Annotated in this window: 72 protein-coding genes and 1 tRNA gene; 36 read left to right on the top strand and 37 right to left on the bottom strand. The window is 67.6% G+C overall.

Annotated features, from left to right (window positions below; genetic code table 11):
• Positions 1 to 37 precede the first annotated feature (37 nt).
• Together IE191_RS03630 and IE191_RS03625 are read right to left on the bottom strand one after the other, a co-directional pair.
• Positions 38 to 586, bottom strand: a complete 549-nt coding sequence (locus IE191_RS03630) for a flavodoxin family protein (protein WP_191322965.1) — start codon at positions 584 to 586, stop codon at positions 38 to 40.
• Between the two features lie 3 nt (positions 587 to 589).
• Positions 590 to 883, bottom strand: a complete 294-nt coding sequence (locus tag IE191_RS03625; RefSeq protein WP_183615959.1) for a plasmid stabilization protein — start codon at positions 881 to 883, stop codon at positions 590 to 592.
• Positions 884 to 1,324: 441 nt separating this feature from the next.
• On the opposite strand from IE191_RS03625, the gene IE191_RS03620 reads away from it, so the two are divergent.
• Positions 1,325 to 2,224: an HNH endonuclease gene (locus IE191_RS03620; RefSeq protein WP_191322964.1), complete on the top strand. Its 900-nt coding sequence runs from the start codon at positions 1,325 to 1,327 to the stop codon at positions 2,222 to 2,224.
• A gap of 396 nt (positions 2,225 to 2,620) precedes the next feature.
• Here the strand turns inward: IE191_RS03620 and IE191_RS03615 are convergent, their stop codons facing one another.
• Both IE191_RS03615 and mutM read right to left on the bottom strand, forming a co-directional pair.
• Entirely contained in the window at positions 2,621 to 4,423 is a 1,803-nt protein-coding gene (locus IE191_RS03615; protein WP_229815082.1) for a diguanylate cyclase, read from the bottom strand.
• A 104-nt stretch (positions 4,424 to 4,527) separates the two neighbouring features.
• Positions 4,528 to 5,340, bottom strand: a complete 813-nt coding sequence (gene mutM, locus IE191_RS03610) for a bifunctional DNA-formamidopyrimidine glycosylase/DNA-(apurinic or apyrimidinic site) lyase (RefSeq protein WP_191322963.1) — start codon at positions 5,338 to 5,340, stop codon at positions 4,528 to 4,530.
• Between the two features lie 60 nt (positions 5,341 to 5,400).
• Between mutM and IE191_RS03605 the strand changes: the two genes are divergently transcribed.
• From IE191_RS03605 to IE191_RS03595, 3 genes are read left to right on the top strand one after another with little or no spacing between them, the layout of a single operon-like run.
• On the top strand, positions 5,401 to 6,138 hold the full coding sequence (locus IE191_RS03605; protein ID WP_191322962.1) for a class I SAM-dependent methyltransferase: 738 nt from the start codon (positions 5,401 to 5,403) through the stop codon (positions 6,136 to 6,138).
• A gap of 15 nt (positions 6,139 to 6,153) precedes the next feature.
• The gene (gene ubiB, locus IE191_RS03600; RefSeq protein WP_191322961.1) at positions 6,154 to 7,764 is read left to right on the top strand and encodes a 2-polyprenylphenol 6-hydroxylase; all 1,611 of its coding nucleotides are present in this window, start codon (positions 6,154 to 6,156) and stop codon (positions 7,762 to 7,764) included.
• On the top strand, positions 7,746 to 8,882 hold the full coding sequence (locus IE191_RS03595) for an acyltransferase family protein (protein ID WP_191322960.1): 1,137 nt from the start codon (positions 7,746 to 7,748) through the stop codon (positions 8,880 to 8,882). The genes ubiB and IE191_RS03595 overlap by 19 nt, the downstream gene beginning before the upstream one ends.
• Positions 8,883 to 9,056: 174 nt before the next feature.
• On the opposite strand, the gene IE191_RS03590 is transcribed toward IE191_RS03595, so the two are convergent.
• Together IE191_RS03590 and IE191_RS03585 are read right to left on the bottom strand one after the other, a co-directional pair.
• On the bottom strand, positions 9,057 to 9,461 hold the full coding sequence (locus IE191_RS03590; RefSeq protein ID WP_229815081.1) for a hypothetical protein: 405 nt from the start codon (positions 9,459 to 9,461) through the stop codon (positions 9,057 to 9,059).
• Positions 9,462 to 9,464: 3 nt separating this feature from the next.
• The gene (locus IE191_RS03585) at positions 9,465 to 9,875 is read right to left on the bottom strand and encodes a hypothetical protein (RefSeq protein WP_191322959.1); all 411 of its coding nucleotides are present in this window, start codon (positions 9,873 to 9,875) and stop codon (positions 9,465 to 9,467) included.
• A gap of 152 nt (positions 9,876 to 10,027) precedes the next feature.
• Here IE191_RS03585 and coaBC point away from each other — a divergent pair, with 152 nt between their 5' ends.
• From coaBC to IE191_RS03560, 5 genes are all read left to right on the top strand, one after another.
• On the top strand, positions 10,028 to 11,260 hold the full coding sequence (coaBC, locus tag IE191_RS03580) for a bifunctional phosphopantothenoylcysteine decarboxylase/phosphopantothenate--cysteine ligase CoaBC (RefSeq protein WP_191322958.1): 1,233 nt from the start codon (positions 10,028 to 10,030) through the stop codon (positions 11,258 to 11,260).
• A complete protein-coding gene (gene dut / locus IE191_RS03575; protein WP_191322957.1) occupies positions 11,257 to 11,730 on the top strand; it encodes a dUTP diphosphatase in 474 nt (157 codons plus the stop codon). Before coaBC ends, dut begins: the two co-directional genes overlap by 4 nt.
• Positions 11,731 to 11,741: 11 nt before the next feature.
• Positions 11,742 to 12,875, top strand: coding sequence for an aminotransferase class I/II-fold pyridoxal phosphate-dependent enzyme (locus tag IE191_RS03570; protein WP_191322956.1), 1,134 nt, complete (start codon positions 11,742 to 11,744; stop codon positions 12,873 to 12,875).
• Positions 12,876 to 13,016: 141 nt separating this feature from the next.
• Complete coding sequence (locus IE191_RS03565) at positions 13,017 to 14,324, top strand: ammonium transporter (RefSeq protein ID WP_191322955.1); 1,308 nt, start codon at positions 13,017 to 13,019, stop codon at positions 14,322 to 14,324.
• A gap of 82 nt (positions 14,325 to 14,406) precedes the next feature.
• Positions 14,407 to 15,489, top strand: a complete 1,083-nt coding sequence (locus tag IE191_RS03560) for a helix-turn-helix transcriptional regulator (RefSeq protein WP_191322954.1) — start codon at positions 14,407 to 14,409, stop codon at positions 15,487 to 15,489.
• A gap of 104 nt (positions 15,490 to 15,593) precedes the next feature.
• On the opposite strand, the gene rpsI is transcribed toward IE191_RS03560, so the two are convergent.
• The 3 genes from rpsI to IE191_RS03545 all read right to left on the bottom strand — a co-directional run bounded on the left by rpsI (position 15,594) and on the right by IE191_RS03545 (position 17,813).
• Positions 15,594 to 16,133 (bottom strand): 30S ribosomal protein S9, encoded by a 540-nt coding sequence (gene rpsI / locus IE191_RS03555; protein WP_191322953.1) that lies wholly within the window; start codon positions 16,131 to 16,133, stop codon positions 15,594 to 15,596.
• 2 nt (positions 16,134 to 16,135) lie between these two features.
• The gene (gene rplM / locus IE191_RS03550; protein WP_191322952.1) at positions 16,136 to 16,615 is read right to left on the bottom strand and encodes a 50S ribosomal protein L13; all 480 of its coding nucleotides are present in this window, start codon (positions 16,613 to 16,615) and stop codon (positions 16,136 to 16,138) included.
• A gap of 148 nt (positions 16,616 to 16,763) precedes the next feature.
• The gene (locus IE191_RS03545) at positions 16,764 to 17,813 is read right to left on the bottom strand and encodes a COX15/CtaA family protein (RefSeq protein WP_191322951.1); all 1,050 of its coding nucleotides are present in this window, start codon (positions 17,811 to 17,813) and stop codon (positions 16,764 to 16,766) included.
• Positions 17,814 to 17,932: 119 nt separating this feature from the next.
• Here IE191_RS03545 and IE191_RS03540 point away from each other — a divergent pair, with 119 nt between their 5' ends.
• Together IE191_RS03540 and thiS are read left to right on the top strand one after the other, a co-directional pair.
• Positions 17,933 to 18,307, top strand: a complete 375-nt coding sequence (locus IE191_RS03540; RefSeq protein ID WP_191322950.1) for a MerC domain-containing protein — start codon at positions 17,933 to 17,935, stop codon at positions 18,305 to 18,307.
• Between the two features lie 40 nt (positions 18,308 to 18,347).
• Positions 18,348 to 19,358: a sulfur carrier protein ThiS gene (gene thiS / locus IE191_RS03535; RefSeq protein ID WP_191322949.1), complete on the top strand. Its 1,011-nt coding sequence runs from the start codon at positions 18,348 to 18,350 to the stop codon at positions 19,356 to 19,358.
• Positions 19,359 to 19,596: 238 nt separating this feature from the next.
• Here thiS and IE191_RS03530 read toward each other — a convergent pair whose 3' ends face one another.
• Positions 19,597 to 21,861, bottom strand: a complete 2,265-nt coding sequence (locus tag IE191_RS03530) for an NADP-dependent malic enzyme (protein ID WP_191322948.1) — start codon at positions 21,859 to 21,861, stop codon at positions 19,597 to 19,599.
• A 90-nt stretch (positions 21,862 to 21,951) separates the two neighbouring features.
• Positions 21,952 to 23,580: a hypothetical protein gene (locus tag IE191_RS03525; protein ID WP_191322947.1), complete on the bottom strand. Its 1,629-nt coding sequence runs from the start codon at positions 23,578 to 23,580 to the stop codon at positions 21,952 to 21,954.
• Between the two features lie 172 nt (positions 23,581 to 23,752).
• Here IE191_RS03525 and mutS point away from each other — a divergent pair, with 172 nt between their 5' ends.
• Positions 23,753 to 26,350, top strand: a complete 2,598-nt coding sequence (gene mutS, locus IE191_RS03520) for a DNA mismatch repair protein MutS (protein ID WP_229815080.1) — start codon at positions 23,753 to 23,755, stop codon at positions 26,348 to 26,350.
• Between the two features lie 27 nt (positions 26,351 to 26,377).
• Here the strand turns inward: mutS and IE191_RS03515 are convergent, their stop codons facing one another.
• The 7 genes from IE191_RS03515 to IE191_RS03485 all read right to left on the bottom strand — a co-directional run bounded on the left by IE191_RS03515 (position 26,378) and on the right by IE191_RS03485 (position 31,680).
• Positions 26,378 to 26,998, bottom strand: coding sequence for a MarC family protein (locus tag IE191_RS03515; RefSeq protein WP_191322946.1), 621 nt, complete (start codon positions 26,996 to 26,998; stop codon positions 26,378 to 26,380).
• A 1-nt stretch (position 26,999) separates the two neighbouring features.
• Positions 27,000 to 27,776, bottom strand: a complete 777-nt coding sequence (locus IE191_RS03510; protein ID WP_191322945.1) for a hypothetical protein — start codon at positions 27,774 to 27,776, stop codon at positions 27,000 to 27,002.
• A gap of 76 nt (positions 27,777 to 27,852) precedes the next feature.
• On the bottom strand, positions 27,853 to 28,746 hold the full coding sequence (folD, locus tag IE191_RS03505; protein WP_191322944.1) for a bifunctional methylenetetrahydrofolate dehydrogenase/methenyltetrahydrofolate cyclohydrolase FolD: 894 nt from the start codon (positions 28,744 to 28,746) through the stop codon (positions 27,853 to 27,855).
• A 4-nt stretch (positions 28,747 to 28,750) separates the two neighbouring features.
• Positions 28,751 to 29,044, bottom strand: coding sequence for a YggT family protein (locus IE191_RS03500; RefSeq protein ID WP_191322943.1), 294 nt, complete (start codon positions 29,042 to 29,044; stop codon positions 28,751 to 28,753).
• Positions 29,045 to 29,178: 134 nt separating this feature from the next.
• The gene (locus tag IE191_RS03495) at positions 29,179 to 29,805 is read right to left on the bottom strand and encodes a hypothetical protein (protein ID WP_191322942.1); all 627 of its coding nucleotides are present in this window, start codon (positions 29,803 to 29,805) and stop codon (positions 29,179 to 29,181) included.
• A gap of 74 nt (positions 29,806 to 29,879) precedes the next feature.
• Positions 29,880 to 30,794 (bottom strand): acetylglutamate kinase, encoded by a 915-nt coding sequence (argB, locus tag IE191_RS03490; RefSeq protein WP_191322941.1) that lies wholly within the window; start codon positions 30,792 to 30,794, stop codon positions 29,880 to 29,882.
• A 205-nt stretch (positions 30,795 to 30,999) separates the two neighbouring features.
• Positions 31,000 to 31,680, bottom strand: a complete 681-nt coding sequence (locus IE191_RS03485; RefSeq protein ID WP_373299232.1) for a queuosine precursor transporter — start codon at positions 31,678 to 31,680, stop codon at positions 31,000 to 31,002.
• 101 nt (positions 31,681 to 31,781) lie between these two features.
• Between IE191_RS03485 and IE191_RS03480 the strand changes: the two genes are divergently transcribed.
• The gene (locus IE191_RS03480) at positions 31,782 to 33,044 is read left to right on the top strand and encodes a NupC/NupG family nucleoside CNT transporter (RefSeq protein ID WP_191322939.1); all 1,263 of its coding nucleotides are present in this window, start codon (positions 31,782 to 31,784) and stop codon (positions 33,042 to 33,044) included.
• Positions 33,045 to 33,273: 229 nt separating this feature from the next.
• On the opposite strand, the gene IE191_RS03475 is transcribed toward IE191_RS03480, so the two are convergent.
• Both IE191_RS03475 and IE191_RS20995 read right to left on the bottom strand, forming a co-directional pair.
• Positions 33,274 to 33,861 (bottom strand): TMEM165/GDT1 family protein, encoded by a 588-nt coding sequence (locus tag IE191_RS03475; protein WP_191322938.1) that lies wholly within the window; start codon positions 33,859 to 33,861, stop codon positions 33,274 to 33,276.
• A gap of 210 nt (positions 33,862 to 34,071) precedes the next feature.
• Positions 34,072 to 34,353, bottom strand: a complete 282-nt coding sequence (locus tag IE191_RS20995; protein ID WP_229815079.1) for a DUF1289 domain-containing protein — start codon at positions 34,351 to 34,353, stop codon at positions 34,072 to 34,074.
• Positions 34,354 to 34,550: 197 nt separating this feature from the next.
• On the opposite strand from IE191_RS20995, the gene IE191_RS03465 reads away from it, so the two are divergent.
• The 5 genes from IE191_RS03465 (at position 34,551) to IE191_RS03445 (ending at position 39,923) form a co-directional block, all read left to right on the top strand.
• Positions 34,551 to 36,131, top strand: coding sequence for a DEAD/DEAH box helicase (locus IE191_RS03465; protein ID WP_191322937.1), 1,581 nt, complete (start codon positions 34,551 to 34,553; stop codon positions 36,129 to 36,131).
• Positions 36,132 to 36,359: 228 nt separating this feature from the next.
• Complete coding sequence (locus IE191_RS03460; protein WP_191322936.1) at positions 36,360 to 37,865, top strand: sensor histidine kinase; 1,506 nt, start codon at positions 36,360 to 36,362, stop codon at positions 37,863 to 37,865.
• Positions 37,866 to 37,870: 5 nt separating this feature from the next.
• Complete coding sequence (locus IE191_RS03455; RefSeq protein ID WP_191322935.1) at positions 37,871 to 38,317, top strand: response regulator; 447 nt, start codon at positions 37,871 to 37,873, stop codon at positions 38,315 to 38,317.
• A complete protein-coding gene (locus tag IE191_RS03450) occupies positions 38,314 to 39,429 on the top strand; it encodes a sensor histidine kinase (RefSeq protein ID WP_191322934.1) in 1,116 nt (371 codons plus the stop codon). The genes IE191_RS03455 and IE191_RS03450 overlap by 4 nt, the downstream gene beginning before the upstream one ends.
• 80 nt (positions 39,430 to 39,509) lie before the next feature.
• Positions 39,510 to 39,923, top strand: a complete 414-nt coding sequence (locus tag IE191_RS03445; protein WP_191322933.1) for a helix-turn-helix domain-containing protein — start codon at positions 39,510 to 39,512, stop codon at positions 39,921 to 39,923.
• 9 nt (positions 39,924 to 39,932) lie between these two features.
• Here IE191_RS03445 and IE191_RS03440 read toward each other — a convergent pair whose 3' ends face one another.
• Both IE191_RS03440 and IE191_RS20990 read right to left on the bottom strand, forming a co-directional pair.
• Positions 39,933 to 40,430 carry an MmcB family DNA repair protein gene (locus IE191_RS03440; protein ID WP_191322932.1) on the bottom strand — a complete coding sequence of 166 codons (498 nt, stop codon included), beginning with the start codon at positions 40,428 to 40,430 and terminating at the stop codon, positions 39,933 to 39,935.
• A gap of 42 nt (positions 40,431 to 40,472) precedes the next feature.
• Positions 40,473 to 40,979, bottom strand: a complete 507-nt coding sequence (locus tag IE191_RS20990) for a hypothetical protein (RefSeq protein ID WP_229815078.1) — start codon at positions 40,977 to 40,979, stop codon at positions 40,473 to 40,475.
• 124 nt (positions 40,980 to 41,103) lie between these two features.
• On the opposite strand from IE191_RS20990, the gene IE191_RS03430 reads away from it, so the two are divergent.
• From IE191_RS03430 to lldD, 3 genes are all read left to right on the top strand, one after another.
• Positions 41,104 to 41,180 (top strand) — tRNA-Arg (locus IE191_RS03430).
• Positions 41,181 to 41,572: 392 nt separating this feature from the next.
• On the top strand, positions 41,573 to 48,226 hold the full coding sequence (locus IE191_RS03425) for a calcium-binding protein (protein ID WP_191323010.1): 6,654 nt from the start codon (positions 41,573 to 41,575) through the stop codon (positions 48,224 to 48,226).
• 230 nt (positions 48,227 to 48,456) lie between these two features.
• Positions 48,457 to 49,596, top strand: a complete 1,140-nt coding sequence (lldD, locus tag IE191_RS03420; RefSeq protein WP_191322931.1) for an FMN-dependent L-lactate dehydrogenase LldD — start codon at positions 48,457 to 48,459, stop codon at positions 49,594 to 49,596.
• 163 nt (positions 49,597 to 49,759) lie between these two features.
• Here the strand turns inward: lldD and IE191_RS03415 are convergent, their stop codons facing one another.
• On the bottom strand, positions 49,760 to 50,671 hold the full coding sequence (locus IE191_RS03415; protein WP_191322930.1) for a helix-turn-helix domain-containing protein: 912 nt from the start codon (positions 50,669 to 50,671) through the stop codon (positions 49,760 to 49,762).
• Positions 50,672 to 51,070: 399 nt separating this feature from the next.
• On the opposite strand from IE191_RS03415, the gene IE191_RS03410 reads away from it, so the two are divergent.
• The 4 genes from IE191_RS03410 to IE191_RS03395 all read left to right on the top strand — a co-directional run bounded on the left by IE191_RS03410 (position 51,071) and on the right by IE191_RS03395 (position 56,861).
• Positions 51,071 to 52,105 carry a quinone-dependent dihydroorotate dehydrogenase gene (locus tag IE191_RS03410; protein WP_191322929.1) on the top strand — a complete coding sequence of 345 codons (1,035 nt, stop codon included), beginning with the start codon at positions 51,071 to 51,073 and terminating at the stop codon, positions 52,103 to 52,105.
• Between the two features lie 11 nt (positions 52,106 to 52,116).
• On the top strand, positions 52,117 to 53,892 hold the full coding sequence (gene ggt / locus IE191_RS03405) for a gamma-glutamyltransferase (RefSeq protein WP_229815077.1): 1,776 nt from the start codon (positions 52,117 to 52,119) through the stop codon (positions 53,890 to 53,892).
• Between the two features lie 208 nt (positions 53,893 to 54,100).
• Positions 54,101 to 55,882 carry an AMP-dependent synthetase/ligase gene (locus IE191_RS03400; RefSeq protein WP_191323002.1) on the top strand — a complete coding sequence of 594 codons (1,782 nt, stop codon included), beginning with the start codon at positions 54,101 to 54,103 and terminating at the stop codon, positions 55,880 to 55,882.
• 49 nt (positions 55,883 to 55,931) lie between these two features.
• A complete protein-coding gene (locus IE191_RS03395) occupies positions 55,932 to 56,861 on the top strand; it encodes an EamA family transporter (protein WP_191322928.1) in 930 nt (309 codons plus the stop codon).
• On the opposite strand, the gene IE191_RS03390 is transcribed toward IE191_RS03395, so the two are convergent.
• From IE191_RS03390 to trmB, 3 genes are all read right to left on the bottom strand, one after another.
• Positions 56,825 to 57,355 carry a hypothetical protein gene (locus IE191_RS03390; RefSeq protein WP_191322927.1) on the bottom strand — a complete coding sequence of 177 codons (531 nt, stop codon included), beginning with the start codon at positions 57,353 to 57,355 and terminating at the stop codon, positions 56,825 to 56,827. The genes IE191_RS03395 and IE191_RS03390 overlap by 37 nt on opposite strands.
• A gap of 149 nt (positions 57,356 to 57,504) precedes the next feature.
• Positions 57,505 to 58,011 (bottom strand): DUF2306 domain-containing protein, encoded by a 507-nt coding sequence (locus IE191_RS03385; protein ID WP_191322926.1) that lies wholly within the window; start codon positions 58,009 to 58,011, stop codon positions 57,505 to 57,507.
• A 42-nt stretch (positions 58,012 to 58,053) separates the two neighbouring features.
• The gene (gene trmB / locus IE191_RS03380) at positions 58,054 to 58,767 is read right to left on the bottom strand and encodes a tRNA (guanine(46)-N(7))-methyltransferase TrmB (protein WP_191322925.1); all 714 of its coding nucleotides are present in this window, start codon (positions 58,765 to 58,767) and stop codon (positions 58,054 to 58,056) included.
• Positions 58,768 to 58,869: 102 nt separating this feature from the next.
• On the opposite strand from trmB, the gene IE191_RS03375 reads away from it, so the two are divergent.
• Positions 58,870 to 60,180: an NAD(P)/FAD-dependent oxidoreductase gene (locus tag IE191_RS03375; protein WP_229815076.1), complete on the top strand. Its 1,311-nt coding sequence runs from the start codon at positions 58,870 to 58,872 to the stop codon at positions 60,178 to 60,180.
• Between the two features lie 14 nt (positions 60,181 to 60,194).
• Here the strand turns inward: IE191_RS03375 and IE191_RS03370 are convergent, their stop codons facing one another.
• Positions 60,195 to 61,541, bottom strand: a complete 1,347-nt coding sequence (locus IE191_RS03370) for a TldD/PmbA family protein (protein ID WP_191322924.1) — start codon at positions 61,539 to 61,541, stop codon at positions 60,195 to 60,197.
• Between the two features lie 77 nt (positions 61,542 to 61,618).
• Positions 61,619 to 62,008 carry a hypothetical protein gene (locus tag IE191_RS03365; protein ID WP_191322923.1) on the bottom strand — a complete coding sequence of 130 codons (390 nt, stop codon included), beginning with the start codon at positions 62,006 to 62,008 and terminating at the stop codon, positions 61,619 to 61,621.
• Positions 62,009 to 62,204: 196 nt separating this feature from the next.
• Here IE191_RS03365 and lptB point away from each other — a divergent pair, with 196 nt between their 5' ends.
• The 4 genes from lptB to ctrA all read left to right on the top strand — a co-directional run bounded on the left by lptB (position 62,205) and on the right by ctrA (position 66,783).
• Entirely contained in the window at positions 62,205 to 62,954 is a 750-nt protein-coding gene (gene lptB, locus IE191_RS03360) for an LPS export ABC transporter ATP-binding protein (RefSeq protein ID WP_191323000.1), read from the top strand.
• Between the two features lie 51 nt (positions 62,955 to 63,005).
• Positions 63,006 to 64,535 carry an RNA polymerase factor sigma-54 gene (gene rpoN / locus IE191_RS03355; RefSeq protein WP_191322922.1) on the top strand — a complete coding sequence of 510 codons (1,530 nt, stop codon included), beginning with the start codon at positions 63,006 to 63,008 and terminating at the stop codon, positions 64,533 to 64,535.
• Between the two features lie 111 nt (positions 64,536 to 64,646).
• Entirely contained in the window at positions 64,647 to 65,765 is a 1,119-nt protein-coding gene (locus IE191_RS03350) for a tetratricopeptide repeat protein (RefSeq protein WP_229815075.1), read from the top strand.
• Between the two features lie 316 nt (positions 65,766 to 66,081).
• The gene (ctrA, locus tag IE191_RS03345; RefSeq protein WP_110764144.1) at positions 66,082 to 66,783 is read left to right on the top strand and encodes a response regulator transcription factor CtrA; all 702 of its coding nucleotides are present in this window, start codon (positions 66,082 to 66,084) and stop codon (positions 66,781 to 66,783) included.
• 70 nt (positions 66,784 to 66,853) lie between these two features.
• On the opposite strand, the gene IE191_RS03340 is transcribed toward ctrA, so the two are convergent.
• From IE191_RS03340 to IE191_RS03300, 9 genes are all read right to left on the bottom strand, one after another.
• Positions 66,854 to 67,255 carry a group II truncated hemoglobin gene (locus IE191_RS03340; protein WP_191322921.1) on the bottom strand — a complete coding sequence of 134 codons (402 nt, stop codon included), beginning with the start codon at positions 67,253 to 67,255 and terminating at the stop codon, positions 66,854 to 66,856.
• A 68-nt stretch (positions 67,256 to 67,323) separates the two neighbouring features.
• Positions 67,324 to 68,919 carry a cisplatin damage response ATP-dependent DNA ligase gene (locus IE191_RS03335; protein ID WP_191322920.1) on the bottom strand — a complete coding sequence of 532 codons (1,596 nt, stop codon included), beginning with the start codon at positions 68,917 to 68,919 and terminating at the stop codon, positions 67,324 to 67,326.
• Complete coding sequence (locus tag IE191_RS03330) at positions 68,919 to 69,926, bottom strand: ligase-associated DNA damage response exonuclease (RefSeq protein WP_191322919.1); 1,008 nt, start codon at positions 69,924 to 69,926, stop codon at positions 68,919 to 68,921. Before IE191_RS03330 ends, IE191_RS03335 begins: the two co-directional genes overlap by 1 nt.
• Before the next feature lie 121 nt (positions 69,927 to 70,047).
• On the bottom strand, positions 70,048 to 72,000 hold the full coding sequence (ftsH, locus tag IE191_RS03325; RefSeq protein ID WP_191322918.1) for an ATP-dependent zinc metalloprotease FtsH: 1,953 nt from the start codon (positions 71,998 to 72,000) through the stop codon (positions 70,048 to 70,050).
• Between the two features lie 114 nt (positions 72,001 to 72,114).
• Positions 72,115 to 73,008 carry a tRNA lysidine(34) synthetase TilS gene (tilS, locus tag IE191_RS03320; RefSeq protein ID WP_505833630.1) on the bottom strand — a complete coding sequence of 298 codons (894 nt, stop codon included), beginning with the start codon at positions 73,006 to 73,008 and terminating at the stop codon, positions 72,115 to 72,117.
• A gap of 79 nt (positions 73,009 to 73,087) precedes the next feature.
• On the bottom strand, positions 73,088 to 74,086 hold the full coding sequence (locus IE191_RS03315; protein WP_191322917.1) for a tetratricopeptide repeat protein: 999 nt from the start codon (positions 74,084 to 74,086) through the stop codon (positions 73,088 to 73,090).
• A gap of 219 nt (positions 74,087 to 74,305) precedes the next feature.
• Entirely contained in the window at positions 74,306 to 75,298 is a 993-nt protein-coding gene (locus IE191_RS03310; protein ID WP_191322916.1) for a helix-turn-helix domain-containing protein, read from the bottom strand.
• 137 nt (positions 75,299 to 75,435) lie between these two features.
• Positions 75,436 to 77,709 carry a phosphoenolpyruvate--protein phosphotransferase gene (gene ptsP / locus IE191_RS03305; RefSeq protein ID WP_373299229.1) on the bottom strand — a complete coding sequence of 758 codons (2,274 nt, stop codon included), beginning with the start codon at positions 77,707 to 77,709 and terminating at the stop codon, positions 75,436 to 75,438.
• Positions 77,710 to 78,028: 319 nt separating this feature from the next.
• Positions 78,029 to 78,187, bottom strand: a complete 159-nt coding sequence (locus IE191_RS03300; protein WP_191322915.1) for a YdcH family protein — start codon at positions 78,185 to 78,187, stop codon at positions 78,029 to 78,031.
• Positions 78,188 to 78,537: 350 nt separating this feature from the next.
• On the opposite strand from IE191_RS03300, the gene IE191_RS03295 reads away from it, so the two are divergent.
• The 6 genes from IE191_RS03295 (at position 78,538) to IE191_RS03270 (ending at position 83,479) form a co-directional block, all read left to right on the top strand.
• Positions 78,538 to 78,735 carry a YdcH family protein gene (locus IE191_RS03295; RefSeq protein WP_191322914.1) on the top strand — a complete coding sequence of 66 codons (198 nt, stop codon included), beginning with the start codon at positions 78,538 to 78,540 and terminating at the stop codon, positions 78,733 to 78,735.
• A gap of 188 nt (positions 78,736 to 78,923) precedes the next feature.
• Positions 78,924 to 79,460 (top strand): DUF1465 family protein, encoded by a 537-nt coding sequence (locus IE191_RS03290; RefSeq protein ID WP_191322913.1) that lies wholly within the window; start codon positions 78,924 to 78,926, stop codon positions 79,458 to 79,460.
• A 41-nt stretch (positions 79,461 to 79,501) separates the two neighbouring features.
• Entirely contained in the window at positions 79,502 to 80,422 is a 921-nt protein-coding gene (locus IE191_RS03285) for an MBL fold metallo-hydrolase (RefSeq protein WP_191322912.1), read from the top strand.
• Positions 80,404 to 81,093 carry a DUF4230 domain-containing protein gene (locus tag IE191_RS03280; protein ID WP_191322911.1) on the top strand — a complete coding sequence of 230 codons (690 nt, stop codon included), beginning with the start codon at positions 80,404 to 80,406 and terminating at the stop codon, positions 81,091 to 81,093. The genes IE191_RS03285 and IE191_RS03280 overlap by 19 nt, the downstream gene beginning before the upstream one ends.
• A 120-nt stretch (positions 81,094 to 81,213) precedes the next feature.
• On the top strand, positions 81,214 to 82,200 hold the full coding sequence (nadA, locus tag IE191_RS03275) for a quinolinate synthase NadA (RefSeq protein WP_191322910.1): 987 nt from the start codon (positions 81,214 to 81,216) through the stop codon (positions 82,198 to 82,200).
• A gap of 169 nt (positions 82,201 to 82,369) precedes the next feature.
• On the top strand, positions 82,370 to 83,479 hold the full coding sequence (locus tag IE191_RS03270; protein ID WP_191322909.1) for an alkene reductase: 1,110 nt from the start codon (positions 82,370 to 82,372) through the stop codon (positions 83,477 to 83,479).
• The last annotated feature ends 43 nt before the right edge of the window (positions 83,480 to 83,522 follow it).

Raw genomic sequence — 83,522 nt, 5'->3', positions numbered from 1 at the left:
TCCGACTCCTTCGTGGTCGGACTCTACCATCGGGCGGTCACATTTCAGGGGAGCACGTCACCGGGATTGCGTTGAGATCCTTGAAATCGGTCGATCCCATTGCCTCGCCGACCCAATAACAGGCAGCCACAGCCGGGATCGTCCAGCCGACATCGTTGAGCGCCTGAAAAATCTGCGCCGAGCAGAAATGTGCGCCATCCTCATTGCCGACGATGGCGGCGACCGCGACCTTCCCGTAGCTCGGCATGCGTCCGTGATCGTCGGTTTCTTCGAGGAAGGCGTCCATGCGCTCCAGCACGCGCTTGGCGATACTGCTGACCTGTCCCATCCAGATCGGTCCCCCGAGGATCAATATATCATGGGCAAGGATTTTCTTGCGCAGCGCCGGCCAGTCGTCGCCTTCGCCCTCGTCCGAAGTGACGCCCGGCCTGATGTTGAGCGCCGCCACGCGGATGGTCTCGCTTACAGCGACATCCCGGTCGCGAAAGGCATCGGCCAGCACTGTGATCATCGCATCGGTGGACGAGGTCTCACTGGGGTCGCTCTTCAACGTGCAGTTGAGAGGCAAAGCCTTGATCGCCGGCATGTCCTACCCCGCTCGCTTGCGGCGCGTCTCCCAGCCCTTCTTGGCCGCCGCCGATCGCTTCTCATGGCTCTGGCTCGACCCACTGATCTTGCCGCCCTTGCGCGAAGAGGCTCGGCTCTCTGCCTTGCCGCGTCCCGAGCCGGACTTGTTTCCACCGCCTGATTCCTTGTTCACCGTCGCCCAGGCGCGTCGTTCAGCTTCCTTGCTGCTAACCCCGCGATCTTCATATCCCTTTTCGATATGCTCGGCCTTGCGCTTCTGCTTGTCGGAATAGCTCGACTTGTCTCCGCGGGGCATGACGTTTCCTTTGCATTTTCATGCCGGCGAAACGCTTGAAAGGCACAACGGTGCCGCGGGTTGTGAACTCCGACTGATTGGCTCAGATCGCGCTGGGAGCCGATCCATACTTCTTGCTTGGGACCATCAGGAAAATTCCGGGAATTCCCGAGTTGGAAATCCACAGTTCGCGATGCCGTTGAGGGTGGCCTGAAGCGAACCAAAGTCGGCCAATTTCCGATGCGATGAACAGACGGCAAGTTTCAGGAGACCAATTTTCCTGGGTTGCCGTCCGCTATGTCAGCGGCAATTCCCTGGCCGGCGCTCACCCGCTGTTGGCGGCTCACACCCGAACAGCACAATTCGACCGGCAGCCAATAAGGCTACGAGATCGTACTACCCAGTCTTAAGCCGCGAACTTTAACCTTTTTCGACAGGCTGCTTTCGGGCTATCTTTCTGTCATGGCATTCGGCGTGTTCATCCATCGGTCTGATTCGATCTATGACGACACCCCGGCCGAGCGATACCAGTTTCCGAAACAGTATCTGGAGCGCGCCCGAGCCTGCGTCGGCGACTGGATTATTTACTATGAGCCGAGAAAGGTTACAGGCACGCGAGGCTACTACGCAGTGGCCAAAGTCGAGCGTATCATCGCCGACCGGACAACTTCCGGCATGTACCTCGCTCTGATCGCGCCCGGCAGCTATCTAGATTTCGCAAGCCCTGTTCCATTTTCTGATGAAGATGGGCCGATCGAACGCGGCCTACTCAACGAGGTTGGAGCCATTTCCGGGCGAGCTCAAGCCGCCGTTCGAGGCCTGTCTTCCAGCGACTTTAATCGTATCGTGGCCGCCGGACTGGCCGATGAGAAGCCGCTGCTGCCACGGACAGATTTGCTAATCGACGAACAAATTGTTCGTGAAGAGTCAGCCCCCTTTGTGTTCGATGAGGCTAGGGAACGCGTTTCCGCTATCGTTTCCCGCGTAGTGCGCGATCGCGTGTTTCGCCGAATTGTGTTGCGAGCCTATGATGAACGCTGTGCCGTCACCGGGCTAAAGCTCATCAACGGTGGCGGGCGGGCCGAAGTTGAGGCCGCTCACATCCGCCCCGTGGAAGCTAGTGGGCCTGACATTGTGAGCAATGGCTTGGCCCTTTCCGGCACCGCACATTGGATGTTCGACCGAGGTCTGATTGGACTGGACGACGACATGCGCATCATGATTTCGCGGCAGGCCAATGATCCTGACAGCATCCGATCGGTCATCAATGCCACTGGCCGAATCTTGCTGCCGCAACGCGAAGCGGATCGCCCTCATCCGCAATTTGTCCGGTGGCACCGGGAGCACCGCTTCAAGCTCTAAAGCTGCTGCTGCATTTTCAGGGCGGCAGTCGTACCGAATTTTGCTCCTCCTCCGGTGCCTATCGGCAACGGCATGAGGCGCGGAAATATGGTCTGCGACTCGGCCGAATCGGGCGTTGGATTCCGCTCGTGAGAACCGAACCGCGTCACATTTTTCTTGACAGGGGCACGCGTGATGGACCGATTTTCGAATCGCTCAACATACTGAAATCATATCAAATTGTTAGTTTATCAATTGGATTCCCGCTACCGCTCCAGAGCCTTCCCCACAACAGATCGTGTCAGCGGTGCCAGCCGGCCTCGATCTGCCTGGAACGTGCTGCCACTGCGGCAATGGGACGATATCGAAGATACCGGCGCACGTGCCAATGCCAGCGACCAAGCGGCAGCGCCGGGTTCAGGCCGCCAGTGCCTGTGGGTCGATCGCCACGCGATTGCGGCCTTCGCGCTTGGCGGCGTAGAGCGCGGCGTCGGCGGCCTTGAGCAGGGCGATGCCTTCGCGGTCCATGTCCGGTGCCCAGGTGGCGAGCCCGAACGACATGGTCACCGAACCGAGCGCGCGTTCGCCCTGGCGGACGGTGAGGTGGCTGACGGCTTCGCGCACTTCCTCAACCCGGGCGCGCAGGATGGAAACTTCGGTGGCCGGGGCGATGACCACGAATTCCTCCCCGCCAAAGCGGCAGACCACGTCGCCATCGCGGAACCGGCGGCGCAATTCGGCGGCCACGGTCTGGAGCACCTGGTCCCCGGCATCATGGCCGAATTCGTCGTTGAAGCGCTTGAAGTGGTCGACATCGCACATCACCACCGTCAGCGGCGCGCCCGAACGCGCGGCGCGGGCCATTTCCAGGGCCAGCGTCTCTTCCAGGTAGCGGCGGTTGAACAGGCCGGTCAGCGGATCGCGGATGGTCTGTTCGCGCAGGCCACGTTGCAGGCGATGGTTGACCAGCGCCGAAGCGATGTTTTCGCTCAGCACGGCCAGGCGGAAGCGGCTTTCGGTGCCGACCGTGCCCCTGAGATAGAGCACCCCGATCACTTCGCCGCCGGCCAGCAGCGGCTCGCAATGGTAGTGATCGGCCCAGACGCCCACATGCGGGCAGACGATGTCGGAACCGGCCTCATCCACGAAATGGCTCTGGCCACGGCGCAGAGCCCAGCATTCCTCCGGCGCGAAACCCGTCTGCACTTGCTCCAGCCCACCCCAGGTAGCCGTGGGCACCAAGAGATTGCGCGAATTGTTGTGCACGAACAGCGCGCCGGGAATCTGCGGCAGCACGCGCGGCACGAAGACCTCGATGATTGCGGCCAGTTCCTCGTCGGTGCGGGCGGCCTGCATGCGGTGGGCCATGCCCCCCAGGATCTCGATCACTTCACCGCGTTCGCGCAGGGTATCGGCATTGCGGCTGAGCGCGGCATTGGCGGTCTTGAGGCTTTCGGCCGCTTCGGCCTGGTTGGCCACGGCGCGTTGCAGTTCATCGGCCATGGCGTTGTAGCCGCTGGCCAGTTGCGCGAACTCGCGTGAACCCATCTCGCCGGTGATCCGTGCCTCGCGGTGCCCGGCGCCAAGTTCGCCCATCACGGCCAGCATCTCCCCGGCCGGACGGCGAATGCGCTGGATCAGCGAGCGGGCCACCAGCGCAAGCATCAGCAAGGTCAGCGGCGTGCCGAGGATGACCAGCCAGCGGATCGTACGCAGCAGGCTTTCCACCGCCGCCATGCGGTCGGCGGCCAGGGCGCGCTCGTCGAGCAGCAGGTCGTTCACTTTGGCTTCGACCAGTTGCATCAGTTCCAGGCCATGCCGGCTGGCGGTGGATTGCCGGGCCTGGTCGAACTGGCCGCTGCGCGCCAGCCGCGCCGCAGCCTCCAGCGTATCGGCACGGCCGGCAACCAGCGCCTGCAACTGGCGCGCGCGCTCGTTCTGCTCCGGCTTGTCGGCGGTCAGGTTCACCAGATCGGCCGCATCCCGGCGCGCGGTATCGAGCGCCGGACCGACGGCACGGGCGAAATCGGGGTCGCGCGTCAGGGTGAAGCCGCGCTGCCCGGATTCGGCGGTGCGCAGGCTGCTGAGCGCATGGTTGGCCGTGCGCAGCACGCGCGAGGAATGATCGAGCCAGCCCAGGTTGTCGTGCATCTGCATGGTCACGGCAAGCAGTGCCCCGGCCAGCACCACGATCAGCCCGGCCAGCGCCGTGCACAGCAAGCGAATCCGATTAGACAGCGATCCGACCAAGGCAACCCACCCGTAACACCACGTAGCCCGTTAGTAACATGCCGGGCCGTAAAGCGAAATCCGGGTGGGCAAACTTACTTTTGACACTTGGCGCAAAAAAACGTCGAGCGCCCGCCCTGCACCACGCGGGCCACCGGGCGGCCACAGGCACAGGGATCGCCTTCGCGGCCATAGACACGCCAGTCCTTGGCGAAATAGCCAAGCTCCCCGTCGGGCCGGGCATAGTCGCGCAGGGTGGAGCCACCCGCCGCAATGGATTCCTCCAGCACGGCGCGGATTTCCGGCACCAGCCGCTTGAGCGCGGCGAGCGACACCGTGCCCGCCTCCCGCTCGGGATGGATGCGCGCACGGTGCAGCGCCTCGCACACATAGATATTGCCAAGGCCGGCCACGATCCGCTGGTCGAGCAGCATCAGCTTGATTGCCGCGATCCGGCCCGCAAAGGCCTGCGCCAGATGCTGCGCGGTCAGGCCCGGCCCCAGCGGCTCCGGCCCCAGCGCGGCGAACGGCGGCCAGGCATCGAGCGCGGCCTCGTCGACCAGGTCCACCGAGCCGAACCGCCGCGCATCGTTGAGCGCCAGGGTATGGCCATTGGCGGTTTCCAGCACGAGATGATCATGCTTGGCGATTGCCTCGGGATCGATTCGCCAGCGCCCCGACATGCCGAGGTGAAACACCATGGTGCGCGCCCGGTCGGTGTGGATCAGGCCATATTTGGCGCGGCGCGACAGGCCGGTGACGCGCGCGCCGGTCAGCGCCTGGGCCAGGTCTGGCGGGAACGGGCGGCGCAGATCGGGGCGGCGCACGGCCACGCGGGAAATCGCCTGACCGTCGAGAATGCTCGCCAGGCCGCGAACGGTGGTTTCAACCTCTGGTAGTTCGGGCATCGTGGGTTCCTGCTATCATGCTTTGCGCCTGCGGCAATTCCCCTTTAAAGGCCCTGAACCATGACCAGCCCGGAAAGCGTGTCCTTCGGTTACGAGGACGTCACCCCTGAGGAAAAGACCGCCCGCGTGGGTGCGGTGTTTTCCAGCGTCGCCAAGAAGTACGACGTGATGAACGATGCCATGTCGGTGGGCATGCATCGCCTGTGGAAGGATCGCTTCGTCGCCCGGGTGAAGCCGCGCGAAGGCGAGCAGATTCTCGACATGGCCGGCGGCACCGGAGACATCGCGTTCCGCATGGCGCGCGAAGGCGCGTCGATCACGGTTTCCGACATCAACCAGGACATGCTCGACGTGGGCATCGAGCGCGCCATGGAACGCGGCATCGACGGCCTGGTCTGGTCGCGCCAGAATGCCGAGGAACTTTCGTTCGGCGATCGCTTCTTCGACGCCTACACGATCGCTTTCGGCATCCGCAACGTGACCCGCATCGATGCCGCCCTGGCCGAAGCGCACCGCGTGCTCAAGTTCGGCGGGCGCTTCTTTTGCCTGGAATTCTCGACCACCGAATGGCCCGGTTTTGCGGAAGTCTATGACGCCTATTCGCACAAGCTGGTGCCCAAAATCGGCCAGGCCATTGCCGGTGATGCCGAATCCTATCGCTACCTGATCGAATCGATCCGCCGCTTCCCCAAGATGGGCGAATTCGAGGCGATGATCAAAGCCGCCGGGTTCCGCCACACCAAGGTCGAGCCGATCCTGGGTGGGCTGGTGGCGATCCACTCCGGCTGGAAAGTCTGAGCGAGCGCCTTTGCCTTGACCCGTCCTGCCACCCATATCCGCCGCCTGCTGGGCTGGGGCCGCATCCTGGCGCGCCACGGTGCGCTGCGCCTGCTGGAAGACAGCCCCAACACGCCCGCCCCGGTGCGCCGGCTGTGCCGTATCGCCCGCTTCGGCACGCGCCAGCCGGTCGTGCCCGATTATGCCGGGGCTTTCCGCGCGATCGGCCCGGCCGCAATCAAGCTGGGGCAGACGCTGGCCACCCGGCCCGATCTGGTGGGCGAGGAAGCCGCGCGCAACCTGCTGGCGCTTCAGGACAAGCTGCCGCCGGTCGATTTCGCGCTGATCCGGCGCGAGATCGAAACCAGCTTCGAGCGCCCGCTGGAAAGCCTGTTCTCGCGCTTTGACGAGGAACCGGTCGGCGCCGCCTCGATCGCCCAGGTGCACCAGGCCTGGACCACCGAGGGGCGCAAGGTCGCGGTCAAAGTGCTGCGCCCCGGCGTGCGCGACAAGCTGGCGCGCGATATCGAGACCTATGAATGGGCCGCCGCGCACCTCGAAGCGCTGGGCGGCGAAGCCGGGCGCCTGCGCCCGCGCCTGGTCATCGCCAATTTCAAGCGCTGGACCGCGCGCGAGGTGGACTTGCGCCGCGAGGCCGCCAGCGCTTCGGAACTGGCCGATGCCATGCATGCCTTTCCCGGCTATCGTGTGCCCGGCATCGACTGGGACCGCACCAATGGCCGGGTGATGACGCTCGACTGGATCGACGGCGTCAAGATCAGCAACCTGGAAGCGATCGACGCGGCCGGCCACGATCGCCAGGAAATGGCCAGCCGCCTGGTGCTGGCCTTCCTCACGCAAGCGATCAGCGGCGGCTATTTCCATGCCGACATGCACCAGGGCAACCTGTTCGTGGAAGCCGATGGCACGATCACCGCGATCGATTTCGGCATCATGGGCCGGATCGACCGCCAGGCGCGGCAATGGCTGGCCGAGATTCTCTATGGCCTGACCACGGGCGACTACAAGCGCGTGGCCGAAATCCATTTCGAGGCGCAATACGTGCCGAGCTATCACTCGGTCGACGAATTCGCCACGGCCCTGCGCGCCGTGGGCGAACCGATGCGCGGCCGCCCGGTGAAAGACCTTTCGGTCGGCCAGATGCTCGACGGGCTGTTTGCGATCACCCGCGATTTCGACATGCAGACCCAGCCGCACCTGCTGCTGCTGCAAAAGACCATGGTCATGGTCGAAGGGATCGCCCAGCAGCTCGATCCCGATATCAACATGTGGGAAACCGCCGCACCGTTCGTGCGCAACTGGATCCGCGACGAACTGGGGCCGGAAGCGGCGATTGCCCAGCGCGTGCAGGACGATGCCGCCACGCTGCTGCGCGTGCCTGCGCTGATCCGGCGGATCGAGGAGCGTTTCCCGCCCAAGGGCGGCGCGCCCGAGGCACCGCCCCTGCCGCATGTGGACCTGATGTGGGAGCGCAAGCGTCGTGGCGACGATCCGCGCGGCACGAGCTGGACCGGCCTGCTGCTCGCCGCCGTGCTGGGCGCCGCCGCCGTGCTGGGGCTCCAGGCCTGGGGCCATCACCATCATGATGGTCCGCCGCCCGAACCAGAATGGCATCGCCATCCGTGAACGCGCCGGCCCGTCCTGCACCTTTACCGGGCCTGCGCCTGGCCAAGCGGCATTTCAACGCGCTTGACCTGTCGCGGGTGATTGCCGCGTTCTTCGTGCTGTTCTGGCATTATCAGCACTTCTTCGTGCCGCCGGTGGGCTATGGCTTCCAGGTCAACCGCGCGGCGGTGATCCCGCTCTATCATCCGCTGCGCTGGCTGTTCGACTATGGCCACATGGCGGTGCAATATTTCTGGGCGGTCTCGGGTTTTGTCTTTGCCCATGTCTATTTTGCCGACAGCACGGCGATGCGCCGCTTCTGGCTGGCCCGCGTAGCGCGACTCTGGCCGCTGCACCTGCTGACCCTGGTGATCGTGGCCGGGCTCCAGGCCGCCTATACCCACATCAACGGCACCGCGTTCATCTATCACGAGCAGGACTGGAAGCATTTCCTCCTCTCGATCCCGCTGGCGCACTATTGGGGCTGGCAGCACAACCAGTCGTTCAACGGGCCAAGCTGGTCGCTTTCGACCGAGATCCTCGCCTATGCGGCGTTCTGGGTGCTGCTGCCGGCCCTGCGCCGCGCGCCTTTGCTGGTGGCGCTGCCGCTGGCCGTGGTGGTGCTGCGCCTGTTCTTCCTGGGCTGGCCCAACGAACCGGTGCTCACCTGCATCGGCTATTTCTTCCTCGGCGTGGCGATCTATGGCGCGGCCCTGCGCGGCTGGCTGCCGGTGCCGGTGCTGCTGGGCGCGGCAGTCGCCTGCGTGGTGGCGGGCTGGCTGGCGACCACGCGCTGGCATGCCGAAGACGCCACGATCCTGGCCGGCACCTTTGCCGTGCTGTTCGCCACGCTGGCAATCGACCTGGCCGATACGGCCGACCGCCTGGCCTTCGGCCGCCAGTGGGGCGAAGCCTCCTATGGCATCTATCTCTGGCATTTTCCGATGCAGGTGGCGCTGGTCCTGCTGATCGATGCCACGCTGGGCAGCCGCGCCATCGCGCGCCAGCCGGCGTTCCTGATCTTCTTCCTGGTCGCCGCCGTGGCCGCCGGCTTTGCCTCGCACCGCTGGATCGAACGCCCGGCCCAGCGCGCCGTGCTGCGCTTTGCCGGGCGCTGGCGTGGCAAGGCGGCGGCCTAGCGCCGGGCTGCGGGGGGCTTCGACAAGCTCAGCCCGAACGGGGATGGTGGGGTTCAGGTTTTGGGTTTCGGGTTTGGACCTTTGAATCCCCACCTCCGTTCGCCCTGAGCCTGTCGAAGGGCCTGTCCTGAGCCTGTCGAAGGGCGCCAAGCCCAACGCCAGAGGAACCCAGCCCTAGCCCGCCAATTCCTCCACGCGGTGATGCGGCAGCATGCGCCAGGCGGCGCCCAGCACGAGGACGTGCAAGGCTTCCACCGCCATGGGTTGCGGCCAGCCCGGATAGGCCCCGGCCAGCACCAGATCGAGCGCGCGGCCGAGCAAGGCAACGCCGAACAGCAGCCCCGGCACCAGCAGCAGATCGCCATTGCGGCGCCACGCGCCCACCATCATGCACAGCGCGGCGACGCCGAAAAACGCGGTGAAATCGGCGCGGATGGTGGACCACCCTGCCGACGACGCTGCCGCCACCCCCAGGATCGCCGCGCCCGCAGGTGGCGTGAACAGGAATGCGGCGGCCATGAACAGGTCGAACAGGCCAAGCAGGAAAACCAGCGCGGTCAGGGCCAGGCGGATCGGCACCGCTCAGGCCAGGTTCGCGTGGTGGGGCATACCAGCAGCCGGCTCTTCCGCGCCCTGGCGCAAGGCACGGCGCGCGGCGAGCAGCAGGGCGATATGCGCCACGTCCAGCACCATCGGCAGCAGCCAGTTGGGATAAGTGCCGAACGCAACCACGTTGACCAGGCGTTCGATCAGGGCACCGATGAAGATGAAGGTGGGCACCAGCAGCAGATCGCCATTGCGCCACAATGCCCCGACGATCATCGCCAGCGCAGCAACGCTGAAGAACGAGGTGCAATGGGCGCGGATGATCGACAGGCCATGAGCCGCGCGCGCCAGTTCGGCGCTGTCATGCGGCGTCACCAGGCACGAGGCGACGATGACCAGATCGACCAGCCCGGCCAGCAGGACGAGCGCGGTCAGCACCACACGCATCGAGTCTCTCCTTTGCCCATTCTGACTTTGTCGCAAGTCTGACAAACTTTCAGACAGCTTGCAAAGAAATTGAACGACGCAATTCCGCCGTTTTGAAGCGTTGCGAGACAGCAAACCTTGCGCCCGTCGGGCCAAGGCGGCACAAGCCGGCCATGCTCCAAAAGCGTATCCTGCTGATCGTGGGCGGCGGCATTGCCGCCTACAAGGCCTGCGAACTCGTCCGCCTGATCCGCAAGGCCGGGGCGGACGTCACTTGCGTGCTGACCGAGGGCGGCGCGCATTTCGTCACTGCGATGACGCTCGCCGCGCTCAGCGAGAATCCCGTGCATACCACGCTGTGGGATCTGAAGAACGAAGTGGAGATGGGCCATATCCAGCTCTCGCGGCAGGCCGATCTGGTGGTGGTCTGCCCGGCCACGGCCGACCTGATGGCGCGGATGGCAGCCGGGATTGCCGATGATCTGGCCACCACGCTGCTGCTCGCCACCGACAAGCCGGTGCTGGCCGTGCCGGCGATGAACGTGCGGATGTGGCAGCACGCCGCCACGGTGCGCAATGTCGCCACGCTGCGGACTTCGGGCGTCACCGTGCTGGAACCCGATGTCGGCGCCATGGCCTGCGGCGAATTCGGCCCCGGCCGCCTGCCCGAACCCGAAGCGGTGCTGGCCGCGATGCAGGCGCAGTTGGCGCCGTCCCCGCCCGCTTCCCTGCCCCTTCCCCTGGCCGGCCGCCATGTGCTGGTCACCGCCGGCCCCACGCACGAGCCGATCGATCCGGTGCGCTACATCGCCAACCGGTCGAGCGGGCGCCAGGGCTTTGCCATTGCCGGCGCGGCGGCCGCAGCCGGGGCTCGGGTCACGCTGGTGGCCGGCCCGGTCACGCTGCCCACCCCGCCCGGCGTTACCCGCGTGGATGTGGAGACCGCGCGCGAAATGGCCGCCGCCGTGCAGGCCGCCCTGCCCGCCGACGTGGCAGTGATGGTCGCCGCCGTGGCCGACTGGCGCACCGCCGATGCCCCGGCGCACAAGCTCAAGAAGGATGGCAGCGGCACGCCACCGCCGCTCGCCTTGGTGGAAAACCCCGATATCCTTGCCACGCTGTGCCGCGATCCGCGCCGCCCGGCGCTGGTCGTAGGCTTTGCCGCCGAAACCGACGATGTCATCGCCCATGCCGTGGCCAAGCGCGCGCGCAAGGGGGCCGACTGGATCGTCGCCAACGACGTTTCCGGCGATGTCATGGGCGGCACGGCCAACACCGTCCACATCATCGACGCGGCGGGCGTGGACAGCCTGCCCGAAATGCCGAAGGACGCCGTGGCGCAGGCCATCGTCGCCCGCATCGCCGCCACCCTTGCCGCCACCATTACCAACGGAACCCCAGCATGACTGCCCCTTCCCCTGCCGTGCCGATCCTGTTCAAGCGCCTGCCCCATGGCGAAGGACTGCCGCTACCGGCCTATGCTACGCCGGGCGCGGCCGGGATGGACGTGGTCGCCGCCGAAGACGTGGACCTGGCGCCGGGCGCGCGCCATGCCGTGGCCACGGGCCTGGCACTGGCCATTCCCCACGGCTTTGAAATCCAGGTGCGCCCGCGTTCGGGCCTGGCGCTCAAGCACGGCATTTCCGTGCCCAATGCGCCGGGCACGATCGACAGCGACTATCGCGGCGAGCTGAAGATCATCCTGATCAACCACGGCGCCGAGGCTTTTGCCATCCGCCGGGGCGACCGCGTGGCGCAGCTCGTGCTCGCCCCGGTGGTGCAAGGCACCTGGCTGGAAGTGGACGAGCTGGACGAAACCGCGCGCGGCGAAGGCGGCTTCGGCTCGACCGGCGGCGTCGTCGCCCTGGGCAACTGAGCAGGCGCGCGATGACTCTGCCCGATTTCCGCCTGGAAGCCTATTTCTCGCACTGGGAATTCGCCGCGCGCCACCATCTGACTGCGTCCGATGCGCAGAGCATGACGGTGCGCGAACTGCTCGACCTGGCGAGCCCGGCCGATGCCGCCGCATTCGACGCGCAATGGCTGGGCTATACCCAGACCTTCGGCGCGCCGGTGCTGCGCGCCGAGATCGCTGGCACGTATGACACCATGGCGCCCGACAACGTGCTGTGCTTTGCCGGCGCGGAAGAAGGCATCTACGTGGCCAACCACGCCCTGCTCGGGCCGGGCGACCATGCCATCGTGATCACGCCCAACTACCAGGCCGCCGAGACCGTGCCGCTCTCGCTCTGCGCGGTCACCGGCGTGCCGCTCGATCCCGAAGACAACTGGCGGCTCGATCTCGATCGCGTGGCCGCCGCGATCCGGCCCGAGACGCGGCTGGTCTCGATCAATTTCCCGCACAACCCCACCGGCTGCATTCCCGATCGCGCCACGCTCGATGGCCTGGTGGCCTTGTGCCGCCGCCACGGCATCTGGATCTTCAGCGACGAGGTCTATCGCCTGCTCGGCCCCGATCCGGCCCGGCACTTGCCGCAAGTGGCCGATATCTACGAGCGCGGCTTGTCGCTCAACGTGCTGTCCAAGGCCTATGGCCTGCCCGGCCTGCGCATCGGCTGGATCGCCTGCCAGGATACCGCCCTGCTCTCGCGCATGGAGCGGATGAAGCACTATCTCTCGATCTGCAATTCCGCGCCGAGCGAGGCGCTGGGCATCATCGCCCTGCGCGCCGCCGATCGCATCGTGGAGCGCAACAACGCGCTGGTGCGGGCCAATCTCGACGTGCTGGATGCTTTCTTTGCCGATTACCCGCACCTGTTCGATTGGCAGCGCTCTGATGGCGGTTGCGTCGGCTATCCGCGCTGGCGCGGGCCAGGCACGGTCGATGCCTTCTGCGAAGACCTGGTGCGCGAGGCGGGCGTGCTGCTGCTGCCCTCGGGCATCTATCGCTCCGACCTTGGCCCGGTGCCGCTGGACCGCTTCCGCATCGGCTTTGGCCGGGCAGACGTACCGGAAAGCATTGCTGCGCTGCGCGGCTATCTGGAACAACGAAAGCTCTGATCCGGTGCAGTGCAGGCACCATTTGTTGCCTGCACTGCACCACCAAGGCTTGCTTTTCCCGCACGCTCTGTCCTAGGGGCCGTTCCCGAGGGATCAGGGTGCGCGCCGCCACCGGCCGCGCGCACAACGGGAGAGACTACCATGCGCCGTCGCGTCGCGTGGCCGCTGGCATTGGCCAGCCTGGCCGCACCCACCGTTGCCACTGCCGCCACGCCCATCGCCACCGGGGCCGCAAACGGGGCCGACACCGTGTGGATCATGGTCTCTTCGGCGCTCGTGCTGCTGATGTGCATGCCCGGGCTCGGGCTGTTCTATGGCGGCCTGGTGCGCACCAAGAACTTCCTGTCGGTGCTGGTGCAGATCGGCGCGATTGCCGCCATGGCGTCGCTGCTCTGGCTGGTCTGCGGCTATGCCCTGGCGTTCGGCCCGGTGGGCCATGGCCTGATCGGCGGGCTGGGACCGGTCATGCTGGGCCACCTCGCCGCGGTCCGTGCCGGGCTGGCGCTGCCGGAAAGCACCTTTGCCCTGTTCCAGATGTGCTTTGCCGCGATCACCCCGGCGCTGATGGTCGGCGCCTGGGTCGATCGCGCGCGGTTTTCCTGGGTCGTGGCGTTCTGCGCGGCCTGGGGCTTGGTGGTCTATGCCCCGGTGGCGCACTGGATCTGGGGCGGTGGCTGGCTGGCCAGCCGCTTCGGCACGCTCGATTTCGCCGGAGGTATCGTCGTCCACACCACGGCCGGGGTGTCCGCCCTCGTCGTGGCGATCCTGCTCGGCGCGCGACAGGGCTTTCCCAAAACGCTGATGCTGCCCCATGCCCCGGCGCTGACCATGGCCGGCGCGGCGCTGCTGTGGGTGGGCTGGTTCGGCTTCAACGGCGGTTCGGCCCTGGCCGGCAACGCCGGCGCGACCAGCGCCATTCTCAACACCCATATCGCCGCTTGTGCTGCGGCCATGGCCTGGCTGCTGATCGAGCGGCTGACCGTGGGCAAGCCCACCAGCGTCGGCTTTGCCACCGGCGCAGTGGGCGGCCTGGCCACGGTGACCCCGGCCGCCGGGCTGATCGCGCCGGGTGCGGCGCTGCTGTTCGGCCTGGCGGCCGCGGCGGTGTGCTACCCGATGATCCTGCTGGTCAAGCACCGCTGCAAGATCGACGATTCGCTCGATGTCTTCGCGGTCCACGGCGTGGGCGGCATGCTCGGTTCGCTGCTGCTCGCGGTGTTCCTCTCGCCCGCGCTGGGCGGGGCCGGCTATGCGCCGGGCATGACCATGCCCTTGCAGATCCATGCCCAGGTGCTGGGCGTGGTCGTGGTAGCACTATGGTCGGCGCTGGCGACGGTGGTGCTGGGGCTCGGCCTGGCCCGGATCTGGCCGATGCGCGTCAACGAGGATGACGAACGCGAGGGCCTGGACCTCGCCTCGCACGGCGAACGCGCCTGGGAAATGGACTGACCCGTTCCATTTTCGCGCAACTGCCTTGTCCCCTCGCAACAATCCGCCATAATCGCGGCGGGGACCACGTGGGCAATCCGGCATGTTCGATGCGGCGCTGATTGGCGATATCTATGAAGCGGCAGCCGTGCCCGATCGCTGGCTGGCGGTGTTGCAGACGCTGGCGGAACGGCTGGGCGCGCAGGGCAGCAACCTGATCCGCATCGGCCCGCAGGGCATGGCGATCACGTCCACCGACGGTGTGCGCACGATGACCGACGAATTCCTGCGCAGCGGGCTGAATACCCAGAACACCCGGGTGGGCCGCCTGTTGGAGCGCGGCGCCCACCCCGGCTTCCTCACCGACAGCGACCTGCACAGCCCCCACGAGCTCGCCACGCTGCCGATCTATGCCGAATTCCTGACGCTGCACCGCGCCGATGCGGGGGCGGCCACGGTGATCCAGGGCGCGGGCGAAGACGGCCTGATCCTGGCGGTGGAAGGCTTTGCCGGCCACGCCGCCTCGCGCGCGGCAGCGCGACAGCTCGATCTGCTGCGCCCGCACCTGGCCCGCGCCCTGGCGCTGAGCGCGCAATTGCGGATGCAGCGGCTGGCCGCCGCCGTCGATGCGCTGGAACTGGTCAGCGTGGCGGCGGCGGTGATCGACCCGGTTGGCCGGATCGAGGCAATGAACGATCTTTTCACCCAGGCGATGGACCGCCTGCTGGCGCAGCGCGCCGGCACCTTGCGCGCGCTCCATCCCGCCAGCGATAGCCAGTTGCGCGCGGCGATCACCTGCCTCCAGAGCGAGAGCGCCGCCGGCTGTTCGCTGCCGCTGCGCGATCTGGAAGGAACCGCGCGCCATGCGCTGCATCTCGTGCCGCTGCTCGGGCGCGGGCGCGATGCCTTTGCCAGCGCCGGGGCGGTGATCATCCTGGCTGGCGCCGGCAACCCCAGCGTGCCCGGCGCAGACCTGATCCGCGCGCTGTTCGACCTGACCCCGGCGGAGGCGCGCGTGGCCCGCGCCGTGGCGCAAGGGCTGTCCCCGGCCGAAATCGCCGCGCGCCACGCCGCCTCGCAGGCCACCGTGCGCACCCAGCTCAAGCATGTCTTCGCCAAGACCGGAGTGACCCGGCAGACCGAACTGGCCGTGCTGCTCGCCTCGCTGGGCAATCCCGGCGCCTGATCCGCACAAACAAAAAGGGCCGGCCCGAAGGCCAGCCCTTGATGCGTTCCGTATGGAAGCGGATCGAAAGATCAGCGCTTCGAGAACTGCCAGCCGAAGCGCGATTAGCGCTTCGAGAACTGGAAGCTGCGGCGAGCCTTGGCGCGACCGTACTTCTTGCGTTCCACGACGCGCGAGTCGCGGGTCAGGAAGCCGGCGGCCTTCACGGCGCCACGCAGTGCGGGTTCGAACTTGCTCAGCGCCTGGGCGATGCCGTGCTTCACGGCGCCGGCCTGGCCCGACAGACCGCCGCCCTTGACGGTGGCGATGATGTCGTACTGGCCTTCGCGGCCGGCGACCTGGAACGGCTGGTTGATCACCAGGCGCAGGGTCGGACGGGCGAAGTAGACTTCCTGGTCGCGGCCGTTGACCACGATCTTGCCGCTGCCGGGCTTGAGCCACACGCGGGCCACGGCGTCCTTGCGGCGGCCGGTGGCATAGGCGCGGCCGAAAGCATCGACTTCGCGGTCGCGCAGCGGAGCGGTCGGGGCAGCGGGAGCAACCGGCGCGTCGCCTTCGGCGGCGGGAGCGGCAGCAGCAGCGGGAGCGGCAGACGTCAGGTTCTTGAGGTCGGCCAGGCTCGAGACGGTGTCGTTATCGGCCATGATCAGGCACCCACCTTGTTCTTGCGGTTCATCGAGGCGACGTCGAGCGCCACCGGCTGGGTGCCACCATGCGGGTGTTCGGCACCGGCATAGAGGTGCAGCGCGCGCATCTGCGCACGGCCGAGCGGACCACGCGGGATCATGCGCTCAACGGCCTTTTCCAGCACACGCTCGGGGAAGCGACCACCCAGGACCTTGTCCGCAGTGACTTCCTTGATGCCGCCGGCATAGCCGGTGTGCTTGTAATAGGTCTTGGCCTTGAGCTTGTTGCCCGTCAGGCGCACCTTGTCGGCGTTGATCACGACAACGTGATCGCCGCAATCGACGTGGGGCGTGTAGCTGGGCTTGTGCTTGCCGCGCAGATGGTTGGCGATGATGACGGCGAGACGGCCGACCACCAGGCCTTCGGCATCGATAAGATGCCAGTTCTTTTCCACCTCGGCCGGCTTGATCGACCGGGTGACCTTGCTGAGAGCCTTCATGGCTGTTCGGTTCCCTGGATGATGGGTTACCCCATCAAGCACCGGATTTGGCGCAAACGGGGTGAAGAACCGCGCCTTTGTTGCAAATGGCCCCAAGAGTCAAGCAAACCGCGCCTTTGCGGAGAGGTAAAATAATACCTTTCGAGTTTTAGGCCCGGTTTTGCGCCCTTCCCAGCGCATGAGCACCCCACACGGTGCAGATCAGTAGCAATGCCCCGCAAAGCTGATGCAGCACCGCCAGCCACAGCGAAACCCCACTGTAGACCGTGGCAATGCCCAAGATCACTTGCGTGCCAAAGGCGCTGTGGATGGCGATGGAGGCACCGCGCTGCCCCGCGCGGCGCAGCTTGCGCGCCATGACCACCAGCACCGCCACCACGGCCCAGGCCCACCAGCGATGGAAGAAGTGCACGAGATAGGGATCGCTGGTTAGCGTGGCAAAAGCGCCCCGCGCCCATTCCACACCATCGGGGAAGAACTTCCCCTGCATCAGCGGCCAGGCATCCCACGAGAACCACCCGGCGCCCGCCACCACGCCGGCGCGCAGGCCCGCCAGGAACGCGCCATAGACAAGTTGCAGCGCCAGCATGCCCAGCGCCAGCGCGCCAAGAGCGGTCAGCCGCGCGCGCCCTTCGCCACGGGCAAGGGCGCGCAAGTCCAGCATGGTCCAGACGATCCCGGCCAGGGTGAACAGCGCCACGGCCAGGTGCGTGGCCAGGCGATAGTGGCTGACTTTCACATCATGGACGATGCCGGACTTGACCATCCACCAGCCCACCGCGCCCTGCAACGCCCCCAGCGCCAGCAGCGCCAGCAGGCGCGGCTTGTAGCCCGCCGGAATCTGCCCGCGCAGCCAGAACCACGCCAGCGGCGCGGCAAAGGCCAGGCCGATGGTGCGCGCCAGCAGGCGATGGACCCATTCCCAGAAGAAGATGAACTTGTAGGTGGCCAGCGTCATGCCCGCCGGGCCGTTGACCAGAATATATTGCGGGGTCTGGCGATAAGCATCGAATTCGGCCTGCCACTGCGCCTGGGTAAGCGGCGGCAGCGCGCCCGACACCACGTTCCATTCGGTGATCGACACACCCGATTCGGTCAGGCGGGTGATGCCGCCCACCACCACGATGGCCACGATCATCGCGGCCACCACCATCAGCCAGCGGACAAGGGCGAGCGGAGCAGGTCTGGATGCCGTCATGCCCCGTTCTCTTGCGCGCCGGACGCCGGCAAGCAAGTGGCATTTGGGGGCAGCGCGGTTTTGGCAGGCCCTGCGCAAAAGCCTTGAACGATGTTACAACGTTACATATATGGGCGTCCATGAACCAGGCCCTCCTTGCGCTGCGCAGCCGGCTCGACCGCTTTGGCGTGCTCCTTTCGGGGCTGTGCATGATTCATTGCCTGGCCGGCCTGTTCCTGGTCGGCGTGCTCGGCCTGGGCGGCGGCGTGCTGCTCAATCCGGAAATCCATCATATCGGCCTGGTCCTGGCGATCGTGATCGGCGCGGCCACGATCGGCATGGGCGCGCTCCGCCACGGCCATCGCCTGCCGCTCGTGCTCGGCGTGGCGGGCTTGTCGTTGATGACCGCGGCCGTGATGGTCGGCCATGGCTCGGCCGAATCGGTGCTGACGATCGGCGGCGTGCTGCTGGTAGCCAGCGCCCATGTCATCAACATGCGGCGCAATTCCTGCTGAAGCCTTGCACAGGGCGGCGTGGCCGTTAAAGCATGCAGCCATGGCCACGAACCCGCAAAGCTCGACCCTGTCGCTCACGCTCAACGGCGAACCGCGCCGTGTTGCCCCCGGTTCCATTGCCGATCTGGTGCGCAGCCTGGAACTCGATCCCGCCAAAGTGGCGGTTGAGCGCAATGGCGCGATCGTGCCCCGCTCGACTCTTGCCGACGTGGCCCTGGCCGAAGGGGATGTGCTCGAAATCGTCCATTTCGTGGGCGGCGGCCAAGCGGACGCGGCCGTGGCCGACGATAGCTGGACCGTGGCTGGCCGCACGTTCCGCTCGCGCCTGATCGTGGGCACCGGCAAGTACAAGGACTTTGCCCAGAACGCGGCGGCGCTGGCCGCCTCGGGCGCGGAAATCGTGACGGTGGCGGTTCGCCGCGTCAACGTGTCGGACCCCAAGGCGCCGATGCTGACCGACTATATCGATCCGAAGAAGGTCACCTACCTGCCCAACACCGCTGGCTGCTTCACCGCCGAAGACGCCATCCGCACCCTGCGCCTGGCGCGCGAGGCGGGCGGCTGGGACCTGGTCAAGCTGGAAGTGCTGGGCGAGGCGCGCACGCTTTATCCCGACATGCGCGAGACCCTGCGCGCCACCGAAGTCTTGGCCAAGGAAGGCTTCCTGCCGATGGTCTATTGCGCCGACGATCCCATCGCCGCGCGCCAGTTGGAAGAAGCCGGCGCCGTGGCGATCATGCCGCTGGGCGCGCCGATCGGTTCGGGCCTGGGCATCCAGAACAAGGTGATGATCCGCCTGATCGTGGAAGGCGCCAAGGTGCCGGTGCTGGTCGATGCCGGAGTCGGCACGGCGAGCGATGCCGCCGTGGCAATGGAACTGGGCTGCACCGGCGTGCTGATGAACACCGCGATTGCCGAAGCGAAAGACCCGATCCGCATGGCCCGTGCGATGAAGGCCGCAGTCGAGGCCGGGCGCGACGCCTATCTCGCCGGCCGCATGGCCACGCGCCGCTACGCCGATCCCTCCAGCCCGCTGGCCGGGCTGATCTGAGACGCGAACAGCGGCGATTGACCGATTGCGGACGGGGGATTTTGCCGTTCAAAGTCAGCGCGGGACCCCGGATCAAGTCCGGGGTGACGGTAAGGCATTAAGATCAAAAAAGTTTTCGTCACCCCGGACTTGATCCGGGGTCCCGCTCAGTGGTTTGAGCCAAGGCAGCCCCCACCGATCCCGCCCGTCCCCGAACTGCTGGACTTGTCCTCGCGGTCGGGGTTGAGCGAGGCCCGGATCAGCCGTTGATGCCGGCAGCGGCGAGCACGGCCAGGGTCAGCAGGTCGGGCGCGGTGGCGGTCATCGGGGCGATCTGCACCGGCTTTTCCATGTTGAGCAGCATCGGCCCGATCATGGCATTGCCGCCCAGCTCGCGCAGCAGCTTGGCCGAGATGTTGGCCGATTGCAGGCCCGGCATGATCAGCACGTTGGCCGGGCCGGAGAGGCGACAGAACGGATAGGTCTGCATGATGCGCGGGTTGAGCGCCGCATCGGGGGCCATTTCGCCTTCGTATTCAAAGCCCGGCTGGCGCTCGTCGAGAATCGCCACGGCATCGCGCAGCGCATCGAGCCACTTGCCGTAAGGGTTGCCGAACGTGGAATAGGACAGGAACGCCACGCGCGGTTCGTGGCCCATGCGGCGGGCGACGGCGGCGGTTTCGATGGCGATGTCGGCCAGTTCCTCGGCATTGGGGCGCTCGTTGACCGTGGTATCGGCCAGGAACACCGTCTGGTTCTTGCCCACCAGCAGGTGCACGCCGAACGGCAGGTGTCCGGGCTTTGGCCCCAGCACGCGGCGGATTTCCTTCATCGTCTGGGCGAACGGGCGCGTCGTGCCGGTGATCATCGCATCGGCATGGCCCAGCGCCAGCAACAGCGAGGCGAACACGTTGCGATCGTTGTTGACCATGCGGCGCACGTCGCGTTCCAGATAGCCGCGGCGTTGCAGGCGCGGATAGAGGTAGGCGACCATGTCCTCGACCAGTGGCGAGACGTTGGAATTGTGGATCTCGAAGCTCGACGGGTTGGACACGCCCAGTTCCGAAAGCTTGTCGAGCACGCCCTGGGTGCGGCCGACCAGCACCGGCGTGCCGTAGCCGAAATCGCGGAACTGGATCGCCGCGCGCAGCACCACTTCCTGCTCCGCTTCGGCAAAGACCACGCGCTTGGGGCTCTGCTTGACGCTGGCATAGACGTTGGTGAGCACCGAAGTGGTCGGGTTGAGCCGCGCCTTGAGGCTTTCGCGATAGGCTTCGAAATCCTCGATCGCCTTGCGCGCCACGCCGCTGTCCATCGCCGCCTTGGCCACGGCCGACGAAACGCGCTCCATCAGGCGCGGATCGAACGGCGCGGGGATGATGTAGTCCAGCCCGAACTGGTGATTCTTGCCATAGGCGGCGGCCACTTCCTCGGGCACCGGCTCGCGCGCCAGTTCGGCGATCGCGGTGGCGGCGGCGATCTTCATTTCCTCGTTGATCGCCATGGCCTGCACATCGAGCGCGCCACGGAAGATATAAGGGAAGCCCAGGACGTTGTTGACCTGGTTGGGATAGTCCGAGCGGCCCGTGGCGATCACGCAGTCCGGGCGCACGGCCTTGGCCGCGTCGGGATTGATTTCGGGATCGGGGTTGGCCATCGCGAAGATGATCGGCTGCGGCGCCATCTTCTTGACCCAGTCGGGCTTGAGCGCGTCGGCCGCAGACAGGCCCAGGAAGATATCGGCGCCGTCAAGCGCTTCTTCCAGGCTGCGGGCCGGGGTGTCGACCGCGTGCGCGCTCTTCCACTGGTCCATGCTGTCGGTGCGGCCGCGATAGATCGTGCCCGAACGATCGCACATGATCACGTTGTCGTGGCGCACGCCCATGGCCTTGATCAGCTCGGTGCAGGCAATGGCGGCGGCGCCCGCGCCATTGACCACCACCTTGACTTCCGAGATCGCGCGCCCGGTCAGGTGACAGGCGTTGAGCAGGCCGGCGGCGGTGATGATCGCGGTGCCGTGCTGGTCATCGTGCATCACCGGAATCTTCAGCCGCTCGCGCAGGGCCTGCTCGATGATGAAGCATTCGGGGGCCTTGATGTCTTCCAGATTGATCCCGCCAAAGCTGGGCTCCATCAGGGCGACCGCCTCGATGAAGGCTTCCGGATCTTCGGTGGCCAGTTCGATATCGATCGAATCGACATCGGCAAAGCGCTTGAACAGCACCGCCTTGCCTTCCATCACCGGCTTGGACGCCAGCGCGCCGAGGTTGCCCAGGCCGAGAATGGCGGTGCCGTTGGAAATCACCGCAACGAGGTTGCCCTTGGCGGTATAGTCATAGGCCGTGGCCGGATTTTCCGCGATCGCCAGCACCGGCACCGCGACGCCCGGCGAATAGGCCAGGCTGAGGTCGCGCTGGGTGGCCATGGGCTTCGAGGCGATGATCTCGATTTTGCCGGGCCGGATCGTGTTGTGATAGAAAAGCGCCTCGCGTTCGGTGAAACGGACGTTGCTTTCCTCGGACATTCGCGCACTCCCGGCAGACTGGAAACTCGTCTTGCCCCCTTGCACATTCGAATGCGCTAGGGAAGGCTTGAGCGTACGCGAAATGAACCCTTACAAATCCTGCACCTGCCATTTGGGCAGGGTGAGCGGCCGTACCGCGAACAGCAGGCTGCGTCCCTGCTGCCACACCAGGCGCAGGCGCGGGTCGGGATTGCGCGGCAGGCCGGTGTCGATCAGCCAGACATAGTCGACCCGCTCCACCGGGGCAAAGCGCAGCGCCGAGTCGATCGAGCGCAGCCGCCCGGCGGCGCAGCGGCGCGACCACACGAATTCCGAAGGATCGGCGGCAAAGTTGCGCGCCGGGCGGAAGCGCGGCACCACCATGTGCAGGCCCGGCACTGCCCAGTTGTCGTTCACCCAGGCCTGGCGATAGACGCTGGCCAGGCTCGCCAGGTGATCGCGGCGGGTGTTGCGCCAGGATTCCTCCAGGCAGGAATGCTCCACGAAGGTCAGGATGCGGCTGCCCGGCTCGATATGTTCGAGCGCGGAAAGCTGCTGGCGGTAATCGTCGGCATAGTCGACGAAGCTGGCCGTCGTGACCACGGTGCGCAGGCCGAGCAGCACGAGGCCGACATAGGCCACGCCCAGCGCCACGCGCCGCCGCGCGCCGCTCCAGTCCTGAAGCCCGAGCAGCAGCATCATCGCCGGGGGCAGCAGGCGCACGTCGACAAAGGCGCTGCCGTTGATGTCGCTGGGAATGATCACGTAGAGGATCAGCACGCACAGGCCGGGCAAGCCGCGCTGCCAGTTCCACCGCCCGCCCAGCAGCGGCCCCACCAGCAGCAGGAGATAGGCCGCCGCCGTGGTGATCGTGTCGAGCCAGAACGACTGGTCGCGCAAGGTGATGCCCAGCCAGATGCCCTTCTGGTCCCACCGCCAGGTGTTGAGGCTGCGTGCCGGGGCGGGCGAGAACAGCTTCCACAGCACGATCGTGAGCACCGTGGCGAGCAGCGGCCAGCACAGCACGACAAGGCGCATGGCCGCCGCCTTCCAGTCGTGCGTGGCGATCACGCTGCGCCAGCGCGAGGGGCGCCACCAGCCCTGCGGCAGGGCATCAACCTCGCGCCCGAAGGCATTGGCCGCAACCAGCACCGCCAGCAGCAGGCCACCGATGGCGTGGCACAGCATGGCAAGGGGCTGGGCCACCACCAGCAGCCCGGCGCGATCGCGCGGCCGCCGCTCCAGCGCGACAGCGGCGGCAAAGGCGCAGAGCGAGACGCCGGTGCCAAGGATGTAGTTGAGAAAGCCGGTCAGCAGCGGAAAGCTGAACACCCACATCAGCGCCCAGGCCGCGCCATGGCCGCCGCGCGGATTGACCACGCGCACCGTGGCCAGGCACCCGCCGGCAAACAGCGCGGTGGCGATCACCGTGCTCCACCACCCTGCCGCCAGCACGCCCAAGGGCTCGCCCAGCACTTTCATCAGCACGTCGCCGCCGATGTTGAGCGTGAACACCCATTTCCAGCCGAGATACTTGCCCAGCGGGCTGTCCGGCCCGGCCGCCTCGATCGCGGCGGCGCCCATGTGGCCCGGCACGTCGATCAGCGGCGGCACGTCGACCAGGAAGAACGGGAAGCAGATCAGCAGGATGCCCAGCGCGATCGCGGGCGGCGAGAGCCACGGCAGGCCGCCGCCGCGCCAATCGAGCCAAGTCCGGAACCGCTGCTGGAAATCGTGCATCAGGCCTCTTTGCGCCACGCCGGCATCTGGAGGAAAGGGGGTGGAGCGCCCGCCCTTATCACGGCGGGACGGCCATGGGGAGCCGTGGCGGCCGCAACGCCGCCCCGGCATCTGTTCATAAGGCCGCGCGCGGGTTTGAGTATGGCCGCCGCCTGGGCTAGCCTCGCTGCGCATGTCCACCGCTCCCACCCCGATGATGGCGCAATACCTGGCGCTCAAGGACCAGGCGCCCGATTGCCTGCTGTTCTACCGCATGGGCGATTTCTTCGAGCTGTTCTTCGACGATGCCCGCCAGGCCGCGCAGATTCTCGATATCGCCCTCACCAGCCGGGGCGAGCATGGCGGCGCGCCGATCCCGATGTGCGGGGTGCCGGTCCATTCGGCCGAAAGCTACCTTGCCCGCCTGATCCGCGCCGGTTGCCGCGTGGCCATTGCCGAGCAGGTGGAAAGCCCCGAGGAAGCAAAGAAGCGCGGCGGTTCCAAGGCACTGGTCGCGCGCGATATCGTGCGCTTCGTCACCGCCGGCACGCTGACCGAGGAAGCGCTGCTCAACCCGCGCGAGTCCAACGTGCTGGCCGCCGTGTGCCCCCTGCGTGACACCATCGGGCTGGCATCGTGCGACATTTCGACCGGGCGGATGGAGCTGGAGGAATGCCCGCCCGACCGGCTGGGCGCGGCGCTGGCCCGGCTGGGCGCGCGCGAGATCGTCTGCCCGGAAGACTGGGCCGACGGCCCGCTCGATGCCGTGGCGCGCGCCGCCCGCACGTTTGACAGCGCGGCGGGCGAAGCGCGGCTCAAGGAGCTGCACGGCGTGGCGACGCTCGATGGCTTCGGCCAGTTCGGCCGGGCCATGCTGGCCGCCGCCGCCGGTCTGATCGCCTATCTCGACCATGTCGGCCGGGGCCGCCTGCCGCTGCTGCTGCCCCCGGTGGCGCGCGGGGCCGACGCGCACATGGCGATGGACGAGGCAACGCGCGCCAGCCTGGAAGTGCTGGTATCCTCGGGCGGCACGCGCAAGGGCAGCCTGGCCGAGGCGGTGGACCGCTGCGTCACCGGCGCGGGCGCGCGCCTGCTGGCCGAAGACCTCGCCGCGCCGCTGCTCGATCTGGCGCAGATCCGCGCCCGGCTGGAAACGGTGCAGTGGCTGGTCGAAGATCCACTGCTGCGCGCCGACTTGCGCACGACTTTGCGCACCGTGCCCGATCTGGGCCGGGCGCTGGGCCGCGTGGTCGCCGGGCGCGGCTCCCCGCGCGATCTCGGGCAATTGCGCGATGGCCTGGCCCAGGCGCGGCACCTGCACGATCGCTTGCAGGCGCGCGCCGACCGCCCGGCGCTGATCGCGGCGCTGCTGCCGCATCTGGCCGGCCACGGCGCGCTGGTCGATCTCTATGCCCGCGCCCTGGTGCCCACCCCGCCCACCGAGCGCAGCCAGGGCGGCTTCATTGCCGAAGGCTATGATGCGGCGCTGGACGAACTGCGCGCGGCGGCGGGCAATTCGCGCCGCGCCATTGCCGCGCTGGAAGCCAGGTACCGCGACGAGACCTGCGTGGCCGCGCTCAAGATCCGCCACAACGGCGTGCTCGGCTATTTCATCGAAGTGCCCGCGCGCCATGCCGACCGGCTGATGGCGCCGGATTCGGGCTTCACCCATCGCCAGACCATGGCCGGCGCGGTGCGCTTCAACGCCCTGGCGCTGCACGAGGAAGCCAGCCGCATTGCCGAGGCCGGAGGCCATGCCCTGGCCGCCGAGGAAGCCCATTTCGAAGACCTGATCGCCCGCGCCGTGGCCGCGCGCGAGGCGATTGCCGCCACGGCTGCCGCGCTCGCCCGCATCGACGTGGCCGCCAGCCATGCCGAGCGCGCCGGCGAAGGCGGCTGGTGCCTGCCGCAGGTGGTGGAAGAGCCGGTGCTGGCCATCGAGGGCGGCCGCCATCCGGTGGTCGAAGCCGCGCTGGCCAAGGCTGGCGAGCGCTTCGTCGCCAACGATTGCCAGCTTTGCGAAAGCGACCGCTTGTGGCTGGTTGGCGGCCCCAACATGGGCGGCAAGTCCACCTTCCTGCGCCAGAACGCCCTGATCGTGCTGCTCGCCCAGGCGGGCAGCTATGTGCCCGCGCAAGGCGCCACGGTGGGGCTGGTCGATCGCCTGTTCAGCCGCGTCGGCGCCAGCGACAACCTGGCGCGCGGCCGCTCGACGTTCATGGTCGAAATGGTCGAGACCGCCGCGATCCTGCAACAGGCCGGGCCGCGCAGCTTCGTGATCCTCGATGAAGTTGGGCGCGGCACGTCCACTTACGATGGCCTCGCCCTCGCCTGGGCCGTGGCCGAGGCGGTGCATGAAACCAACCGCAGCCGCTGCCTGTTCGCCACCCATTACCACGAGATGCAGCGCCTGGCCGAAACCTGCCCGGCCCTGTCCCTGCACCACGTGCGCGCGCGCGAATGGAAAGGCGATCTCGTCCTGCTGCACGAACTGGCGCAGGGTCCGGCGGACAAGTCCTATGGCCTCGCGGTCGCCCGCCTCGCCGGCGTGCCCGAAGCGGTGGTCAAGCGCGCGCGCGGCGTGCTCGACAAGCTGGAAAAGGGCCGCGCCGCCACCGGGGGCCTTGCCGCCGGGCTGGGCGACCTGCCGCTGTTCGCCGCCGCGATCGAGGCGGCCGAGGACAAGGTCGACGCGCTGCGCGAAAAGCTCAACGCGCTGGACATCGACGCGCTGTCCCCCCGCGCCGCGCTCGACCTGCTCTATGAATTGAAGCGCGAAGCCAATAGCTGAAGCGCGGGCGGTTAGCCCGGCCCTCCCTCAGAACTGCGTGCGCAGGCCGTCGATCACGAATTGCGCGGCCAGCGCGGCCAGCAGCACGCCAAGCAGGCGGGTGACCACGGCCTCCACCTGTTCGCCCAACACGCGGATGATCGGGCGCGCCGCGACCAGCGCCAGGAAGCTCAGCACCATGACCACGCCGAGCGCAGCCAGGACCACGGCGGTTTCCTCCGTGCCATGCGCGCGCGCGGTCAACAGCATGATCGAGGCGATCGAGCCCGGCCCCGCCAGCATCGGCATGGCCATCGGAAAGACCGAGACGTCTTCCACGTGCGGCTGCGCGTTGCGCACCTTTTCCGCCCGCTCCTCGCGCCGTTCGGTGCGCTTTTCAAACACCATGTCGAGCGCGATCAGGAACAGCATGATCCCGCCGGCAATGCGGAAGCTGGCCAGTTCGATGTGCAGCGCGCCCAGCAGCGCTTCGCCGAACAGGGCAAAGACCACCAGGATGCCGGTGGCGATCACGCAGGCGCGCAGCGCCATCTGCGTGGCCTGGCGCGCGCTGGCATGGGTGGTGAGACCGGCATAGATCGGCGCGCAGCCGGGCGGATCGATCACCAGGAACAGCGTGGTGAAGGCAGACAGGAACAGTTGCAGCATGTCAGCCACCTTGGCCGGGCGAAGCCGGCGCGTCCAGATGGACAATCTCGGCCATGGCGCCATCCTTCCACTGCCAGGCGCGGAACGCCCGGCTGCCATCGGCGCGCACCGTGGCGCGCCAAGCCAGGCTGCCGTCGTTGGATTGGGCGGTCTGGCTGTCCGACCCGGCCGGCGCATCGTCGGCCGGAATCGGCCCGGCCAGCGCGCGCTGCACCACGGGCGCGTTCTTGGCGGGCTTGGCCGGTGGGCGGTCGTCCCCGCCGCCCGGGCCTGCGCGGGCCGGGCAATCGGCAACTAGGCCGACGAGGAATTCGGGTGCGTCGGGCAGGCTGGCTGCGGCGCCTTCCAGCGTCAGGCGCCATTGGTAATATCCCTTCTTGGGATGGCGTTGCCACACCGTGGCATACCAACCTCCACTCTGGCCCCCGCTCTGGGCCCCATCGGTCCAGCGGCCGCGCGTGATGCCATAGCTGCCGTCGCAGGCAATCCACGCCGCGTCGGGCTGGTGCGGGTGGAGCGGCGCGCCTTCCTTGCGGCGCAACAGCGGTTCGGCCGCCTGGCGCGGCGGCACCACCACTTCGGCGCCTCCGGCCATGCTGCCGGCCAGCCCTTCACGCGCGCCTTTGGCCCGCATCGCCTGGGCCGTGGCGATATCCACGCCGATCAGCGCGCTGGGATTGGCGATCATCCGCACCCGCCCACCCGCTGGCTGGGCCAGGGCAGGCTGGGGCGCGAGGAGGGCGAGCGCAATCACGGCGCCGGAAGCACGAAGCAGCATGGCCCCGCTTCTACCGAAAGGCACCCTGCTGGCCAAGCAAGCACTTGGCCCTGAAATGTTACGTCGGATGGCGTGGTCAGATCGCGTCGGGCGCCAGCGCGATTCCGGCGTTGCGATAGGCGGCCACCAGCGTGTTGCGCAGCAGCACGGCAATGGTCATCGGGCCAACCCCGCCCGGCACCGGGGTAATCGCCCCGGCGACGGCAGCGGCTTCGTCATAGGCAACGTCGCCGACCAGCCGCGTCTTGCCGTCCTGCGCGCCGGGCACGCGGTTGATCCCCACGTCGATCACCGTGGCGCCGGGCTTGATCCAGTCGCCCTTGACCATTTCCGGGCGACCCACGGCGGCCACCACGATATCGGCGCGGCGCACCACCTCGGGCAGGTTCTGCGTCTTGCTGTGCGCCACGGTCACCGTGCAGCTTTCCGCCAGCAGCAATTGCGCCATCGGCTTGCCCACGATGTTGGAGCGGCCGATCACAACTGCGTCGAGCCCGGCCAGATCGCCCAGCCGGTCTTTCAGCAGCATCAGGCAGCCCAGCGGGGTACAGGGCACGAAGCCAGCCTGGCCCACGGCCAGGCGCCCGGCGTTGGTGACGTGGAAGCCGTCGACATCCTTGTCGGGGTTGATCGTGGCGATCACTTTCTGCTCATCCAGGTGGCGGGGCAGCGGCAGTTGCACCAGGATGCCATCGACGGCGGGATCAGCGTTGAGCCGCTCGACCAGGGCGAGCAGCGTCGCCTCGTCGGTATCGGCGGGCAGCTTGTGCTCGAAGCTCGCCATGCCGGCCTCGACCGTGCTCCTGCCCTTGGAGCGGACATAGACTTGGCTGGCCGGGTCTTCCCCCACCAGCACCACGGCGAGGCCCGCCTGGCGCCCGGCCTGGGCGGAAAATGCGGCGGCAAGCGTGGCGATGCGCGCGCGCAGGTCGGCCGCAAAGGCCTTTCCGTCGATCACGGTGGCAGTCATGAAATCAATACCCCGAGGCGGCCAGGCCGTTGAGCAGGATGGACAGGAGGCGCAGCAGCACGATCAGCACCATCGGCGAGAAATCGATGCCGCCGGTGTTGGGCATGAAGCGCCGGATCGGGGCCAGCAGCGGATCGAGAATGGCGTTCAGCGCGCGCCAGATCGCGATCACCGCATTGTTGCTGGTGTTGACCACGTTGAAGCTGATCAAAAGGCTCAGCACAAACTGCACGATCACGACCATGCTGACGACGCTGATCAGGTAATCGATCATCTGGACAAGGGTATAGAGCAGCACGGCGCGTTCCTCTTGGGCTCGGCCCTTCCGGGCACGACGGTGCTGCGCTTTAGCCCAGGCTTGGCCCCAAGGGCAATCGGGTGAACGCCGCCCTTTTGCGCAAGATTTCGGTCAGCACGGCCGCCGCCGCGCGCTTATGGGGCAAGCGTGGTGCTTTCGATATGCCAGCGCAACTGTTCGGGCGTGGCGCCAGGCACGTCGTTGACGCGGCGCAGCACGACTTCGCCGGTCAGGCGGCGGGCGCCGTCGATGATCGTGACGGGCGCGGTGTAATAGATCGAGCCGGCCGCGCCTTCGGATTCGCCGGTTTCCACCGTCACGCGCGGCTGCACCAGTTTGCCCCAGCGCGCGGCAAAGGCCTTGGGATCGAGCCCACTGGCCTGGCCATGATCGCCCCAGAACGCGCGGACAGAGGCCCAGTCGCGCGCTTCCACGGCGGTGGCCCAGGCCGTCAGCACTTTGCCCGGATCACGCCGGGCATTGAGCGCAGCGGCATAGGCGGGGTTGGGCGCCGGCGTGGTCCCGGACTCGGCCGCCGGCTGGGGCTTTGAGGCTGCATCGGGGGCCGTGTCTTCACTCGGCATGTCCGACGGCGCGACGAGCCATGGTGGCGGCGTCATTTCCGCGCTGTCGGGCGCCGTTGCCGAAGCCTGCGGCGCGGGATCGCGCTGCCGATCGCATCCGGCAAGATTGATGGCAATGGCGGAAGCGAGCGCGGTGGCGAGGCAGAAGCGGATCATGCCGCTACCACGCTTGGCCACGCCTTTCGTTCCGTAACGGGGTTCGTCATGAAAATGCGCGAGGCGCATTTTCCATGCGGCAAAGCCAGATTTCATCAACGATGGATCAGCGTGCCTGCCCCGCGCGCGGTGAAGATTTCCAGCAGCATGGCATGCGGCACGCGGCCATCGAGCACGACCGCCGCTTCGCAGCCCGCTTCCACCGCGTGGACGCAGGTTTCCAGCTTGGGAATCATGCCACCGCTGATCGTGCCGTCCTCCGTCAACCCGGCGATGTCATCGGGCGTCAGGTCGGTGAGCAGGCGCTTGTCCTTGTCGAGCACGCCGGGCACGTCGGTGAGCAGGAACAGGCGCGAGGCGCCGAGCTTGGCGGCAATCGCGCCGGCCATGGTATCGGCGTTGATGTTGTAGGTGTGGCCATCCTTGCCCACGCCGATCGGCGCGATCACCGGGATGAAGCCGGCGGCGCTGGCGGTGTGGATGATCATCGGGTCGATCTCGGTCGGCTCGCCCACAAATCCCAGGTCCACCGCGCGCTCGATGTTGCTTTCCGGATCCTTGGTGGTGCGCTCCACCTTGGTGGCGGTGACAAGGCCCGCGTCCTTGCCGGAAATGCCCAGTGCCTTGCCACCGGCCGCGCTGATCCAGCTCACCAGTTCCTTGTTGATCTTGCCCGAGAGGACCATCTCGGCCACTTCGGCGGTGGCCGCATCGGTCACGCGCAGGCCATCGACAAAGCGCGATTCCACGCCCAGCTTCTTGAGCATGGCGCCGATCTGCGGCCCGCCGCCATGCACCACCACCGGGTTCACGCCCACGGCCTTCAACAGCACGATGTCTTCGGCAAAATCGCGCGCGGCCTCGGGATCGCCCATGGCGTGGCCGCCATACTTCACCACGAAGGTCTTGCCGGCATAGCGCTGCAAGTAGGGCAGCGCCTCGGTCAGCGTTTCCGCCTTGGCGAGCATGCTGGTGCGATAGGAGTCGGTCTGATCGATGTTCGTGGCCATGATGGCGCGCCTTAAAGACTGTGTGGAAATCCGGCAAAGCCGGATTTGCGGCACCGGCCCGCTCCCCCACCCGACCTCCCAACGATAGTACCCTGTGGGAGGTCGGGTGGGGGAGCGGGCCGGTGCCGCAACGAAAATGCGCCATGGCGCATTTTCAAAACGGGCTCTTAGACGGCTTGCGCCGAATTTGCAGTGAATATTTGCGTCAGGCGCGATCCAGCTTGCGACCGAGGCGCACCGCCAGCCAGATCAACGGCGGCACCATCAGGGTGGAGAGCAGCAGCTTGGCGCCCAACTGGCCGGTCATCAGCGCGCCGATCGGCAGGGGGTGCCCGTCGGCGCCCTTCTCGCCCCAGAACGACAGGGTGATGAACAGCACGGTATCGGCCACCTGGCTCAGCAGGCTGGCGAGCCAGGCGCGCAGCATCAGGCGCTGCCCCTGCCCGCCGCCGATGCGGGCAAAGACGTGGACGTTGAGGGTTTGCGACACGCCATAGGAAATCAGCCCGGCCAACTGCATCCGCGCGCCCTGCCCCAGCACCGTGGCAAAGGCATCCTGCCCCTGCCAGAACGGCGCGGGCGGCACCGCGTGGATCACCAGGGTGAGCAGCACCATCGACAGGATCAGCGGCAGGAAACCCAGCCGCACCAGCATCGTCGCGGCCTTCTGGCCATAGAGTTCGGCCGTGGTGCTGGACAGCACGACCAGCAGCAGGAAGCAGAAAATGCCCGATTCCACCGCCAGGCTGCCCAGCAGGGGCCAGGTGCCCAGGCTGGCGATCTTGGCGCCCAGCACGCCCGCGAGCACGACCAAACCCCCGTAAACCAGGGCAAACACGAAGAGCGCGCGCGGCAGCGATGCCGGCTGCGGCGCGGATGGGGCCATCTTTTCCATCGTTCGCCTCTATCCTGATTTTGACGCGGCGCCAAATATGGTTAGGAACGAAACCGTCTAAATTCCAAACAAGCGGAGTTGGCGATCCCGCCATGCGCATTCTTTCCAGTCTTGGCGGCATGGCGCTGCTGTTTGCCATCGCATTCCTGCTCTCGTCCAACCGCCGCGCGATCCGCTGGCGGGTGGTGCTGCCCGCCTTCGCGCTCCAGGCGGGACTGGCGGCGCTGGTGCTCAGCTTCCCGCCGGGCAAGGCGGCGCTGCAAGGCGCGGCCCATGCGGTGGAGCAGTTGCTGTCCTATTCCCGCGCCGGGGTGGAGTTCGTGTTCGGCAACCTGGCCAGCGCGGAACTGGGCGGCAAGAGCGTGGCGATCGCCGTGCTGCCGCCGATCGTGTTCTTCGCGGCGCTGATCTCGATCCTCTATTACCTGGGCATCATGCCGCTGGTGATCCGCTGGATCGGCGGCGCGCTGGAAAAGGTCACCGGGATCAGCCGCGTGGAATCGCTGTGCGCGGCGGCCAACATCTTCGTGGGGCAGAGCGAATCCCCCTTGGTGATCCGCCCCTATCTCGCCGCGCTCACCCCCAGCCAGATCTTCACGGTGATGAGCGTGGGCATGGCCGGCGTGGCCGGCACGATCCTGGCGGCCTATGCCGGCCTTGGCGTCCGGGTGGACTATCTCGTGGCAGCCGCGTTCATGTCTGCCCCGGGCGGGGTGTTCATGGGCAAGCTGATCATGCCAGATACGCCGCCGCTGCACGATGCAGTGGAAGGCGATGCCGCGCTGACCAATCCGCACATCAAGCCCTCGCTGGAAGAAGCGCCCGAAGAACAGCGCCCGGCCAACCTGATCATGGCCGCCGCGCAAGGGGCGCAGACCGGGGTGAAGCTGGCCGTGGCGGTGGGCGCGATGCTGCTCGCCTTCGTCGCGCTGATCGCGCTGGCCAACGGCATGCTCGGCTGGGCCGGCGGCTTCTTCGGCCATCCGGGGCTGACGTTCCAGCAGATCCTGGCGCCGATCTTCGCGCCGGTGTTCCTGCTGCTCGGCGCGCCCAACTGGGCCGAGGCGATGCAGGCGGGCGGCCTGTTCGGCACCAAGATCGTGCTCAACGAATTCGTCGGCTTCATCGATCTGCAAGAGGCCAAGGGCCTGTCCGACCACACCATCGCCATCGTCACCTTCGCGCTGTGCGGCTTTGCCAACTTCTCGTCGATCGCCATCCAGATGGCCGTGACCGGCGGCCTGGCGCCCAACCAGCGCACGGTGATCGCGCGCCTGGGCATCAAGGCGCTGTGCGCCGGCGCTCTCTCCAACCTGATGAGCGCGGCGCTGGCGGGGCTGTTCCTGTCTCTCTGAGCTGGGGACTGGCCCTTCGACAGGCTCAGGACAGGCCCTTCGACAAGCTCTGGGCGAACGGATTTCAAACCTTTACCCCGTTCGGGCTGAGTTTGTCGAAGCCCCTTGCAGGCGAGCGCTGTGCATGCGCCCTTCGACAGGCTCAGGGCGAACGGAAGTGAAGAGTTGATCCTTCAAAACCGTTCGGGCTGAGCATGTCGAAGCCCCCATGAGCCAAGCCCAAAGGCCGTCAGACCAGGCCCGCAGTCTGTGCCAGCAGCCAGGCGCCGATCACGATGAACAGCGCGGCGGCGACCAGGCGCACCAGGTTCATCGGCACGCGCGCGATCAGGGCGTTGCCCAGGAACACGGCGGGCACATTGGCCAGCATCATGCCCAACGTGGTGCCTGCCGTCACGGCCAGGGCATCGTGGAAGCGCGCGCCCAGCGCAATCGTTGCCACCTGGGTCTTGTCACCCATTTCCACCAGGAAGAAGGCCACGACGGTGGTCAGGAACGCGCCGAAGCGGGCGGGCCTGGCCGCATCGTCGTCGTCATCGAGCTTGTCGGGCACCAGCGTCCACAGCCCCATGGCCAGGAAGCCGGCGGCCACGGCATAGCGGAACCAAAGACCGTCGAGCAGGTCGGCCGCGACCACGCCAACCATCGCGGCGAGGAAATGGTTGACCATCGTGGCTGCCAGAATGCCCAGCACGATCGGCATCGGCTTCTTGAAGCGGGTGGCCAGGACAATGGCGAGCAACTGCGTCTTGTCGCCGATTTCGGCCAGCGCGACGACAGCGGTGGAGGTGGAGAAAGCCTCGAAAAGGGGTGCCATGGTGATACGATCCAGGCCGGGCGAGACGAAGACAAACGACAACCCGCGACTCCGCCCGGCCAGGCGAATCGCGCGCTGTCATTTGGTCTTGCCCGCAGCAGGCCCATCCGGCCTGCCTCTGCCCGCGCCATGGCCTCTCGACCAAGCATGTTGACGCAGGGCGCCGCGCCGATGCGCGGTGGCTACTCCCCAAGTGACGTGGCGGTGCGGTTAAGAGGCCTTGCTGCCGCTGGCAAGGCGTTTTTTGCAACGCACCAGGATCGCTTGCTTTTCTGCCGGCCCAGCGCGGTACCAGGCGGTGATTTCCGTCAGCGTGCGGGCGCAACCCTGGCACAGCGTGCTGGCCGGATCGATCGTGCAAACGCCGGTACAGGGACTGGGTGGGGCGTCCATCGCGCCGCCATAGGGCTCGGCGCCCATGCGCGCAATTTCCTTGCGCAGCGCAGCATTCGCGCGTAAAGGCAGCGCCAGCAGGTGCGATGCGCCCGCCACGCTCGCGTGGCTGGTGACAGAGGCCCGGGCAAGCGTGAGATCGCCGTCAAGTCGGCACGATCCGCCCCGGCCGCGCGCATCGTGCCCCACCCGCCTCCCTTTATCACGCAAGGGGTCGCACGTTCGACCCTGCACCCATGCGCCCGTCGCCCTTTTTGCGACCGGCGCCGGGAGGCATTGATAAGCATTGGAATTGCATGTCCTATTTTTCCGACCTTGGCCTTGCCGAGCCGATTCTCCGCGCGCTTGAAACCAAGGGCTACAACGATCCCACCCCGATCCAGCGCCAGTCGATCCCCGCGCTGCTGGAAGGGCGCGATCTCCTGGGCATCGCCCAGACCGGCACCGGCAAGACCGCCGCGTTCGCCCTCCCCTCGCTGCACCGCCTGGCCGCCGATCCGCAGCCGCGCAAGCCCGCCTCTTGCCGCATGCTGGTGCTTTCGCCCACGCGCGAACTGGCCGCGCAGATCGCCGACAACATCAAGGGCTACGCCAAGAACCTGCGCCTGACGGTCGATTGCGTGTTCGGTGGCATTCCCATCGGCAAGCAGGCCCGCCGCCTGGTGCCCGGCGTGGACATCCTGGTGGCAACGCCGGGCCGCCTGCTCGACCTGATCGACAATCGCGCGCTGACCATCGGCCGCACCGAGATCTTCGTGCTCGACGAAGCCGACCAGATGATGGACCTGGGCTTCATCCATGCGCTCAAGCGCGTGGCCAACCTGCTGCCGGCCAAGCGCCAGAGCCTGTTCTTCTCCGCCACCATGCCCAAGTCGATCGAAGACCTCGGCAAGCAGTTCATCAAGAACCCGGTGCGCGTGGAAGTGGCCCCGCAATCGACCACGGCGGAACGGGTGGAGCAGTTCGTCAGCTTCCTCAACCAGCCGGAAAAGCAGGCGCTGCTCTCGCTGACGGTGCGCCGCCTGCTGGCCGAAAAGCAGCTCGATCGCGGCATCGTGTTCACCCGCACCAAGCATGGCGCGGACCGCGTGGCCCGCAACCTGGCCGCCGCCGGGATCGACGCCCGCGCCATCCACGGCAACAAGAGCCAGGCGCAGCGCACCGCCGCCCTCGAAGCCTTCCGCCAGGGCTCCTGCCCGATCCTGGTGGCGACCGACATCGCCGCACGCGGCATCGACGTTTCGGGGGTGAGCCACGTGTTCAACTTCGAACTGCCCAACGTGCCCGAGCAATACGTGCACCGCATCGGCCGCACCGCGCGCGCCGGCGCCGATGGCGTGGCGATCAGCTTCTGCGCGCCCGATGAAAAGCCCTACCTGCGCGACATCGAACGGCTCACCAAGGTGAAGCCCGACGTCATGCCGCTGCCGGAAAACTTCCTGGCCGATGCCGCCCGCCTGCCCGCTCCCGCCCGCCGCCCGGCTGGCGAAGAGAACGAAGCACGCCGCGACCAGCCGCGCGGCCGCGCCGGCGGTGGCCGCCGCGATGGTGGGCGCCAGGATGGGGCCCGTCATGATGCTGGACGCCGTGACGGTGGGCGTCGCGACGGTGGCCGCCCCGAGCGCCGTGACGACCGCTCGCAGGGCGGCGATCGGGTCCAGGGTGAACGCGCCCATGGGGATCGGGCACGCGGCGAACGCACTGGCCAGGATCGTGGCCGTGGCGGCCCTCGCCCCGAAGGCGGTCGTTCCGACGGTGGACGCAGCGAGGCAGCGCGGCACGACGCCGGTGGCGAAGCAGCGGCCAAGCGCCGTTTCCGCCCGCGCGGTCCGGCCACGACCGGCCAGCACCGCAACAAGGTGCGCCGCGTGGTCTGATCCCGCCGGGATGGCCTGACACATGGAAAAAGGGGCGTGAACCAGCCGGTTCGCGCCCCTTTTTTGCATCGGCGACGCCGGGCCGGACGGAATGGCAACCGCACACGGTTCGTCGCAAAATGCGGTTGCGCTGGAACCATCGACGCCAATCGGCATTTGAAGCGCGGGCGCGCGCCTCAAGCAAAATCATCGGGCCGGACATTCGTGAGTCGCGCGGGAAGGGTTTCAATGCAATCGACCAAACTGACCGCGCTGGGCAGGGATGCCCGGGTCAACCGTTTCATCCTCACCCTGCTGACGATCGGCTTTGCCGCGCTGCTCGCCGGCCTCGCCGCCGCGCTATGGACGCAGAAGCGCAACACCGACAGCGAGCGCTGGGTGGCACATACACTGGAAGTGCAGGCCCGCATCGGCGCCTTTGCCAGCAAGACCGAGCGGATGGAAACGGCGCGACGCGGCCGCCTGCTGAGCGACGATCCCGCGTTCAACACCTTGTTCGACACCGCGCTCGCCAGTGCCCTGGCCGATCTTGACAGCGTGGAGCGCAAGACGGCGGACAACCCCGACCAGGCCGCCAACATCCGCCACATGCGCCGCCTGCTGACCGATTACGTCAACGCCGAAAAGCTGGAACGCAGCCGTGGCAAGAGCGCCCAGGCAGCGCTGCGCAGCGACTTCTTCCACGATCCGGTGGTGCTGCACATCCGCGAAATCCGCCAGGTGGCCGATGCCATGGGCGACGAGGAGCGCACGCTGCTGCGCCAGCGCGAGGCGGTGCAGACGCAGACCTTGCGTACCTTCAACCTGGTGCTGGTGGGGATCGCCCTGCTGATCCTGACCGTCGCCACGGCCACGATCCTGCTGGTGCGGCGCACGCTGCGCGAATTGCGTGGGTCTCGCCTGGAACTGAGCGCACTCAACGCCGATCTGGAAAAGCTGGTTGATTCGCGCACCACCGAACTGCAACGCGCCAATGCCGAAATCCAGCGCTTTGCCTATATCGTCAGCCACGACCTGCGCTCGCCCCTGGTCAACGTCATGGGCTTCACCGCCGAACTGGAAGCGGCGACCAAGGTCATCGCCCGCTCGCTCGACGATCCGGCCGAGCCGGGCAGCACGATTCCCTCGCCAGTGGAGGTACGCCGCGCGGTGGAGGAAGACCTGCCCGAAGCGATCGGCTTCATCCGCAGCTCCACGCAGAAGATGGACCGCCTGATCAACGCGATCCTGCGCCTTTCGCGCGAAGGGCGGCGCACGCTGGCCCCCGAACTGCTCGATCTCAATGCCCTGGTCCGCTCGATCGCCGACACGATGCAGCATCGCCTGACCGAGACCGGCACGGCCCTGACCATCGCGCCGCTGCCGATGCTGACCAGCGACCGCACCGCGCTGGAGCAGATCCTGTCCAACCTCATGGAAAATGCGCTCAAGTATCTTCAGCCGGGCCGCGCCGGCGAAATCCGCGTCAGCGGCAGCGTGGCGCGCGGGCGGGCGATCATCGAGGTGGCCGACAACGGGCGCGGCATCGATCCGCGTGATCACGAGCGCATCTTCGATCTTTTCCGCCGTTCGGGCGTGCAGGACCAGCCGGGCGAAGGCATTGGTCTTGCGCATGTTCGTGCGCTTGCCTATCGCCTTGGCGGCGTGATCGAGGTGGTGTCGGAACTGGGCCAGGGCGCCACGTTCCGCGTCAACCTGCCGATCGAATGGAAAGGCGCAGAAGCCAATGGATAATCCCCATGGATAATCAACGTCCCGTCAACATCGTGATGATCGAGGACGACGAGGGTCACGCCCGTCTGATCGAGAAGAACATCCGCCGCGCCGGCATTTCCAACGCGATTCACCATTTCGTCGATGGCACGTCTGCGCTGTCGTTCCTGCTGGAAAGCGAACATGGCCCGAGCCACAACGGCCCGGCGCTGGTGCTGCTCGATCTCAACTTGCCGGACATGAGCGGGATCGACATCCTCGCCCGCATCAAGAGCGATGCCGGGCCGCTGCGCCGCACGCCGGTGGTGGTGCTGACGACCACCGACGACAAGGTGGAAATCCAGCGCTGCTACGATCTGGGTTGCAACGTCTACATCACCAAGCCGGTAAACTATGAAAGCTTTGCCGACGCGATCCGCCAACTCGGCCTGTTCCTGTCGGTGATCCAGATCCCGAGTGCGGAGGAGGCTTGAACCCGCCAGCCGCGCGCATTCTCTATATTGATGACGACGAGGGGTTGCGGCGCCTCGCCGCGCGCGTTCTGGCGCGCAAGGGCTACACCATCACGACCGCCGCCAGCGGCGATGAAGGCGTGGCGCTGACCGCGCGCGAACGCTTCGACCTGGTCGCCGTGGACCACTACATGCCTGGCCGCGACGGCCTTTCCACGCTGGAGGGTCTGCGCGCGCTCCCCGATTGCCCACCGATCGTCTACGTCACCGGTTCGGAGGAAAGCCGCATTGCCGTGGCCGCGCTCAAGGCCGGTGCGCAGGACTATGTGGTCAAGACCGTGGGCGAGGATTTCTTCGACCTGCTGGCGCAAAGTTTCGACCAGGTGCTGGAAGCGGCCGCACTGCGCCGCGCGCGGGACCGCGCCGAGGAAGACCTGCGCGCCAGCAATGCCCGGCTCGAAGCATTGCTGCGCGAAGTGAACCACCGCGTGGCCAACAATCTCCAGATGGTCATGGCTTTCGTTTCGATGCAGGCGCGCAGCGTGGACAATGCCGCGGCGCGTGACGCGCTGCACCGCGCGCACCAGCGCATCGCCACGATCGCCCAGGTCAACCGCCGGCTCTATACGTCCAACGACGTGGAATTCGTTGCCATCGACGAATACCTCGCCGCCCTGGCCAGCGACATGGGAGAGGCCTGGTCCACCCATCGCACCCGCACGGTGACGGTCGATGCCGACGCGGCACGGGTCAAGACGGACCTGGCCGTGACGATCGGGCTGGCCGCCAACGAGCTGGTCGGCAACGCCTGCAAATATGCCTATCCCGCCGAGGCCGAGGGCCAAGTGCGGGTCACCCTGCGCTTGGCCGAGGCAGCAGGTGGCAACACCTTGCTGACACTGAGCGTGGAAGACGATGGCCAGGGCATGCCGCCCGATGGCTCGGTCCAGGGCACCGGGCTCGGCACCCGGCTGATCGATGCCCTCACCCGTTCGCGCGGTGCGCGGCTGGCCCATGCACCGGTTCACCCCGGCCAGGCCATGCCTGGCACGCGGGCATCGCTGACGCTGACGCTCGGCCCGGAAGATCTCGCCCCCGCAGAGGACGGCCTTGCCGCCGATTTCCAGATCTGAGCCTTGCCACCGCAGCCCGGCGTGATACAAATACTATAACGAATACTTTTCCGTGATGATGCCGCAGCCGGGAGCTGGTGATGGGCAAGAAACGCAAGCGGAATGCCGAGAAGACTGCCGATGACGCAGGCCTGGCCAGCGCCGTTGGCGCCTTGCTGGCGCAGGCCATGGATGACCCGGCCGTTGCGCGCTGCACGCTGTCCATCGACAAGGTCACCGGCCTTGCCCGGCTGAGCACCAGCGGCACCGATGGCCGCACCGCTACGCACGATATCCTTGGCCCGGGGCTGGCGCAGGCGACGCGGGAGATCGCCGGGGCCGATCAGCCCCCAGTGCCGGGGCGCAGCGGCGCGCAGGCCCGCGCCGCACGCGATGCGCAGATTCTCGCGCTCGCGGCGCGCGGCCTCACCCAGACCGAAACCGCCCGCGTGCTCGGCATTTCGCAAGCGCTGGTTTCCAAGATTCTGCGGGCCGGCCAGCCGGCGCCGGCCTGAACGCGGTCTTCAGGATTCCATGGCCCAGGTGGCACAGTGCGGGTCGGCCGCCACGACTTGACGACGCAACGCGGCGCGCGCCAGGCGTTCCACTTCCACCTTGCGGCGTGCGGCGGCCAGCGGCAGGCTGGGCGCGGGTCGCAGGATTTCGGCATCATACCCATCGGCCACGATGATTCCGCAGGCCTGCGGCAGGAACGCCGGATCGTTGAGCACCGTGCGATCGAGATGCGGCGCCAGGCCCCAGTAGAACCGATCGCAATGATCGAGGTATTCCGGCCACTTGGCATCACCCAGCAGATCGGCGCGGCTCACCTTGATTTCCACGATCACCACCCGCCCCTTGCCATCGATGCCCATCAGGTCTGCCCGCCGCCCATTGCGCAGCGGCATTTCCGAAAGGCACCAGATATCGTTGCGGGCAAACAGGCGGGCAATGCCCCGCGCCACCGCCAAAGCGTCGGCTGGGGCTGCTGGCACGGTGGCGGAAACGAGCGAATCAGGCATGCCGCCAGATTAGGAACATAATGCGAACAGGTAAAGCCGTGGCTAACCCCGATCGTGCGGACGCAGGTTCAGCGGCGGGATGAGATCGAGCAGTGCGGCGCGCGCTGTCTGGAATTCCTGCCACAAGGCCTGGGCTGCGGATTGCAGCGCTCCCGGCGGGGCATGGCCCTGCGCGGCAATCAGCGCGCGCAGGCCCGGTTGCAGCACGGCCGCCAGGTCTTCGATGCCCTGCCGCGCCTGCTCTGCGCGCCAGCCGCCCGTGGCGCGCATGATCGCGGGAAAGTTGCGCACATCGGGCCGCAGCGGTTCCGGCGCCTGCCCGGCGAGGTGCGCCACGGCACGCGCTGCTTCGTGCAGCGCCGTCCACACCGTGTCGAGCGGCGAAGTGCCGGCGAGGCGCGCCCGCGCTGCCAGCCGATCGGCGCCGAGCACGTCACCCGCCCGGCCCGGCAGAAAGAGCGCGGCATTGCGGTCCGGCGATTCCGGCACGATGCGCTCAAGCTCCGGATCACGAGCCGCGCGAAAGGACTGGAAGGGGGGCTGTTCCATGGCCGAAACGCTAGGCCTCGATTGTTAACCGAATCCTAATTTTCCACCGCGCCGCACCCCCATGCCCACCTCGCGCAAAAAGCGCTGGCATGGCCCGCGCGGCACTGCTAGGGCGCCACTTCACGCACCCGTAGCTCAGCTGGATAGAGTACTGCCCTCCGAAGGCAGGGGTCACAGGTTCGAATCCTGTCGGGTGCGCCACTCCCCTACATTTCCTGTGCTTTTCCAAAGGCGTGGCTTTGCTGCCGGCGCTTCCCGGCGCGCATGTGCGCCGCCCGGCATCAGGGCATCCGCAAAATCCCGGCGTAGTTTTGCGTAGACAATCATGGAAACAAATTCACCGTGAACCGGGCATGTCCAACCGCGAATGAAGTTCAGCGGACACGATCTGTCAGTATTGGTGAATAGACTTAGCAATCAGCGCAAGTGATCCAATATTGTGCCGATTCCAACAATTTTGCATAAGTTCCGCCGAACCTCGTGACAACAGCGCCGCCGGGCATCCGCCTGGTGGATCAACACGCCTGGCGGCCCATTTCCGCGAGCAGGAAGCGGTTTGCCATGGTCTTTTCAACGCCCTGAGGTGTCAAGAAATGGCGACTTTCTCCGTCACAGTGTCGGCCTACAACGCCAACGCGCCCTATTCGTCGAGCGATACCGTCACCCTGGCCGATACCGGTGCCAACATCGCCGCTCTGTCGGCAGTGGCCATTGGCAACCTTGCGGCGAACGGGATCGACAAGATCAACGCCACTGACAACGTGTTGAGCCTGAGCGTGGCCCAGTACCAGGCACTCGGCGTGGTCACGCTGGCCGCGGGCGATGTCATCACGCTGGCTGACACCAGTGCCAACATCGCCACGCTTTCGGCCACGGACATTGCCGCCCTGGCCGATGCCGGGATCGACAAGATCGACGCCACCGACGACGCACTGGACCTCACCGTTGCGCAGTTCCAGGCGCTGGGCACCGTGGCGCTGACGGCCAGCGACACCGTCACGCTGGTTGACACCGGAACGACCCTTTCGGCGCTCACCGCCACCCAGATCGCGGCCCTCGCCGCCGCCGGGGTGGACCAGCTCGACGCCACCAACAACGTCCTCTCGCTCACCCTTGCGCAGTACCAGGCGCTGGGCAGCATCACCGTGGCCGCGAACGATGTCCTCACCCTTTCGGGCACGGGCGCCAGCATCGGCGCGCTCAGCGTGGCCGAGATCGCGGGCCTTGCCGCCGCGGGCTTTGACAGGGTCAACGCCACCGACGATGTGCTGACGCTGAGCGTAGCGCAGTTCCAGGCGCTCGGCACCGTGGAACTGGCGGCGGGTGACGTCGTCACGCTGGCCGACACCGGCGCCAACCTTGCCGCGCTGTCGGCAGACGACATTGCCGCCCTGGCCGACGCCGGGATCGACAAGATCGACACGACCGACAATGTGCTCAGCCTGACCGTGGCCCAGTTGCAGGGGCTCGGAACGGTGGAACTGGCCAGCGGCGACGTGGTCACGCTTGCCGATACCGGCACGGCCATTGCCGCGCTTTCAGCCAGCGCCATTGCCGAGCTGGGCACGCTGGGGGTGGACCGCATCGATGCCAGCGACAACACGCTGAGCCTGACCGTGGACCAGGCCCAGGCGCTGGGCAGCGTGGCGCTGACCGCCAGCGACACGGTGACTCTGGCCGATACCGGCGCCAACCTCGCGGCGCTGACGACCGGCCAGATCGCCGCGCTGGCCAGCGCCGGCTTCGATGCGATCGATGCCACCGACGGCAGCCTGACGCTGTCGTTCGCGCAGATCGATGCACTGGGCACCATGGCGCTGACCGCAGGCAACACGGTGATCGCGCAAGGCACGGTGGCCGAAATCGAAGCGCTGACTCCGGCGCAGCTCGCTGCCCTGGCAACCGCCGGTGTAGACCTGCTCGGCCCGACCAACGGCGAGCCGATGCTGTCCGTGGCGCAAGGCCAGGCCCTGCTCACCAACAACCTGTGGCTGACCGGAAACACCGCCGTGCTGGCCGACACCGGCGCCGCGATCGCGGTGGTGAGCGGCACGGTGCTGGAAGACCTCTATCTCCACGGCGTGACCCGGATCGATGCGACCGACGATGTGCTTGCGCTCAGCGTCGACCAGGCGCTGGCGGTTGACCAGAGCGGCACCGCGCTGACCGCTGCCGATCTCGTTACCCTGGCCGATAGCGGCGCCACGCTGGCCGCGCTTTCGACCGGCGCGATCGAAGATCTGGCGCTGCTCGGCGTGGACCGGATCGATGCCAGCGACAATACGCTGAGCCTGACCGTGGCGCAGTTCCAGGCGCTCGACAGCATCGCCCTGACGCAAGCCGACAGCGTGACGCTGGCCGACACGGCCAGCAACCTCCAGGCCCTGTCCTCCGTCGAGATCGCCGCGCTGGCTGGCGCGGGGATCGACACGATCCATGCCACCGGAGGCACCCTGACGCTCACCGCTGCCCAGGCCCTGGCGCTGGGCAACGTAGCCTTGGTCGGCAGCGACACGATCGTTCTGTCGGATAGCGCCGCCCATCTGGAGGCGCTGTCCGCCATCGAGATCGCCGCGCTGGCTACGGCCGGGATCGACCGCGTCGAAGCCAGCGGCGGCAGCCTCGCGCTGTCCGTCGCGCAGGCCCAGGCGCTGGGCACGATCGCGCTGACCCCGGCCAACACCGTCACCCTGGCCGATACCGGCGCCAACCTGGCTGCCCTTTCGGCCACGGACCTGGCTGCGCTGACCACGGCCGGGATCGATGCGATCGATGCCAGCGACGACACGCTGAACCTGACGGTGGCACAAGCCGAGGCCCTGGCCGGCGTGACGCTGACCGTCGGCGACATGATCACCCTGGCCGATAGCGGCGCCAACCTTGCCGCGCTGGGCACCGCTGCCCTCGCCGATCTGGCCACACGCGGCTTCGATGGCATCGATGCCAGCGACAACGTGCTGACGCTTTCGCTGGAACAGGTGCAGGCGCTGGGCAGCGTGGCGCTCACCGCTGGGGATCTGGTCACCGTCGTCGCCACCGGCGCGCAGTTTGCCGCGCTTACGGCGCAGGACTTTTCCGATCTGGCCGCCACCGGGGTCGATGCCCTGGCCACGACCGACCATGTCCTTGCGCTCACCGTCGCGCAGATCCAGGCGCTGGGCGGCCTGGCCCTGGCCAGCGACGACACGATCACCCTGGCCGACAGCAGCGCGACGATCGCCGGACTGTCTGCGGCAACCCTGGCCGACCTTGTCGCCCAGGGGGTGGACCATGTTTCGTTCATCGACCAGTCCGGCGAATTCGATGCCGAACACGCGCTGGCTCTCACCGGCGCGACGCTCGCCGACGGCAGCACTTTGACTGTCCTGGATGATGCCGCCACGCTCCGGGCCTTGAGCCCCACGCAATGGGCTGCGCTGGCCGCCGTCGGCGCGGACACTTTTGCGACCAACAGCCAGACCCTGACACTCGATACCGCGCAGGCCCTGGCGATTGGCGACATGGTGCCGGCCAACGGCAATACTCTGGTGATCGAAGACGCGGGCGCCGCGATTTCCGATCTCACGCCTGCACAAATCGCCGCGTTCGCGGGCAAGGGCTCGGTGGTCATCCATGTGCAGGATGACGGCCTGGTCTTCACCAAAGCGCAGATCGACGCCAGCGAGGGAATCCAGTTCGTCGACGACAACGGCGCCACTCTGGCCGACAGCGCCAGCGTGCTCAATGCCTTGACACCGACGCAGATCGCCGCCCTGCTGGTCTATCCCTTCACCGCCGTGGGCGTCACGCAAGGGACACTGGCGTGGACCTGGGACCAGCTCGATGCCCTGGGCAACGCCACGATCACGGCGGCCAGCGATGCCACGCTGATCACCTCGCAAGATGCGCTGGACGGCACCAGCGCACAGACCCTGACCGGCCTTTCCGCCCTGGGCATCGATACCCTGGCGTCGGACCTCGGCACCTTGCAGGTCTCGCTCGACCAGCTCGATGCGCTGGGCAACGTGGTATTTGCCACCGGCGACACGGTCACCCTGGCCGATAGCGGCGCCGCGCTGGCAGCGCTGAGCCCTGTCGCCCTGAGCGACCTGGCGGCACGCGGGATCGACATCGTTGCGGTCACCGACAGCGCACTGTCGCTCAGCCTGGAACAGCTCGATGCGCTGGGCAGCGTGCGCGTGAGCGCGCAGGCCCTGTTCACTCTGGCCGATAGCGGCGCCCAACTGGGCATGCTGAGCGTGGCCATGATCGAAGCGCTGCACGATCTGGGCGTGGACGCGATCGATGCCACGGACAACCAGATCACGCTGGGCCTCGACGCATTCCGCGCGCTGGACGGCATTGCCTTCAATGCCAGCGACAGCCTGGTACTGGAAGACGATGCGGCCGCCCTGTCCACGCTGACCCAGGCCGATCTCGCGCGCCTGACCGATGCCGGCGTCAGCCTTGTGGTGGCCGACAACCTGCCGATGGTCGTGACGGTTGAGCAATATGTCGCGCTGCATGCCCTCGATGTCAGCGGCGCCGGCTATATCGTGACAGACACCGGCGCGGCGCTCGCCACGCTGCTCGCTACCCAGCTCACCGCCGCTGTGCAGGACGGGGTGCATCAGATCGATGCCACCGACGACGTGCTGACGCTGTCCTATGCCGAGTTCGCCGCACTCCAGGGTGATATTGCGCTGACGGCGAGCGACACGGTGACGCTGGAGCTCAGCGCATCCCAGCTTGCCGCGCTGACCCCGGCAAACCTGGCAGACCTCGCCGCCGCCGGGATCGATATCCTGGCCGATAACGGCGCGCTCGTGACCCTTTCCCTGGCGCAGTACCAGGCGCTCGACGGCATGACCCTGGCCGAGGCCAGCGATTTTGCGCTGGCGCTCACGCCTGCGGAACTGGCCGCCATGACGCCGGCCGAAATCTCCGGCCTTGCCGGCCATGGCATCGACTCGATCACGCTGGGCAACGCCAGCCCGTCGCTCACCCTGGCGCAGGCGCTTGCACTGGTTGACTTCAACCTGGAATCCGGCGCGATCGCGGTGATTGACAGTGCCGCGCACCTTGCCGGGCTGTCGCATTCGGACATTGCCACGCTCGACATGCTCGGCGTCTCGCAGATCCTGGTCAGCAGCGGCACCGTCGCGTTCGACCTGGCCGGGTTCGAGGCGCTGCGCCTGGCCGATATCGCGCTGATCAGCGCCGGGGACGTGACCCTGGCCGATACCCCCGCCACGCTCGGCAGCCTGACGCGCGAAGCGATCGATACGCTGGCCGCACAAGGCGTCACCATGCTGCACGCCACCGATGGCGAACTGGCGCTGCCGGTGGAAACCTGGTCGCGCCTGGTGCAGGACGGGATCGGCTTCGCGCCCGGCGAGCCCGTGGTGCTGGCCGATGCCGGCAGCGCGCTGGCGGTTCTGGGCGAGGAAACCCTTGCCACCCTGGCCGACAGCGGCGTGACCCGGATCGACGCCACCGACGATCACCTGACCTTGTCGTTCACGCAGTTCCAGGCGCTGGGCAGCGTCGCCCTGACTCAGGCGGACACGGTCACGCTGTGGTTCAACGGCGATGCGCTGGCCATGCTTTCCGCCCAGGATATCGCCGCGCTGGTGACGGCCGGGGTGGATCAGGTGGGCACGCTGGGCGAACCGCTTTATGTCGATCTCGCCACGCTGGGCCATCTGGCGGCTGGCGGACTGGCGATCGATCCGGACGTGACGGTGCGCGCCACGGTGAGTGCCGAGGAAATTGGCGCTCTCACGCCGTCCGACTTTGCCGCGCTCCAGGCCCAGGGCGTGGACATCCTCCAGGTTTTCGGCGCGCTGAGCCTGTCGGTGGCGCAATATGCGGCGCTGGGGACCATGGAACTGGCCGGATACGATGGCCGCGCCCTGGCCGACACCGGCGCCAATATCGCGGCGCTTTCGCCCGAGGCGCTGGAAAGCCTGGCGGCGCGCGGGGTTGGCCTGGTCGATGCCACGGACGGCACGCTGCATCTTTCGCTGGCGCAAGTCAGCGCGATGGGCGGCATGTATGTTGCCTATCAGGATCTGGCGGTGGTCGATCTCACCGCGCAACAGGCCGCCTCGCTCGACAACCAGACCCGCGCCATCCTGGGCCAGCATGGCATCGATGCCATTGCCATCACCCAGGGCACGCTGACGCTGGGGCTGGCCGATCTGTCGCGCTATGCCGATTACACCTTTGTGGGCGGCAATGTGGTGCTGGCGGAAACCGGCGCCACGCTGGGTGGCCTGGCGCCGTCGGAACTGGCCTGGCTGGCCGGGCGGGGGATCAGCGCGATCGACGCGCAGGACGATACCCTGACGCTGTCTCTGGCGCAGTTCACCGCGCTGGGGACCATGCGCCTGACCGCAGCAGACGATGTGACCATCACCGCCAGCGCGGCGGAACTGGCCACGCTTTCCCCGGCGGCGTTTGCCGCGATGGACGCCAACGGGGTCGATGCCGTGGAGATTTCGGACGGGGCGCTCAACCTCACGGCGGCACAGGCCGCGCAGCTCGGCAATGTCCAGTTGATCAGCAGTGGGTCCATCACGCTGGTCGATACCGGCGCTGCCATTGCCGCACTCAGCGTCGATGCGATCGCCGGCCTCGCCGGATCGGGGGTGACCGGAATCGACGCCACCACCGGCATCACCATCAACGCCAGCAAGTATGAAGCGCTGGGCGGCATCCGGTTCGCCTTGTCGGACGTGGTCACGGTGGCTTCGAACCACAGCTTCACCATGGGCGTGGACGTCGACAACGTCACGCTGACCGGCACCAAGAACCTGGTGGTGACCGGCAACAGCGGCGCCAACGTGATCACCGGCAATGCCGGGCGCAACACGCTGGATGGCGGCGCGGGCAACGATCGCCTGATCGGCGGGGCCGGGCGTGACGTGCTGACCGGCGGCGCCGGGGCGGACAAGTTCATCTTCCGCGACGGCGATTTCGGCGGCAACACGGCCAGCACGGCCGATCGCATCACCGATTTCTCGCGCGGGTCGAAGGACCTGATCTCGCTGATTGGGGTGGATGCCAACACCAACACCGTGGGCGACGATGCCTTTACCTGGATCGGCAACAGTGCGTTCCACCATGTCGCAGGCGAGCTGCGCTATATCCAGACGGCGGGCAACACCTATGTCCAAGGCGATACCAACGGCGATGGGCTGTCCGATTTCTGGATCCGTCTGGACGGCGTGATCAACCTCCAGGCTTCGGACTTCCAGCTTTGACGCCACTTGGCTAAAAGCCTGTCCACAGAACATCGGAAGGGGGACGCTGCGGCGTCCCCCTTTTTTGATTGCAACCAATCAATATCCGTCATCATCGCTAATTGCCCCTCCCCTACCCGCACTGGCCGTGATAAGGCGCGGGCCATATCCCGGCCCGCTGCCCTGTCTTTCCCGATGCAGGCGCCGCGCTGGCCCAAGACCCCGGCATGGCCCGGCAGGAGGCACGCGCGATGATCATTTCCGCCCCCACCGATTTCCGCCGCGCGGCCCAGCGACGCCTGCCGCCATTCCTGTTCCACTACATCGACGGGGGATCGGGCGCGGAAACCACCCTGCGCCGCAACGAGGCCGATCTCCAGCAACTGACGGTGCGCCAGAACGTGCTGCGCGACGTGGAGGGCCTGTCCACCGCCACCACCCTGTTCGGCGAAGACATGGCCTTGCCCTTGGTGCTCGCTCCGGTGGGGCTGACCGGCATGTATGCGCGGCGCGGCGAAGTGCAGGCGGCGCGGGCCGCCGCCGCCGCCGGGGTGCCGTTCACGCTGTCCACCGTCTCGGTCTGCCCGCTGGAGGAAGTCCAGGCGCCCTGCCCGCGCCCGATCTGGTTCCAGCTCTATGTGCTCAAGGATCGCGGCTTCATGCGCAACGTGCTGGAGCGGGCCAAGGCGGCGGGAATCAAGACCCTGGTGTTCACCGTGGACATGCCCCTGCCCGGCTCGCGCTATCGCGACGCGCATTCCGGCATGTCTGGCCCCAATGCCGCGTTCCGCCGCATGGTCCAGGCGGCAACGCATCCCGGCTGGGCATGGGACGTGGGCCTGCGCGGCCGCCCGCACGATCTGGGCAATATCTCGCACTACATGGGCAAGCCGATGGCGCTGGGCGACTACATCGGCTGGCTGGGCGCCAATTTCGATCCGGCGATCGGCTGGAAGGATCTGGAATGGATCCGCGCGTTCTGGGACGGGCCGATGATCGTGAAAGGCATTCTCGAACCCGGCGACGCGCGCGACGCCGTGCGCTTTGGCGCCGATGGCGTGGTCGTGTCCAACCATGGCGGGCGCCAGCTAGACGGCACGCTGTCGTCGGTGGCGGCCCTGCCGCGCGTGGCCGATGCCGTGGCGGGAGACTTGCGCATCCTGGCCGATTCCGGCGTGCGCACCGGGCTCGATGTGGTGCGCATGCTGGCCAGCGGGGCGGATGCGGTGATGCTGGGCCGCGCGTTCATCTATGCCCTGGCCGCGCGCGGTGGCGCGGGCGTAAGCCAGTTGCTCGACCTCATCGCGCGCGACATGCGCGTAACCATGGCCCTGACCGGCGCCCGCACCGTGGCCGATCTGGGCGCACATACCCTGGCGCAGGGCGCCTAAGAGCCCGACCCAAAAGTCCTGCGGGTCGCCTTGGCGGGTCTTTTGCGCCACCGCTACGTCGGCTGCTCGCCACGATGCTTCCAGCATCGCTGGGCTCCCAGCCTTCTTGCGGTGACCCAAAATCCCTCGCCAAACCTCCGCCGCCAGACTTTTGGGTCGGGCTCTAAGCGTCGGAAGGCGGCGCGTAGAGGCCCAGCATGGCATCGAGCAGCGGCAGGCTGCGTTCGGCCAGACGTGCCGGGGTCCGCCCGGTCACCAGCCGCACTTCGCGGATCAGGTGGGACTGGTCATAGAAATGGTCCGCCATGCTGGCCACCTGCTGTGGCGCGGTGCGCGGATCGGCCAGCAGGGCTGCGGCGCGCAAGGCGCGCTGCCGCCGGGCGAGTTGCTTGGGCGGCAGGCCGAAATAGCGATCGACCAGCCGCTGCAACTGGCGCGGCGAATAGCAGGCATCGCGATAGAGATCGTCCAGGGACGGCGATGGCGCCCGGCCCAGCCACGCCTCCACCTCTGCCACCAGGCGCACATGCGGCTCGGGCAAGGCGTGCAACCGCGCGGCGAGCACCGGCGCCGCCCGCGCCACCAGTTCGGCCAGGGCAAAGGGCTGCACGGCATGGCCCTGGGCCAGCTCGATCGCCAGGCGCCGCACCCCGCTGCCCAGCAGTTCGCCGGCATCGCGCAGCCGATTGCCCAGGTCCGCAGCAGAGCGGCCGCCGGTGAGCGCAGCCCAGCCGAGCGGCGAGAGCAGCGTACCGAACACCTGCCAAGGACCGGCCAGCTCGATCCGCGCCGCCGTGCGCAACGGGGTGACCAGGCTGGCGCAATGGCTGGCATCGGCAACACCGCCCGTCAGGCGCAGCGTGCCCGCGCCCTGAAGGAACAGCGCCAGCACGCCAGGGCCGGCCGGCAGCATGTCGACCCGTTCCGGCGCTTGGCCGCACATCAGGAAAAAACGCCCGACATAGGGCGCCAGCGGTGGTGGCGGCGCCTGATAGGCGATGGTCAGCGCGGCCGGATCGACCAGGTCCCTACCCTCGCCAGCCACCAGCCGTTGCAACGGGACGACGCCGGTCATCGTGGCAACCGGTCCGTCTGCCGCTGCTGTGATCTATCCTCTGGAGCCATCCTGCCAGCGACCATTCAAGTCCCTGTGCTGTCAAGACGAACCGCCCGATACTTCCAGAATGGAAGAAAAAACGGCGGCCAAGCCCAGGGGCCAAGCCGCCGTGAAGTGGAGAACCCGATACATTCCTGCACCGAGCCCTTCGGGTCGCAGGGCGGGACTAAGCGATGGGCCGATTCCCGGATTGTATGGATTCGACAAAATCGGTGGCATCCGCGCCACAGGAGAGAAGTTTTCGCCCCCTGCCGCATTCCCAATCCATCACAACCGCGTTTTGCGACTTGGCGTCACGCGCCGGGACCGCAATAGGGAAACCCCGTTCCCCGATCGCTCCCAACGCATGGCCCGGTAATGCTCTATCGTCTTGCACGCCCTTTGCTTTTTCGTTTGCCGGCCGAAACCGCCCACACCATGACGCTGCGGACGCTGGCGCTCTGGCCACAGGGCGGCCGCGCTGCGCCGGAACCCGCCCTGGCCCAGCGGGTGGCAGGAATCGTCTTTCCCAATCCGGTGGGCCTGGCGCCCGGATTCGACAAGAACGGCGAAGTGCCCGATGCGCTGTTCGGGCTGGGCTTCGGTTTCGTCGAAATCGGAACGGTTACGCTGCGCCCGCAGGCCGGCAATCCGCGCCCTCGCCTGTTCCGCCTGGTCGAAGACGAAGCTGTGATCAACCGGATGGGCTTCAACAACGACGGCGCCGATATTGTCGCCCGCCGCCTGACGCAGCGCCTGGGCCGCCCCGGCATCGTCGGGGCCAACATCGGGGCCAACAAGGATTCGCCCGATCGCGTGGCCGACTACGCGGAAATGACGCGGATCATGGCGCCGCTGGCCACCTATCTCACGGTCAACATCAGCTCGCCCAACACGCCGGGCCTGCGCGCGCTGCAAGACGAAGGCGCCCTCAGCGCCCTGCTCGATGCGGTGATCGCCGCGCGCGGGCCGCACAAGACGCCGATTTTCCTCAAGCTGGCCCCCGATCTCCAGCATTCCGACATCGATGCGATCTGCCGCATCGCGCTCGACAAGCGGCTCGATGCGCTGATCGTCAGCAACACCACGATCACGCGCCCGGACGGCCTGCGCTCTTCCCATGCCGGGGAAAGCGGCGGCCTGTCCGGCAAGCCGCTCGTCCCGCTGGCGCTGGACACGCTGCGCGCGTTCCGCCGCGCGACCGGCGGCGCCATCCCGCTGATCGGCGTGGGCGGCATTGCCAGCGCGGAAGACGCCTGGCAGCGCATCCGCGCCGGGGCCAGCCTGGTGCAGCTTTACAGCGCCATGGTGTTCCGCGGCCCCAAGCTGGCGCAGGCAATTGTCTCTGGCCTGGCCCGTCGCGTGCGTGCCGAAGGCATGACAAGCATTGCAGAGGCGGTCGGGACGGAATAGCGAATGGCACCATGACTTTGCGCCGCCTCCCCCCGTTTGCCACCGCCCCTCTGGCGGTTCTTGCCACCCTGGCCCTCGCCGCCTGCCAGACAATGCCGGCCAGCCCGCCCGCGACGGGCGCAGCGCCGGCCGCCGCGCTCGCGCCCGGCCGCACCGACGGCGCCGATGTCGGCCGCCAGGGCCTGGTTTCCGCCGCCGATCCCCGCGCCGCCGATGCCGGGGCGCAGATGCTGCGCCAGGGCGGCTCGGCCACCGATGCCGCGCTGGCCACGATGCTGGCCTTGACCGTGGTGGAACCGCAAAGCTCGGGCATCGGCGGGGGCGGTTTCCTGGTCATGGCCGATGCAGCCGGCCAGGTGGACACCATCGACGGCCGCGAAAAGGCACCGGCCGCCGCCACGCCGCAGTGGTTCTTCAAGGACGGCCAGGCCATGGCCTTTCCCCAGGCGCGGCCCGGCGGGCGCAGCGTGGGCGTGCCCGGCTCGCTGCGCCTGGCCGCGCTGGCCCATGCCGAACATGGCAAGCTGGCGTGGCACCTGCTGTTCGCCCCGGCAATCAAGCTGGCGCGCGACGGCTTTGCCATCACTCCGCGCCTCTATCATGCCCTGGCCGACAATCCCGAAATCGCCGGGCTCGATCCCGCCGGCCGCGCCCTGTTCTATGGCGCCGATGGCCAGCCGCTGCCGGTGGGCACGGTAGTGCGCAACCCGGCGCTGGCCGATACGCTCGAAGCGCTGGCCAGCAAGGGCGCTGACTGGTTCTACAGCGGCGCCAATGCCCAGGCGATCGCCACGAAGGTCGGCACCGCCCCGGTCAATCCCGCACCGATGACCACGGCCGACCTTGCCGCGTTCAAGGCCGTGCCGCGCCCGCCGGTCTGCGGGCGCTATCGCCAGTATCGCATCTGCTCGATGGGGCCGCCCTCGTCGGGCGCCACCACCGTGCTCGCCACGCTGGGCCAGCTCGAACGCTTCGACCTGTCCGCGCTCGGTCCCGACAGTCCGGTCGCCTGGCATCTCCTCGCCGAAAGCGAGCGGCTGGCCTATGCCGATCGCGACCAGTACCTGGCCGATCCCGATTTCGTGCGGGTTCCGGTCGCCGGCCTGGTCGATCCGGCCTATCTGGCGCAGCGTTCGCAGCTCATTTCCGCGCAGACCGCGCTGCCCCGCGTTACCGCCGGGGTGCCCGCCGGGGTCAAGACCGCGCTGGCCCCGGCCCGGCCACAGCCCGAGCATGGCACGTCGCACTTCGTCGTGGTCGATCGCTGGGGCAATGCCGCCAGCTATACCTCGACGGTGGAAAGCGCGTTCGGTTCGGGCCTGATGGCCAACGGCTATTTCCTCAACAACGAGTTGACCGACTTCAACCTCGATCCGATGCGCGATGGCCAGCTCACGGCCAACCGCGTGGAAGGCGGCAAGCGGCCGCGCAGCTCGATGTCGCCCACCGTGGTCTATGGCCCGGATGGCCAGATCCGCCTGGTGGTCGGTGCGGCCGGCGGCGCAACGATTCCCGCGCAGGTGATCCGCGCGCTGATCGGCGTGCTCGACTGGCACCTGACCGCGCAACAAGCGCTGGCCCTGCCCGTGCTGTTTGCCCCGGGTGACCGCGTCTGCGTGGAACAGGGCAGCCGCCTGGAAACGATGATCCCCACGCTGATCGCCATGGGCCACACCCAGACCCAGGCCTGCAAGATGCCGCTGAAAGCCAACGCGATCGAGCGCGTGGGCAATCGCTGGCAGGGCGCCGCCGATCCGCGCAGCGAAGGTGCCGCCATCGCGGAGTAAATAGGGCGTCGACCAAGTGCCAACCCGGCCACCTTTGGCGGCCGGGTGACATCGCCCAAACCACGCTTGCCGTAGCGGAACACCCGGCCTAGCTATCCGTTTTGGGAACTGGCCCCGGCGCGGGCCAGGTGGGAGAGTTTGCGTGTCCGTGCCTAAGACCTCCGTAGCGGAGAACAAAGCCATCGCCGCCGTGGCGCAACTGGCGGAAATGCCCAATCTGGTCAGCCTGTTTCTGGCCCGTGCCGCAGAGCAGGGAGAGGCGCCGTTCCTTTCCGCCAAGCGCGAGGGCGCCTGGGTGGCGCAATCCTGGCGCGCCGTGGCCGATCAGGTTTGCCTGCTGGCCCAGGCGCTGCGCGGATTGGGTCTCAATCCCGGCGACCGGGTCATGCTGGTGTCGGAAAACCGCCCGGAATGGTGCATCGCCGATATCGCGATCATGGCCGCCGGGCTGGTGACGGTGCCCACCTACACCACCAACACCGCGCGCGATCACCTGCACATCCTGGAAAATTCCGGCGCGCGGGCGATCATCGTCTCCAATGCCAAGCTGGCCCAGCCGCTGCTCGCCGCCGCGCTCACCGCCTCTTGCGCCGAGCACGTGATCGGCATGGAGCCGCTGCGCCAGCAACAGGCCGGCACGCTGCATTTCCACGACTGGGACGCCTTGGTGCAAGGCGATGCGGAGGCCGCCCGTGCCGCCGTGGCCGAGCGGCTCGGCACGATCCGCCGCGAAGACCTGGCCTGCATCATCTATACCAGCGGCACCGGCGGTGCCCCGCGCGGGGTGCGCCAGCACCATGGCGCGATCCTGGCCAATGTGGCCGGCGCGGCGACAATCCTGGCGGAGGATTTCCATCTGGGGGACGACCAGTTCCTCTCGTTCCTGCCGCTGTCCCACGCCTATGAACACACCGGCGGGCAATGGCTGCCGATCGGCGTGGGCGCGCGCATCGCCTATGCCGAAGGCCTGGAAAAGCTGGCCAGCAATATCGAGGAGGTGCGCCCCACGATCATGGTCGTGGTGCCGCGCCTGTTCGAAGTGCTGCGCGCGCGGATCATCAAGCAGATCGAGAAGCAGGGCCGCCTGGCCAACTGGCTGATGGACCGCGCCCTGGCGATTGCCGCGCACCAGGAGCAGACCGGGCACCTGCGCCTGATCGACAGGCCGCTCAACCTGCTGATCGAACGCACGCTGCGGCCCAAGGTGCGCGCGCGGTTTGGCGGGCGCATCAAGGCGCTGGTCTCGGGCGGCGCGCCGCTCAATCCCGAAGTGGGTCTGTTTTTCGAAGCCATGGGCCTGACCATGCTGCAAGGCTATGGCCAGACCGAAGCCGGCCCGGTGATCGCCTGCAACCGCCCCGCCGCCGGCATCCGCATGGACACGGTCGGCCCGCCGCTGGCCGGTGTGGACGTCCAGATCGCGCCCGATGGCGAAATCCTGGTGCGTGGCGAGCTGGTCATGCACGGCTATTGGCACAACGATGCCGAAACCGCGCGCGCCATCCAGGACGGCTGGCTGCACACCGGCGACATCGGCCATATCGACAGCCAGGGCCGCATCAAGATCACCGATCGCAAGAAAGACATGATCGTCAACGACAAGGGCGACAATGTCTCTCCGCAAAAGATCGAGGGCATGCTCACGCTCCAGCCCGAAATCGCCCAGGCCATGGTCTCTGGCGACAAGCGGCCCTATGTCGTGGGGCTGATCGTGCCCGATGCGGAATGGGCGATGCAGTGGTCGGTGGACAACGACGCGCCGCACGATCTGGCGCGCCTGGCCGATCTCCCCGCGTTCCGCAGCGCGGTGCGCGAAGCGGTGGACCGGGTGAACCGCGATCTTTCGGTGATCGAGAAAGTCCGCCAGTTTACCCTGGCCGACGAGCCCTTTGCCATTGCCAACGAGGAATTGACCCCCTCGCTGAAAATCCGCCGCCACAAGATTCGCGAACGCTACGGCGCGCGGCTCGACGCGCTCTACAAGAGCTGACGCATGGGATAAGGCTGGCGAGCGGGCGCGCGTTCGCTAAGACAAGCGCATGCCCGATCGCTCCTCCCGCGCCACCATCCTTGGCATTGCCGCCACGCTGGCCGGCCAGGTCTCGGGCAATCTCGGCGCCGCCTTTGCCAAGCAGTTGTTCCCGCTGGTCGGCGCGGGGGGCACCACGCTGTTGCGCGTGGCGCTGGCGGCCTTGGTGCTGATGGCCTGGCGGCGTCCGTGGCATCGGCCGGTGCCGCGCGCGCTGTGGGCTGCCCTTGCCGGCTATGGCGCGATCCTGGGCATCATGAACGTGCTGATCTATCAGGCGTTTGCCCATATCCCCATCGGCATTGCGGTGGGCGTGGAAGTGATGGGGCCACTGGCCATTGTGCTTGCCGCCTCGCGCCGGCCGCGCGATTTCCTGTGGCTGGCCTGCGCGGTTTCCGGCCTGGCGCTGCTGCTGCCATGGCATCCCGAGAAAGTTCTGGCCGAGAAGGTTCTGGCCGGGCAAACGCTTGATCCGCGCGGGCTGCTGCTCGCCGGCGGTGCGGCGGTGTGCTGGGCCAGCTATATCGTTGCCGGGCGGCGGGTGGCGGCGGCGCTGGGCACCGATGCCGTGGCCTGGGGCATGGTCGTGGCCGCCGTGATCGTGGTGCCGCCGCTGCTCGTGCTGACCGGCTCTCCGGCGCTGGCCTCGCCCCAGGCGCTGGGCATGGGCCTGGCCATTGCCGTGCTGTCGAGCGCGCTGCCCTATGGGCTGGAAATCGGAGCGATGCGCCGCCTGTCCGCGTCGCTCTTCGGCATGCTGCTCAGCGCCGCGCCCGCCGTGGCCGCGCTCACCGGCTGGGCGCTGCTGGGCGAGCGCCTGACGCCCGACCAATGCCTGGCAATCGGCCTGATCGTGCTGGCCTGCGCCGGCACGGCGGCCACCAGCGCCCGGCCGGCGCCGCGTCAGGCCGCTTCTTCCAGCGGCACGAAATCGGGATAGAACGTGGGCGCGCGGGTGGACCAGCCGGGCGCCGTGGCCGCTGCCTCGCTGATCGATTGCAGCAGGTCCTTGCGGCGCAACGGGCGGATCTGCGGCAGCGCCGCCGCCCCGCAGAACGCCGCCGGCAGCCAGGGCCGCGCGTCGGCAGCGAGAAGCCGCTCGTAGAGAAAGCGATAGGCGGAAAAGCCGTCCAGCCGGTCCTGCCCCAGATCGAACGCGGTCACGCGGATCAGCGCGCCCATGAAACGCTCCATGCCATCGGCCGCCGGGCCATCGGGCAGCATCGTGCGCAGCAGCTTGAGATCCTGATAGACCACGTATTGCGTGCGGATCGCCGCGGTTTCGGCCGCCGTGCGCGCCCAGACCTGGAACGCATCGCGCCGGCCCAGCCCGATGTCCAGGCTGCGCCGGATATAGCGCTGGGTCGCGGCAGGAAAACTGGCAAACTCGCGCAGTTCGTTGAGCAACTGGGTCGCGGTCTGGCTGTGGGACATGGCGCACTCCGATGCGGCTGGCCCGCGCCTTTGCGGTGTCACCTGCCGACCAAGACACGCTACGCCGGTCTGGTTACCCCGGCATTAATCCTTCCCTGCGCAGGGCCACCGCCCCCCGGGTTATGCCGCCGTGCACCAACCCCGCCCGATCAGCCCAGCAGCCACGATCCCAGCAGGCGGTGAAACGGAAACGTGAAGAAGCCGGCGACCAGCAGCGCGCCGATCACCATGCCATGCACCGCGCGGCGATGACGCGCCACGTTGTGCTGCCGCGCCGCCCGCCACAGGATCGGCACCTGGACCAGGGTATAGACCGACAGCAGGTGGATCACCGAAAAGCGCCCCGGCCCGGACACGTGGATGAACAGCGAGATGGCCGCCGTGGCCAGCATCGCCACCACCCACACCGTGCCCAGCGTGCGATGCCGCCGGTCACCACGCCGGCCCAGCAGCATCACCGGGGTCAGCGCGGTGGCCAGCAGGATCGTGGCCAGGTGCAGCCAGATCAGCGCCGGCACCGCCGTCCACTGCGCCTGCCCGCGCAGGATCGCCGCCACGGCGGCCGTGAACAGGATCACCGCGCCGGCCGAGAGCACCCGATCGATCGGTGCTGGCCGCACCAGCGCGGCCCGGTCCTGCAATCCGTCAATCCCCATCACTGTCCCCTGCAACCATCCGTTACAGGGCCAACCTGTGGATCAGTTTCGCGTATAGCGGAAGTACCAGATTTCATGGCCCTGGGCGCGCGCCTTGGCGGCATAGCGGGTTTCGGGCCAGCCGCTGGGGCGCTGCTGGAAATCCTGCGGCCCTTGCGCCAGCCAGCGGAACTGGTCGGTGTGGCGGCGCATGACCATCAGCGCGTGGCGCAGGTAGATCGGGTGGTCGGTGCCAAAGCGGAACTCGCCGCCCGGCTTCAGCTTGCGCGCGAACAGGTCCACCGGCCCGTCGTTCATCATCCGGCGCTTGGCATGGCGCGCCTTGGGCCAGGGATCGGGATGGAGCAGGTAGAGGAACGACAGCGCGCCATCGGGCACGCGCTCCAGCACTTCCAGCGCATCGCCGTGGTGGATGCGCACGTTGCCCAGCGGCGGATGCGCGCCGTTGTCGCCATCCACATGGGTCAGGGCCTGGGCCACGCCATTGAGGAACGGCTCGGCGCCGATGAAGCCGTGGTCAGGCAGCAGATCGGCGCGATAGGCCATGTGCTCGCCGCCGCCAAAGCCGATCTCGAAATGCAGCGGGCAATCGTGGCCGAACAGCGCCTGTGCCGTCACCGGCCCTTCCGCCGGCACCGCGATGCGCGGCAGCAGGGTATCGACAAGCGCCTGCTGGCCCTGGCGCAGGGGCTTGCCCTTGGCGCGGCCATAGAGTCGGTTGAGCGTGGTCGGATCGCCGGATTTGTATGCCGTCATGGGGCGCAGCCGATGGCAGGGGCGCGCGCGCCGGTCAATGCCCGCTGCAAAAACCGCACGGTTTCGCTTGATCTGTGATCGATCTTGGCAATGATCGCCGCCATGGCCACACCCTCGCCCCGCTTCGCGTCGATCCCGCGCCCGCACACCTATTATTCCGCCAGCCTGGACGATGATATCGCCTGGCCCGTGCTGGAAGGTGATCACAGTGCCGACGTGGTGGTGATCGGCGGCGGCTTCACCGGCGTGAACACCGCGCTGGAGCTGGCCGAGCGCGGCCATTCCGTGGTGCTGGTGGAAGCCAACCGCGTCGGCTGGGGGCAAAGCGGGCGCAACGGCGGCCAGGTGACCGGCAGCCTTTCGGGCGAAGGCGAATTGCGCAAGCAATGGAAAAGCCGCCTGGGCGCGGAGCTGGACGATTTCATCTGGTGGCTGCGCTGGCACGGGCAGGACGTGATTGCCGCGCGCGTGGCGCGCCACGGCATCGCCTGTGACCTCAAGCGCGGGCACATCCACGCCGCGATGAAGCCGGCGCACATGGCCGAACTGGAAGAAACCTTTGCGCAAGGCTGCGCGCGCGGCATGGGGGACGATCTCGTGCTGCTCGATGCCGCCGGCGTGCGTGATCACCTGGAAAGCCCGCTCTACTGCGGCGGGCTGCTCAACACCCGCAACATGCACCTCCATCCGCTCAAGCTCTGCCTGGGCGAGGCCAAGGCCGCCGAGCGGCTGGGCGTGCGGATCTTCGAGGGATCGGCGGTGCTGGACATCGTCCACGGCTCGCGCCCCCAGGTGGTGACCGCACATGGGCGCGTCACCGCCGCCCAGGTGATGATCGCCGGGGACGTCTATCACAAGCTGGAGCGCAGGCGGCTGTCAGGCCTGATCTTTCCGGCCGTGGGCGGCATCGTCACCACGGCGCCGCTAGGCGATGTGGCCAAGGCAATCAACCCGCACGATCTTGCGGTCTATGACTGCCGCTTCGTGCTCGATTACTACCGCCTCACGGCCGACGGGCGGCTGCTGTTCGGCGGCGGCGCCAACTATTCCGGCCGCGAATCCCGCTCCTTTGCCGACGAGTTGCGCCCGGCGATCGAGGCAACGTTCCCGCGCCTGAAAGGCGTGAAGATCGACCATGCCTGGTCCTGCGCCATGGGCATCGTGATCAACCGCGCGCCGCAACTGGGCAAGCTGGCCGACAACGTGTGGGTTGCCCAGGGCTATTCCGGCCATGGCGTCGCCACCAGCCATGTCGTGGCCGAAGTCATGGCCGAAGCCATTTCCGGCACGATGGAACGGTTCGACGTCTTCGCCGCGCTCAAGCCGGTGCGCCTGCCGCTGGGAGACCGGCTGGGCAACCCGCTGCTGGTGCTGGGGATGCACTGGTACAGGCTGCTGGAAAACCTGCGATAGACGGACAGCCCGCGTCAGTCGCCGGCCACGCTCATGCCGTCGATGCGCAGCGTGGGCACGTCGATGCCGCGCTCGATCTTGAGATCGCTGGCCGGGATCATCGCCGCGAACATGTCCAGCAGGTTGCCCGCCACGGTGAATTCGGCGATCGGGCCGGCGATTTCGCCGTTGACGATGCGGAAGCCGGCGGCCCCACGGCTATAGTCCCCGGTCACGCCGTTGACGCCATGGCCGATCAATTCGGTGACATAGACGCCATCGGCAATGTCGGCGATCAGTTCGGCGCGGCTGAGCGTGCCGGGTTCGATCACCACGTTGCCCGCCGTCACGTGCGGTGCGCCCGATCCCCCGCGCGAGGCATGGCCGGTGGGCGTGGCGCCAAGCTGGCGCGCGGCGGCGCTGTCCATCAGCCAGCCGGTGAGGCGCCCGGCATCGACCAGCTTGCGCGCAGCAGTGGGCAGGCCTTCGCCATCGAACGGGCGCGACCGCAGGCCGCGCCGGCGCAGCGGATCGTCGGTGATCGTCACCCCGGAATCGAATATCTGCGCGCCGTCCTTGTCCAGCAGGAAGCTGGCGCGGCGGGCAATCGCCGATCCCGCAATCGCGCCGAGCAGGTGGCCGACAAGCGAGGAACCCACGCGCGGATCGAACACCACCGGCATCATGCCGCTTTTCACCCGGCCGGGGTCGAGCCGCGCCACGGCGCGCTCGCCCGCCTCACGCCCGATCTGCGCCGCATTGGGCAGATCGGCGGCAAAGCGCGTGCTGGCCCAGGCATAGTCGCGCTGCAAGGCGCCACCTTCGCCGGCGATCACGCTGGCCGAAACCGAATGGCTGCTGGCGGCATAGGCGCCGGCAAAGCCATGGCTGGTGGCCAGCGCCACCACGCCGCGCCCGCTGCTGGCACTGCCGCCTTCGCTGTTGGTCACCCCCGCCACCGCGCGCGCCGCATCCTCGGCTTCCTCGGCCAGGCGGCGCAGGTCTTGCGGGGCAGGCTCGGCCGGATCATCGAGATCGAGATCGGGGTAAGGCGCCCGCGCCAGCAGGGCGGCATCGGCCAGGCCGGCAAAGCGATCGGCCGGGGCCGCCCGCGCCATGGCCACGGCGCGGCTGGCCAGTTCATCCAGCGCGGCATCGGCCAGGTCGGTCGATCCGATCGAGGCGGAGGCACCCTCGACGAACACGCGCAGGCCGATATGCTCGGATTCGGAACGTTCGACGTCTTCCAGCGCGCCAAGCCGCACGCTGACGCTTTCCGCGCTGCTCGCCAGGTAGACCGCATCGCCGGCCTGTGCCCCCGCGCGCTGCGCGCGTTCGATCAAGGCCTGGCAGCGTTCCTGGGCCTGGGCGGGGGTCAACATCGGCGGCGCACTCCACTAAGCCCGGCCGCGCTTGGCCGGGGTAGGCAGCACCTAGCCGTTGCAATGCGCTGCGGCAATCAGCGAGCGATGAGCACGACCAACCCCTTGATCGCCACGGTGACCAGCAAGGGCAGGCCGATCGAGATCGCCCAGATCGTCAGGCGCGTGCGCGTCAGCGCGGCCGACAGGGCCGGCGGATCGTCGGCCAGAATGGCAGCAGTGGCGTCCCAGCGCTTTTCCAGGCGGCGATAGAGCGGGATGATCGCCCCCACCAGCACGACCAGCGCCATTATCGGCAGCAGCGTGTTGTCCAGTTCTTCCAGCGCGCGCATCGTCAGGAAGATCTGTAAGGCGGTATACACCATCAGGCCAAAGGCCACCGCGTTGCTGATCTGCTTGTGCGCAGCCTCCAGCCGCAGGGTGCGGTCGCCTGCGGAGTCCTGCATGGCGGTGAACGGCCTGGTCATGATCCCCCTCCGGTGCAACGTTCGGAACACATAAGACCATGCACCCGCCCGGTGCGCAAGTTTTGTCGCGGCCATGCACCAATCGCGCCAATCCCGCCGCGATGGGGTTTGCCCCGGCGGCGGACCGGGCTATGAGCAGGGCATGACTGGCTCTTCCCCCGCGCTTGCGTCTGACCCCGCCACCACCACCACCACCATGGGCGGCGCTGCCGTTCCGATCCCGCAGGGAGGGTTGGAAGTGGTGTCCATCGCCAAGTCCTATGACAAGCGGGCGGTGCTGACCGACATCTCGCTGTCGGTGGGCAAGGGTGAAGTGCTCGGCCTGCTCGGCCCCAACGGCGCGGGCAAGACCACCTGCTTCTATTCGATCATGGGGCTGGTGCGGCCGGATTCCGGGCGCATCCTGCTCGATGGCGTGGATATCACCAAGCTGCCGATGTATCGCCGCTCCGTGCTGGGGCTGGGCTATCTGCCGCAGGAAACCTCGATCTTTCGCGGCATGACGGTGGAGCAGAACATCGCCACCGTGCTCGAACTGGTAGAACCGGACAAGGCGACTCGCGCCGCCGAGCTGGACCGCCTGCTCGACGAATTCGGCCTGACGCGGCTGCGCGCCAGCCCGGCCATGGCGCTCTCGGGCGGGGAGCGCCGCCGTTGCGAAATCGCCCGCGCCCTCGCCGCGCGCCCGTCGATCATCCTGCTCGACGAACCCTTCGCCGGGATCGACCCGCTGTCGATCAGCGATATCCGCGACCTGGTCAAAGATCTCAAGAAGCGCGGCATCGGCGTGCTGATCACCGACCACAACGTGCGCGAAACGCTCGATATCGTCGATCGCGCCTGCATCATCTATGGCGGGCAGGTGCTGTTTGCCGGCAGCCCGGAAGCCCTGGTAGCCGATCCCAACGTGCGCCGGCTCTATCTGGGCGAGGGCTTCACGCTGTGAAACACGGCGCCTTTTGCCGTCTCTTTACCATAGGCGGCTGATACCGCCGCCATGGCTCTTGGTCCCCGCCTCGATATCCGCCAGTCGCAATCGCTGGTGATGACGCCGCAGCTCCAGCAGGCGATCAAGCTGCTGGCGCTGTCGAACCTGGAGGTGGAGACGTTCATCGGCGAGGCGCTGGACGCCAACCCGCTGCTGGAAATGGGCGAGACCGCGCCTGGCGGCCCCGGCGAGGAAGCGCCGGTCGACGAAGGGCGCCGCACCCACCTCGAATCGAGCCCGGTGGACCAGTTGGTGGGCGAAGGTCGCGCCGCCGAAGACCGCCCGCTGGACATCGATCCCGCCGCGCTGGACTTGGACCGCGACACAGGCGACGGCGCCGCCGCGCTGGCCGATGCCGCCACGCCGGGCTTGCGCGAGGCGGGCAGCATCGGCAGCGAAAGCGGCGGTGGCAGCGGTGAAGGCCCCGATATCGACGAGCGCGGCGCCGGCGCGGCGTCGCTTGCCGAGCATCTCCACGCGCAGATCGGGGCGACCACGCGCGATCCCCAGGCGCTGTTCGTTGCCCGCTGGCTGATCGACCAGCTCGACGAGACCGGCTATTTGCGCATGACCCTGCCCGAAGTGGCCGAGACACTGGGCCTGCCGCTGGCCAGCGTGGAACAGGCCCTGGCGCTGGTCCAGACGCTCGACCCCACCGGCGTAGGCGCGCGCAGCCTGGGCGAATGCCTGGCGCTCCAGGCGCGCGAGGCGGATCGCTATGACCCGCTGATGGCGCGCCTGCTCGACAATCTCGACCTGCTCGGGCGCGGCGAACTGGCCCGGCTGCGCCGCCTGTGCGGGGTGGACGAGGAAGACTTTGCCGACATGCTGGCCGAGCTGCGCGGCTATGATCCCAAGCCGGGCCTGCGCTTTGGCAGCGGCCCGGCTGAGGCGATCACGCCCGATATCCTGGTCAGCGCCGCGCCCGATGGCGGCTGGGCCATCGCGCTCAATCCGGCCACCCTGCCCCGCGTGCTGGTCAACCGCAGCTATTATGTGGAAATGCGCCGCGCCTGCGTGGGCAAGGCGGCGCGCGCCTGGCTGGGGGAACGGCTTGCCGATGCCAACTGGCTGGTCAAGGCGCTGGACCAGCGGCAGAAAACCATTCTCAAAGTGGCGGCCGAGATCGTCAAGCAGCAGGACGGGTTCTTTCGCCATGGCGTCTCGCACTTGCGCCCGCTGACCCTGCGCACCGTGGCCGAGGCGGTCGAAATGCACGAAAGCACGATCAGCCGCGTCACCTCCAACAAGTATCTCCACTGCCGGCGCGGCACGTTCGAGCTGAAGTACTTCTTCACCTCGGGCGTTGCCGGCACCGATGGCGAAGGAGTTTCGGCCGAAGCGGTGAAAGCCGCGATCCGCCAGTTGATCGATGCCGAAGAACCCAAGGCGATCCTGTCCGACGATGCGCTGGTCGATCTGCTCAAAGCGCGCGGGTTCGATCTGGCGCGGCGCACCGTGGCCAAGTATCGCGAGGCGATCGGGCTGGGCAGCTCGGTGCAGCGGCGTCGGCAAAAGGCCCTGGCCGGTGTGCGCTGAACCCCGGCGAGAGTCTTTCTGCGGGCGCGGCGCTGCGTTGACCGGGCGACGCGCCACGGGATAAGGCGGCAGGGCATGGACCGGCTTGGGTCCGGCATGAGGGAATATGGAATGAACGAAGCCGACGAGACTCCCCCCGCTGGCACACCGATGCCGGTGTGGCGCGGTGTGGCCGTCGGCCTGGTGACCGTGGCCGCGATCATCGGCGGCGGCATCGGCATCTATCGCCTGGAACGTCCCGCCGAACTGGCCGAGGCGGCATCCCAGCCCGCGCGCCCGGAAGTCACACCCGTGGTGCTCGACAGCGGCGCACCGGTGGACGAGGCCAGCGCGCCTGCCACCAGTGCTTCGGCTGCGGCGGCGCCCGATCCCACGCCCCGGCCCGAACCTTCGCCCGTGGTCGATGATACGATCGCGCGGATGGAGCAGCGGCTGAAGGAGGATCCGGATGACGTCCAGGGCTGGCGCATGCTGGGCTGGGCCTATTTCCAGAACGAACGCTACAAGGAAGCGGCGCGGGCGCTGCGCCACGCCACCTGGCTCGACGCCGACCATGCCGAAACCTTTTCGTTCCTGGGCGAGGCGCTGGTCATGGCCTCGCGCCGCGAAGGCCAGATGCCGCGTGCCGCGCGCCTGGCGTTCGACCATGCCCTGGCGCGCGACCCCAAGAACGCGCGCGCCCGCTATTTCAAGGCGCTGTCGCTCGATCTGGCCGGGCAGCACCGCCGCGCGCTGCGCGCCTGGTTCGCGCAACTGAGCGAAACCCCGCCCGATGCCCCCTATGCCAGCGATATTCGCAGCGTGATCCGCAGCGTGGGCAAGCGCCATCACATCGAAGTGGAAAAGCGCCTGGCGATTGCCGACGCCCAGGCCCGCCTGCCCAAGCCGGCCAAGACCGACAAGGACAAGAAGAAGGAAAAGGACCACAAGAAGGGCGCGCTGCCCGGCCCGGCCAAAGCCGAACTCAAGATCGTGTCGGGCACACCGGCAGGCAGCGGCGCGCGCGATGCCATGGCGCGCGGCATGGTCGATGGCCTGGAAGCGCGGCTGGCGCGCAATCCCGGCAATGTCGACGGCTGGATCCTGTTGATTCGCAGCAGGGTCCAGCAGGACCGGCGCGACGACGCGGCCAAGGCGCTGGCCAAGGGCCTGGCCGCGTTTCGCGATCAGCCCGCGCAGGCGCAGAAGCTGCGCGATGCAGCCGCCCGTTTGGGCATCTCGATCGATTGAAGCGAAAATGGCGTCGATTTCGCTCCGGAATCGGCGCTTTTCCCGATAGCGAATGGAAAAAATCGTTAACCCTGTGGACTTACGATTGGGCAAAGCAGACAGTACCGCGATCGGCCTTGGCGAAACGTGCGGTCAACGTTTGTGCGAGTGCGAAGAAAACGGCGTTTACCCGCGCTAGTCGCTGGTTAATGCCAGCCGATACAGGACCTGTGCTTACGTTAAATTAACCTTTCATGTTCATTGGTCCTATGGTTAATGAAAGGCATGCGCCTCGATGGGGGGCTGTGCCAGGGGAATGGCAAGAAGGGGCTGATCCATGCGCGTGCTGCTGATCGAGGACGAGCCGGCAACGGCCAAGGCCATCGAACTGATGCTGACGGCCGAAGGTTTCAACGTCTACTCCACCGACCTGGGGGAGGAAGGCCTCGATCTCGGCAAGCTCTATGATTACGACATCATCCTGCTCGACCTGAACCTGCCCGACATGCACGGCTATGACGTGCTCAAGAAGCTGCGCGTGGCCAAGGTGCAGACGCCGGTGCTGATCCTCTCGGGCATTTCCGAAATGGATTCCAAGGTCCGCTCGTTCGGCTTCGGTGCCGACGACTATGTGACCAAGCCGTTCCATCGCGAGGAACTGATCGCCCGCATCCACGCCGTGGTGCGCCGGTCCAAGGGCCATTCGCAGTCGGTCATCCGCACCGGCAAGCTTTCGGTCAATCTCGATGCCAAGACCGTGGAAGTGGACGCGGCCCGCGTGCACCTGACCGGCAAGGAATACGCGATGCTGGAGCTGCTCTCGCTGCGCAAGGGCACCACGCTGACCAAGGAAATGTTCCTCAACCATCTCTATGGCGGGATGGACGAACCCGAACTCAAGATCATCGACGTGTTCATCTGCAAGCTGCGCAAGAAGCTGGCCCATGCCTGCGGCGGCGAGAACTACATCGAAACGGTCTGGGGCCGCGGCTATGTGCTGCGCGATCCCGATGATATGTCCGCCATCGAAGCGGCCTGATCCGCCCTTTCCTTCGCGAACAATCCCGAAGCGGCCCGTTCCCACGACGGGCCGTTTTGCGTTGGTTTTCCTATCGCCGCGCCATCCCCAGCGCCATGCGTTCGAGCACGTCGCCCATCGCCTGCGCCACGTCGACGTCGGCCGGGGCCACATCGGCAATCGCACGGCGCATCGCCTCGGCCCACTGCCCGGCGGTATCACGGTCGATCGCAAAGGGGCTGTGCAGCGAAACCATGCACTTGGCCGGATTGTCCTGCCACCAGTCGCGCGGGCCGCCGCACCAGCCGGCCAGGAAGCTGGGCAGCGAGGCGCGCATCGGCGCCAGATCGGCCGCATGCATCGCCCGCAGCGCGGCATAGGCCGGATCCTGCTCCATCAGATCATAGAAGCGGTCGGTAATCGCGCGCAGAGTGGCGTGGCCGCCCAGGCGCTCGAACGGGGTCAGCTCGGTTTCGGCAGAGGCTGCCATCATGGGCCTTTCACACAGGAAGCGGGAAGCTTGCCGCTACCCGCCTCCTCGCCCAGCCACATTGATCGCCATCAATCGGCCACCATCGCACGCAGGGTTTCCAACCGGTCTGCCTCGTGCGCCGGCTTGTCGGCGCGGATGCGATGGATGCGCGGAAAGCGCATGGCGAGGCCCGACTTGTGGCGCTTGCTGGCGTGGACCGAATCGAAGGCCACTTCCAGCACCAGCGAGCGATCCACCTCGCGCACCGGGCCAAAGCGGTTGACGGTGTGCTGCCGCACATGGCGATCGAGCCATTTCAGCTCCTCGTCGGTAAAGCCGAAATAGGCCTTGCCCACGGGCAGCAGCTCCGCCCCGGCATCGGGATCGCCATCCCAGCAACCGAACGTGAAATCGGAATAGAACGAGGATCGCTTGCCGCTGCCGCGCTGGGCATACATCAGCACGCAATCGATCAGCAGCGGATCGCGCTTCCACTTGTACCACAGCCCCGCGCGCCGCCCCGAGACATAGGGCGCATCGCGACGCTTGAGCATGACGCCCTCGATCGCATCGTCGCGCGCGCGGGCCCGGATTTCGGCCAGGTCGTCCAGCGTTTCCGCCGCGATCACCGGGGAAATGTCGAACCGCGCGGGATCGAGCCGGGGCACCAGCGCTTCCAGCCGCGCGCGCCGAGCCTCCCACCCCAGCGGGCGCAAGTCCTCCCCTTCCAGCAGCAGCACGTCATAGAGCCGCACGAAGGCGGGGTAATCCGCCAGCATCGCCTTGCTCACACTCTTGCGCCCCAGCCGCTGTTGCAGCGCATTGAAGCTGGCCGCGCCGCCCGCCTTGCCGCCCTGGTGGCTACCCCGCACCAGCAGCTCCCCATCGAGCACGGCGGGCACGTGCAGCGCGCCGGTCATTTCCGGGAAGCTGGCCGAGATATCGTCCCCACCGCGCGAATAGAGCCGGCTCTGGCCGTTCACATGGACCAGTTGCACGCGGATGCCGTCCCATTTCCACTCGGCGGCAAACTCAGCCAAGTCCACCACCGTCTCTTCCAGCGGCTGGGCCAGCATGAACGGACGGAACAGCGGCAGGCTCTGCGCATCGGGCGGCGGGGCGCCGTCGGCGGCCCAGGCGAACAGAGCGGTGTAGGGCGGCACCTGGCCGTGCCACAGCTCTTCCACCTGCTCCACATCCACGCCAAAGGCCTGGGCAAAGGCGACCTTGGCCAGCCGCGCCGACAGGCCGATGCGCATCGCCCCGGTCGCCAGCTTGAGCAGGGCATAGCGGCCATTGGCATCGAGCCGATCGAGCAGGTCGGCCAGGCGCTGTCCTGCCGTGGCGCGCGTCGCCCCGGCCAAGACTTCCACCGCTTCGGTCACGCTCGGCGCCGGCGCCTGTGGAGCGGCCGGCTCGGGCCAGAGCAGGCTCGCGGTTTCCGCCGTATCGCCCACGTAATCGCGCGAGAGGCGCCACAGCACCTCGTCCACCCGCTCGTCCAGCAGGGCGCGCACCGTGCCGGCTTTCACCGCCGGAAAGTCCAGCCCGTCGGTCAGGGCCGCCAGGGCCCAGCCGCGATCGGGATCGGGCGTGGTGCGCAGATAGTCAGCCAGCAGCGCCAGCTTGCCATTGCGCGAGCGGGTATAGACCAGGCCATCGACCAGGGCGGCAAAACGCTCCATCAGTCGTCCTCGTCTTCATAGCCGACCATGGCCAGGGCGCGCGCCGGCCGCTGATGCAGCGCGCACCAGCGCAGCAGCGCTTCCTCGCGGCCATGGGTGATCCAGGTTTCGGCCGGATCGACCTCGGCAATCGTCGCGGTCAGTTCGTCCCAATCGGCATGGTCGGAAATCACCAGCGGCAGTTCGACATTGCGTTGCCTGGCGCGCTGGCGCACCCGCATCCAGCCAGAGGCCATGGCGGTGATCGGATCGGGCAGGCGACGGCTCCAGCGGTCATTGAGCGCAGACGGCGGGCAGACCACGATATGCCCGGCGATCTCACCCTTGGCCACGCCGGCCGCCGGGCGCAGCTCGCCCAGATCGATGCCCCATTCGCGATAGAGGCCGCACATCCGCTCCATCGCGCCATGGAGGAAGATCGGCGCGTGATGCCCGGCGCGGCGCAGTTCGGCGATCAGGCGCTGCGCCTTGCCCAGGGCATAGGCGCCCACCAGCACGCAGCGTTCGGGATGGGCGGCCAGCGTAGCCAGCAGCCGGGCGATTTCCTCCGCGATCGGCGGATGGCGAAAAACCGGCAGGCCGAATGTCGCCTCGGTGATGAACACGTCGCAGCGCACGGGCTGAAACGGCGCGCAGGTGGGATCGGGCCGCCGCTTATAATCGCCCGTCACCACCACGCGCTGGCCGTCGCGCTCCAGCAGGATCTGCGCCGAGCCCAGCACATGGCCCGCCGGCACGAACGTGGCGCGGATGCCTCCGGCCAGGTCCACGCTCTGCCCATAATCGACCACCCGCGCCCCTTCGGGCATCACGCCATAGCGCAAGCCCATGATCGCCAGCGTGGCCCCGGTGGCGATGGTCTGGCCATGGCCGCCACGCGCGTGGTCGGAATGGCCATGGGTGACCAGCGCCTGCGCCACGGCATGGGCGGGATCGATCCAGGCATCGGCGGGCGGGAGATAGAGGCCCTTGGGCTCGGGGCGAATCCAGGAAAGATCGAGGGCCATACCCCACCACAATGGGCCGGGGCCGCTGCCGGTTCCAGATGCGCCTTGGGGCGCGCCGAAATGCCCCCAACAAAAAGGGGGCCACATGGCCCCCTCCCCGTTTACGTTTCCGTCTGGCCGTTCAGGCGCCCTGCGGCTGCAACCCGCCGCTGTTGCCACCGCCCAGGAAGCGGCGGCCTGCACGCGGCACGGTGGCGCCAGGCGCCGCGATCGGGCGCGCCGGGCCTGCGAAGGTGTCCGGCCGGTCGAGCTGGCCGCCGTCCATCAGGGTCTTGATCTCATCCCCGGTCAACGTCTCGTATTCCAGCAGGGCCTGGGCCAGGATGTGCAGCTTGTCTTCGTTGGCGCGCAGGATTTCCACCGCGCGGGAATAGCCCTGGTCCACCAGCGCGCGGATCTCGCTGTCGATCAGCTTGTTGGTCTCTTCCGAGGCCATCAGACGGGCCGAGCCGCCCATGCCGAGATAGCCTTCCTGCTGGTCTTCATACTGAAGCGGCCCGAGCTTTTCCGACATGCCCCACTTGGTCACCATCGAACGGGCCAGGCCCGTGGCGTACTGGATATCGCCCGAGGCGCCCGACGAGACCTTGTCGTGCCCGAAGATGATTTCTTCGGCCACGCGCCCGCCCATCGAAACCGACAGGTTCGCGTGCATCTTGTCGCGGTGATAGGAATAGCTGTCGCGTTCGGGCAGGCGCATGACCATGCCCAGAGCGCGGCCGCGCGGGATGATCGTGGCCTTGTGGATCGGATCGGATGCCGGCTCGAACACCGAGACGATGGCATGGCCGGCCTCGTGATAGGCGGTCATCTTCTTCTCGTCTTCGGTCATGACCATGGAGCGGCGTTCCGCGCCCATCATCACCTTGTCCTTGGCATCCTCGAACTCGCGCATGGCGACCAGCCGCTTGTTGCGGCGCGCGGCGAGCAGGGCGGCTTCGTTGACCAGGTTGGCGAGGTCCGCACCCGAAAAGCCGGGCGTGCCGCGCGCGATCACGCGCGGATTGACGTCGGGCGCCAGCGGCACTTTCTTCATGTGCACGCCCAGGATCTTTTCACGGCCCTCGATATCGGGCACCGGCACCACCACCTGGCGGTCGAAGCGGCCCGGGCGCAGCAGCGCCGGATCGAGCACGTCGGGCCGGTTGGTGGCGGCAATGATGATGATGCCTTCATTGGCCTCGAACCCGTCCATCTCGACCAGAAGCTGGTTCAGCGTCTGCTCGCGCTCGTCGTTGGAATTGCCCAGGCCATGGCCACGATGGCGGCCGACCGCATCGATTTCGTCGATGAAGACGATGCACGGCGCGTTCTTCTTGGCCTGCTCGAACATGTCGCGCACGCGGCTGGCGCCCACGCCCACGAACATTTCGACGAAGTCCGAACCCGAAATGGTGAAGAACGGCACGCCCGCTTCACCCGCGATGGCGCGGGCGAGCAGGGTCTTGCCGGTGCCGGGCGAGCCGACCAACAGCGCGCCCTTGGGAATCTGGCCGCCCAGCTTGGAAAAGCGGCTGGGATCGCGCAGGAATTCCACGATTTCCTGCAATTCCTCGCGCGCTTCGTCGATGCCGGCCACATCGTCGAAGGTGACGCGGCCCGAACGCTCGGTCAGCAGCTTGGCCTTGGACTTGCCAAAGCCCATCGCGCCCGAACCGCCGCCCTTCTGCACCTGGCGCAGGGCAAAGAACGCCACGCCCAGGATCAGCAGGAACGGCAGCGACTGGGCCAGCACCCAGACCAGCATGTTGGGCTCTTCCTGCGCCTTGCCGGTGTAGGGCACGTTGTTGTCCTGCAACAGCTTGGGCAGCAGTTCCTTGTCCCCATCCACCGGCGTGGTGGTGAAGGTCTGGTCGTTCTTGAGCGTGCCGGTGATCTTGTCGGCGCCGATCTGCACATCGCGCACCGCACCTTCGGCCACGCGCGCACGGAAATCGGAATAGCCGATCTGCGTGCCGGAGGCATCGCTGCGCGCCCCGAACATCGAAACCACCAGCAGCAGGGCAAGGAAGATGCCCCCCCACACCAGGAGGCTCTTGATCCAGGGATTACCCTGCGGCTGGTCGTCGTTCATGGGGCTCACGCAATCCTTTCAGGATGGAAGGTAGGTGCGATCCGCTGAATGGCAAGTTGCCGAATCGCGCCCACCGCTCCCAAGCTTGCAATAACGGCACCAAAGCCGCGCTTTTCACCCCGTCCGATGGGGCGGCACGCGCACAAAGTGCCAGTGGGCGCCGCGCCCCTCGCCCCGCAGCCCGGCCAGAGTGGCGACTTGCCCCGCCGCGAGAGCGGCGTGCCAGCGCGCCAGTTCGGCCCCGCGCGGCGCGGCGGCGGGGTCGAGCGCCGTCAGCACCCGTTCGAGCAGGCGCAGGGCCAGCGCCTGCGGCAGGCCGTCGGCCACGGCCAGCGTGCCCCCCGCGCCATCCCCCTGCCATCCGGCCTCGAACAGGCGCTGCGCCGCCCAATCGAGCGCGGCATCGGCCTGGTCCAGGTGCTGCGCACTCATTGCCCATCCGGCAGGATCGATCCAGTCGGCCTCGGCCAGCCCCTGGCGCACGCGCACCCGCTCGAAACGCGGATCGCGGTTGGAGGGATCGTCCGCCGCGTCCAGGCCACAGGCCCGGACCACCGCCGCCAGCTCGGCCCGGCGCCAGCCGAGCAGCGGGCGCAGCAGCGGCAGCGCGGGATCGCCCGGCACCGTGGCCACCGCGCGCATTCCGGCAAGGCCGCGCGCCCCGGCGCCCCGGTTCAGCCGCATCGCCAGGGTTTCGGCCTGATCGTCAAGATGATGCGCCGTCGCCAGCGCAACCAGGCCCTCGGCCCTCGCCCAGGCCGCCAGGGCGGCATAGCGCGCGGCACGAGCACGGGCCTGGATCGCGCTGCCCGCTTCCATGGTCAGCCGCAGCGTAGCGTGCGGCACGCCCAGGCGCGCGCAGAGCGCGGCGACGGCAACCGCTTCCCCTGCCGCTTCCGCGCGCAGGCCATGGTCCACCGTGGCCACGGCCACGCGGCCCGGAGCATGGGCAGCGGCCAGCAGCAAGAGCGCCGTGCTGTCTGGCCCACCCGAAACCGCCAGGCCGATCCGGGCGGTTTCCCCAAGGTCCAGCCCAGCTTCACCCGGCTTGGTCCAATCGGCCGCAAACCGGTCTAGCGCGGCCGGATCAATCGCACTTCACCCCTTTGATCGCGGACTCGTAAGCGCCTTTCAGGCGGCCGGCGATCTGGTCGGGATAGGCATCCCGCAGTTCGGCAAAGGCGCCGCACGCGCGCTTGGTATCGTTGATCCGGGTCATCGCCACGCCCAGGTAGAGCAGGCTGTCGGGCGCGCGTTCGCCCTGCTTGTCGCCCAGGTAGTTTTGCAGGAACCACTGCGCCGCCGTGCCGGGCTTGCCGTCTTCCAGATAGGCGCGGCCGAGCAGGTTGCGCGCCAGGCTGATCTGCTTGGCCTTGGGATAGACGGTGACGAACTTGGTCAACTGCGCCTGCGCCTCGGGATAGAACTTGGCGTCATAGAGGCGGAAGCCATAGATGTATTCATCGGCCGCCTTGTCGCTGGTCGACGGCTTCTCGATCGCCGCAACCGCCGCAACGCGGTCTGGCGACGGGGTGGCGGACGAAGGCTTGGGCTGCGCAGCAGGGGTCTTGGCGGGCGCGCCACCAGCCGGGCGTGGCGCGGGCGTGGCGGCCGGGGCAACAGCCGGATCGGTCGGCGTGGCGGCCGGCGCGGGTGGCGGCGCGGCGGCGGTTTCCAGCGCCGAGACGCGGCTGTCCAGCTTGCTCAGGTGGTTCTGGTTTTCCTCGGTCGCGGCGGTCACCTGGCGCAACTGCGCTTCCACCGCATCCAGCCGCGAGAGCACGTCGGTCAGCGGCGTTGCACCCACTGCGGGTGGCGGCGGCGTGGCGGCAGGCGCCGTGGCCGTGATTTCCGGGCCAAAGGTGCGACCGGCGCCATCGGGGAAGACCTTGCGCTGCAAGGCGCGGACTTCCGCTTCCAGCCGCCGCACGCGCGCCTCGGTGGTTTCCCCCGGAACGCTGGCCGATTGCGCATGGGCGACGGTGGATGCCACCGGAACCGCCGCCAGCGCGAGGCCCAGCGCGGCGAGCAACCCATGGGCGGGCGCCACGCCGAAGTTCACGCCCTGGCCAATCTTGGTCTTCATGGTAACTCCCGTCTCGATCATCTGCCGCCCCCGGCGGCATGCACCCCCCAGCGCATGCCCCATCCGTTTGAAGGAATGCGAAAAGCCTGCCGGAAAGGCAAGCCCCGCGCCAGCCCGCCAGCCTCTATGCAACACGTGGCAGACTGCCGCACCGCACGGGCGAAGTCGAGCCTTGAACCAAACTGCGCGCCGCCCTGCCCGCCGGCTACACCACGCCGGTCAGTTGGCCGGGCTCGGCGCAGGCTCCGGCGTGGTCGCGGGCGCAGTGGCAGCGGCGCCCTCGCCCGAAGCGGCAGGCACAGCGGCAGCCACGCGGCGGCGCGCCTGGTGATGGGCCGGGCTCGGAGCAGCATTGGGCGTCGAACTGGCGGCAGCGCCGGCACCATCCGCCGGCGCGGCGGTCTGGCGATCGGCCCTCGCCCACAGCGCCGGGGCGCTCACGTCCACATCCTTCATGATGCCCTGCTTGTCCGCCAGGCGCGGCACGGCCTGGCCGCCGATGGTGATGGCCAGCGCATCGGGCCGGCCGGTCCACAGCTTGGGGTCGCTCACGCCGTCAGGCAGGGTATAGGTTTCGCCCTTGGCCATCAGCTTCTGCACCAATTGCTTGCCGGTGCCGTCGTAGAACTTCACCCAGATGCGGTCTTCCTGCGCGGTGAACACCACCGGGCCGTTGGGCCGCGCCGCAGGGGCGGCCGGCGCCGGCTTGGCCGCTGCCGCGGGGGCAGCAGGCTTGGGCTCTTCCGGCCCGACCAGCGCGGGCAGATCGGCCGAGGGCCAGTAATAGCTGCGCCAGAACACCAGCCCCAGCCCCAGCACGGACACCACCAGCAGGCCCGCAAGCCAACTGACCAGGCGCGAAGGCGTCTTGGCCGGATCACCCGCCTCGAACTGGTGGATCACGCGGGTCTCGGGCGCCGGGGTGCGCGCGCTCAATTCGGCGCGCACCGCCTCGGCAATGGCGGCTTCGTCCAGCCCCACCGCCTTGGCATAGCTGCGGGCAAAGCCCAGCGCATAGGGGCGGCCGGGCAGGCTGTCGTAATCGCCCGTCTCCAGCGCCTCGACATGGCGGGCGGTGATCCGGGTGCGGGCGGCAATGTCCTTGAGCGAAAGGCCCTGTGCCTCGCGCGCGGTGCGCAGGCGAGCGCCGACGCCCGACGCCGGAGCGTCTGGCTGATGGGGTGGAAATTCGGACTCGATCGAGTCGGCCAAGGCGCGGCTCCCGTCTTTCTATGCTTGTTTTGCAACCCGGTGGCTTGGTCAGAGCCGATAGAAGGGGTTCGTTGCAATTGCGCGAAAGTCAACCGTTTTGCGGCGCGCAACCCGCGAAAACAGCCCTGCGAAGGCGATCAGTCGCAATCGATGCCGTGGGCACTGGCCCATTGCGACACCACGCGGCGCATGTCGGCCTGCGGCTCGCGCAGCCAGCCTTCCATCGCACGGCGGATCTCGCCCAGGTCCACCTGGCCGATCAGTTCCTTGATCGGGCCGACCGCCGCCGGGGTGATCGACAGGCGGGTGATGCCCAGGCCCAGCAGCGCCAGTGCTTCCAGCCGGCGCCCGCCCATTTCGCCACACACCGTCAGCGCCGTGCCATGGGGCGCCACATCGCGCACCACCCGCGCCAGGAAGCGCAGGATCGCCGGGCTGAGCCAGTCATAGCGCTCGGCCAGCTTGGGATGGGCGCGATCGGCGGCAAACAGGAACTGCGTCAGATCGTTGGTGCCGATCGACAGGAACGACAGGCGCGGCGCCAGGATATCGAGGCATTCGGCCAGGGCCGGCACTTCCAGCATGGCGCCATAGCGGATCGCCTCGGGCAGCACTTTCTTCTGCTTGCGCAGGAACGCCACCTGGCTTTCGAACACCGCCTTGGCCGCGTCGAATTCCCACGGTTCGGTGACCATCGGGAACATCACATTGAGCGTGCGCCCTGCTGCCGCCTCGATCAGCGAGCGCGCCTGCACTTTCAGCAGCCCGTCACGCTCCAGCGCCACACGCAGCGCGCGCCAGCCCATCGCCGGGTTTTCCTCGGTCTCGCCCTCGTTGTGACGCAGATAGGGCAGCACCTTGTCCCCGCCGATATCGACCGTGCGGAACACCACCGGGCGATCCCCCGCCGCTTCCAGCACATCGCGATAGAGCCGCGTCTGCCGCTCGCGCTGCGGCATCGTCGCCGAAACCAGGAACTGGAACTCGGTGCGGAACAGGCCGATGCCATCGGCGCCGGTCAGCGGCAGCATCGGCATGTCGTCGCGCAGGCCGGCGTTGATCATCACCGTGATGCGCTGCCCATCGCGCGTGATCGGCTCCACGTCGCGCATCGTGGCATAGTGCGCCTGGCGCTCGCGGTTCTTGGCAAAGCGCGCCTCGAACGCCTCGACCAGGCTGGGCGCAGGGCGCACGTCGATCACGCCCTGGTCGCCGTCGAGCAGCAACTGGTCGCCATCGCGCACTTTGCCGCGCAGCGCGCGCACGCGGCCCACCACCGGAATGCCCATGGCCCGCGCCACGATCACCACATGCGCGGTGAGCGAGCCTTCTTCCAGGATCACGCCCTTGAGCCGGCGGCGATCGTATTCCAGCAGTTCGGCCGGGCCAAGGTTGCGCGCGATCAGGATCGCATCGCCTTTCAGCCCCATGCTCGCCGCCGTGCCGAGCTGGCCCGAAACGATCCGCAGCAGGCGATTGGACAGATCTTCCAGATCGTGCATGCGATCGGCCAGCAGCGGATCGTCGATCTGGCGCATGCGCATGCGGGTGCGCTGCTGCACACGCTCGATCGCGGCCTCGGCGGTCAGCCCGGAATCGATCGCTTCGTTGATGCGGCGGCTCCAGCCTTCGTCATAGGCGAACATGCGATAGGTCTCGAGCACTTCCTCGTGCTCTCCGCCCACGCCGAATTCGGCCTGGCTGGCCATGCGGTCGATCTGCTCGCGCATCTTGTCGAACGCGCGATAGACCCGCTGGCGCTCCGCCTCGGTATCCTCGGCCACGACATGCTCGATCGTCACGCGCGGCTGGTGGAACACGGCATGGCCCACCGCCAGCCCCTTGACCAGCGTCTGCCCCTTGAGCCGGTCGGGCCCGGTGAGATGGTCGGGCACGCCCAGCACATCTTCATCGTCGATCAGTTCGGCATTGGCGATCAGTTCGGCCAGGACCATGGCCACGGTCTGGAGTGCCTCGATCTCCACTTCTTCATAGCGGCGCGGATCGACATGCTGCACCGCCACCACGCCCACCGCGCGCTGGCGCCGCACGATCGGCACGCCGGCAAACGAGTGGAAGCGCTCTTCCCCGGTTTCCGGGCGGAACGCGAAGTCCGGGTGCGAGGCTGCCTCGGCCAGGTTCAGCGTCTCGATGTTCTGGGCAATGGTGCCGACCAGGCCCTCGCCCACCGCCAGCCGGGTGACGTGCACGGCGGCCTGCTCCAGCCCGCGCGTGGCGAACAGTTCCAGCATGCCTTCGCGCAGCAGGTAGATCGAGCAGACTTCGCTATCGAGGTTTTCGCCGATCACGTCGACGATACGGTTGAGCTTGGCCTGCGCGCCGGATCGCGAGGCCATGACCTCGTGCAGCGAGGTGAGGATCGCGCGGGCAGAGGCAACGGCAGTCAACATGTCCAAGGCCTAGCGCAGCCCATGCCGTTTGCAAACGGGGCCTGCCGCCATTGCGGAAATATTCGTATGCGACTGCCCAATGACGAACGGCCAATGACGAACGGCCGATGACAAACGGCCGATGACAAACGGAGATCAAACCCCAAAACCTCTCATCCCCGTTCGGGCTGAGCTTGTCGAAGCCCCCCTCAGGCAAACCCCTGCGCGCGGATACGGAAAGGGCCGGCCTCGTGGTGAAGGCCGGCCCGCGCGTCAATCCAGGTATGCGTTCAATCCAGGTATGTTTTCGCTTGGTTGGTTGTCCCTGGCGCGGATGGGATCAGTGAAGCAGCGCCAGTTCTTCCTTGATGCGCAACTTGCGCCGCTTGAGCTGCATGAGCAGGGCCACATCGGGGGCTGGCCGTGCCATTTCCTCGGAAATCCGGCGTTCAAGGCCGGCGTGCTTTGTCTGCAAGGCGTTGATGTGCGTCGTTTCCATGCGTTGACCTCCTGAGGGGTGCGGGCCGGAATAGGCCGCTACCCGGTCAAAACCCGCGCGGGAGACATTCCCGTGCGGTCGGCTCCCGATGCCTGCGGCTCCGATGCTTCTGTTCTGCGAGTCGCGGTGCAGTCGGTGCGTTGTAATGCTCCCACATTCGCCGTATCTTGCAAGGGCGAGCGCGCCGGGCTGCACCCCCATCGCGTTCGTGTGTAGAGAGCGGTGACGAAATGTGCACCATGAACGCCCAATAGGGTTTTTACCGGAGTTAAACGGCGCATGCGATTCCGGCCAAAGGGAGGCGATGTGACAGCGGTGGGCAGCATGGGTGGTTTCGGGGAGTACCGGGCTTGACCGAAGAGGAAATGCGCAAGCGACTGGAGGCCCTGCGCCTCGAGCATCGCGACCTTGACGTGGCGATCGATGCCCTGAGCCTCAATGGCGCGGCCGACCAGTTGCAGGTGGCCCGCCTGAAGAAGCGCAAATTGCTGCTGCGCGACCAGATCAGCATGCTCGAAGACTATCTCATTCCCGATATCATCGCCTGATTTCAAAACCTTGCCCTGCCCAAGCGGGTATCGCCCATGGTGCGCGAAGCGTTCCGTATCGAGACAGCGGCAAAGCGGCGCGCAATCGCGGCCGCCGGGGCATTGAGCGAACCGGGCCAACCGCTCTAAGGCAAGGGCGAGACCGCGTTGCGCCCCGCTTCGCCCGGCCGCCTGTTCCGATCGCACCCATGCCCGCTTCCCTGCTCCCGCCTGCGCCACCATCGCTTGCCACGCCCAGCGCCAACCCGCGCATTGTCGAGGCGCTCTATGCTCAGGCGCTGGATCTGGCCGATCGCGCGCGCGATGCCTTTGAAGCGCTGCGCCGCCAGCCCGCCAACGACGCGGCACCGGTGGTGCGAACGCCCGATGGCGAGGATCTGGTGCGCGTCCAGGCAAGCTGCGAAGCCCTGCGCACCACCACCCGGATCATGCATTGCCTGGCCTGGCTGCTCAACCACCGCGCCTGGTTCGCGGGCGAGCTGACCGAGCTGCAACTGCGCCGCCATGGCCGCCTGATCGCCCATTTCCCGGCGAGCGACCCGGCCTGCGTGGTGCATCTCTCTGGTGCGGCCCAGGCCGTGGTGCGCGAAAGTGAGCGGCTTTACCAGCGGATCGGCCGGCTGGAACTGGCCTGGCAGGCGCGCGACGCGCGTGCCCAGACCGTGCCGATGGCGCTGGTGCATCTGCGCGAACGGCTCGGCCTGGCGCTGGCGGAAGCCGGCTGACACGCCTTGCGCATGGGGGCGGGCGTCCCCATAGCACGGCCATGGCCAGTTCTTCGCTTCCTGATCGTTCCACGTGGAACACCGGCATGGCCCAGCCGCTCGAACCGCTGGTGCGGCGGGTACTGGCGCCCAATCCTTCGCCCTATACCTTCACCGGCACGCAGACCTACCTGGTCGGCGCCGGGCAGGATGTGGCGGTGATCGATCCCGGCCCGGACGGCACCGGCGTTGCCGGCCATGCCGATACCCATGGCGAAGGCCATGTCGCCGCCATCCTTGCCGCCGTGGGCACCGCGCGCATCGCGGCGATCGTCTGCACCCACACCCACCGCGACCACAGCCCGGCCTCGCGCCCGCTGGCGGCGCTGACCGGCGCCCCGATCATCGGCTGCGCGCCGCTCGCCCTGGAAGACAGCGGCCCGCGCGCCGACGCCGCGTTCGATCCGGACTATGCCCCCGATCGTGTGCTGGCCGATGGCGAGACGCTGGCCGGCGACGGCTGGACACTGGAGGCAGTCGCCACGCCCGGCCATACCAGCAATCACCTCTGCCTCGCCCTGCGCGAAAGCGGCGCGCTGTTTACCGGGGACCATGTCATGGGCTGGTCCACCAGCGTGGTCTCCCCGCCCGATGGCGACATGGCCGATTACATGGCCTCGCTGCAAAAGCTCTACGATCGGCCGCAGGATCGCGTCTATTATCCCGCCCATGGCGATCCGATCGCCAACCCGCACCAGTTCGTGCGCGGCATGCTGGGCCATCGCCGCCAGCGCGAGCGGCAGATCCTGCGCGTGCTGGAAAGCGGGCCACAGCCGATTCCGGCCATGGTCGCGCAGATGTACAAGGGGCTGGACCCGCGCCTGGTCGGGGCGGCGGGCCGCTCGGTGCTGGCCCATCTGCTCGATCTGGAACGCCAGGGCCGGGTCATTCGTTGGGAGGACCAATGGACGACAGCAAGCTGACTTCGCCGGCCCCATCCCATCAGGCCCCATCCCATCAGGCCCCATCCCGCCAGGCCCCACTCGCCCGGCGCAGTGCCCTCCCCTGGCTGCTGTTCGTCGGCGCGCTGGCGCTGGCCGGCCTGTTTGCCTGGCTGCTGTGGAAACCACAGGACATCGGCGATCCCCTGGCCACCAGCCTGGTCGCGTTCGAGCGGCAGAACAGCCTGACCGTGTTCAGCGCCGAGATGGCCCCGGTGGTGTCGAGCGATGACAGCCGCCTGTTCGGGCTGGTGCAGTCCAAGCAGGTGGCCGTGATCCCCGCGCGGATCGACTACACCATCGACCTGTCCCAGATGAACCGCGATCGCATGGCGTGGAACGCGCAGACCCAGACGCTGTCGGTGCGCCTGCCGCCGCTGCGCCTGAGCCGTCCCAACCTGGACGAGGCGCGCGCGCAATACTTGCGCGAAGGCGTGTGGATCACCCGCGCCGCGCAGGACAAGCTGACCCGCGACAACACCCGCCTGGCCGAACAGCTCGCCACGCAGCAGGCCGCCAATCCCGTGCTCTTGGGCCTGGCGCGCAATGCCGCCAAGGATGCGGTACGCCAGAACCTGGCGATCCCGCTGCAAGTGGCAGGCTTCGGCAAAGTGACCGTCAACGTCAGCATCGATGGCGATAGTGCGCGGTGATATCGGGCGCTGATCGTCAATCCCGGCTTGGCATCGGCGGCACGCGCCCCTAAGTCGCAGCGCGAGGAAGCCGGGATCGAGGGTGTGCGGCCCATAGCGGCCCGGCAGCAGGAGCGACGCATGACGGCCCAGCCCACCAACTTGTCCGGCCTAGACCTGCGCGCGGAGATCGACCGCCTGCGCAAGGAGCGCAAGGCCGTGATCCTGGCGCACTATTACCAGAAGCCCGAAATCCAGGACCTGGCCGATTTCGTCGGCGATTCGCTGGAGCTTTCGCGCAAGGCGGCGGCCACCGATGCCGAAGTGATCGCCTTTTGCGGGGTGAAGTTCATGGCCGAAACGGCCAAGATCCTGAGCCCCGAAAAGATCGTGGTGCTGCCCGATCTCGACGCCGGGTGCAGCCTGGAAGATTCCTGCCCACCCGACCAGTTCGCCGCGTTCCGCGCGCAGCATCCCGATCATATCGCGCTGACCTACATCAACTGCTCGACCGAGGTGAAAGCCTTGTCGGACGTGATCGTGACGTCATCGAGCGCCGAGACGATCCTTGCCAAGATTCCGCCCGAGCAGAAGATCATCTTCGGCCCCGATCGCCACCTGGGCGGCTATCTCAACCGCAAGTTCGGGCGCGACATGCTGCTGTGGCCGGGCGTGTGCATCGTCCACGAGGCGTTCAGCGAAACCGAACTGCTCAAGCTCAAAGCCCAGCACCCCGATGCGCCGATCGCCGCGCACCCGGAATGCCCGGCGCATATCGTCGATCACGCCGACTATGTCGGATCGACCAGCGGCATCCTCAACTATGCCAAGGCAACGGACGGCGACACGCTGATCGTCGCCACCGAGCCGCACATCATCCACCAGATGGAACTGGCGATGCCGGGCAAGACCTTCATCGGCGCGCCCGGGGCGGACGGCAATTGCAACTGCAATATCTGCCCCTACATGGCGCTCAACACGCTGGAAAAGCTCTACCTCGCGCTGCGTGACCTCACCCCGCGGATCGAGATCGAGGAAGGCCTGCGCCTGGAAGCCAAGAAGAGCCTCGATGCCATGCTGGCCATGGCCAGCGGCACCGTGGGCCAAGGCGATCTTGGCCGGCCCTGAACGGCTGTTCCCCAATCAACCTGCACGAAAAGCCCGGGAGCCAATCGGCCGCCCGGGCTTTTTCTTTGCGCAGTCCAAAGCGAATTTGGTGCCAGCCCCCTTGCATCATCGCGCATGAAGCGCCAATCTGCGTTTCAAATAAAAACCCAATTTCCACCACGAGGTTTGCATGTCCCACCCCCACCACGAAGCCTTGTTCCAGCCGCTCGCCCTCGGCGCGATCCAGGCGCCCAACCGCATCCTGATGGCCCCCCTCACCCGTGGCCGCGCCGGACGCGATGGCGTGCCCACGCCGATCATGGCGACCTATTATCGCCAGCGCGCCAGCGCCGGCCTGATCATTTCCGAAGCCACCGGCATCAGCCGCGAAGGGCTGGGCTGGCCCTATGCGCCGGGCCTGTGGAGCGAGGCGCAAGTGGAAGCATGGAAGCCGGTGACCGAAGCCGTGCACCAGGCCGGCGGCCGCATCGTCGCCCAGCTCTGGCACATGGGCCGCGTCAGCCACCCCGATCTCAACGACGGCAAGCCGCCGGTCTCTGCCTCCGCCACGCGCGCGCCCGGCCATGTCCACACGTTCGAGGGCCGCAAGGATGCTGTGGAAGCCCGCCCGCTGCGCATCGATGAAATGCCGCGCCTGCTCGATGATTATGCCCGCGCTGCCGAGAACGCCAGGAAGGCCGGCTTCGATGGCGTGCAGTTGCACGGCGCCAATGGCTACCTGATCGACCAGTTCCTGCGCGATTCGTCCAACCTGCGCACCGACGAATATGGCGGCAGCCCGGAAAACCGCGTGCGCCTGCTGCGCGAAGTGATGGAGCGGCTGATTGCGGTGTGGGGCAATGACCGCGTCGGGGTGCGCCTTTCGCCCAACGGCGATTCGCAAGGGGTGGACGACAGCAACCCGGCCGCCGTGTTCGGCCTCGCCGCGCAGGAGCTGGAAAAGCTCAAGCCCGCCTTCGTGGAACTGCGCCAGCCCGGCCCGGACGGCACCTTCGGCGCCACCCAGGTTCCGCAGCAGGATGGCCTGATCCGCCAGCACTTCACCGGCCCGCTGGTGCTCAACAGCGATTATACCCCGGAACAAGCCGCCGCCGACATCGCCTCCGGCCGCGCCGACGCAATCAGCTTTGGCCGCCCGTTCATTTCCAACCCGGACTTGGTGGAGCGCATCGCCAAGGATGCCCCGCTCGCGCCCAACAAGAACGTGCCCGAATCGTGGTATTTCCCGGTGCCCGAAGGCTATGCCGACTATCCCACACTGGCCGAAGAAACCGTCTGAGGCGGTTCTTCGATAACGCGCTTCAACGTCGTCACCCCGGACT

Source organism: Novosphingobium pokkalii (assembly GCF_014652855.1).
GTDB lineage: Bacteria > Pseudomonadota > Alphaproteobacteria > Sphingomonadales > Sphingomonadaceae > Novosphingobium > Novosphingobium pokkalii.
This window is presented reverse-complemented; position numbering and strand designations above follow the sequence as displayed.

Coding starts and splice junctions, on each gene's coding strand:
- IE191_RS03630 (WP_191322965.1), bottom strand. CDS start 586: ATGCCGGCGATCAAGGCTTTGCCTCTCAACTGCACGTTGAAGAGCGAC.
- IE191_RS03625 (WP_183615959.1), bottom strand. CDS start 883: ATGCCCCGCGGAGACAAGTCGAGCTATTCCGACAAGCAGAAGCGCAAG.
- IE191_RS03620 (WP_191322964.1), top strand. CDS start 1,325: ATGGCATTCGGCGTGTTCATCCATCGGTCTGATTCGATCTATGACGAC.
- mutM (WP_191322963.1), bottom strand. CDS start 5,340: ATGCCCGAACTACCAGAGGTTGAAACCACCGTTCGCGGCCTGGCGAGC.
- IE191_RS03605 (WP_191322962.1), top strand. CDS start 5,401: ATGACCAGCCCGGAAAGCGTGTCCTTCGGTTACGAGGACGTCACCCCT.
- IE191_RS03595 (WP_191322960.1), top strand. CDS start 7,746: ATGGCATCGCCATCCGTGAACGCGCCGGCCCGTCCTGCACCTTTACCG.
- IE191_RS03585 (WP_191322959.1), bottom strand. CDS start 9,875: ATGCGTGTGGTGCTGACCGCGCTCGTCCTGCTGGCCGGGCTGGTCGAT.
- coaBC (WP_191322958.1), top strand. CDS start 10,028: ATGCTCCAAAAGCGTATCCTGCTGATCGTGGGCGGCGGCATTGCCGCC.
- dut (WP_191322957.1), top strand. CDS start 11,257: ATGACTGCCCCTTCCCCTGCCGTGCCGATCCTGTTCAAGCGCCTGCCC.
- IE191_RS03570 (WP_191322956.1), top strand. CDS start 11,742: ATGACTCTGCCCGATTTCCGCCTGGAAGCCTATTTCTCGCACTGGGAA.
- IE191_RS03565 (WP_191322955.1), top strand. CDS start 13,017: ATGCGCCGTCGCGTCGCGTGGCCGCTGGCATTGGCCAGCCTGGCCGCA.
- IE191_RS03560 (WP_191322954.1), top strand. CDS start 14,407: ATGTTCGATGCGGCGCTGATTGGCGATATCTATGAAGCGGCAGCCGTG.
- rpsI (WP_191322953.1), bottom strand. CDS start 16,133: ATGGCCGATAACGACACCGTCTCGAGCCTGGCCGACCTCAAGAACCTG.
- rplM (WP_191322952.1), bottom strand. CDS start 16,615: ATGAAGGCTCTCAGCAAGGTCACCCGGTCGATCAAGCCGGCCGAGGTG.
- IE191_RS03545 (WP_191322951.1), bottom strand. CDS start 17,813: ATGACGGCATCCAGACCTGCTCCGCTCGCCCTTGTCCGCTGGCTGATG.
- IE191_RS03540 (WP_191322950.1), top strand. CDS start 17,933: ATGAACCAGGCCCTCCTTGCGCTGCGCAGCCGGCTCGACCGCTTTGGC.
- thiS (WP_191322949.1), top strand. CDS start 18,348: ATGGCCACGAACCCGCAAAGCTCGACCCTGTCGCTCACGCTCAACGGC.
- IE191_RS03530 (WP_191322948.1), bottom strand. CDS start 21,861: ATGTCCGAGGAAAGCAACGTCCGTTTCACCGAACGCGAGGCGCTTTTC.
- IE191_RS03525 (WP_191322947.1), bottom strand. CDS start 23,580: ATGCACGATTTCCAGCAGCGGTTCCGGACTTGGCTCGATTGGCGCGGC.
- mutS (WP_229815080.1), top strand. CDS start 23,753: ATGTCCACCGCTCCCACCCCGATGATGGCGCAATACCTGGCGCTCAAG.
- IE191_RS03515 (WP_191322946.1), bottom strand. CDS start 26,998: ATGCTGCAACTGTTCCTGTCTGCCTTCACCACGCTGTTCCTGGTGATC.
- IE191_RS03510 (WP_191322945.1), bottom strand. CDS start 27,776: ATGCTGCTTCGTGCTTCCGGCGCCGTGATTGCGCTCGCCCTCCTCGCG.
- folD (WP_191322944.1), bottom strand. CDS start 28,746: ATGACTGCCACCGTGATCGACGGAAAGGCCTTTGCGGCCGACCTGCGC.
- argB (WP_191322941.1), bottom strand. CDS start 30,794: ATGGCCACGAACATCGATCAGACCGACTCCTATCGCACCAGCATGCTC.
- IE191_RS03485 (WP_373299232.1), bottom strand. CDS start 31,680: ATGGCCCCATCCGCGCCGCAGCCGGCATCGCTGCCGCGCGCGCTCTTC.
- IE191_RS03480 (WP_191322939.1), top strand. CDS start 31,782: ATGCGCATTCTTTCCAGTCTTGGCGGCATGGCGCTGCTGTTTGCCATC.
- IE191_RS03475 (WP_191322938.1), bottom strand. CDS start 33,861: ATGGCACCCCTTTTCGAGGCTTTCTCCACCTCCACCGCTGTCGTCGCG.
- IE191_RS03465 (WP_191322937.1), top strand. CDS start 34,551: ATGTCCTATTTTTCCGACCTTGGCCTTGCCGAGCCGATTCTCCGCGCG.
- IE191_RS03460 (WP_191322936.1), top strand. CDS start 36,360: ATGCAATCGACCAAACTGACCGCGCTGGGCAGGGATGCCCGGGTCAAC.
- IE191_RS03455 (WP_191322935.1), top strand. CDS start 37,871: ATGGATAATCAACGTCCCGTCAACATCGTGATGATCGAGGACGACGAG.
- IE191_RS03445 (WP_191322933.1), top strand. CDS start 39,510: ATGGGCAAGAAACGCAAGCGGAATGCCGAGAAGACTGCCGATGACGCA.
- IE191_RS03440 (WP_191322932.1), bottom strand. CDS start 40,430: ATGCCTGATTCGCTCGTTTCCGCCACCGTGCCAGCAGCCCCAGCCGAC.
- IE191_RS20990 (WP_229815078.1), bottom strand. CDS start 40,979: ATGGAACAGCCCCCCTTCCAGTCCTTTCGCGCGGCTCGTGATCCGGAG.
- IE191_RS03425 (WP_191323010.1), top strand. CDS start 41,573: ATGGCGACTTTCTCCGTCACAGTGTCGGCCTACAACGCCAACGCGCCC.
- lldD (WP_191322931.1), top strand. CDS start 48,457: ATGATCATTTCCGCCCCCACCGATTTCCGCCGCGCGGCCCAGCGACGC.
- IE191_RS03415 (WP_191322930.1), bottom strand. CDS start 50,671: ATGACCGGCGTCGTCCCGTTGCAACGGCTGGTGGCTGGCGAGGGTAGG.
- IE191_RS03410 (WP_191322929.1), top strand. CDS start 51,071: ATGCTCTATCGTCTTGCACGCCCTTTGCTTTTTCGTTTGCCGGCCGAA.
- ggt (WP_229815077.1), top strand. CDS start 52,117: ATGACTTTGCGCCGCCTCCCCCCGTTTGCCACCGCCCCTCTGGCGGTT.
- IE191_RS03400 (WP_191323002.1), top strand. CDS start 54,101: ATGCCCAATCTGGTCAGCCTGTTTCTGGCCCGTGCCGCAGAGCAGGGA.
- IE191_RS03395 (WP_191322928.1), top strand. CDS start 55,932: ATGCCCGATCGCTCCTCCCGCGCCACCATCCTTGGCATTGCCGCCACG.
- IE191_RS03390 (WP_191322927.1), bottom strand. CDS start 57,355: ATGTCCCACAGCCAGACCGCGACCCAGTTGCTCAACGAACTGCGCGAG.
- IE191_RS03385 (WP_191322926.1), bottom strand. CDS start 58,011: ATGGGGATTGACGGATTGCAGGACCGGGCCGCGCTGGTGCGGCCAGCA.
- trmB (WP_191322925.1), bottom strand. CDS start 58,767: ATGACGGCATACAAATCCGGCGATCCGACCACGCTCAACCGACTCTAT.
- IE191_RS03375 (WP_229815076.1), top strand. CDS start 58,870: ATGGCCACACCCTCGCCCCGCTTCGCGTCGATCCCGCGCCCGCACACC.
- IE191_RS03370 (WP_191322924.1), bottom strand. CDS start 61,541: ATGTTGACCCCCGCCCAGGCCCAGGAACGCTGCCAGGCCTTGATCGAA.
- IE191_RS03365 (WP_191322923.1), bottom strand. CDS start 62,008: ATGACCAGGCCGTTCACCGCCATGCAGGACTCCGCAGGCGACCGCACC.
- lptB (WP_191323000.1), top strand. CDS start 62,205: ATGGGCGGCGCTGCCGTTCCGATCCCGCAGGGAGGGTTGGAAGTGGTG.
- rpoN (WP_191322922.1), top strand. CDS start 63,006: ATGGCTCTTGGTCCCCGCCTCGATATCCGCCAGTCGCAATCGCTGGTG.
- IE191_RS03350 (WP_229815075.1), top strand. CDS start 64,647: ATGAACGAAGCCGACGAGACTCCCCCCGCTGGCACACCGATGCCGGTG.
- ctrA (WP_110764144.1), top strand. CDS start 66,082: ATGCGCGTGCTGCTGATCGAGGACGAGCCGGCAACGGCCAAGGCCATC.
- IE191_RS03340 (WP_191322921.1), bottom strand. CDS start 67,255: ATGATGGCAGCCTCTGCCGAAACCGAGCTGACCCCGTTCGAGCGCCTG.
- IE191_RS03335 (WP_191322920.1), bottom strand. CDS start 68,919: ATGGAGCGTTTTGCCGCCCTGGTCGATGGCCTGGTCTATACCCGCTCG.
- IE191_RS03330 (WP_191322919.1), bottom strand. CDS start 69,926: ATGGCCCTCGATCTTTCCTGGATTCGCCCCGAGCCCAAGGGCCTCTAT.
- ftsH (WP_191322918.1), bottom strand. CDS start 72,000: ATGAACGACGACCAGCCGCAGGGTAATCCCTGGATCAAGAGCCTCCTG.
- IE191_RS03315 (WP_191322917.1), bottom strand. CDS start 74,086: ATGAAGACCAAGATTGGCCAGGGCGTGAACTTCGGCGTGGCGCCCGCC.
- ptsP (WP_373299229.1), bottom strand. CDS start 77,709: ATGTTGACTGCCGTTGCCTCTGCCCGCGCGATCCTCACCTCGCTGCAC.
- IE191_RS03300 (WP_191322915.1), bottom strand. CDS start 78,187: ATGGAAACGACGCACATCAACGCCTTGCAGACAAAGCACGCCGGCCTT.
- IE191_RS03290 (WP_191322913.1), top strand. CDS start 78,924: ATGCCCGCTTCCCTGCTCCCGCCTGCGCCACCATCGCTTGCCACGCCC.
- IE191_RS03285 (WP_191322912.1), top strand. CDS start 79,502: ATGGCCAGTTCTTCGCTTCCTGATCGTTCCACGTGGAACACCGGCATG.
- IE191_RS03280 (WP_191322911.1), top strand. CDS start 80,404: ATGGACGACAGCAAGCTGACTTCGCCGGCCCCATCCCATCAGGCCCCA.
- nadA (WP_191322910.1), top strand. CDS start 81,214: ATGACGGCCCAGCCCACCAACTTGTCCGGCCTAGACCTGCGCGCGGAG.
- IE191_RS03270 (WP_191322909.1), top strand. CDS start 82,370: ATGTCCCACCCCCACCACGAAGCCTTGTTCCAGCCGCTCGCCCTCGGC.